Source organism: Pseudomonas sp. LS-2, assembly GCF_003605735.1.
In the GTDB taxonomy this organism is placed as follows: Bacteria; Pseudomonadota; Gammaproteobacteria; order Pseudomonadales; family Pseudomonadaceae; genus Aquipseudomonas.
Window position 1 is genome coordinate 114,567 of the sequence record NZ_QXTJ01000016.1, and the last position, 114,417, is coordinate 228,983.

99 protein-coding genes, 4 tRNA genes and 11 pseudogenes (2 of these 114 running past the window's edge) are annotated in these 114,417 nt (G+C 60.6%); 69 read left to right on the forward strand and 45 right to left on the reverse strand.

Going from position 1 to position 114,417, the window contains the following annotated elements; translation table 11 throughout:
• A protein-coding gene (locus tag D3M70_RS11215; RefSeq protein ID WP_120125836.1) for an MFS transporter crosses the window boundary here: on the reverse strand, window positions 1-826 show its 5' portion. It extends 464 nt beyond the left edge of the window; only the first 826 of its 1,290 coding nucleotides appear in the window; its start codon is at window positions 824-826; its stop codon lies off the left edge, out of view.
• 388 nt (window positions 827-1,214) lie between these two features.
• Here D3M70_RS11215 and D3M70_RS11220 point away from each other — a divergent pair, with 388 nt between their 5' ends.
• Window positions 1,215-5,354, forward strand: a complete 4,140-nt coding sequence (locus D3M70_RS11220; protein ID WP_120125837.1) for a dermonecrotic toxin domain-containing protein — start codon at window positions 1,215-1,217, stop codon at window positions 5,352-5,354.
• Between the two features lie 30 nt (window positions 5,355-5,384).
• Here D3M70_RS11220 and D3M70_RS11225 read toward each other — a convergent pair whose 3' ends face one another.
• Entirely contained in the window at window positions 5,385-5,951 is a 567-nt protein-coding gene (locus D3M70_RS11225; protein ID WP_120125838.1) for a chalcone isomerase family protein, read from the reverse strand.
• A gap of 376 nt (window positions 5,952-6,327) precedes the next feature.
• On the opposite strand from D3M70_RS11225, the gene sthA reads away from it, so the two are divergent.
• Window positions 6,328-7,722, forward strand: a complete 1,395-nt coding sequence (gene sthA, locus D3M70_RS11230; protein ID WP_120125839.1) for a Si-specific NAD(P)(+) transhydrogenase — start codon at window positions 6,328-6,330, stop codon at window positions 7,720-7,722.
• A gap of 42 nt (window positions 7,723-7,764) precedes the next feature.
• On the opposite strand, the gene D3M70_RS11235 is transcribed toward sthA, so the two are convergent.
• Complete coding sequence (locus D3M70_RS11235; RefSeq protein ID WP_120125840.1) at window positions 7,765-8,487, reverse strand: glycerophosphodiester phosphodiesterase; 723 nt, start codon at window positions 8,485-8,487, stop codon at window positions 7,765-7,767.
• 39 nt (window positions 8,488-8,526) lie between these two features.
• On the reverse strand, window positions 8,527-9,114 hold the full coding sequence (locus D3M70_RS11240; RefSeq protein ID WP_120125961.1) for a PilZ domain-containing protein: 588 nt from the start codon (window positions 9,112-9,114) through the stop codon (window positions 8,527-8,529).
• Between the two features lie 126 nt (window positions 9,115-9,240).
• Between D3M70_RS11240 and D3M70_RS11245 the strand changes: the two genes are divergently transcribed.
• From D3M70_RS11245 to D3M70_RS11255, 3 genes are all read left to right on the forward strand, one after another.
• A complete protein-coding gene (locus D3M70_RS11245) occupies window positions 9,241-10,491 on the forward strand; it encodes a lipoprotein-releasing ABC transporter permease subunit (protein WP_120125841.1) in 1,251 nt (416 codons plus the stop codon).
• 7 nt (window positions 10,492-10,498) lie between these two features.
• Complete coding sequence (lolD, locus tag D3M70_RS11250) at window positions 10,499-11,182, forward strand: lipoprotein-releasing ABC transporter ATP-binding protein LolD (protein ID WP_165869775.1); 684 nt, start codon at window positions 10,499-10,501, stop codon at window positions 11,180-11,182.
• Window positions 11,183-11,260: 78 nt separating this feature from the next.
• Window positions 11,261-12,505, forward strand: coding sequence for a lipoprotein-releasing ABC transporter permease subunit (locus tag D3M70_RS11255; protein WP_120125843.1), 1,245 nt, complete (start codon window positions 11,261-11,263; stop codon window positions 12,503-12,505).
• A gap of 114 nt (window positions 12,506-12,619) precedes the next feature.
• Here the strand turns inward: D3M70_RS11255 and D3M70_RS11260 are convergent, their stop codons facing one another.
• Together D3M70_RS11260 and D3M70_RS11265 are read right to left on the reverse strand one after the other, a co-directional pair.
• Window positions 12,620-13,978: a heavy metal sensor histidine kinase gene (locus D3M70_RS11260; RefSeq protein ID WP_120125844.1), complete on the reverse strand. Its 1,359-nt coding sequence runs from the start codon at window positions 13,976-13,978 to the stop codon at window positions 12,620-12,622.
• Window positions 13,978-14,658 carry a heavy metal response regulator transcription factor gene (locus D3M70_RS11265; RefSeq protein ID WP_120125845.1) on the reverse strand — a complete coding sequence of 227 codons (681 nt, stop codon included), beginning with the start codon at window positions 14,656-14,658 and terminating at the stop codon, window positions 13,978-13,980. The genes D3M70_RS11260 and D3M70_RS11265 overlap by 1 nt, the downstream gene beginning before the upstream one ends.
• 147 nt (window positions 14,659-14,805) lie before the next feature.
• Here D3M70_RS11265 and D3M70_RS11270 point away from each other — a divergent pair, with 147 nt between their 5' ends.
• The 3 genes and pseudogenes from D3M70_RS11270 to D3M70_RS11275 form a co-directional block, all read left to right on the forward strand.
• Window positions 14,806-15,312, forward strand: coding sequence for a plastocyanin/azurin family copper-binding protein (locus tag D3M70_RS11270; protein ID WP_120125962.1), 507 nt, complete (start codon window positions 14,806-14,808; stop codon window positions 15,310-15,312).
• A gap of 90 nt (window positions 15,313-15,402) precedes the next feature.
• Window positions 15,403-15,606 (forward strand): annotated as a pseudogene (locus D3M70_RS33030) (NADPH-dependent 7-cyano-7-deazaguanine reductase QueF); the annotation flags it as partial.
• A gap of 1 nt (window position 15,607) precedes the next feature.
• A pseudogene (locus tag D3M70_RS11275) lies at window positions 15,608-16,188 on the forward strand (NADPH-dependent 7-cyano-7-deazaguanine reductase QueF); the annotation flags it as partial.
• 195 nt (window positions 16,189-16,383) lie between these two features.
• Here D3M70_RS11275 and D3M70_RS11280 read toward each other — a convergent pair.
• Complete coding sequence (locus D3M70_RS11280) at window positions 16,384-16,647, reverse strand: DUF4404 family protein (protein ID WP_120125847.1); 264 nt, start codon at window positions 16,645-16,647, stop codon at window positions 16,384-16,386.
• A 106-nt stretch (window positions 16,648-16,753) separates the two neighbouring features.
• Entirely contained in the window at window positions 16,754-17,389 is a 636-nt protein-coding gene (locus D3M70_RS11285) for an HAD family phosphatase (RefSeq protein ID WP_120125848.1), read from the reverse strand.
• Between the two features lie 204 nt (window positions 17,390-17,593).
• Here D3M70_RS11285 and D3M70_RS11290 point away from each other — a divergent pair, with 204 nt between their 5' ends.
• Complete coding sequence (locus tag D3M70_RS11290) at window positions 17,594-18,295, forward strand: VacJ family lipoprotein (RefSeq protein ID WP_120125849.1); 702 nt, start codon at window positions 17,594-17,596, stop codon at window positions 18,293-18,295.
• Window positions 18,296-18,394: 99 nt separating this feature from the next.
• On the opposite strand, the gene D3M70_RS11295 is transcribed toward D3M70_RS11290, so the two are convergent.
• Entirely contained in the window at window positions 18,395-18,694 is a 300-nt protein-coding gene (locus D3M70_RS11295) for a PilZ domain-containing protein (RefSeq protein ID WP_120125850.1), read from the reverse strand.
• 267 nt (window positions 18,695-18,961) lie between these two features.
• Between D3M70_RS11295 and rssB the strand changes: the two genes are divergently transcribed.
• Window positions 18,962-20,143: a two-component system response regulator RssB gene (gene rssB / locus D3M70_RS11305; protein WP_120125851.1), complete on the forward strand. Its 1,182-nt coding sequence runs from the start codon at window positions 18,962-18,964 to the stop codon at window positions 20,141-20,143.
• The gene (gene rssC / locus D3M70_RS11310; RefSeq protein ID WP_081569474.1) at window positions 20,143-20,625 is read left to right on the forward strand and encodes an anti-sigma factor antagonist RssC; all 483 of its coding nucleotides are present in this window, start codon (window positions 20,143-20,145) and stop codon (window positions 20,623-20,625) included. Before rssB ends, rssC begins: the two co-directional genes overlap by 1 nt.
• A gap of 247 nt (window positions 20,626-20,872) precedes the next feature.
• On the opposite strand, the gene D3M70_RS11315 is transcribed toward rssC, so the two are convergent.
• The 4 genes and pseudogenes from D3M70_RS11315 to D3M70_RS33035 form a co-directional block, all read right to left on the reverse strand.
• A complete protein-coding gene (locus tag D3M70_RS11315) occupies window positions 20,873-22,330 on the reverse strand; it encodes an amidohydrolase family protein (protein WP_120125852.1) in 1,458 nt (485 codons plus the stop codon).
• Between the two features lie 3 nt (window positions 22,331-22,333).
• Entirely contained in the window at window positions 22,334-23,194 is an 861-nt protein-coding gene (locus D3M70_RS11320; RefSeq protein WP_120125853.1) for a MurR/RpiR family transcriptional regulator, read from the reverse strand.
• Window positions 23,195-24,080: GntP family permease (locus D3M70_RS11325; RefSeq protein WP_256659810.1), on the reverse strand; the 886-nt coding region annotated here is incomplete at its 5' end.
• A 1-nt stretch (window position 24,081) separates the two neighbouring features.
• Window positions 24,082-24,501, reverse strand: a pseudogene (locus D3M70_RS33035) (SLC13 family permease); the annotation flags it as partial.
• On the opposite strand from D3M70_RS33035, the gene D3M70_RS11330 reads away from it, so the two are divergent.
• A complete protein-coding gene (locus tag D3M70_RS11330) occupies window positions 24,500-24,688 on the forward strand; it encodes a hypothetical protein (RefSeq protein ID WP_120125854.1) in 189 nt (62 codons plus the stop codon). The pseudogene D3M70_RS33035 and the gene D3M70_RS11330 sit on opposite strands and share 2 nt — an antisense overlap.
• A gap of 131 nt (window positions 24,689-24,819) precedes the next feature.
• On the opposite strand, the gene D3M70_RS11335 is transcribed toward D3M70_RS11330, so the two are convergent.
• Window positions 24,820-25,800 (reverse strand): GlxA family transcriptional regulator, encoded by a 981-nt coding sequence (locus tag D3M70_RS11335; protein WP_120125855.1) that lies wholly within the window; start codon window positions 25,798-25,800, stop codon window positions 24,820-24,822.
• Between the two features lie 119 nt (window positions 25,801-25,919).
• On the opposite strand from D3M70_RS11335, the gene D3M70_RS11340 reads away from it, so the two are divergent.
• Window positions 25,920-26,600 carry a DJ-1/PfpI family protein gene (locus tag D3M70_RS11340; protein WP_120125856.1) on the forward strand — a complete coding sequence of 227 codons (681 nt, stop codon included), beginning with the start codon at window positions 25,920-25,922 and terminating at the stop codon, window positions 26,598-26,600.
• Here the strand turns inward: D3M70_RS11340 and D3M70_RS11345 are convergent.
• Complete coding sequence (locus D3M70_RS11345; protein WP_120125857.1) at window positions 26,597-27,223, reverse strand: TetR/AcrR family transcriptional regulator; 627 nt, start codon at window positions 27,221-27,223, stop codon at window positions 26,597-26,599. The two genes, D3M70_RS11340 and D3M70_RS11345, sit on opposite strands and share 4 nt — an antisense overlap.
• Window positions 27,224-27,443: 220 nt before the next feature.
• Here D3M70_RS11345 and D3M70_RS11350 point away from each other — a divergent pair, with 220 nt between their 5' ends.
• Window positions 27,444-28,541 (forward strand): MBL fold metallo-hydrolase, encoded by a 1,098-nt coding sequence (locus D3M70_RS11350; RefSeq protein WP_120125858.1) that lies wholly within the window; start codon window positions 27,444-27,446, stop codon window positions 28,539-28,541.
• Here the strand turns inward: D3M70_RS11350 and D3M70_RS31920 are convergent, their stop codons facing one another.
• The 3 genes from D3M70_RS31920 to D3M70_RS11365 all read right to left on the reverse strand — a co-directional run.
• Complete coding sequence (locus D3M70_RS31920; protein WP_165869776.1) at window positions 28,542-28,706, reverse strand: hypothetical protein; 165 nt, start codon at window positions 28,704-28,706, stop codon at window positions 28,542-28,544.
• 33 nt (window positions 28,707-28,739) lie between these two features.
• On the reverse strand, window positions 28,740-30,305 hold the full coding sequence (locus tag D3M70_RS11360; protein ID WP_120125860.1) for an FAD-dependent oxidoreductase: 1,566 nt from the start codon (window positions 30,303-30,305) through the stop codon (window positions 28,740-28,742).
• A gap of 196 nt (window positions 30,306-30,501) precedes the next feature.
• The coding region (locus D3M70_RS11365) for a GFA family protein (RefSeq protein WP_133306456.1) at window positions 30,502-30,954 on the reverse strand (453 nt) is incomplete at its 5' end.
• 180 nt (window positions 30,955-31,134) lie between these two features.
• On the opposite strand from D3M70_RS11365, the pseudogene D3M70_RS34165 reads away from it, so the two are divergent.
• From D3M70_RS34165 to D3M70_RS11380, 4 genes and pseudogenes are all read left to right on the forward strand, one after another.
• Window positions 31,135-31,902 (forward strand): annotated as a pseudogene (locus D3M70_RS34165) (MCP four helix bundle domain-containing protein); the annotation flags it as partial.
• Window positions 31,897-32,760 (forward strand): methyl-accepting chemotaxis protein, encoded by an 864-nt coding sequence (locus D3M70_RS34170; protein WP_375232955.1) that lies wholly within the window; start codon window positions 31,897-31,899, stop codon window positions 32,758-32,760. The pseudogene D3M70_RS34165 and the gene D3M70_RS34170, both read left to right, overlap by 6 nt.
• Before the next feature lie 231 nt (window positions 32,761-32,991).
• On the forward strand, window positions 32,992-34,236 hold the full coding sequence (locus tag D3M70_RS11375; protein ID WP_120125863.1) for an AGE family epimerase/isomerase: 1,245 nt from the start codon (window positions 32,992-32,994) through the stop codon (window positions 34,234-34,236).
• Window positions 34,233-34,850 (forward strand): LpxA family transferase, encoded by a 618-nt coding sequence (locus D3M70_RS11380; RefSeq protein ID WP_177418403.1) that lies wholly within the window; start codon window positions 34,233-34,235, stop codon window positions 34,848-34,850. Before D3M70_RS11375 ends, D3M70_RS11380 begins: the two co-directional genes overlap by 4 nt.
• A 26-nt stretch (window positions 34,851-34,876) precedes the next feature.
• On the opposite strand, the gene D3M70_RS11385 is transcribed toward D3M70_RS11380, so the two are convergent.
• The gene (locus D3M70_RS11385; RefSeq protein ID WP_375232949.1) at window positions 34,877-35,974 is read right to left on the reverse strand and encodes an AbrB family transcriptional regulator; all 1,098 of its coding nucleotides are present in this window, start codon (window positions 35,972-35,974) and stop codon (window positions 34,877-34,879) included.
• Window positions 35,975-36,078: 104 nt separating this feature from the next.
• On the opposite strand from D3M70_RS11385, the gene D3M70_RS11390 reads away from it, so the two are divergent.
• Complete coding sequence (locus tag D3M70_RS11390) at window positions 36,079-36,981, forward strand: LysR family transcriptional regulator (protein ID WP_120125864.1); 903 nt, start codon at window positions 36,079-36,081, stop codon at window positions 36,979-36,981.
• A 59-nt stretch (window positions 36,982-37,040) separates the two neighbouring features.
• A complete protein-coding gene (locus D3M70_RS11395; RefSeq protein ID WP_120125865.1) occupies window positions 37,041-37,256 on the forward strand; it encodes a hypothetical protein in 216 nt (71 codons plus the stop codon).
• A gap of 63 nt (window positions 37,257-37,319) precedes the next feature.
• On the opposite strand, the gene D3M70_RS11400 is transcribed toward D3M70_RS11395, so the two are convergent.
• On the reverse strand, window positions 37,320-37,835 hold the full coding sequence (locus tag D3M70_RS11400) for a nucleoside 2-deoxyribosyltransferase (RefSeq protein ID WP_120125866.1): 516 nt from the start codon (window positions 37,833-37,835) through the stop codon (window positions 37,320-37,322).
• Window positions 37,836-37,988: 153 nt separating this feature from the next.
• Here D3M70_RS11400 and D3M70_RS11405 point away from each other — a divergent pair, with 153 nt between their 5' ends.
• The gene (locus D3M70_RS11405; protein WP_120125867.1) at window positions 37,989-39,689 is read left to right on the forward strand and encodes a VRR-NUC domain-containing protein; all 1,701 of its coding nucleotides are present in this window, start codon (window positions 37,989-37,991) and stop codon (window positions 39,687-39,689) included.
• A 120-nt stretch (window positions 39,690-39,809) separates the two neighbouring features.
• Here D3M70_RS11405 and D3M70_RS11410 read toward each other — a convergent pair whose 3' ends face one another.
• Window positions 39,810-40,871, reverse strand: a complete 1,062-nt coding sequence (locus tag D3M70_RS11410) for an AraC family transcriptional regulator (protein WP_120125868.1) — start codon at window positions 40,869-40,871, stop codon at window positions 39,810-39,812.
• 439 nt (window positions 40,872-41,310) lie between these two features.
• Here D3M70_RS11410 and eat point away from each other — a divergent pair, with 439 nt between their 5' ends.
• The 3 genes from eat to eutC all read left to right on the forward strand — a co-directional run bounded on the left by eat (window position 41,311) and on the right by eutC (window position 44,980).
• Complete coding sequence (gene eat, locus D3M70_RS11415) at window positions 41,311-42,663, forward strand: ethanolamine permease (RefSeq protein WP_120125869.1); 1,353 nt, start codon at window positions 41,311-41,313, stop codon at window positions 42,661-42,663.
• Between the two features lie 84 nt (window positions 42,664-42,747).
• Window positions 42,748-44,139, forward strand: a complete 1,392-nt coding sequence (locus D3M70_RS11420; protein WP_120125870.1) for an ethanolamine ammonia-lyase subunit EutB — start codon at window positions 42,748-42,750, stop codon at window positions 44,137-44,139.
• A gap of 22 nt (window positions 44,140-44,161) precedes the next feature.
• Window positions 44,162-44,980 carry an ethanolamine ammonia-lyase subunit EutC gene (eutC, locus tag D3M70_RS11425; RefSeq protein WP_120125871.1) on the forward strand — a complete coding sequence of 273 codons (819 nt, stop codon included), beginning with the start codon at window positions 44,162-44,164 and terminating at the stop codon, window positions 44,978-44,980.
• Window positions 44,981-45,057: 77 nt separating this feature from the next.
• Here eutC and D3M70_RS11430 read toward each other — a convergent pair whose 3' ends face one another.
• A complete protein-coding gene (locus D3M70_RS11430) occupies window positions 45,058-46,029 on the reverse strand; it encodes a DMT family transporter (protein WP_120125872.1) in 972 nt (323 codons plus the stop codon).
• Window positions 46,030-46,204: 175 nt separating this feature from the next.
• Between D3M70_RS11430 and D3M70_RS11435 the strand changes: the two genes are divergently transcribed.
• Window positions 46,205-47,107 (forward strand): LysR substrate-binding domain-containing protein, encoded by a 903-nt coding sequence (locus D3M70_RS11435; protein WP_120125873.1) that lies wholly within the window; start codon window positions 46,205-46,207, stop codon window positions 47,105-47,107.
• A gap of 15 nt (window positions 47,108-47,122) precedes the next feature.
• Here D3M70_RS11435 and argC read toward each other — a convergent pair whose 3' ends face one another.
• A complete protein-coding gene (gene argC, locus D3M70_RS11440; protein WP_120125965.1) occupies window positions 47,123-48,046 on the reverse strand; it encodes an N-acetyl-gamma-glutamyl-phosphate reductase in 924 nt (307 codons plus the stop codon).
• A gap of 111 nt (window positions 48,047-48,157) precedes the next feature.
• On the opposite strand from argC, the gene D3M70_RS11445 reads away from it, so the two are divergent.
• Window positions 48,158-49,042 (forward strand): LysR family transcriptional regulator, encoded by an 885-nt coding sequence (locus tag D3M70_RS11445; RefSeq protein WP_120125874.1) that lies wholly within the window; start codon window positions 48,158-48,160, stop codon window positions 49,040-49,042.
• A 117-nt stretch (window positions 49,043-49,159) separates the two neighbouring features.
• Here the strand turns inward: D3M70_RS11445 and D3M70_RS11450 are convergent, their stop codons facing one another.
• On the reverse strand, window positions 49,160-49,591 hold the full coding sequence (locus D3M70_RS11450; RefSeq protein WP_120125875.1) for a nuclear transport factor 2 family protein: 432 nt from the start codon (window positions 49,589-49,591) through the stop codon (window positions 49,160-49,162).
• A gap of 305 nt (window positions 49,592-49,896) precedes the next feature.
• On the opposite strand from D3M70_RS11450, the gene yghX reads away from it, so the two are divergent.
• From yghX to D3M70_RS11470, 4 genes are all read left to right on the forward strand, one after another.
• Window positions 49,897-50,784 (forward strand): YghX family hydrolase, encoded by an 888-nt coding sequence (gene yghX, locus D3M70_RS11455; RefSeq protein WP_120125876.1) that lies wholly within the window; start codon window positions 49,897-49,899, stop codon window positions 50,782-50,784.
• 275 nt (window positions 50,785-51,059) lie between these two features.
• A complete protein-coding gene (atzF, locus tag D3M70_RS11460; protein ID WP_120125877.1) occupies window positions 51,060-52,877 on the forward strand; it encodes an allophanate hydrolase in 1,818 nt (605 codons plus the stop codon).
• 15 nt (window positions 52,878-52,892) lie between these two features.
• A complete protein-coding gene (locus D3M70_RS11465; RefSeq protein WP_120125966.1) occupies window positions 52,893-53,600 on the forward strand; it encodes a GntR family transcriptional regulator in 708 nt (235 codons plus the stop codon).
• A 209-nt stretch (window positions 53,601-53,809) separates the two neighbouring features.
• On the forward strand, window positions 53,810-54,343 hold the full coding sequence (locus D3M70_RS11470; RefSeq protein ID WP_120125878.1) for a cytochrome P460 family protein: 534 nt from the start codon (window positions 53,810-53,812) through the stop codon (window positions 54,341-54,343).
• 121 nt (window positions 54,344-54,464) lie between these two features.
• On the opposite strand, the gene D3M70_RS11475 is transcribed toward D3M70_RS11470, so the two are convergent.
• The 8 genes and pseudogenes from D3M70_RS11475 to D3M70_RS11505 form a co-directional block, all read right to left on the reverse strand.
• Complete coding sequence (locus D3M70_RS11475) at window positions 54,465-55,400, reverse strand: NAD(P)-dependent oxidoreductase (RefSeq protein ID WP_305955080.1); 936 nt, start codon at window positions 55,398-55,400, stop codon at window positions 54,465-54,467.
• 51 nt (window positions 55,401-55,451) lie between these two features.
• Window positions 55,452-56,291, reverse strand: a complete 840-nt coding sequence (locus D3M70_RS11480; RefSeq protein WP_120125880.1) for an ABC transporter ATP-binding protein — start codon at window positions 56,289-56,291, stop codon at window positions 55,452-55,454.
• Window positions 56,279-56,801: ABC transporter permease (locus D3M70_RS11485; RefSeq protein ID WP_256659812.1), on the reverse strand; the 523-nt coding region annotated here is incomplete at its 5' end. The genes D3M70_RS11485 and D3M70_RS11480, both read right to left, overlap by 13 nt.
• A gap of 1 nt (window position 56,802) precedes the next feature.
• Window positions 56,803-57,046: pseudogene (locus D3M70_RS33040) on the reverse strand (ABC transporter permease); the annotation flags it as partial.
• A gap of 14 nt (window positions 57,047-57,060) precedes the next feature.
• Complete coding sequence (locus D3M70_RS11490) at window positions 57,061-58,047, reverse strand: ABC transporter substrate-binding protein (RefSeq protein WP_120125882.1); 987 nt, start codon at window positions 58,045-58,047, stop codon at window positions 57,061-57,063.
• A gap of 468 nt (window positions 58,048-58,515) precedes the next feature.
• Entirely contained in the window at window positions 58,516-60,150 is a 1,635-nt protein-coding gene (locus tag D3M70_RS11495; protein WP_120125883.1) for a GMC family oxidoreductase, read from the reverse strand.
• Window positions 60,147-61,550 (reverse strand): cytosine permease, encoded by a 1,404-nt coding sequence (locus D3M70_RS11500; RefSeq protein WP_120125884.1) that lies wholly within the window; start codon window positions 61,548-61,550, stop codon window positions 60,147-60,149. The genes D3M70_RS11495 and D3M70_RS11500 overlap by 4 nt, the downstream gene beginning before the upstream one ends.
• A gap of 235 nt (window positions 61,551-61,785) precedes the next feature.
• Entirely contained in the window at window positions 61,786-63,276 is a 1,491-nt protein-coding gene (locus tag D3M70_RS11505; protein WP_120125885.1) for an aldehyde dehydrogenase, read from the reverse strand.
• Window positions 63,277-63,549: 273 nt separating this feature from the next.
• Between D3M70_RS11505 and D3M70_RS11510 the strand changes: the two genes are divergently transcribed.
• Window positions 63,550-64,455, forward strand: a complete 906-nt coding sequence (locus D3M70_RS11510; RefSeq protein ID WP_120125886.1) for a LysR family transcriptional regulator — start codon at window positions 63,550-63,552, stop codon at window positions 64,453-64,455.
• 46 nt (window positions 64,456-64,501) lie between these two features.
• Here the strand turns inward: D3M70_RS11510 and argE are convergent, their stop codons facing one another.
• The 3 genes from argE to D3M70_RS11525 all read right to left on the reverse strand — a co-directional run bounded on the left by argE (window position 64,502) and on the right by D3M70_RS11525 (window position 67,922).
• Window positions 64,502-65,665 (reverse strand): acetylornithine deacetylase, encoded by a 1,164-nt coding sequence (gene argE, locus D3M70_RS11515; RefSeq protein ID WP_120125887.1) that lies wholly within the window; start codon window positions 65,663-65,665, stop codon window positions 64,502-64,504.
• Between the two features lie 30 nt (window positions 65,666-65,695).
• A complete protein-coding gene (locus D3M70_RS11520) occupies window positions 65,696-66,370 on the reverse strand; it encodes a DUF1028 domain-containing protein (protein WP_120125888.1) in 675 nt (224 codons plus the stop codon).
• Between the two features lie 169 nt (window positions 66,371-66,539).
• A complete protein-coding gene (locus D3M70_RS11525; protein WP_120125889.1) occupies window positions 66,540-67,922 on the reverse strand; it encodes an aspartate aminotransferase family protein in 1,383 nt (460 codons plus the stop codon).
• Between the two features lie 164 nt (window positions 67,923-68,086).
• Between D3M70_RS11525 and D3M70_RS11530 the strand changes: the two genes are divergently transcribed.
• The 3 genes from D3M70_RS11530 (at window position 68,087) to D3M70_RS11540 (ending at window position 70,624) form a co-directional block, all read left to right on the forward strand.
• A complete protein-coding gene (locus D3M70_RS11530) occupies window positions 68,087-68,710 on the forward strand; it encodes a TetR/AcrR family transcriptional regulator (protein ID WP_120125890.1) in 624 nt (207 codons plus the stop codon).
• Between the two features lie 95 nt (window positions 68,711-68,805).
• Window positions 68,806-70,119 (forward strand): NAD(P)/FAD-dependent oxidoreductase, encoded by a 1,314-nt coding sequence (locus D3M70_RS11535; protein WP_120125891.1) that lies wholly within the window; start codon window positions 68,806-68,808, stop codon window positions 70,117-70,119.
• 67 nt (window positions 70,120-70,186) lie between these two features.
• Complete coding sequence (locus D3M70_RS11540; RefSeq protein ID WP_120125892.1) at window positions 70,187-70,624, forward strand: RidA family protein; 438 nt, start codon at window positions 70,187-70,189, stop codon at window positions 70,622-70,624.
• A 99-nt stretch (window positions 70,625-70,723) separates the two neighbouring features.
• Here the strand turns inward: D3M70_RS11540 and D3M70_RS11545 are convergent, their stop codons facing one another.
• The 3 genes and pseudogenes from D3M70_RS11545 to D3M70_RS33050 all read right to left on the reverse strand — a co-directional run.
• The gene (locus D3M70_RS11545; RefSeq protein WP_165869781.1) at window positions 70,724-72,214 is read right to left on the reverse strand and encodes an MDR family MFS transporter; all 1,491 of its coding nucleotides are present in this window, start codon (window positions 72,212-72,214) and stop codon (window positions 70,724-70,726) included.
• A gap of 49 nt (window positions 72,215-72,263) precedes the next feature.
• A partial coding sequence (locus D3M70_RS33045) for an HlyD family secretion protein (RefSeq protein ID WP_256659813.1) occupies window positions 72,264-72,716 on the reverse strand: 453 nt, incomplete at its 5' end.
• Window position 72,717: 1 nt separating this feature from the next.
• A pseudogene (locus D3M70_RS33050) lies at window positions 72,718-73,275 on the reverse strand (HlyD family secretion protein); the annotation flags it as partial.
• A 240-nt stretch (window positions 73,276-73,515) separates the two neighbouring features.
• Between D3M70_RS33050 and gltX the strand changes: the two are divergent.
• The 9 genes from gltX to D3M70_RS11595 all read left to right on the forward strand — a co-directional run bounded on the left by gltX (window position 73,516) and on the right by D3M70_RS11595 (window position 78,712).
• The gene (gltX, locus tag D3M70_RS11555; RefSeq protein WP_120125894.1) at window positions 73,516-74,997 is read left to right on the forward strand and encodes a glutamate--tRNA ligase; all 1,482 of its coding nucleotides are present in this window, start codon (window positions 73,516-73,518) and stop codon (window positions 74,995-74,997) included.
• A 223-nt stretch (window positions 74,998-75,220) separates the two neighbouring features.
• Window positions 75,221-75,296 (forward strand) — tRNA-Ala (locus D3M70_RS11560).
• Window positions 75,297-75,382: 86 nt separating this feature from the next.
• A tRNA-Glu gene (locus tag D3M70_RS11565) sits at window positions 75,383-75,458 on the forward strand.
• A gap of 215 nt (window positions 75,459-75,673) precedes the next feature.
• Window positions 75,674-75,749, forward strand: a tRNA-Ala gene (locus D3M70_RS11570).
• A gap of 54 nt (window positions 75,750-75,803) precedes the next feature.
• Window positions 75,804-75,879, forward strand: a tRNA-Glu gene (locus D3M70_RS11575).
• A gap of 177 nt (window positions 75,880-76,056) precedes the next feature.
• Window positions 76,057-76,596 (forward strand): TetR/AcrR family transcriptional regulator, encoded by a 540-nt coding sequence (locus D3M70_RS11580; protein WP_120125895.1) that lies wholly within the window; start codon window positions 76,057-76,059, stop codon window positions 76,594-76,596.
• A gap of 83 nt (window positions 76,597-76,679) precedes the next feature.
• The gene (locus tag D3M70_RS11585; RefSeq protein ID WP_120125896.1) at window positions 76,680-77,120 is read left to right on the forward strand and encodes a thioesterase family protein; all 441 of its coding nucleotides are present in this window, start codon (window positions 76,680-76,682) and stop codon (window positions 77,118-77,120) included.
• A gap of 75 nt (window positions 77,121-77,195) precedes the next feature.
• Entirely contained in the window at window positions 77,196-78,155 is a 960-nt protein-coding gene (locus D3M70_RS11590) for a tRNA-dihydrouridine synthase (protein ID WP_120125897.1), read from the forward strand.
• Between the two features lie 113 nt (window positions 78,156-78,268).
• Window positions 78,269-78,712, forward strand: coding sequence for an Hsp20 family protein (locus tag D3M70_RS11595; protein WP_120125967.1), 444 nt, complete (start codon window positions 78,269-78,271; stop codon window positions 78,710-78,712).
• Between the two features lie 298 nt (window positions 78,713-79,010).
• On the opposite strand, the pseudogene D3M70_RS11600 reads toward D3M70_RS11595, so the two are convergent.
• Window positions 79,011-81,095, reverse strand: a pseudogene (locus tag D3M70_RS11600) (putative bifunctional diguanylate cyclase/phosphodiesterase); the annotation flags it as partial.
• Window positions 81,096-81,182: 87 nt separating this feature from the next.
• The gene (locus tag D3M70_RS11605; protein ID WP_120125899.1) at window positions 81,183-82,079 is read right to left on the reverse strand and encodes a LysR family transcriptional regulator; all 897 of its coding nucleotides are present in this window, start codon (window positions 82,077-82,079) and stop codon (window positions 81,183-81,185) included.
• Window positions 82,080-82,236: 157 nt separating this feature from the next.
• On the opposite strand from D3M70_RS11605, the gene leuC reads away from it, so the two are divergent.
• The 5 genes and pseudogenes from leuC to asd all read left to right on the forward strand — a co-directional run bounded on the left by leuC (window position 82,237) and on the right by asd (window position 86,672).
• Window positions 82,237-83,661 carry a 3-isopropylmalate dehydratase large subunit gene (gene leuC / locus D3M70_RS11610; protein ID WP_120125900.1) on the forward strand — a complete coding sequence of 475 codons (1,425 nt, stop codon included), beginning with the start codon at window positions 82,237-82,239 and terminating at the stop codon, window positions 83,659-83,661.
• A gap of 10 nt (window positions 83,662-83,671) precedes the next feature.
• Window positions 83,672-84,162 (forward strand): annotated as a pseudogene (leuD, locus tag D3M70_RS11615) (3-isopropylmalate dehydratase small subunit); the annotation flags it as partial.
• 1 nt (window position 84,163) lies between these two features.
• Window positions 84,164-84,270, forward strand: a pseudogene (locus D3M70_RS33055) (3-isopropylmalate dehydratase small subunit); the annotation flags it as partial.
• Between the two features lie 125 nt (window positions 84,271-84,395).
• On the forward strand, window positions 84,396-85,478 hold the full coding sequence (leuB, locus tag D3M70_RS11620) for a 3-isopropylmalate dehydrogenase (protein ID WP_120125901.1): 1,083 nt from the start codon (window positions 84,396-84,398) through the stop codon (window positions 85,476-85,478).
• 81 nt (window positions 85,479-85,559) lie between these two features.
• Window positions 85,560-86,672, forward strand: coding sequence for an aspartate-semialdehyde dehydrogenase (asd, locus tag D3M70_RS11625; protein WP_120125902.1), 1,113 nt, complete (start codon window positions 85,560-85,562; stop codon window positions 86,670-86,672).
• Between the two features lie 95 nt (window positions 86,673-86,767).
• Here the strand turns inward: asd and D3M70_RS11630 are convergent, their stop codons facing one another.
• Complete coding sequence (locus D3M70_RS11630; protein ID WP_120125903.1) at window positions 86,768-87,931, reverse strand: acyltransferase; 1,164 nt, start codon at window positions 87,929-87,931, stop codon at window positions 86,768-86,770.
• Between the two features lie 354 nt (window positions 87,932-88,285).
• On the opposite strand from D3M70_RS11630, the gene D3M70_RS11635 reads away from it, so the two are divergent.
• From D3M70_RS11635 to D3M70_RS11655, 5 genes are all read left to right on the forward strand, one after another.
• Complete coding sequence (locus D3M70_RS11635; protein WP_120125904.1) at window positions 88,286-89,302, forward strand: 2-dehydro-3-deoxygalactonokinase; 1,017 nt, start codon at window positions 88,286-88,288, stop codon at window positions 89,300-89,302.
• A 1-nt stretch (window position 89,303) separates the two neighbouring features.
• Window positions 89,304-89,942: a 2-dehydro-3-deoxy-6-phosphogalactonate aldolase gene (locus D3M70_RS11640; protein WP_120125905.1), complete on the forward strand. Its 639-nt coding sequence runs from the start codon at window positions 89,304-89,306 to the stop codon at window positions 89,940-89,942.
• 57 nt (window positions 89,943-89,999) lie between these two features.
• On the forward strand, window positions 90,000-91,148 hold the full coding sequence (gene dgoD, locus D3M70_RS11645; protein ID WP_093459239.1) for a galactonate dehydratase: 1,149 nt from the start codon (window positions 90,000-90,002) through the stop codon (window positions 91,146-91,148).
• 152 nt (window positions 91,149-91,300) lie between these two features.
• Window positions 91,301-92,614, forward strand: a complete 1,314-nt coding sequence (locus tag D3M70_RS11650) for an MFS transporter (RefSeq protein ID WP_120125906.1) — start codon at window positions 91,301-91,303, stop codon at window positions 92,612-92,614.
• Between the two features lie 65 nt (window positions 92,615-92,679).
• A complete protein-coding gene (locus D3M70_RS11655; protein WP_120125907.1) occupies window positions 92,680-93,486 on the forward strand; it encodes an IclR family transcriptional regulator in 807 nt (268 codons plus the stop codon).
• 110 nt (window positions 93,487-93,596) lie between these two features.
• Here D3M70_RS11655 and D3M70_RS33060 read toward each other — a convergent pair.
• Both D3M70_RS33060 and D3M70_RS11660 read right to left on the reverse strand, forming a co-directional pair.
• Window positions 93,597-93,792: pseudogene (locus tag D3M70_RS33060) on the reverse strand (NAD(P)-dependent alcohol dehydrogenase); the annotation flags it as partial.
• A 1-nt stretch (window position 93,793) separates the two neighbouring features.
• Window positions 93,794-94,611: pseudogene (locus tag D3M70_RS11660) on the reverse strand (NAD(P)-dependent alcohol dehydrogenase); the annotation flags it as partial.
• 178 nt (window positions 94,612-94,789) lie between these two features.
• On the opposite strand from D3M70_RS11660, the gene D3M70_RS11665 reads away from it, so the two are divergent.
• Window positions 94,790-95,695, forward strand: coding sequence for an AraC family transcriptional regulator (locus D3M70_RS11665; RefSeq protein WP_120125908.1), 906 nt, complete (start codon window positions 94,790-94,792; stop codon window positions 95,693-95,695).
• A 132-nt stretch (window positions 95,696-95,827) separates the two neighbouring features.
• Here D3M70_RS11665 and D3M70_RS11670 read toward each other — a convergent pair whose 3' ends face one another.
• A complete protein-coding gene (locus D3M70_RS11670; RefSeq protein ID WP_120125909.1) occupies window positions 95,828-97,492 on the reverse strand; it encodes an electron transfer flavoprotein-ubiquinone oxidoreductase in 1,665 nt (554 codons plus the stop codon).
• A 526-nt stretch (window positions 97,493-98,018) separates the two neighbouring features.
• On the opposite strand from D3M70_RS11670, the gene D3M70_RS11675 reads away from it, so the two are divergent.
• The 9 genes from D3M70_RS11675 (at window position 98,019) to D3M70_RS11715 (ending at window position 105,354) form a co-directional block, all read left to right on the forward strand.
• Window positions 98,019-98,768, forward strand: a complete 750-nt coding sequence (locus D3M70_RS11675) for an electron transfer flavoprotein subunit beta/FixA family protein (RefSeq protein ID WP_120125910.1) — start codon at window positions 98,019-98,021, stop codon at window positions 98,766-98,768.
• Window positions 98,769-99,698 (forward strand): electron transfer flavoprotein subunit alpha/FixB family protein, encoded by a 930-nt coding sequence (locus D3M70_RS11680; RefSeq protein WP_120125911.1) that lies wholly within the window; start codon window positions 98,769-98,771, stop codon window positions 99,696-99,698.
• Between the two features lie 138 nt (window positions 99,699-99,836).
• On the forward strand, window positions 99,837-100,664 hold the full coding sequence (locus D3M70_RS11685) for an ABC transporter substrate-binding protein (protein WP_120125912.1): 828 nt from the start codon (window positions 99,837-99,839) through the stop codon (window positions 100,662-100,664).
• Between the two features lie 21 nt (window positions 100,665-100,685).
• Window positions 100,686-101,039: a DUF4398 domain-containing protein gene (locus D3M70_RS11690; RefSeq protein ID WP_375232952.1), complete on the forward strand. Its 354-nt coding sequence runs from the start codon at window positions 100,686-100,688 to the stop codon at window positions 101,037-101,039.
• On the forward strand, window positions 101,036-101,851 hold the full coding sequence (locus D3M70_RS11695) for an OmpA family protein (protein ID WP_120125914.1): 816 nt from the start codon (window positions 101,036-101,038) through the stop codon (window positions 101,849-101,851). Before D3M70_RS11690 ends, D3M70_RS11695 begins: the two co-directional genes overlap by 4 nt.
• Window positions 101,852-102,082: 231 nt before the next feature.
• Window positions 102,083-103,522 (forward strand): PLP-dependent aminotransferase family protein, encoded by a 1,440-nt coding sequence (locus D3M70_RS11700; RefSeq protein WP_120125915.1) that lies wholly within the window; start codon window positions 102,083-102,085, stop codon window positions 103,520-103,522.
• A gap of 118 nt (window positions 103,523-103,640) precedes the next feature.
• Entirely contained in the window at window positions 103,641-104,342 is a 702-nt protein-coding gene (locus tag D3M70_RS11705; RefSeq protein WP_120125916.1) for a translation initiation factor 2, read from the forward strand.
• Between the two features lie 96 nt (window positions 104,343-104,438).
• Complete coding sequence (locus D3M70_RS11710; RefSeq protein WP_120125917.1) at window positions 104,439-104,696, forward strand: YkgJ family cysteine cluster protein; 258 nt, start codon at window positions 104,439-104,441, stop codon at window positions 104,694-104,696.
• A gap of 55 nt (window positions 104,697-104,751) precedes the next feature.
• Window positions 104,752-105,354: an START domain-containing protein gene (locus D3M70_RS11715; RefSeq protein ID WP_120125918.1), complete on the forward strand. Its 603-nt coding sequence runs from the start codon at window positions 104,752-104,754 to the stop codon at window positions 105,352-105,354.
• 91 nt (window positions 105,355-105,445) lie between these two features.
• Here D3M70_RS11715 and gltA read toward each other — a convergent pair whose 3' ends face one another.
• Complete coding sequence (gene gltA, locus D3M70_RS11720) at window positions 105,446-106,735, reverse strand: citrate synthase (protein WP_062381071.1); 1,290 nt, start codon at window positions 106,733-106,735, stop codon at window positions 105,446-105,448.
• Window positions 106,736-107,086: 351 nt separating this feature from the next.
• Here gltA and sdhC point away from each other — a divergent pair, with 351 nt between their 5' ends.
• From sdhC to odhB, 6 genes are all read left to right on the forward strand, one after another.
• Window positions 107,087-107,473, forward strand: a complete 387-nt coding sequence (gene sdhC / locus D3M70_RS11725; RefSeq protein ID WP_177418405.1) for a succinate dehydrogenase, cytochrome b556 subunit — start codon at window positions 107,087-107,089, stop codon at window positions 107,471-107,473.
• On the forward strand, window positions 107,467-107,835 hold the full coding sequence (gene sdhD / locus D3M70_RS11730; RefSeq protein WP_120125920.1) for a succinate dehydrogenase, hydrophobic membrane anchor protein: 369 nt from the start codon (window positions 107,467-107,469) through the stop codon (window positions 107,833-107,835). The genes sdhC and sdhD overlap by 7 nt, the downstream gene beginning before the upstream one ends.
• A gap of 3 nt (window positions 107,836-107,838) precedes the next feature.
• Entirely contained in the window at window positions 107,839-109,611 is a 1,773-nt protein-coding gene (gene sdhA, locus D3M70_RS11735; RefSeq protein ID WP_120125921.1) for a succinate dehydrogenase flavoprotein subunit, read from the forward strand.
• Between the two features lie 11 nt (window positions 109,612-109,622).
• The gene (locus D3M70_RS11740) at window positions 109,623-110,327 is read left to right on the forward strand and encodes a succinate dehydrogenase iron-sulfur subunit (RefSeq protein WP_120125922.1); all 705 of its coding nucleotides are present in this window, start codon (window positions 109,623-109,625) and stop codon (window positions 110,325-110,327) included.
• 281 nt (window positions 110,328-110,608) lie between these two features.
• The gene (locus D3M70_RS11745) at window positions 110,609-113,440 is read left to right on the forward strand and encodes a 2-oxoglutarate dehydrogenase E1 component (RefSeq protein WP_120125923.1); all 2,832 of its coding nucleotides are present in this window, start codon (window positions 110,609-110,611) and stop codon (window positions 113,438-113,440) included.
• A 41-nt stretch (window positions 113,441-113,481) separates the two neighbouring features.
• Window positions 113,482-114,417: the 5' portion of a 2-oxoglutarate dehydrogenase complex dihydrolipoyllysine-residue succinyltransferase gene (gene odhB / locus D3M70_RS11750; protein ID WP_120125924.1), read on the forward strand. It continues 306 nt past the right edge of the window; 936 of the gene's 1,242 nt are visible here — the first part of the coding sequence; the start codon lies at window positions 113,482-113,484; its stop codon lies beyond the right edge, outside the window.

The window sequence follows — 114,417 nt, forward strand, 5'->3', positions numbered from 1 at the left end:
TCACCAGCAGGCTGTCCAGGTCAGACAGGTGCAGTTCGTTCTTGCCGAAGGTCGGCGTGTACGCGGTGATCAGGTAGAACGAGACGGTGGTCATGACCACCAGCGCCATACCGGCAATCACCAGACCGAAATTCGCGCCGATGGACTTGACCACTTCGCCCAGTGTCGGACGATGTTTGCGGGCGCGGGCTTCGAACTCAGGGGTTTCTTCCAGCGAACGACGAATCACGAAGATGGCCGGAACGATCATGCAGCCGACCAGGAACGGCACGCGCCAGCCCCACTGACCCATTTCTTCGGGGCTCAGCCAGTGGTTCAGACCCACACCCAGAAGGCCTGCGAAAACCACGGCGGCTTGCTGACTGGCCGACTGCCAACTGACGAAGAAGCCTTTGCGACCCGGGGTGGAGATTTCAGCCAGATAGACCGAAACGCCGCCCAGTTCCACACCGGCCGAGAATCCTTGTAACAAACGGCCGACCAACACAAGCAGCGGCGCAGCGACGCCCAAGGTCGCATAACCCGGAACGCAGGCGATCAGGATCGTCCCCATGGCCATCATGGCGAGGGTAATGATCAGGCCTTTTTTTCGACCGTGGTGGTCGATGTAGGCACCGAGGAAGATTGCGCCCAGTGGGCGCATCAAGAAGCCGGCGCCGAAGGTTGCCAGCGAAAGCATCAGCGATGCGAATTCACTGTCGGCGGGGAAGAAGGTCTTGGCGATGGCTGTGGCGTAGAAGCCATAGACCATAAAGTCAAACATTTCAAGGAAGTTGCCGCTGACAACGCGAAATATCGCCTTGCCTTTGCCGGTGTTCGAGGCCATCTGGAATTACTCACTTAGGCTGTCTAGCTGGGGGATCCGTTGTATTTATGCGTCCTCTGCTGCGCCGTTCGAGCTTGGCCCCGCTCAGCGCAGATTTGTAACGATATGTGTAAAAGTGGCGGATAGCAATCAGAAGACCGGTGTCGAATGTCGTCGTTCACCCGCTGGGCAGCTGTGATAGAAATATTTGTATATGCCATCCAGCCAGTCGATCTGCCTTTAACTCACCAGCAATTGCCCGAACCGCCACCTATGCGGATTGGGATCTATAAAATCGCGAGTTAAAGCCACAATGAATGCAAAGTACGACGTAATCGACACATTCTCCCGCCGCCCGATGTTGTCAGCGCTTGCTCTTGACGAGCTTCGGACGTCACTTGAAACGCTATTGCCAGGCGTACCAATCAACCCTGAAATTGCGGTCGTCACTGAGGCCGCCGACGCTGCTGATCCAGCGACCGAAACGCTGTTTGGCGCTCTGCGACAGAACTTCGCCACTGGCAAAACATTACGCCCCAGCAAGGGGCGCAGCCTTCTGGTGACCGATCCGTCTGCTTCGACGCTGGTGACGTTCGATGTCGACGCCGAACAACTGGCCATCTTGATTGACAGCGTTTCCCTTGGGCTCCCCGCCAGATTCATGCAAGCGATGGTGGAGTTCTGGGATCGCCCTGGCGTTGGCGGTGCAACACCGTGGCAGGCGTTGGCAACGGCCCTCGAGCGGCAAAACCCGGTTGCAGTGCAGGGGGAGGAAAGTACTTCTGCGGACGAGATCCGTGCGCGATTCGAGCGCGATGCCTTGAACGCCCTGCAAGCCCAATTACCGCTGATTCAAGATGCAGGTGCGATGAGGCTTGATGATTTCGACGACATCGAGCGCTATCTCGCGAAGGTCACCGATATCACCCCCCTACTGGACAACCGGCACTCGGCAGGTGATGGCTCGCAGATCTCCCGTCAGGATCAACTACCGGACTGGCTGACCTGCGCGCCTTCCAGCGACCGTCTCGATTACAGCCGTCGGATTGCCGCTTTGGCCGTGACTGCAGCTCGTGCTGGCGGACACGCCTGGGACGACGATCTGCCGCCTATCGTCGAATATGCGAGGAGGGTGCTGCAGGAGGCATTGCGTGAAGATCATCCGCAAGCGACTTACCTGGTTCTGGATGATGTGACTTTACACATTGCGAAAGTCGTGGCGTCCCCGGCGCCCTCCACCGGACAGATCATCGTAACCGGCAGTGTTGAGCACATCCAGATGACGGTCGCCAACTTCGCGCTGGGGAATCTTTCAAGTCTGCCGAGCGGCACACGGAGTCTTTCTCTGCGCGATGGCGGTCCTTTGCCAGCCTGGTTTACCCCGGATTATCTGCAGCAACTCGTGACTCGCGTGGATATCGGAAGGACCTATCCTGCGCTGGTGCGGCGCTACCTGATTACCGATGCGGCGCAAGTGAAGCGGCGTCGGGCCCTATTTGCCGAGCAGCTCAAGGTGCAGCTACCCCTCAAGGCACTTGAGCAAAAGATTCGCGGCGAGGGTGGGCTGACTCAAGCGGGGTATCGGGTCGTCTGCTCGTTGCTGGAGAGAATTCCTCCAGAGGAGCAAGCCATCTTGCACCCATTGGCATGGGTCGCCCGGCCGGGAGCGGCTGCCGATGTGGTCCAGAACATGTTCGTGCTGGGGCACGCCGATACAGCGGTAGGCCCCATTGTGTTGTATCGGCCGTTCGCGCCAGTGCCTCTGACCGAATACTCCAGCTGGTCAACGCTGCGCGATGCCATCGTTCTGCCAGGCGAAGTGCAGGAGGACGTGCTGACGTGGATGACCGGGCGCGGGCGTGATCGGTACGCAAACGGCGGGTTCGAGCAGCCCCATATAAACCGTTTTGGTCTAGGGTCGGATTTCGCTGCAATCGAACAGCCCGCGCCTGCGCAACTGGTCAGGGCGACGACGGGGCAGGGTGATGTGATGACGGTGCTGTTCAACGCCAATGCCAGGGCCTTGGCGGATCTTGCAGACCAGGAGTCGGTCTCCAATGCCGAAAGTCGCTGGGCGATGTTTCAACGTGGCGGCTGGTTGGCGCTGGATACCGTGATGCCGTTCCTTTCGGGGGGCGCAGGTGCTGCGCTGTGGCTGGTGCAGTTGATGGCGGCGGTGGATCGGGTCCTCGTGGCTCAGAGCCGCAAGGCCGACCGCGAGGGGCTCGAGGCGTGGAACGAGTTGTTGCTGACCATCTCGATGATTCTCCTGCATCAGGGATTTCCTGCTCGACCGACACCGGCGCGACCTTCGCAACGACGGCCATCGTCCTCTGTTGCTGATCCGGATCCGCTGTTGGGAGAACAGTCGGAGCCGATCATCTCGCCGGGCAGTGCCGAAGAGTTTCCGCGGCTGGATTTTTCCTGGTCCAGTTCCAGTCATCGTCTGACCGAGGCGCAACGGCAGAGTCTCAAGCATTTGAAAGTGCTGCCCGAACCCCTGCTGGGCGAGCCCTCTGCAATGCCTGGAAAAGAGGGGCTGCACCCACTCGATCAGCACTGGTACGTGACGATCGACGGCGGGATTTATGAAGTCGGTTTCAGCGAGGACGAGGTTCACATCGTTGATCCGCGAGACCCGCTTTCGAGTGGGCCTCGTCTGCAGCGAACTGATCAGGGATGGGGGCTGGACCTCTCGCTTAAACTTCGCGGTGGCGGCCCCAAGCGTAATGTCCGGCAAATGGCGCTGGAGAACGCCGCGACGCTCAAGCGCGTTACCGAGCGCGATGCTGTTCTGGAACGGCAAAAGAACGCGATCTATCAGCGCTTCGCAAAGTGGGATCGGGCGATTCGGGTGGAGTCCGCACCGATACCCGCTGATCTCGTCGAGCTCGCCGAGACGGATTTGAACGAGTTGGCGCAAATTCTCGTAGAGAAGCAGCAACTGCAGGCAGCGTTGCGCCCAATTGACAGAGCGAGTGAGAAAACGATAGCCACTGATCTCCAGGATGTGAGCCGGCGGGTGTCGTTTCTTGAGGGTGTCTTGCTCGCGAAGGTGGTTAACCTGGCAAGCACTCAAATGCCTCGATTGAAGGCGGAATCCGGTGACGCGGTCACCTCGCAGAACATAGATGCTTATCTGAAACTGTTCGAGGATCTGCAATGGTTACAGAGTCGGGGCGTCCATTGGTCAAGCATCAGGGAAAACTACTGGCAACAGCTTAGGGATGTGCCCAAGTTCGGCAGGCAATTCTGGCGCGAGGAGGTACTGGAAATGCATGGAGCCAACTTGTTTACCTTTCTGGACTGGCGCATCACGCGTATGTGGTCGCTGCTGGAGCTGAGCATTTCCAGGGACGAAATGCTGTCTGGAGAAAGTCTCAAGGAACTCAAGTCGTTACGCATCGACGAAGGCCTACACGCCGCATTCACCTCCCAGGCGGAGCTTGAGAGACCCAACGATTACTCATTGGCCGAGCAGATCGGCGTGCTCGAAAGCTCGTTGCGGGAATACGAAAGGGCTAAGCTGATCGCGATCTGCGCACAGGAAAGCACTCCGCAGATGCTGAATGTCGAACAATTCGGTCGGTTTTTTGCAGAGCTCTCGTGGATTAGCGAACACGCCGAAAAGCGTTTGTCTGATTTGATTCGTGAGAGTGCCGAGCCAGCGGAGCAGCCTTGCGAATATGCGCCCAGAATCCGCCAGCCCCGTAAACGCGTGATCAAGACCCGCGCGCACCGCACGCTCGTCGGTCGCCTGCGCGAGGGGGAGGCGGACCTTCCCGGGGCGGTGGTCGAGGTCAGGCAGCAAATGACCGAAGCGGTCGTGGGCACCTATCACCTGCATGAAAACGGTGAGTGGGTGGAGGTCGCAAGGCCTTCGCGACCCAAGGCGCCGGAAAAGGTCGAGGCGCTGGCGGAGCTGAAACGCCAGGCCGCAGCAGCGCTCGAAGGGGTCGACGCCGACATCGATACGGCGCATCGGCAGTCCCGGCGGGCGAACGAACCAGCGGACATGCAGGACATTCTGGTGCAGAAGGCTGACAAGCTGACCGCCCTGGCTGGAAAGCTTGCCGTTCACAGGGGCGGTTCGAGCGATGGGGCAAGCGGCGTCCAGACGTGGGTCGACGATCTCCATGCTGCCGCTACGCGCTTGATAGACGAAGGCCGCACTCTGCGGATTTTCATGATCAAGGCGCAACCTCCCACTGCGGCACGGCTGAGCTTCCTGGCAAGTGAGAACGAAGTCGATATCGCGCGTTACGATGGGCGCAAGAACATGTCTGGCGCCAAGCGCAACGACTTTCTGCAGGAATACGTGATCCGCGACAAACATCAGCGCGTGCTGTGGTGGGCGCATTTTCACTACGCCAGTGAAGCGGCAGCAGCAGACGCATTCACGGCGGCTCATCTGAAACTGCCCGAGCAACGCTTCATAGGCTACAAAGCGCAGGTCAAGGCGGCCAAGGACAATAAGGAAGTGGTCAGCATTTACCGCAGCTACATCGGTAAGGACATCGCACAGCGGTTGTTTCTAAGCCTCGCTTGAAAGTAGGGGCCTCTCGGCCCGCGCTTTGATCTATTTCAACAAGGCCTCGCGCAAGTCCCCGGACAAACCGTCCGGGGCCAGCCAGATCGCAAAATACACCTTCGCCAGTTCCGGATCGGGGCTGGCGAAAATCACCTTGCCGTTGCGCGTCAGGTTCAGCCCATCGGTGCGGTCCCAGCTCAGGTCATAGCGATCGCCTGGCACGATGTTCTGGAAGCTGTAGTGCAGACGGTCAAGCTCGGACCTCAGTCGCGCCAGGGTTTCCTTGGTTTGCTGACGTTCGAGCGTGGCGTTGGCGGCCTTGATCACGTCTTCGCGATCAATGGCCTTGAAATAGAACAGCTCCAGTTTCTGCGGGGTCTGACCGAAAACCGCCTGTTTGGCGCTGACCGCGGGTTCGGCGTAGAACGCGGCGGCGTAAACGTCAGTCCACAGGTAGGTGAGGATCGCCTGGTTCTTGCGTTCCAGCGGCGGTGAAAGGCCGTCGAGTCGCGGCGGGAAGTCGGCCCGCTTGAGCAGATCGGCATCGGAAGCGCTGGCCAGCGGGCTGCACAGCACCCCCAATAACAGCATCCAGTGAATAAAACGGTGTCGCATGATCACGCCCTTGGTTGAAAGATCCTGCACAAGGGTATGACACTTTTCGCCGGATGCGGGTTTCGCAATCCAGCGGGGTGACCCGACATAAAGGACGGGATCACAAACAAACTCGCCAATTTGCAGCTTTTTTTATGATTCGTAACGCCAAGAGATTTATCATCCGCAGCAATTTGGCATGCGACAGGTATTTTTGCCACGCCGAGTGCCCCGTAACGCAGACAAGATTGGCCTACGACGCGACCAAGGGTTAATGTTCGCCGCGACGCTGGGCGATTAGACTGCGCCGCGAGTTTCGAATCTTCATGCCGCCGGCCGCGGTGTGATTTAGCCAGAGACGCCAGAGTGGCGCCTCGGCCTGTTCTAAGGAGTACGCATGGCTGTCTACAACTACGACGTAGTGGTACTGGGTTCAGGCCCAGCTGGGGAAGGCGCGGCAATGAACGCCGCCAAGGCTGGGCGCAAGGTAGCCATGGTCGATAGCCGTCGGCAGGTCGGCGGCAACTGCACTCACCTGGGCACAATCCCGTCCAAGGCGTTGCGTCACTCGGTCAAGCAGATCATTCAGTTCAACACCAACCCGATGTTCCGGGCCATTGGCGAGCCGCGCTGGTTTTCGTTCCCGGACGTGCTGAAAAACGCCGAGAAAGTCATCAACAAGCAAGTGGCCTCGCGCACCGGGTACTACGCACGCAATCGTGTCGACGTGTTCTTCGGCACCGGCAGTTTCGCCGATGAGCGCACCATCGATGTGGTGTGCAACAGCGGTGTCATGGAAAAACTGGTCGCCAACCAGATCATCATCGCGACCGGCTCGCGTCCTTATCGCCCGGCCGATATCGACTTTTCCCACAAGCGTATCTACGACAGCGACACCATCCTCAGCCTCAACCACACCCCGCGCAAACTGATCATCTACGGCGCTGGCGTGATCGGCTGCGAATACGCATCGATCTTCAGTGGTCTGGGTGTGGATATCGAACTGATCGACAACCGCGATCAACTGCTGAGCTTCCTCGACTCGGAAATCTCCCAGGGCTTGAGCTATCACTTCAGCAACAACAACGTGATGGTGCGCCACAACGAGGAATACGAGCGTGTCGAAGGTCTGGAAAACGGCGTCGTGCTGCACCTCAAGTCGGGCAAGAAGGTGAAAGCCGACGCGCTGTTGTGGTGTAACGGCCGTACCGGCAATACGGACAAACTGGGTCTGGAGAACGTCGGTATCAAGGCCAACGGTCGCGGTCAGATCGAAGTGGACGAAACCTATCGCACCAGCAAACCGAACATCTATGGCGCCGGTGATGTGATCGGCTGGCCGAGCCTGGCCAGCGCCGCCTACGACCAGGGGCGCTCGGCCTCGGGAAGTGCGGTGGATAACGGCGCCTGGCGTTTCGTCAACGACGTTCCGACCGGCATCTACACCATCCCGGAAATCAGCTCGATCGGCCAGAACGAGCATGACCTGACCGTGGCCAAAGTGCCGTACGAAGTGGGCAAGGCGTTCTTCAAGAGCATGGCTCGCGCACAGATCTCTAACGAGCCGGTGGGCATGTTGAAGATCCTGTTCCACCGCGAAACCCTGCAGATCCTTGGGGTGCATTGCTTCGGCGACCAGGCGTCGGAGATCGTGCACATCGGTCAGGCGATCATGAACCAGCCGGGCGAGGCGAATACCCTGAAGTATTTCGTCAACACCACCTTCAACTACCCGACCATGGCCGAAGCCTACCGGGTAGCGGCCTATGACGGCCTCAACCGGCTTTTTTGAGCGGCTCCGGCCGGTGGCCTGAGCCGGCCGGGGAGACCGATTTCAGTAACTCTCGAGCGTGGCAGTGGCCAAACCGGGAAAGTCTGTAATCAGGCTGTCAACGCCGAAGTCGGCGAGTCTGCGCATCAGCGCGGGCTCGTTGACTGTCCACACCGACACATGCAGGCCCAGCGCCTGGGCTTTCTTCAGGCGTTCAGGCGTACACAGCGTCCAGTTCAGCGCCAGTATCTCGCAGCCATAACCCACCGCGACCTTCAACGGGTCGAGCCAGGCGTACTCGGCGACCAGGCCGCGGGAGAGGTCGGGCGTCAGTTCGAGTGCGGCACGCAGCACTTCACGGGAGCTTGAAGTGATCGTGACCTTGTCCAGCAAGCCATGACGCTGAGCCAGCTCGCGAATCGCCAGCACGGTCGTCGCCGCACGGGTGCGCGATGCGCTTTTGACTTCCAGTTGCCAGTGATCGAAGGCGCATTTCTCGAACAGTTCTTCCAGTCGTGGAATCGGGCATGGCTGAATCCATCCAGGCCCGCCTTTGCGTGCGTCGTAGGTCACAAGGTCCGCCGCGGTGTGTTCGACGACCTTGCCACGCCGGTCGGTGGTGCGTTTGAGGGTAGGGTCGTGGATCACCATCAATTCGCCGTCGCGGGACAGGTGCAGGTCCAGTTCGCAACGCTTGACCCCGTGCTTGAGGCATTCCTGGAAGCTGGTGAGGGTGTTTTCCGGTGCTTCGCCCTTGGCGCCGCGGTGGCCGTAAATTAAGGTCACAAATGCTCCTTGTGGATGCGGATTAAGGCAAGAATCAGTTCAATTCGAATCCGGTTCGCTTTGCTCGCGGGCGAGGCGCCGTTGCGCGGCTTGTCGTTGCAGAATGTGTCGGGCCAGCAGTTGGCGCTGTGCATCGGTCAGGTCGATCCACTCGGTGCCCACCTCGAAATCGCCGATGGTCAGCGAATGGCACTGAGTCACTTTGGCCCGCAGCATCATTCCTGAAGCCTGAGGCATCAGCACCATTTTCACCGACAGGTGACTGCCGACGGGGAAGGGCTGATGGGATTCGAATTGCAGGCCGCCCTCGGACATGATCACGCGTTGCGGGGCGCCGAGCTTGCCGAGCACGGTCTGGGCCACCACCTGGCCCAGCAGATCGATGCGCTTGCTCATGGCCCGCAGAAAACTGTTGGTGGTGCGGTCGCGGTCGTCCAGCTGGCGCAGCAGGTGCTGGGATTCGAACTCGGCGACGTGCAGTTCGCTCAGCAGATCGAAGAGAGTCGAGCTGTCGTGGTGGGCGTGTTCGTCGACCTCGCCCGAGGCTGGAATGCGTTGAATTTCCAGTGCGACGCTGTCCTCGATACGGTAGTATTCGCGGCGTTCTTCTTCATCTAGTGTCGGCATGGCGAACCCATGGTAGCAGCGGTTGTCAGAGTGATTGCTCAGAGTCGTCAATCAGCGATTCGAGTGTAAAGCCGCAGATCAAGGCCCGCCACAAGGACGTTCCCATTCCTCCGAACAAGCCCTTACATGTTCAGACCTCTTTTTGTATTTATCGGCACGCGTTATACCCGTGCAAAGCGCCGTAATCATTTTGTCTCCTTCATTTCCCTGACGTCGATGATCGGTCTCGCCCTTGGTGTAGTGGTGATGATAGTCGTGTTATCGGTCATGAACGGGTTCGATCACGAGATGCGCACCCGTGTCCTGGGCATGGTCCCGCACGCAACCATCGAGTCCGGCGAGCCGATCAATGACTGGCAAGCCCTCGCCAGCAAAGTCAGGCAGAACCCGCAAGTGGAGGCCGTTGCGCCGTTCACCCAGATGCAGGGTCTGTTGACCAACAATGGCAACGTGCAAAAGATCCTGCTCAATGCGATCGACCCGGTTCAGGAGCGCAAAGTTTCGATTATCGATGCCTTCATGAAACAGGGCAGTCTTGACGATCTGGTGTCAGGCGGCTTTGGCGTGGTCATTGGCGACAAGGCTGCTGCGAAGCTGGGCGTGGGGCTGGGCGACAAGGTGACCTTTGTTTCGCCTGAAGTCACTGTGACCCCGGCCGGCATGTTCCCGCGCATGAAGCGCTTCACCGTGGTCGGCATCTTCCATGTCGGCGCCGGTGAGCTGGACGGTTATCTGGGCGTCACCAACCTGCAGGATCTGGCGCGTCTGCACCGCTGGAAGCCTGATCAGGTGCAGGGCCTGCGCCTGAAATTCACCGACCTGTTCAAGGCGCCACGTACCGCCTACGAGATTGCCCAGAGCCTGGGCGAACACCAATACTATTCCCGCGACTGGACCCGTACCCACGGCAACCTGTATCAGGCCATCGGCATGGAGAAATCCATCATTGGCCTGCTGCTGTTGCTGATCGTGGCGGTGGCGGCGTTCAACATCATTTCCACGCTGGTGATGGTGGTCAACGACAAGCGCGGCGACATCGCGATCCTGCGCACCTTGGGTGCGACGCCTGGCCAGATCATGCGCATCTTCATGGTCCAGGGCACGGTGATCGGCGTCGTCGGCACGCTGGTCGGCGCGGGCGTCGGCATCCTCGCCGCGCTCAACGTCAGCTCGGCAATTTCGGCGCTGGAAGGCCTGATCGGCCACAAGTTTCTCAACGCGGATGTCTACTTCATCGACTATCTGCCTTCGCAATTGATGGCCGAAGACGTGCTGCTGGTGTGCGGCGCGGCGCTGGTCCTGAGTTTCCTCGCCACCTTGTATCCCGCCTGGCGTGCCGCGCGCACCCAGCCGGCGGAGGCGCTACGTTATGAGTGAGTCGGGCATGAGTGATAAAGCTGTACTGAGTTGCCGCAACCTGGGCAAATCCTACGAGGAAGGCCCGGAATCGGTCGTGGTCCTGTCGGGCCTGCAACTGGAATTGCACCCCGGCCAGCGCGTGGCGATCGTCGGCAGTTCGGGCTCGGGTAAAAGTACCTTGCTCAACCTGCTCGGTGGCCTGGACACCCCGACCGAAGGCAGTGTCTGGCTGGCGGGCGAGGAGTTGTCGGCGCTCAACGAAAAGGCCCGTGGCCTGCTGCGCAACCGGGCACTGGGCTTCGTGTACCAGTTCCACCACTTGCTGCCCGAGTTCACCGCACTGGAAAACGTGTGCATGCCCTTGCTGATCGGCAAGACGCCGATTCCGGAGGCCCGTCAGCGTGCAACGGCACTGCTGGAGCGGGTAGGGCTCAAGCATCGTCTGGCGCACAAGCCTTCGGAGCTGTCCGGCGGTGAACGTCAGCGTGTGGCGATTGCCCGTGCACTGGTCAACCAGCCGGGCCTGGTGATGCTCGACGAGCCCACCGGCAACCTCGATTCCCACACCGCCCAAGGCATTCAGGACCTGATGCTGGAACTGAGCACCTCGTCGCGCACCGCGTTTCTGGTGGTGACCCACGACATGGCCCTGGCCCGTCAGATGGACCGCGTGTGGCGTCTGGAAGAAGGGCGTCTGGTCGAGGCGTGATGCAATCAACCTGGCACCCGCTCACCGGGTCTTGGCGTTTTTTTACTTTTAGCTGTTTTTAGCTACGGTGCTCCACGAATGTTCAGACCGTTATCCATCTTTATCGGCACGCGCTACACGCGGGCCAAGCGACGCAACCACTTCATCTCGTTCATTTCGATGACGTCGATGATCGGGCTGGCGCTGGGCGTCCTGGCGATGATCGTGGTGTTGTCCGTGATGAACGGCTTCCAGCAGGAAATGAGTTCGCGCATCCTCGGCATGGTCCCCCACGCGGTGATCGACGGGGTCAAACCGCTGGACGACTGGAAACCGGCCGCCGATGCCGCAATGAAGAACCCGCAGGTCACCGCTGCCGTGCCGTTCACGCAGATGGACGGCATGCTGTCGTACAAAGGCGCCATGCAGCCGATCGAGATCAACGGTGTCGACCCGGCGCTGGAGTCCAAAGTCTCCATCGTCACTCAGCACATCGTGCAGGGGCGTTTGCAGGACCTCAAAGCCGGTGAGTTCGGTGTGGTCATCGGTGAAATCACCGCGCGGCGTTTCCGTTTGAATGTTGGTGACAAGTTGACCCTGATCGTCCCGGAGATCAGCAACGCACCGGGCGGCATCACCCCGCGCCTGCAACGCCTGACCGTGGTTGGCGTGTTCAAGGTCGGTGCGGAGCTGGACGGTTCGATGGCGTTGGTCAATGTGGCCGATGCGGCGGTGATTCAGCGCTGGCAGCCCAATCAGGTGCAGGGCGTGCGTCTGGCCCTGACTGACCTGTATGCCGCGCCGCAGGTTTCGACCGCCATTGCGGGTGGCCTGGGCGCGGACTACAAGGCCGATGACTGGACCCACACGCAGGGCAGTCTGTTCAGCGCGATGAAAATGGAAAAGACCATGATCGGCCTGCTGTTGCTGATGATCGTCGCCGTGGCCGCGTTCAACATCATCGCGACGTTGATCATGGTGGTGAACGACAAAGGTGCCGACATCGCGATCCTGCGCACCCTTGGCGCCACGCCTCGGCAGATCATGACCATCTTCATGGTGCAGGGCACGGTGATCGGGGTGGTGGGTACCATCATCGGCGGCGTTCTGGGTGTCATCGCGGCGATCAACGTCAGCCAGTTGGTGGGCTGGGTCGAGCGTGTCACCGGCCAGCACATCTTCACGTCAGATGTTTACTTCATCAGCAACCTGCCGTCGCACCTGGAAGGCAGCGATGTGGCGCTCATCTGTAGCGCCGGTTTCATTCTCAGTTTCCTGGCGACGATCTACCCGGCGTACCGGGCGGCGCAGATCCAGCCGGCGCATGCGTTGCGGTATGAGTGATCGCTTGAGTCAAATTTTGTAGGAACGCGCTTGCCCGCGATTGCATTGGGTCAGGCAATGCGATGTTTGCAGACAAGCCGCAATCGCGGGCAAGCGCGCTCCCACAGTCTGTTTCTATTCAGGTAACTCAATCAAAAACCGCGTCATCCCCTCCCGCGACTCACACCGGATCGTCCCGCCATGGGCCTTGATGATCGACTGGGTGATCGCCAGCCCCAGCCCCGCATGCTCGCTGCTGCCTTCATGGCGGGCCGGGTCTGCGCGGTAGAACCGATCGAACAACCGGGGTAGCACATTGGCAGGGATGGTCGGGCCGTCGTTCTCGATACGGATCTGAACCTGGCCCGTGCCTGCCGCCAGCTTCACCCGAACTTCCCCGCCGGCGGGGGTGAAGCGCAGCGCGTTATCCAGAAGATTCGACAATGCGCGGCGCAACATATGCCGATCGCCTGCCAGCGTGGCTTCCCCTTCACGGCTCAACACGACCTGCGCTTCCTCCGCCAGCGGCAGAAAATACTCCAGCAGTGCATCGGTCTCATCGGCCAGTTGCAGGCGCTCGCGATTGGGGCTTAACAGCCCATGCTCGGCCTTGGCCAGATACAGCATGTCGTTGACCATTTGCGCCATCCATTGCAGCTCTTCCAGATTGCCCAGGAGCGCCTCGCGATATTCCTCCAGATCCCGCGGACGGGTGAGGGTGACCTGCGTGTGGGTCAGCAGGTTCGACAGCGGGGTGCGCAGTTCATGGGCGATGTCGGCGGAGAATGCCGACAGCCGCTGAAAGGCATCGTCCAGGCGTCCGAGCATGGCGTTGAAGGCGTGACTGAGTTCGGCCAGCTCAACGGGCATCTCGGTTTGCGGCAGGCGCGTGGTCAGTGAACTGGCGGAAACGCTGGCGGCGATCTCGCCCATCCGTCGCAGCGGGCGCAAACCGCTGCGCGCTGCCCAGGCGCCGAGCAACGCGGTAGCGAGTGCCGAGAGACCGACGGTCAGCCAGATCAGGTGCTGCATCCGTTCCAGAAAGTGCTGATGATGGGTAATGTCCAGAAACAGGGTCAGTTGGGGCGAATCCTCACGCTCGGGTTCCAGGGCGACTGTCCAGGATCGATAGGACACGCCGTGATCGGTCAGCGTGCGCAGACCGGCATGAATCTCTGTTTCGGGCATTGACGGCGACAGGCTGTCAAACCACAGCGCACCATCGACGCCGCGCACCTGTAACGCCAGATCGGGGGAGTGAGCCAGTTCCTTCTGCAGTAACGGCTTTCGGGCCTGGAGCTGGTCGGCGCTGGATACATGACTTAAAGCCTGACGAAGGGTCGGCAATTTGCTGTCGAGCAATTGCTGATCCAGTTCCATGAAGTGCCCTTCGCTGGCGCGGTTGAACAATACCCCCGCCGTCAGCGAAACCACGGCGGTACAGGCTGCGAACAACAATGCCAGGCGACTGCCCAGGGAAATTCGCTCGAACATTACAGACCGCGCTCTTCGAGGACATAACCCATGCCGCGCACGGTGTGGATCAGCTTGTTGGGGTAGTCGTCATCGACTTTCAGGCGAAGGCGGCGAATGGCGACCTCGATCACGTTGGTGTCGCTGTCGAAATTCATGTCCCAAACCTGCGAGGCAATCAGCGATTTGGGCAGCACCTCGCCCTGGCGGCGCAGCATCAGTTCCAGCAGGGCGAACTCCTTGGCGGTGAGGTCGATCCGCTGACCGTTTCGCTCGACCCGGCGCCGCAGCAGGTCAAGGCGCAGGTCGGCCAGTTGCAAATGGGTTTCCTGACTGACGCTGCTACCTCGTCGCAATAAACTGCGCACCCGGGCCAACAGTTCGGAGAACGCGAAGGGCTTGACCAGATAATCGTCGGCACCGAGTTCCAGGCCGCGCACTCGGTCCTCGACGGCGTCCCGAGCGGTGAGAAACAGCACCGGCGTGTCCAGCCCTGCGCCGCGAACCGCCTGGAGAATCTGCCAGCCATCGCGGCCGGGCAGCATGACGTCCAGAATCAACAGCGCGTAATCGCCGGTCAGTGCCAGATGCTGGCCGGTCGAGCCGTCCGCCACCAATTCGGTATTGAAGCCGGCTTCGTTCAAGCCCTGGCGCAGGTACTGGCCGGTTTTCGCTTGATCCTCGATGATCAGTAATTTCATGGGCGGCTCATAATTCGTGGTGAGGCTTTATAGCGCGAGCGGGGCGGGCGGAGGCCAAGCTTACAAAGTTGTAATCTTGCAGTCAGCTGATTGCCAGTGGCCAAGGCCTACCCTAAGGTCATCAATCGTCATCCACTGGAGATTTACATGTTCGTTCGTTCGATCGCTGCTGCCGTGTTGCTGGCCGTGAGTCTGTCTTCGCAGGCGTCTCCTGGCGAGCATTTCGATTTCGGTCATCCGGCCAAAGCCGATCAGGCGACCCGTACCGTCGAGCTGACGCTGGGCGACATGTACTTTGAACCCAAGTCCCTGAACGTCAAGGAAGGCGAAACCGTGCATTTCGTGCTGATCAACAAAGGCCAGTTGCTGCATGAGTTCAACCTTGGCGACGCTGCCATGCACGCGGCGCATCAGCAAGAAATGCTGAAAATGGTCGCCAGCGGCATGCTGACGTCGACGGGCATGAAGCATGACATGGCCGGCATGGATCACGGCAGCATGAAGCACGACGACCCCAACAGTGTGCTGGTCGAGCCGGGCAAGACCGCCGAGTTGACCTGGACCTTCACCGAGGCCACTGATCTGGAATTCGCCTGCAATATTCCCGGTCACTATCAGGCCGGGATGGTCGGGAAGATCGCGATTGCCCAGTAATCGCTGAAAGCGCGGGACAAAACCTATAAACTCGGCGGTCAGGATTTTTCGATCAGTCTTTTATCACCGTTTTCAGGTTCAGGTCCCGCCATGCATCCCGCAGCCGAACATTCGCCGCTGGGCAAATCCAGTGAATACGTTTCCACCTACACGCCGTCTCTGCTGTTTCCAATCCCGCGTACCGCCAAATGGGCGGAACTGGGGCTGACGGCCGAGACGCTGCCTTATCAGGGTGTCGATTTCTGGAATTGCTATGAGTTGTCCTGGCTGCTGCCGTCGGGCAAGCCGGTGGTCNAGTCCAAGTCGTTCAAGCTCTACCTGAACTCGCTGAACCAGACCCCGTTCGCCTCTCAGGCCGAGGTGGTGGCGACGCTTGAGAAGGATCTGTCGGCCGCTGCCGGCAAACCGGTGGGCGTTCGGATTCGTTCGCTGAAAGACATCGAAGCCGAGGGCATCGTGCCGGTGCCGGGCGTGTGCGTCGATGATCTGGACGTGACGGTCAACAGTTACGACCGCCCGCAGCCGGAGCTGCTGCGTTGCGATGAGTCGCGGGTGGTCGAAGAGACGTTGCACAGCCACCTGCTCAAATCCAACTGCCCAGTGACCAGCCAGCCGGACTGGGGCAGCGTAGCCGTCGAATATCGCGGTGCGGCGCTCGATCACGCGAGTTTTCTGGCGTACATCGTCAGTTTTCGCCAGCACTCGGACTTCCACGAGCAATGCGTGGAGCGAATCTTCATGGATCTGCAGCGTTTGCTGAAGCCGGAAAAACTGACGGTTTCTGCGCGTTATGTGCGCCGTGGCGGGCTGGACATCAATCCGTATCGCAGTACCGAGAAGCTCACTCTGGAGAATGGCCGTCTGGCGCGCCAGTGAAGCGGCTAAAAGGTTGAGATCTCGTAGCAGCACGGCTTGCCGGCGGAGGCGATCTCAGGAATGCCACTGCCGGCAAGCCGCGCTGCTACCGTGGGATCGCCTCGCAGCCCTCTCTGGATGTGCGCATCGCAATGGCTGCAGAAACACAAAAGCCCGTCATGACGACGGGCTTTTCGTTTTCAGGGCAGCGGTGTTTCAGATACCGATATTGCCCAGAGTCTGAACGATGTTGCGCAAAGTGCCGGCGATTCCGGGGTGTTCCAGTTCGAAGCGTTCGACGGCCAGGTTGACCCCATCGGCAAGGTTGTTGTCCGGAGTTGCGGTTTCGACGGCGATCTCTGCTTCGATCTGTGCCATCAGAGTGTGCAGGTCAGCGCGTTCTTCTTCAGACAGCGGCGGGTTCTGCTCCAGTTGCTCGCGCAGGGTATCGAGTTGTTCTTGCAGTTCGCGGGCGGGCATAGGGTGCTCCCTTCATTGATAGTCTCAGCATGGACCGCACTGCGTGAGCAAAGGTCCTTTGCGCTAAGACTAATCCAGTGCGCGTCACCTTGCATGCAAACCGTTGTCAGGGTTTTTCCGCTTTGAGTCGGCGCAGGCTGATATCGGCCAGGCACGATTCCAGTTCGCCCAGATGATCGATCACCGAGTGCGCGCCGCAGGCATACAACTCCAGCGTGGCGCGACCGCGAAGGCGTTCGCGTTCAAGGTCGCTCAAGGCTTCCCACCGCGCTGGCGACAAGCCGCACAGCGGTCCGCAAGAGGCCAGACCCACCGTCCACAACCCGGCATTGAGCCCGGCCATGATCAGGCGCGGGTCGCCACTGACCAGTACGCATCCGTCGAGCTGAGCCACATTCAGGCTCATCAATGCCTGCCAGCAGGCGTCGGGGGCTGGCCAGTGGTTGTCTGGACTCGGGGTTGGCTGGATCAGGCCGCCCAGTGGGGTCGCCAGTTGTTCGGCGATAGCAGCGGGATATTCTTCGATCCATGCGCTGGGAATGCCGTGGCGCTTCAGGTTGCCGAGTGCGACGAGTGCCCCTGGCGTAGGGATCGCGAATGCCTTTGCGTCCTGCGAAGCTAATCCCTGACCCCCGCTGTCGCGCAAGGTGCGAGCCTGCGCGCCGAAATCGACCAGGCAGCCGCTCAGACCAAAGAGCACGGCGGTGAAAGACGGCGCAGGCGCAACGACGGGGGCAAGCATGAAATTCCCTCTCAAATGTCAAAGACGCTAAGGGATTTGCATGACAGTCCGATGACCGGCAAATGACATTGTCGCCAGATGTTTAACGGTGTCAGCAAATCCTTAGGCATTCGGCGACGTAAATCCACGCGGAAGGCTTTATACTCCCCCTCTTTGGATGGGGGCGTAGCGCCCGTTTCATCACTTTGACTGGGAGTCTCTGCTATGCCCGTGACCGGTGCAGGTTTTATCAATCGTCTGGCGCGAACGTGTTTCTGGACGGGTCTGGCCCTTGTGCCAATGGCTGCTCAAGCCGCTGAAGACGATCCATGGGAAGGCGTCAACCGCGCCATCTTCCGTTTCAACGACACGGTCGATACCTATGCGCTGAAGCCGATCGCTCAAGGCTATGAGTTCATCACTCCACAGTTCCTTGAAGACGGTATCCACAACATGTTCAAGAACATCGGGGAAGTGACCAACTTCGCCAACGATGTTCTCCAGGCCAAACCCGAGGCCGCTGGCGTCGACACCGCTCGCCTGATTCTCAACACCACCTTCGGCCTGCTCGGTTTCTTCGATGTCGGCACCAAGATGGGTCTGCAACGCAATGACGAAGACTTCGGCCAGACGCTCGGCCATTGGGGCGTGGCAAGCGGTCCATTCGTGATGATCCCGCTGCTGGGCCCAAGCACGGTGCGTGACGCGTTCGCCAAGTACCCGGACACCTACACTCAGCCGTACCGCTACATCGATCACGTGCCGACCCGTAACACGGCATTCGGCGTAAGCGTGGTCGACACCCGCGCCAGCCTGTTGTCGGCCGAGAAACTGATCAACGGCGACAAGTACATCTTCATTCGCAACGCTTACCTGCAAAACCGCGAGTTCAAGGTCAAGGACGGCAAGGTCGTCGACGACTTCTGATTCGTCGCGATCACGTGCGAAGCTGCAAAAAAGGCGACTTTCGAGTCGCCTTTTTCTTTTTGAAATTTTCCAGAACTGTGAACGGGTTCCGCCGTGGCCTCACTTCATCTTGAGGATCGTGAGCCCCAGTTTCTGTTCGCCACCGTCGATATCGGCGATCCACACCACCTCGGTGTCGGCTTCCAGGCCCTTGAGCGCGGCATGCTCGGATTCGATCCGGACGCTGAGCCGGTCGCCGACCTGAAACGCACGTGGGGCCTGGATCTGCATGCCGGAGCTGGACAAGTCCACGCAGACCGCCGGAATGATCTGGCCCGCATAGATCAGGCTGATGTCCGCGTCGACGCGCATGCGGATGTAATCTCGTTTCTCTGCATAGTCGCGATCAATCTGTCCCATGGCCGCACCCTTCGTTTTGGTTGCTGATTCAACGGTTCTTATAACTCCGGGTGATTTGCGATGTAAAGACTCCGGCCGACTGCTGGAGTGAGCTTGAAACGCCCGTCGGATGGGAGTACCGTCTGCGCCTTGAAGGGCACCTCTGACAAGCGATGCGTTTGACCAAAAGTCCGCGACCTTTGGGCAGAGAGGCTAGAAGCGAATCCAGTACGCGGCCTGACAGAATCCGACCGCATACGCCAACCTGATCTGGCGCCGTTTGCCCACATGCAAAAAACCAGTGCCACGCTGCTGATTATCGATGACGACGAAGTAGTGCGCGCGAGTCTCGCGGCCTATTTGGAAGACAGTGGGTTCAGCGTCTTGCAAGCCAGCAACGGCTTGCAGGGTCTACAGACCTTCGAGCAAAAAAAGCCCGATCTTGTGATCTGCGACTTGCGCATGCCGCAGGTGGGCGGCCTCGAGCTGATTCGTCAGGTGACCAGCCTGGCCCCGGAAACCCCGGTGATCGTCGTTTCAGGTGCAGGTGTCATGAGCGATGCCGTCGAAGCATTGCGCCTGGGTGCGGCCGATTACCTGATCAAGCCCCTGGAAGACCTCGCGGTGCTTGAGCATTCGGTCAAACGGGCACTGGATCGCGCGCGCCTGCTTCAGGAAAACAAGCTTTACCGCCAGAAACTCGAGACCGCCAACCGCGAACTCGAGGCCAGCCTGCATCTGCTGCAGGAGGATCAGGACGCCGGTCGTCAGGTGCAGATGAACATGCTGCCGACCAGCCCCTGGGCCATTGACGCGTTCGAGTTCGAACACGAGATCATCCCGTCGCTGTATCTGTCTGGCGACTTCGTGGATTATTTCCGTGTGGACGAGCGGCGTGTGGCGTTCTACCTGGCCGATGTCTCGGGCCACGGCGCTTCGTCGGCATTCATCACCGTGCTGTTGAAGTTCATGACCACGCGTCTGTTGTTCGAATCCAAGCGCGGCGGTACGTTGCCGAAGTTCAAGCCTTCGGACGTCCTTGGCCACATCAACCGTGGTCTGATCAGCTGCAAGCTGGGCAAACACGTGACCATGGTGGGCGGGGTGATCGACGAAGAAACCGGGCAATTGACCTACAGCGTGGGCGGCCATCTGCCATTGCCAGTGCTGTACACGCCGACCGAGACCCGTTATCTGGAAGGGCGCGGTCTGCCGGTGGGGTTGTTCAACGAGGCGACTTATTCGGACCACGTGCTGGATCTGCCTGAGTCCTTTAGTCTAACCCTGCTGTCTGATGGCATTCTGGACCTTTTGCCAGGTGATACACTCAAAGAGAAAGAAGCCAACTTGCCTGAATTGGTGAAGTCGGCGGGCGGCAGCCTGGATGGTCTGCGTCGTAAGTTTGGATTGGCCACACTCGGGGAGATGCCGGATGATATCGCCTTGTTAGTGTTGAGCAGGAACCTTTAATGAGTACCGGTAGAATCCAGTTTGCCGAGCAAGATGGCACCTTCGTCCTGAAGTTCGTGGGTGAAGTGCGTTTGACGCTCTGCTCGGCGTTGGATGCGACGATTGAGCGGATCTTCACCTCGATGAATTTTTCGACCGTGGTGATCGATCTGACCGAAACACGCAGCATTGACAGCACAACGCTTGGCCTGTTAGCCAAGTTGTCCATCCTGTCCCGTCAGAAGGCGGGCTTGCTGCCCACTGTCGTGACCACCCACGAAGACATCACGCGCCTGTTGCAATCGATGGGCTTCGATCAGGTCTTCAATATCGTGGGGCGGCCGATCCCGCGGCCTGAGTCTCTGTGCGACCTGCCTTCGCAGGATCAGTGCGAGGATGTGGTCAAGGCCAAGGTGCTGGAAGCGCACAAGATCCTGATGGGGTTGAACGATTCCAATCGCGAGGCGTTCCGCGATCTGGTGAATGCGCTCGAGCATCAGTAGGGTTTCCTCTTACTGCCTGGTGGCAGAACTGTCTCGCCTTCGGCGAGTTACCCCCCGTGTCAGCCTCTCTGTCACCTTTCAGCGGATTCCGAGTTGCACACCTGACCCTGTGGGCGCTGGCTTGCGGGCGAAGACGGCGTGTCAGTCGTTGTCATCGTCGCTGACCCACCCCTTCGCCAGCAAGCCGGCTCCCAGACGAATTGTGTTCGTCTGCCGGATCGGCGTGCTCCCCGCAAATTTTCCGACGTCAGTTAAACCCCTCCAACAACGACCCTTCGCGAGGCAGGAATCTGCCTTGCCTTTCGCCCTGCGGTTTGCCTTCGGCGTAGCTCAGCTGTCCATTGACCCACACCCCGTCGATGCCTTGCGCCGCGCGTTTGGGCGTTTTGAAGTCCGCAAGATCCCGCACCGTCTCGGCGTTGAACAACACCAGGTCCGCCCAGTAGCCCTCACGCACGAAGCCTCGTTCATGCAGCCCGAAACGCGTGGCGGTCAGGCCGGTCATCTTGTAGATGGCGGTATGCAGCGGGAACAGTCCGAGGTCGCGGCTGAAATGCCCCAGCACCCGAGGAAACGCCCCCCAGAGACGCGGGTGCGGGAACGGATCTTCCGGCAGACCGTCCGAGCCGATCATCGACAGCGGATGTTTCATGATGCGCTGCACGTCGTTCTCGTCCATGCCGTAATACACCGCGCCGGCCGGTTGCAGCGCGCGGGCGGCGTCTTCCAGGGACTGGCCCCAATCGGCGGCGATGTCCTTGAGGTCGCGCCCGCCCTGATCCGGGTGCGGCGTTGACCAAGTGATGGTGATGCGATGAGCGTCAGTGACCTGTTTCAGATCCAAGGTCGAAGAACTGGCGGCGTAAGGGTAGCAGTCGCAGCCGACGGGGTGGGTCAGCGCAGCTTTTTCCAGTGCGGCCAACAGTTGCGGACTGCGCCCCCAGTTGCCGGCGCCGGCGCATTTCAGATGAGAAATCACCACCGGCGATCTGGCGTGTCGACCAATGTCGAACGCCTCGTCCATGGCCTCTAGCACGGGCTCGAATTCGCTGCGCAGATGCGTGGTGTACACCGCGCCGAATGCCGTCAGTTCTTCGGCCAGTTGCTTGACCTCATCGGTGTCCGCCGAATAGGCCGAGGCATAGGCCAGACCGGTCGAAAGCCCCAGCGCGCCATCCTCCAGACTCTCGCGTAACTGCTCGCGCATGGCGCTAATTTCATCGGATCTTGCCGTGCGAAACAGATCATCGAGATGGTTGCTGCGCAGCGCCGTATGGCCGATCAGCGCGGCGACGTTGACCGCCGGGCGTGCCTTGTTTACCGCGTCGCGATAGTCGCTGAAGCGCGGATAAACGAAGGCCTTGGCCGGGCCCAGCAGGTTCATCGGATCAGGCGGATCGCCAGCGAGCGTGACCGGTGAAGCGCTGATTCCGCAATTGCCGACGATCACCGTGGTCACGCCTTGGGTAATCTTCGGCAGCATCTGCGGCTGGCGAATCACCACCGTGTCGTCATGCGTATGCACATCAATGAAACCCGGCGCCAGCACCCGACCAGCCGCGTTGACCTCTTCGGTGGACGAGATCCCTGCAAGGTCGCCGATGCGCTGGATGCGCCCGTCGTGAATCGCCACGTCGGCGCGATAGCCTGGCGTGTCATTGCCATCGATCACCAGCGCGTCGCGAATGATCAGGTCGTAAAGCATGGTTCAGTCTCCAAGCGGCAGGCCGTCGTCGCCGCCGCGGTAATCATCGAGGGCCAGCTTGATGCGCCGCAGCCGCTCCTGGTTGTCGTCAGGGGCGATCAGCGCCAGTTCGGTGGCGAGCACGTCGATGGTCAGCAGCATGCCGTAGCGCGCTGCCGTGGGTTTGTAGATGAAATTGGTTTCGGCGATCTGCAACGGCAACACCACGTCGGCCAGATCCGCCAGTGGCGAGTCGGGGAGGGTGATCGCCAGGGTCTTCGCGCCATAGCTGCGGGCCACATTCACGGCATTCAGCAGCTCCGGCGTGCGGCCGCTCAACGAGCAGACGATCAGGCTGTGATCGGGGCCGAGGGTCGCGGCGATCAAACGCATCATCACCGGGTCGCGGCTGGCGGCGATGGGGTAGCCGAGGCGCACCAGCCGGGTCTGCAATTCTTCGCTGCACAGGCTGGAACACCCGCCCATTCCGAAGCTGTGGATCATGCGCGCTGTGGTCAGCACGGCGACGGCAGCCTTGAAGCGTGCGTCATCGAACCCGGCCAGATGCTGGCGCAGGGTCGACTCGATATCGCCGACAATCTGCGTGAAAAAAGCCGATTGCTCCGGCGCCTGTTCCGGGTTGAGAAAGCGACTGCCGACGCCACTGGCTTGAGCCAATTGCAGGCGCAGGTCGCGCAGATCCTTGCAGCCGACCGTACGCGCGAAACGTGACAGCGTCGCGCTGCTGACTTCGGCGCGGGCCGCCAGCTCGTCCAGGCTGGCACTGGCCGAAAACGCGACATCGCTCAGAATCAATCTGGCGATGCGTCCTTCGCCGGCGCTGAACGAGCCCTGACGGGCGCGGATCTGGTAGAGGATATCCACTCAGAGCACCTGCGCCAGACCGAGGGTGAGGACGAAGGCGATCATGGAGATCAGCGTCTCCAGCACCGTCCAGGTCTTGAAGGTCTGCGCCACGGTCATGTTGAAGTACTCCTTGATAAGCCAGAAGCCGCCGTCATTGACGTGGGAGAGGATCACCGAGCCCGCGCCGGTCGCCAGCACCAGCAATTCCGGGTGTGGGTAACCCAGGCCCATGGCGACGGGGGCGACGATGCCGGATGCAGTGGTCATGGCGACCGTCGCCGAGCCAGTGGCGATGCGCATCAATGCCGCGAACAGCCAGCCCATCAGCAGCGGCGACAAGTGAAAGTCCTGGGCGAGACTGACGATTTCGCTGGTCACGCCGCTGTCGACCAGAATCCGGTTCAAACCGCCGCCTGCCCCGACCAGCAGCGTGATGCTCGCCGTTGGCGCCAGACACTCCTGGGTGAACTTGAGGATCGAGTCGCGATTGAAACCCTGGGCAATGCCCAGCGTCCAGAAGCTTAGCAAGGTCGCCAGCAACAGGGCGATCACCGAATTGCCGACGAACAACAGGAAGCTGTTGAAGCCGCTGCCGGGCGTACTGATCAAATTGGCCCAGCCACCGAGCAGCATCAGCAGGACAGGAAGAAGAATGGTTGCCATGGTGATCGCGAATCCGGGCAATTGTTTGCGCGGCTCGCGGTCCAGAAACTGTTTGGCGAGCGGGTTTTCGTCCGGCAAATGAATGCGTGGGACGATGAACTTCGCGTAGATCGGGCCTGCGATGATCGCGGTCGGGATACCGACCAGAATGGCGTAGAACAGCGTCTGTCCTACCGACGCTTGATACGCCTGAACCGCCAGCATCGCTGCCGGGTGCGGTGGGACCAGCGCGTGGACCACCNGCCGACCCGCCGCGCCACAGTGAAGGCAATCGGCACCAGCAGCACGAATCCGACTTCGAAAAACAGTGGCAGGCCGACCAGAAACGCAATGCAGACCATGGCCCAGTGCGCATTGCGCTCGCCAAAGCGGTCGATCAACGTTCGCGCCACCTGCTCGGCGCCGCCGGACTCGGCCATCATCTTGCCGAGCATGGTGCCCAGCGCGACCACCAGTGCAATGTGGCCAAGAGTCTTGCCGACCCCGCCTTCATAGGAAGCCACCACTGATGTGGCGGGCATTCCGGCGACCAGTGCCAAGCCAACGGAAACGAGTGTGATAACGACGAAGGGATTGAGGCGAAAGCGTGCGATCAATACGATCAGGGCGATGATCGCGATGGCGGCGTAGATCAACAGGGACAGGCCGGTGGACGGGGGCATGCAACGGTTCCTTGCAGACAAACGGGAAAGTCAGGGCGTGGCGATGCGCAACATTCAGTCGATGCGCGACCAAGCAGTGAATACAGTTTCGGCAGAGGGCGTTGCTAAAGGCTCGCGGGGCGAAGCAAGGGTCGAACAGCGACGATCACAGGCAGGCATTATTTTTATCTCTGATTGCGTGATGTAAATTAATTTACATGCAATAGGATAAAGATATCAATGTATGAAAATAAATTTCTCTTTGGTCATCCGGCTTTAGCAGCACGGCTCGCTGGGCGAACGGCTTCGCCAACGTAGCCACTCGTCCTGCGGGCACATTCAACCCGCGCTGAACCGCTCGCGATACGCCTGAGGCGTCACCGACACGGCTCGCAAAAAGCTTCGGCGCAGGGTTTCTTCGGTGCCGAATCCACAGCGATCAGCGATTCGCTTGATCGGCAACGCACTGTCTCCCAACAAGCGTCGCGCCGCTTCTACCCTCAACTGTTCGATGGCTCGGGCCGGGGTGTTGCCGGTGTGGGCGCGGTAATGCCGCACGAAACTGCGTTCGCTCATGCCCACTTGAGCGGCGAGGGTCGCGACGGAAAGATCGCTCGCCAGGTTATCCAGAATCCAGGCATGCAGATCGCCGAAGCGGCTGTCCTGGCTGCGGGTGGCGTGTTGCATCGACAACGCCGTGCTGAATTGCGATTGTCCGCCCGGACGCTTGAGAAACACCACCAGATCCCGCGCGACCGCCAGGGCTATGTTGCGACCCAGATCGGCTTCGACCAGCGCCAGCGCCAGATCGATACCGGCGGTGACGCCTGCCGAGGTCCACAATGCCTCCTCGTTGATGAAGATCGGTTCGGGATCGACGTGCAGCGCCGGATATCGCCGGGCCAGTTCGTCACAGCTGTCCCAATGCGTCACCACCCGATGCCCGTCAAGCACGCCTGCCTCGGCCAGCATGAACGCCCCCGTGCACACCGACGCCACTCGACGTGCGCTGCTCGCCTGGTGGCGAACCCATTGCAGCAGTGCCTGATCCTGCAACGCGCTGTGAACGCCCCGGCCGCCTGCGATGATCAAGGTGTCCGACGGCGTTTGTGGCAGGGGATGGGTGTGCAGGCCCAGGCCAGCCGAGGAGATGACGCTGCCGTTCTCGCGGGCGATGACGGTGGGGGAGTAGGGCGCCCCCAGGCCGTTTTCCAGCATCTGCACATTGGCCGAGGCGAACACCTGCAACGGGCCGCTGACGTCCAGCAATTGCACGTTCGCAAAGGCCAGGATGTGTATCGCCTTGGTCTGATCGGACATGGCAGGGCTCGATAATGGCAGTTGGCGGAAATTGTGGGTGTTATGGCGTATCCGCCAGAGCGTATCTCGCTACATTGGCTTCGTCCACTTCCACAAACACCTATCAAGGAGTCACGCACATGACCCTGCACATCGGCCTTCTGCTGTTTCCCAAGGTCCAACAACTGGACCTCACGGGCCCTTATGACGTTTTCGCCACCATGCCCGGCGTGACCGTGCATCTGATCTGGAAGAACCTCGATCCGTTGCAGTCCAGCACAGGGCTGACGCTGGTGCCGACCAAGACCTTCGCGGATTGCCCGGATCTGGATGTCATCTGCGTCCCCGGCGGCGTGGGCATCGACGCGTTGATGGAAGATGCCGAAACCCTTGCATTCATTCGGCAGCAGGCTGCCAACGCGCAGTACGTGACCTCGGTTTGCACGGGGGCGTTGGTGCTTGGCGCGGCAGGCTTGCTGGAAGGCAAGCGCGCGACGACCCATTGGGCGTCCCACGGTCTGCTGGAAAAATTCGGAGCGATCCCGGTCCAGGAACGCGTGGTGCGCGACGGCAACCTGATGACGGGCGGCGGGGTCACGGCGGGTATCGACTTTGCCTTGGCGTTGATCAGCGAAGTATTCGACGCGGACAAAGCACAGACCATTCAGCTGCAACTGGAATACGCGCCCGCGCCGCCGTTCAATGCCGGTCGCCCGGACACGGCCCCGGCCCACATCCTGGCCGTCGCCACCGAGCGCGCTACCCCCGGACTGGTGGTCCGTCAGCAGATCGTCGAGCGAGTGACAGCGGCGCCTCGTTAAGCCGGGCAGGCGGCGGGGATCTCGTACCAGCACAGGAACAGGTCCAGCGCCGAATTCACGACAGTCACCTGTTCCTCGGCTGTCAGCAGCGGTTTGTTGAGGGTGACCTGCGGCCAGAAGGCGAATGCCTTGAGCAGCGCGTGAATCTGCGACGCGGCGAATCCCGGCTCGACGGCCTTGAGGCGGCCGTCCTGCTGAGCGCCACGTACCCAGACGGTAAAGGTTTCTTCGCGCTCGTTGAGGCGGTTGACCCAGGTCTGTGCGCGGTCCGGCGAGTGAATCGTGGCACCGATGGCGACCCGGGCCAGGTCGATAAAATTAGGGTCACCGAGTGTTTTCATTTTGCTGTCGAGCAATTCGCGCAGTTGATCGCGCAGGGCGACGCCAGGGCGGTAGGCTGCGTCCGCCTGCGCTGCGGAAGTGGCCCAGAGTCGGTGAAGCATTTCCGAGAACAGCTCTTCCTTGCTTGGGAAATGGTTGTACACCGTGCGCTTGGACACTTCGGCCCGTGCCGCGATGCGGTCCATGCTGGTGACCTCGAAACCGTTGTCGCGAAATTCGGCAATGGCTGCCTGAACAATGGATTCACGTTTTCGGTCGGTCAGTCGCTGGGGAGCAGTCATGGCTTCGCTTCTAAAGATTCACGATGGCCGGAATCGATCCCGGCAAGAAAATTACACCGAGCAGTTTACTTCCCTTTGAAGATCGTGCAAGCTAGAAACTACACTGTGTAGTGTAAAACACTGTTACAACTTGCCGCTTACTTCTTTCAACCTTATGCAACATTCTGCAAAGCGTTCGCCGTTGCAGAATCCTCCACCCGTTTCATGGAGTCAGCACCTCATGGCCTCGATCGAAAAAAACCTCGATAACGCTCCCGCATTGCCTGTCCTGTCCCGGCAAGAAGGCCGCTATCTCAATCACAAGCCGATGAAGCGCTCCGGGTTTCTCAAGACGCTGCGCATTTTCTGGAACGCGATGGTCAACAAGCCCCGTCATACCCGACCGGTGGGGGAGATTCCGGTGCAGCCATTGTCCCGTCAGCAATTGCTGGCTGCGCCGAACAACACGGTGTACCGCCTCGGCCACTCGACCGTGCTGCTGAAACTGCGCAATCAATACTTCCTGACCGATCCCGTGTTCGCTGAACGCGCCTCGCCGATCCAGTGGGCCGGCCCGCAGCGTTTTCACCAGCCACCGATCAGTCTGGAGGATCTGCCACCGCTCAAAGCGGTGATTCTGTCGCACAACCATTACGACCATCTGGACCACATGACCATCCAGGTGCTCAAAGACAAGACCGAGCACTTCATCACGCCCTTGGGTGTGGGTGACACGTTGATCAAATGGGGCGTGCCTGCCGAAAAAGTCCAGCAACTGAACTGGTGGCAGTCCACTGACATTCATGGCATCCGCTTCGTCGCGACCCCGGCCCAGCATTTTTCCGGGCGCAGCTTCAGCGACACCAACCAGACGCTCTGGGCCTCCTGGGTGATGATCGATGGCGAACAGCGCATCTTCTTCAGCGGCGATACCGGTTATCACGACGGCTTCAAACTGATTGGCGAGCAGTACGGCCCGTTCGACCTGACGTTGATGGAAACCGGTGCCTACAACGTTGATTGGCCGGATGTGCACATGCAGCCCGAAGAAACCTTGCAGGCGCACATCGATCTGCGCGGCAAATGGTTGCTGCCGATTCACAACGGCACGTTCGACCTGGCGATGCACGCCTGGCACGAGCCCTTTGATCGCATCCTTTCACTGGCCTGGGACCGCAGCGTTTCCATCACGACCCCGGAAATGGGCCAGCCGTTCTACATCCAGTATCCCAGCCGAGGCGAAGCCTGGTGGATGAAGGTCGAAAAAGCCGTGGACGCTCAATCGCGTGCCCGCTGTTCGCGTCGGTGCAACCGTCAACAGGCCGCCAGCCGGGGCTGATCAGGGCTTGTTCTGATTGCGATCCTTGTCTCGATCGCCGCCTTCAGGCGGGGTGGGGTGCCGAGGTTGCTCACCCTGCTGGTTGGCTTTTTTGTGTTGCTCGCCGACTTTCCCGGCATTTTCCGCCTGGTGGTCGAGGTCTTCTCGGTTCGATTCTTTGGGCATTGCCTGTTCTCCGTTGGGCATGTTCATACGCGGTCACTCATCTGCCTGATCACTATCAGCCATCTGCCTGATCAACATCAGCGCTTCGTCTTTGAACAAAGGCTGTTTCATCCGTTCGGCCAGCAGCGCGACGACACGCTCGCGCTCGCAACCGACCACTGCGGCCACCGAACCTTGTTTGCAGATCAGTGCCAGAAAGTTGAAGGACTCCGGCTCGCCGAGATACACGATGTCGTCCCAGTCCTCAGCGTGCCCCAGGTAATCCAGACGCTTCTCAAAATGGTACGTCCAGAAGTACGGCACATCGGTGTAGTGCTTGTCGCCACCGAGCATATTGCTGGCAGCGATTCGCGCCTGCTGCTGTGCCAGACGCCAGTGCTCGATGCGCTGAAGCCGGTGGTCGAGCGGGAAGGTGGCGATGTCGCCAGCGGCCCAAAGGTCCTTGCCCGCTTGCATCCCGGAATCCACTTTCAGCGAGCCGTCTGTCTCCCGCTCGATCCCATCGATGAAATGCGTCACCGGGGTGACCCCGATGCCGATCAGCGCCAGGTCAACCGGCATCCTTTCACCGTTGCTCAGCACCGCCGCCTCAAGACGCTTCTCTCCCTGGTGGCCGTCCCCTTCGAAACGGCTGACGTCGACGTGGGTGCGAAACAACACGCCATTCTGTTCATGAAGCGCGCGAATTGCCTTGCCGATCCGTTCGCCCAACTGTGCGGCGAAGGGCACTTCGTGGCGCGCGATGATCGTCACGTTGACCCTATGCTTGCGTAGCGCCGACGCCGCTTCCAGGCCGATGAAACTGTCGCCCAGAATCAGCGCATGACTCCCCGGACGAGCGGCGGCGAGAATCTTCTTCGCATCCTCGCGGCAGCGCAGCGTCAGCACCTGTGGCAAGTCGGCACCGATGACATGCAGGTTGCGCGGTTCGCCCCCGGTGGCGATCAGCGCGGCGTCATAGGCAAAACGCTGTCCATCGACCAGCGTCAGCCTTTTGTTGATGACGTCGAGCTTCATGGCCTCGCCCTGAATGCACTCGATGCGCTGTTCCCGGTAATACGCAGCGTCGCGCAACGGCGGCACCTGGTCGGGATGCATGTCGGCGGCGAGAACGAATTTGCTCAGGGCGGTGCGGTCGTAACCGGGCGCAGGTTCTCGGTCGATCAACAGCAGGCGACCGTTGAAACGCATTTCGCGCAACGCGCTGGCGGCCGCAGTACCTGCAGCGCCGGCACCGACGATGATGAAGCAACGGTCGTCTGGCGGCAGGGATTCGGAAAGGGGCTGGATGGCGTGTTCGTCGACGTGAATCTGATCTTCGATGACTTGAACCGGATAGCGGATCAATCCGTCCAGTGCAGGCGGTTCACACAGGCTTCCGTCGTCAATGGCGAACTCGGCCTTGTGCCAGGGGCAGATCAAATGGCCGTTGCAAACGGCGCCGTCCGCCAGCGGGGCACCGGCGTGGGGGCACTCGCCCTGATACGCCCGCACCTCGTCCCCTGCCTGCACCAGTACGATTTTCTTCTCGCCAATTTCAACCTGTATACCGCGATCTCGATGCAGATCGGCGAGGCTGGCGACCCGATGCATGGTCATATGATTATTCTCCCAGGCTTTCTTCTGGGAGTGGGCCGTGAGGGGAGAGGTTCAGAGAATTTGTCAGAGCATGGCACGACCGCTGCAGGAGTGGGCTCGCTCGCGGTGGGGTATCTCAGGCGACATCTGCATGACAGCGGCCCTGATCGCGAGCAGGCTCACTCTTGCCATTTGGTACGACGCAAGTAAGAGGGTGTTAGCGCACCAACCCCAAGCGTTCATGCCAGTCGGCTATCGATTCTTCGGGATATTGCTCGAACTGCTGATCCTTCGGTCCTGCCTCCACTTCGACCCACGACGCCTTGGAGTCCAGCAGCAGGTGGGTGTGCTCTGGGGGCGTCGGCAGTGGCGTGTCGATGGCCGAGGCAAACGGATGAATCAATTCCGGCCATTCTGGGCTGAACAGCCACAGCCCGCTGCCACAGTGTTTGCAGAAATGCCGCTCGGCGCTGCTGGTATGGACGTGATGGTTTTGCTCATCGCGCATCTTTGCATGATAAATGGCGATGCTGCTCTTGCCTTTGACCTTCAGGCTTTTGGCGTCGCCGCCCAGGTTGATCGAATAACCGCCGCCGCCCTGGGTCTTGCGGCAGATCGAGCAATAGCAACGCTGATAGGGGTAGGGGTGGGCGCTCGTCAGGCTGAACTCNTTCTGTTCATCGAGTCTTAGGTCTAGACCGCGCCGTGCCCGCAGGTTCGAAGTTTTCTCGAACGGCTGTTCGGATTCTTCATGGGCCGGGCACTCAAGAAGCCACGCGCCGCGTCGATATCCGGTAGTCGTAGGATGAGTTTTACGACCACTGCCACCCATAAAAACGAGCCAACGGTCATGAACCTACGCAATTTGACCATCGCCCGCCGTGCGGGCCTTGGATTCACCCTGATCTCCCTGCTGGTCGCCCTGCTCGGCTGGTTTGCCCTGACCCAGATGTCCACCATTCGCCAAAGCGAAGTGGCGGTCGAGAGCAACTGGATGCCCAGCATGCGTCTGGTCAACGACATCCGTGAAGCCATGCTGCGCATTCGCACGATCTCCCTGCGCATGGCGCTGGACACCGATCCCAAGAATGTCAGTGTCTACAAGGGGCAGATGGACGCCCGGGCCAAGGTCCTCGGCGACAAGCTGACCAGCCTCGACAAATTCATCGACACCCCTGAAGAAAAAGGCCTGTACGACAAGTTTCGAGGCACGCTGGCCGACTATCAGCGCGGCCTGGCGCAATCCTTCGTGCTGGCCGAGAGCGGCGACCTGAAGGCGTTGAATACCCTGCTGCTGGTGGACATGAAAACCGCCGTCGACAACTCCGGGTCGCAGCTGGGCGATCTGGCTGATTTTTACTCGCGTCAGGTGGAACTCGAAGGTGTGGCCGCCGAGTCGCAGTACGTGCAGTCGCGCACGGTGGTGCTGGTGTTCGTGCTGATTGCGGCACTGGCCACGGTGATTCTCGCCCTGTGGCTGACGCGCAGCATCATCCTGCCGCTGGAAGAAGCGGTCAGTGCCGCCGAGTTCGTCGCCAAGGGCGATCTGACTCACGACATTCGCGTTGAAGGCAAGGATGAAGTGACGCGGTTGCTCAGCGCCCTGCAACAGATGCAGAGCAACCTGCGCAGCACCTTGAGCCTCATCGGCAGCTCCGCCAGCCAGTTGGCGTCGGCCGCGACGGAACTCAATTCTGTCACCGAAGACAGTCATCGCGGGCTGCATCAGCAGAACGCCGAAATCGAGCAAGCCGCGACGGCGGTCAACGAGATGACGTCGGCGGTCGAAGAAGTGGCGCGCAATGCGGTCTCCACCTCTCAGGCGTCGAGCGAGTCCAACGACGCCGCGCAGGATGGTCAGGCGCGAGTGATCGAGACCGTGACGTCCATTCAGAACCTGTCCAGCAACGTGCAGCACACCTCGGTGCTGGTGCAGAACCTGGCCGATCAGTCGCAGGACATCGGCAAGGTGCTGGATGTCATCCGCTCGATTGCCGAACAGACCAACCTGCTGGCGCTGAACGCTGCCATTGAGGCCGCTCGGGCCGGTGAGTCGGGACGCGGTTTTGCAGTGGTGGCAGACGAAGTGCGTGCCCTGGCCCACCGTACGCAGCAGTCGACGCTGGAAATCGACAAGATGGTCTCGACCATGCGCAGCGGTTCCAGCGAGGCGCTGGAGTCGATGCTGGTCAGTCGTTCGCGAGCCTCCGAAACCCTCGAGCTGGCACAGGGCGCGGGTGAGTCACTGACGCGGATCACGTCCTCGATCCATCAGATTTCCGAGCGCAACCTGGTGATCGCCAGCGCCGCTGAGGAGCAGGCCCAGGTGGCGCGAGAGGTTGATCGCAACATCGTCAACATCCGTGACCTGTCACTGCAATCTTCGTCGGGTGCCAACCAGATCAGCGCGTCGAGCAATGAGCTGTCGCGACTGGCCGGGGAGTTGAATCAGGTGGTGACGCGGTTCCGGGTGTAAGAGCCGAGTCTCCAGGTCCTGTAGCAGTCCGGCTTGCCGGCGGTGACATGTTGCCGATCGCCACCGCTGGCAGGCCGGACTGCCAAACAAAGTGCGGCATCTGCTTGATTGCGCCATCAGCTTAAAGGTTTCACCTCATTCGCTTGCCTGCACCTGTCCTTGGCTTGCATGATTCTCCCCGACTAATAATTCCTGGCGGGCTGAACCTGCCGAACAGATAGGTGAAAGGCAATGGATGATGTGAATCGCGGTTTCAGCAGTTGGCTGCGCGCCCCCGGACACAAGGCGTGGCTCATGCAGGAAGGCAATCGCCTGCTGACGTTCGCCAAGGCGGCCCGGCTGCCACAGGGTTTCGGCAATCTGGATGATCGAGGCCGGCTGCCCGCCGACGCCGTCGCCGAGACCATGAACACCGCCCGCATGACCCACAGTTTTGCCATGGCCCACATCAACGGCATTCCCGGCTGCGCCGATCTGGTCGATCACGGTGTTGCCGCGCTGGCCGGTCCCCTGCGCGATGCCGAGCATGGCGGCTGGTTCGCCAAACCCCTGGAGCACAGCACTGACACCGGTAAGGCGGCTTATCTGCATGCCTTCGTGGCCTTGGCCGCGTCGTCTGCGGTCGTGGCTCAGCGCCCCGGTGCCAAGGCGCTGCTGGAGCAGGCGATTCAGGTCATCTCCCAGCGCTTCTGGAGCGAGGAAGAGGGCGCGATGCGCGAATCCTTCGCCCGCGACTGGAGCGAAGAAGAACGCTATCGCGGCGCCAACAGCAACATGCACAGCACCGAAGCGTTTCTGGCACTGGCCGATGTCACTGGTGATGCGCGCTGGCTGGATCGCGCGCTGTCCATCGTCGAGCGGGTGATTCATCAGCATGCTGCAGCCAACGATCACCAGGTGATCGAACACTTCGACCTGCAATGGCAGCCGGTACGCGAATACAACGCCGACAAGCCCGACGACGGTTTCCGCCCTTATGGCACCACGCCGGGCCATGCATTTGAGTGGGCGCGGCTGGTGTTGCATCTGGAAGCGGCGCGCCAGCGAGCCAAACTGGACACCCCGTCATGGCTGGTGGAGGACGCACGCAAGCTGTTCGAAAACGCCTGCCGTTACGGCTGGGACGTCGACGGCGCGCCAGGCATCGTTTACACCCTGGATTGGGAAAACCGGCCGGTGGTGCGCCATCGCCTGCACTGGACCCACGCCGAAGCCGCCGCAGCCTCGGCGGCGTTGTTGCAGCGCACTGGGGAGCAGCAATACGAAATCTGGTACCGCACGTTCTGGGAGTTCAACCAGACGCTGTTCATTGACTATGAGCACGGCAGTTGGCGCCATGAGCTCAACCCGCAGAATGAGCCAAGCGCCGACATCTGGCCAGGCAAGCCGGACCTCTACCACGCCTATCAGGCCACGCTGCTGCCGGTTCTGCCGCTGGCGCAGAGTCTGGCCACCGCTCTGGAGGATCTGCAGTGATCCGAATCGGCGATTTCATCGAATCGATGGACACCTCTGAACTGTCGCGCTGGGCTTCGTTGACCCCATGGGAAATGATTGGCCGCGCCCCTGAAATCGTTCGAGAACTACGCTTGACCCTGAACGACGATTACGAAGTGCGCGGCGACATTGCCGTGCACAAGACCGTGGTGGTCGAGGAGGGCGCCGTGCTCAAAGGGCCGCTGATCATCGGCCCGCATTGCTTCGTCGCCAGTGGCGCCTACTTGCGCGGGGGTTGCTGGGTGGGGGAGCGCTGCATTTTCGGGCCCGGCGCGGAGTTGAAAACCTCGTTCGTGTTCGACGGCACCAAGCTTGCGCACTTCAATTTCGTCGGCGACTCGGTGCTCGGGGCAGGGGTCAATCTGGAGGCTGGCAGCATCGTCTGCAATTACCGCAACGAGCGCGACGACAAGGAAGTGCGAGTGCGCATCGACGGCCGCCTGCGCGCTACCGGTTGTGACAAGTTCGGCGCCCTGATCGGCGACCGCTCACGCATCGGCGCCAATGCTGTATTGGCACCGGGGGCGTTGCTGGCCAAGGCGTCGATCATTCGACGGGGCGAGGTGTTCGACGCGGAGTTGGTGAAGCCCTGAGGGCCTTCGCGTGTCGCAGCACCGAGTCAGGCCAGCCGCTGCGTCACCCGAATCACCTGCCGCGCAATGTAGGCACCGGTAACGATCACGCCGAACAGTCGCAGCGTCTGCATCGCCAGCACGAAGCCCACGTCCGAATGGGTGTCGATGGCGATGATCGCCATGGCGTCAAGGCCGCCGGGGCTTGTGGCCAGGTACACCGAAAGAAAGTCCTTGCCCATCATCTCGGCGATGACCCAAGCAGACATCGCGCACAGCAGAATCAACAGCAGTGCGCCGAAAATCATCGCAGGCAGACGCCGCCAGACGTAGCTGATGGTGACACGGTCGAAGCGCAGCCCGATGTAGCTGCCGATGGCGCCGTAGGCAATCGCCAGCAGCCAGGTCGGCATGACGATCTGCAATACGCCGCTCAATTGCAGCGCGCCGCCCAGGATCAGTGGCACGAGCAGTGCGCCCGCAGGAATTTTCGACCCTAGCGCGACGCCCACCACGATCACCAGCAGGCTCAGGCCGAGGTTGAGCAGGTTGGCCCCTTGCAGCAACACGTCGCTGCTGTGGGCTTCGGTGCCCCCGACATCCGCGCCGATCAGGCGACTGACCAGCGCGCCGATCATCACCACACAGACCACCCGCACATACTGCATGGTCGCCACAACGCGGGAGTCGGCGCCGTAATCCTCGGACATCGCCACCATCGCCGACGCCGCACCGGGCGAGGTGCCCCACGCCGCCGTGCTGCCCTGAATCCCGCCCCAACGTGCGAGACCGATGCCGACCACTGCGCTCAGGGCCACGGTCAACAGCGTGGCGAACAGCATGACGTGCCAGGATTGCAAGGCGGTCAGCAGCACGCCCATGGTCATCGAATGCGCCACCAGCACGCCCACCGAACCCTGGCCCAGGCGGAACACATGCTTGTTGAGCCGGATGGAAGCGCCTGACACGCCAAAGCCGATTGCCACCAGCATCGGCCCCAGGAACAGCGCGGCGGGTACGTGAAAATATTTGAAGGCTTGACCGGCGCTGCCGGCCAGCAGAATGAGCAACGTCCACTGCAGCAATGGATGCAGGGTTTCGAGGGAATACGAGGCGGGGCGCGACAACGAGGATCTCCAGAGCATGGGCTTTTTCCTGTGGGAAGATCGTCCAGTGCCCGGAATTATCGACAGCGCAATCGATCAAGTCTATTTTCTAATAGTCATGAATTGATAACTTTGGTTGATATATGGACCTGCGGGACCTTACGTATTTCGAAACCATCGCCGAGCTCGGGCATCTGGGGCGCGCAGCGGAAAAACTCAATCGCAGTCAGCCTGCGCTGACCAAGAGCATTCAACGGCTGGAGGAGTCATTCGGCACCAAGCTGTTCCAGCGCGACGGGCGGCGGATCAAACTCACGCCGGTGGGTGAACTGCTCCAGGCACGGGGCAAGTTGCTGCAACAGAGCATCGCTCAGACCCAGCGAGAAGTGCGTGACTTCGCCAGCGGCGCGGTGGGCGAGATCCGTCTCGGCTGTGCGTCGACCATGGCTGAATACCTGCTCCCCGAGTTGACCAATGCGCTGCTAAAACGCGCACCGGACATCACCCTGAAACTGGTGATCGGTCAGGACGACATGCTTCGCGAACAACTGCGCTCCGGGCACCTGGACATGATCATCTGCGCCCAGCGCGCCATGGAAGACGAATTCACGGCGCATCCCATCCTGACCGACGAGGCGGTCGTGATCGCCAGTCGCACTCACCCGATCTTCAAGACGCCGTTTCAGATGAGCGATCTGTGCCGTTACCGCTGGGTATTGCCGCCGCCCGGCGTGTCGTCGCGGATCTGGGTCGATGAGGCCTTCGCCCGGCAAAGCTTGCCGCTGCCGGTGGTGCAGATCGAAGCCAACTCAATCTCCCTGCTGCCGCGTCTGATCGCCCAGACCCATCTGCTGAGTTTCATCGCCCGCGAAACACTGGAATATGGCAAGAACATGCAATATTTGCGTGAAGTGCCGTTGGAACATACCACCATGGCGCGGACCATCTGCGTCATCCTGCGCCGCGAGGGATACCTGTCACCGGCCGCCCACGCCATGGCGCAAATGCTGCGCGACGACGGCGGGTCGTTCTTCAGTTGGGTGTGATCGCGGCGTGTTGTGGAGTAGCCTTGAAAACGAATGGACGGATCTGGGAGAGACCAGCGATGCATGTACAGCCACACAATCGCGGTGAGCACACGCTGACACCGTATTTTCTGAACCACGAAGACCAGCATTTTGGCGGCGACCAATCGCCGCTCAATGACGCCGACGCCGACGAAGACAGCGACCCGGAAGGCGATCTGGACCTGGGGGATCTGCGGCTGGATGAGTTCGAGGATTCGGACAAACTGGACATCGGTTCGTCGACGTTGGGGTAAACCCGCTGGACACGGCGCCCACCTGTAGCAGTCTGGCCAGACTGCTACAGGGATCCGTGATCTTCACAGGTTCCGTGGTGTTGACAAATACCCCGCCAGCGCTTCAACCCCGGCCTCGGCCGTCTGGCTGCTCCCGCTCCAGGTGCAGGCCAGCATCAGGTTCTTGGGCAACTGAAAATCCTCCACTTGAAACCCCTGTGCATCGAACCCTTCGGCATCGTGTTCGATCTGGTCGCGCAGCGACTGGCGTTCGGTGAAATAGGCCCACACCGGTTTGCCCAGAGCGACGGCCATGCCCACCTCGAACGCTGTCCCGGAGTCCGGCTCGGCGCCGCGAAAGACGTTGAGGTTGGCGAGCACCGCATCGCAGTCTCTGATCATCCTGATGTTGGCGGTGCAGATCAGCGCCGCGGTTTCCTGGGGCGGCAGGCCCTGAGTGACTTCGTTGTCGAAGGGATAAAGCCCTTCGAGACCGTGAGCGTCGCACAGCGCTTTCAGATACCGGCCGTGCTCGATGGCGTCGCTGCGAAACACATCGAAGCCGGCAAGATAGACACGCGGTCTGCGCGGGGAGGTCATGGCAATGTCCTTTGAGGGGCGAGAGCAGGGAGTGTAACCAGTGATCGACATGCCGTTGATCAGGCCATCGGCCAAGACACGAGAAAGTCGCTGGAATCTGTACGGATAACCAGTATCCTGACGCCTTTCCGTCAGCCGCTACGTGACCTCGCTGTGAGCACTTCCCCTCTCGACAACCCGTTCTACTACCTGGAGAACTTTCGCCAGGTCCTGAGCTGGATCGGCCAGCGCTACGACGATCTGCTGGACGCAGAAGAACGTCGTTTCATCGATGACTTCGCCCGTCTGCCGCAGCCTGCCCAGGCTTTGCTGGTGCGGATGGTCATGCGCAAGGGCACGCTGTTTCGCACCAGCAAACTCGATTACGCCGAGATCGGCGACGTGGGTCTGGCCGCCGCGCCGCTCCTTGAATACGGCTGGGTCGACGGGCAACCGCATCTGGATCTTCACGGGTTGTTCGCCCTGTTGCGCAAGGATGAACTGGGCCTTTGCTTCAAGGCGCATGGTGTGAAAACCGCCGAGAAGAAGGCCGATCTGCTGGAGCGCCTGCTGCCGTTCTACGAGCACGCGCAACCGCTGGCGCAATGGTTCGAAGGGTTTGACGACGTCGTTCTTGCGCTTCAGGTAATGCCATTGTGCGACCGCTTGCGCCTGCTGTATTTCGGCAACCTGTATCAGGAATGGTCCGAATTCGTGCTGGCGGACCTGGGCATCTATCGCTATGAAAAAGTCGCGTTTTCCATCGAGTCGCGAGGCATCAGCCAGCGCGCCGACATCGACACCTGCCTGCACCTGCACACCTGTCGTCAGGCGCTGGACGAAGGCGCTGCACTGGATGCGCTGGCGGCGCAGGCATTGGCGATTCATACCGAAAACCCGTGGCTGGCGATGCGCCGGGCCAAGCTGTTGTTTCAGATCGGCTATCAGGCCGAGCGCGAACAGGATGCGGCGCTGGCCCTGAGTGTCTATGCACAATCCAGTTATCCCGGCGCTCGGGTCAGGCGCATTCGTGTGCTGGAGCGCAGCGAGCAATACGCCGAGGCCATGACCCTGTTGCAGGACGCGCAGGCGGCACCGGAAAACGACGAGGAAACCCAGCACCTGTTGCGCATTGCGCCTCGATTGCAGCGCAAACTGGGGGATGCCAGTGTTCGTCGCCGGGCCAAACGTGCCGTGACGCGCCTCGATCTGAGCGTGGTCCCGTTGCCGGACTACAGCGTCGAACAGTTGATCCAGCTGCATCTGGCTGAAGAAGGCAGCGAAGTGCATTACGTCGAAAATGCGCTGATCAATTCACTGTTCGGTCTGCTGTGCTGGCCGGCGATCTTCGCGCCGTTGCCAGGAGCGTTCTTCCATCCCTTCCACAGCGCGCCGAGCGATCTCTACAGCCCGGATTTCTATCTTCGTCGCGCCGCGTTGTTCGACGCCTGTCTGGCTCAACTGGACGACGAAGGCTATCAGGCAGTGATTCGGCAGCACTATGTCATTAAGCACGGCTTGCAGTCGCCGTTCGTATTCTGGGGGGCATTGACCCCGGATTTGCTGGAGCAGGCCTTGCATTGCCTGCCCGCGCATCACCTCAAACGCTGGTTCCGGCGTTTGTTGCAGGATATCAAGGCCAATCGCACCGGCATGCCTGACCTGATCCAGTTCTACCCCGAGCAGCAGCGCTATCGAATGATCGAGGTGAAGGGCCCCGGCGATCGCCTGCAGGACAATCAACTGCGCTGGCTGGACTTCTGCGCCGAGCACGAGATGCCGGTGGTGGTGTGTTACGTGCAGTGGGCCGAGCCTGCGCATCAGGCGCTGGGTGAAAGTGCGTCAGTGGCTGCGCAGATCGTTTCAGGCTGTTGATGTTTTTTGTGGGAGTCGGCTTGCTGGCGAATGCAGGGCGTCAGATGTCAACGATATCGCCTGACACGCCGCTTTCGCCAGCAAGCCGGCACCGACAGGGTTGTGTGGAGAACGCTGGATTTACCGAGCGGCTACGGATGCGCTGCGCCACTGCCTGGGGCTCAACCCGAACCAGCGCTTGAACGCGCGGGAGAAGGCACTGGTTTCCGAGTAGCCGAGCATGGAGGCGAGTTGGGTAACGCTGAGGTTCTGTTGCTTGAGATGGGCGATGGCCGAGTCCTGGCGGATCTGGTCCACCAGTTGCGTGAAGCTCAGCCCGTATTCACGCAGTTTGCGCTGCAGGGCCCATTCCGACAGGCCGAGATTGTGCGCGATTTCATCCAGCGCCGGTTCCCCCAGATGCAGGGTGGCGAGGATGGTCTGCCGGGCGCGATCAAGCAGGCTGGTTTCGCCGCCGGTATCGCCCAACTGGCGAATCGCATCCTTGATCAGCATCAACAGAATAGGGTCACTGCCGGGCATGGCCTTGCCGACCAGTTCGCGCTTGGGGATCAGCAGCGAATTGCAACCCTGCTCGAAACTCACGTCGGCGTGAAAGGCATCACGATGTTCATGCCAGTCTTCGGGCCTTGCGTGCTCGAACGCCACTTGTCGGGGAGCCCAGTCCGGGCCGAGCACGTGGCGGACGAGGTTCATCGCCATGCCCATGGTCAGTTCGGCATCCTGTCGGCGTTCGTTGATTGCGCCATGGCGCACTTGATAATCGAAGCGATAGCACTCGCCCTGATCCACCAGTTCGATGAGCGTGCTGTGCTGATGAAAGGGGAAGGCCCGGGAGAAGTTGATCAAGGCGTCTTCCAGCGTGGCCGAGCACAGGCCGATGTAACCCAGAAGCCCCAGCGCCTGCGGCTGAAACTGCTGCCCGTAACGCAAGCCGAAGTTAGCGCATCCGGTTTGCCGAGCCGCTTCTTCCAGCACCTTGCAGTAGTTGGGCAGCGGCAGGCTGAGGGTTGGGTGCAGCAGTTGTTCGGGGTCGATGCCTGCGCGACCGAATACCCGATCAAGGTCCCCGCCATGCTGCACGATGAAGCCGTCCAGACCGTTGGCGGCAGCCGACAGCACGCCGCGATTGCTGGCGGCGGTGGAGGTGGGAGCCGGTGTCGGAAGCAGGGTCTGAAGCATTGAATTGAAAAGCCGTCTGGGTCTGTATGAATTTTATTCAAGCAAATGTCATACCTTGTTACGAGCTGGCGACACACCGTAGGAGCGCGCTTGCCCGCGATAGGGCCCTGCCAGGCGAAACATGCTTTTCTTCAAGAACGCCATCGGGGGCAAGCGCGCTCCTGCAACGCGAGTCGTCGCGGGCTGAAGTTGCTACCCGACGACCCACCCCGCAGGATTCGATCTGGGAACTGAGGTTGCACACCGCCCCCGATTTTTTGACCTGATATAAAGCACGCGGTCCCGTTCACGCGCCGGGTTGGCGCATCGCCGCAAAACAGTTCGAAAACTTGACCGCACATGACAATCCGCGCGCCGTGCGGTCAAGCCTTGGCGATGAACCTGTGACTATGCTCGACGTCAGGCAAATACCGTCGCCTGGCTACCGGGGTGCACACTCATGACTGCTTCACAACTCAAACCAACATTGGGAACCCTGCATCTGTGGGGACTGGCCGTAGGCCTGGTGATTTCCGGCGAATACTTCGGCTGGAGTTACGGCTGGGGCACGGCGGGTACGCTGGGCTTTTTGGTCACCACGCTGATGGTGGCGGTGATGTACACCTGCTTCATCTTCAGTTTCACCGAACTGACCACTGCCATTCCCAACGCAGGCGGCCCGTTCGCCTACAGCCTGCGCGCCTTCGGCGTCACGGGCGGGATGATCGCCGGTCTCGCGACGCTGATCGAATTCGTCTTCGCACCCCCGGCCATCGCGATGGCCATCGGGGCGTACCTCAACGTGCAATACCCGTCGCTGGACCCGCGAGTCGCGGCCATTGGCGCGTACATCGTGTTCATGACCCTGAATATCCTGGGCGTCAGCATTGCAGCGACCTTCGAGCTGGTCGTGACGGTATTGGCCGTGGCCGAACTGCTGGTGTTCATGGGCGTGGTCGCGCCGGGCTTCAGTTTCAGCAATTTCGTGCTGGGTGGATGGGCCGGTTCCGACACCTTCAGCCTGCCCGCGATCAGCGGTATCTTCGCGGCCATCCCGTTCGCCATCTGGTTCTTCCTCGCCATCGAAGGCGCGGCCATGGCGGCGGAAGAAGCCAAAGACCCGAAACGCACCATCCCCCGCGCTTACGTGGCAGGCATCCTGACCCTCGTCGTGCTGGCCATCGGCGTGATGATCTTCGCCGGTGGCGTGGGTGACTGGCGCGCGCTGTCGAACATCAATGACCCGCTGCCTCAAGCGATGAAAGCGGTGGTCGGCAACAACTCCAACTGGATGCACATGCTGGTGTGGATCGGCCTGTTCGGTCTGGTCGCGAGTTTCCACGGCATCATTCTGGGCTATTCGCGTCAGTTCTTCGCCTTGGCCCGCGCAGGTTTCCTGCCACCGAGCCTGGCCAAGCTGTCGCGCTTCCAGACCCCGCACCGTGCGATTCTCGCGGGCGGCGTGGTGGGTATTCTGGCGATCCTGAGTGACGGCCTGGTCAACCTGCAAGGCATGACGCTGACCGCTGCGATGATCACCATGTCAGTATTTGGCGCTATCGTGATGTACATCGTCAGCATGCTGAGCCTGTTCAAGCTGCGTCGCAGCGAACCGGATCTGGAACGCAGCTTCCGCGCGCCGGGTTACCCGATCGTGCCGGGTATCGCGCTGGTGTTGGCGGTGGTGTGTCTGATTGCGATGGTCTGGTTCAATCTGGTGATCTGCGGCATCTTCCTCTGCCTGATGGCAGTGGGCGCGCTGTTCTGCAAAGTGGTCCGCAGTCGCGGCGCGGTTGTTGCAGTTGCCAGCTGATAGCGAGCGGATGGAAAGCTGCGGTTGCCACTGATCAAGGCGCTGCAAGCGCTGGTCAACGTGGAACGATAAGGAAGAGGGCCTATGAGTTTTTCCCATAGCATCGGTGGCATGGTCTGGCGCTTCGACAGCCTGCGCGAACTCATGGCCAAGGCCAGTCCGGCACGTTCCGGCGACTTCCTCGCGGAAATCGCCGCCACCAGCGACGCCGAGCGCGCAGCGGCGCAAATGGCCCTGGCCGACGTGCCGCTCAAGCGTTTCCTCAGTGAAGCGCTGATCCCGTACGAGCAGGACGAAGTCACGCGCCTGATCATGGACAGCCACGACAAGGCTGCGTTTGCCCCGGTCAGTCACCTGACCGTCGGCGGCTTTCGCGACTGGCTGCTGGGCGACGATGCCACCGAGGCCAGCCTGCGGGCATTGGCGCCGGGGCTGACCCCGGAAATGGCGGCGGCGGTGTCAAAGATCATGCGTGTGCAGGACCTGGTGCTGGTCGCGCAGAAAATCCGGGTCGTCACCCGTTTTCGCAACACCGTAGGGCTGCGCGGGCGCATGTCGACCCGCCTGCAACCCAACCATCCGACCGATGATCCGGCGGGAATCGCCGCCAGCGTGCTTGACGGTCTGCTGTACGGCAACGGCGATGCCATGATCGGCATCAACCCGGCCACCGACAGCATCAGCGCCATCACCGAGCTGTTGAAGATGCTCGACGGCGTGATTCGCCACTACGAGATTCCCACTCAGTCCTGCGTGCTGACCCACGTCACCTCGTCGGTGGCGGCCATCGAAAAGGGTGTGCCGGTGGATCTGGTGTTTCAGTCCATCACCGGCACCGAGGCGGCCAACAGCAGTTTTGGCATCAGCCTGGACATTCTGCAGGAAGGCTACGAAGCGGGGCTGAGCCTGAAACGCGGCACGTTGGGCAACAACCTGATGTACTTCGAAACCGGGCAGGGCAGCGCGCTGTCGGCCAACGCTCACCATGGCGTCGACCAGCAGACCTGCGAAGCCCGCGCCTATGCCGTGGCGCGGCATTTCAATCCGTTTCTGGTCAATACCGTGGTCGGCTTCATCGGCCCGGAATACCTGTATAACGGCAAGCAGATCATTCGCGCCGGGCTGGAAGATCATTTCTGCGGCAAGTTGCTGGGCGTGCCCATGGGTTGCGACATCTGCTACACCAACCACGCCGAAGCCGATCAGGACGACATGGACATGCTGCTGACCCTGCTCGGGGTCGCGGGCATCAATTTCATCATGGGCATTCCCGGCTCCGATGACGTGATGCTCAACTACCAGACCACCTCGTTCCACGACGCCCTTTATGCGCGCAAGACCCTTGGCCTGCGACCGGCGCCGGAGTTCGAGGCCTGGCTGACGCGCATGGATATCCTGCGTCAGGACGACGGCGGCGTGCATCTGGGGCAGGGGGTTCCGCCGCTGTTCCGCAAGGCGCTGGCGCAGTTGAAATAGCCGTTGAAGAAGGACACCGGTCATGAGTGATGAGAACAAATCGCCCGCGCACGTCGATGCCTGGCGACAACTGCGTTCGCTGACATCTGCGCGCATTGCTCTGGGCCATGCGGGCACGAGCTTGCCGACCTCCGCGCAGCTGGATTTTCAGTTCGCCCACGCCCAGGCCCGCGACGCCGTTCATTTGCCTTTCGATCACGCAGCGTTGAGTGAACACCTCGCTGGTCGTCAGCGGGAAAGCCTCACGGTTCACAGCTCCGCGCCAGATCGCAACATCTACCTTCAACGGCCGGATCTGGGCCGCAGGCTGTCGGCCGATTCGGTCGAGCAGCTGCGCGGTTATGGCGAGGCGCACCCTGAGGGTTTCGATCTTGCCCTGGTGGTGGCCGATGGTTTGTCTTCGCTCGCCGTGCAGCGTCACAGCCCGTTGATGCTCGAACGCATCGATGAACTGGCGCGTGCCGAAGGCTGGAGCGTGGCGCCCGTGGTTTTGGTCGAGCAAGGTCGCGTTGCGGTGGCCGACGAAGTGGCCGAACTGCTCAAGGCGCGGATGGTAGTGATTTTGATCGGCGAGCGCCCGGGCCTCAGCTCCCCGGACAGTCTGGGGCTGTATTTCACCTACGCACCGCGGGTCGGCTTGAACGATGCGTCACGCAATTGCATTTCCAATGTGCGACTGGAAGGCATGAGCTACGCCATGGCAGCGCACAAATTGTTGTACCTGATGCGCGAGGCCTGGCGGCGGCAGTTGTCCGGCGTGAACTTGAAGGACGACGCGCAAGTACCGGTGCTGGAGGGCGGCGAAGGCGTGCGGCCGGGGAATTTCCTGATTGGCGGCTGAACGTCCAGCCGCCATTGCGGCCCGGACTGCTACAGGTTCAGCCTTTCATCAGAAGACCAGCCAGACCGTCACGCCGGTCAAAGCGCGGACGGGCACCGGGCGTCGTGGCGTGGTGTGGTAAGGATGATGCGCACCGATTGCGCGGTGCCGAACAGGATCAGCGCCAGTCCGAGGGTTTCGGTCATGGTCGGCAGGCGACCGTGAAAAGCCAGCCCCAGCACCGTGGCGAAGAAGGACTCCAGTGCGATCAACTGCCCCGACAGCACCATCGGCAATCGTCGGGAAGCGAGGTTCCAGGCGCCGGCGCCGATCACTGACGACATCAGTGCGATAAACAGCGCCCAGCCGTACAGGTGCAGCGCGTCGGGGGTAGCGAACCCCAGCGTTGGAAGCCGCAACAGGTCCGCAGCCCAGGCCAGCGGGGTGAGCACCAGCGCCGCGAGTCCCGCACCCATCATCATCAGGCAGGTCCAGACGCCGGTGGCAGCAGTGTGCAGATGTTCCATCGCCGCCTGATTGATCACGCTGAACGACAGCCAGATCAGAACAGCGCCGAGGGAGAACGCCAGTCCCGCCCACAGCACCGGTGCTGCGCCTGGCGGATCGCGCAGCACGTGCAGATTGATCAGCACCAGCCCAAGGCACAGCAACGAGATCGGCAGGGCCAGCTGCCTCCAGCGCAGCGACCGGTGCGTCGCGTTACCCAGCAATGCCTGCAACACTGGCACCGTGCCGATAAACGCGGCAATCATTAACGGCCCGCCGTAGATCACACCCCCTGCGATGCAGCTGCTGTAGGCCAGATAACCCAGCACGCCGAGGCCCATGCCGGTGAGCCACTGGCGTGGACCCAAGCCGCGCAGTTGAGCACGGTAGAACGGCAGCAACACACCGGCGATCAGACCGGCCATCACGAAACGCACCAGCATCAAATCCTGAATGCTGTAACCCTGCAGCACGTAGGGCGCAATGAAGTTGCAGGCCCAGCTCAATGTCGCCAGCACCGCGAACCCCACGCCTTGCAAGATGACCGACTGCGATGAGCTCATGCTGACTCCCGTAAAGTATCTGGATTGTCGCGGCGCTCCCAAAAACGCCACCGCCGGCAAGCCGGACTGCTACAGATGTTCCTGTCGCCTGATATTCAATGATTGGCGGTCATCTTGCCGATCCCCACCGCTGTGCTACAAATGATGTCTTCGTCGCGATCCATTACAGAGAGTTATGAATAAGCTCGGCAAATCCCTACCACCCCTGGCCAGTCTTCTGCCGTTCGAGGCCGCCGCTCGACTGCTCAGCTTTTCCCGTGCCGCAGAGGAACTCAACCTCACTCAGGCAGCGGTCAGTCGGCAAATTCGCGCACTCGAAGAAAGCCTTGGCATCCGCCTTTTTCAGCGACGTAACCGGGCGGTGTTCCTGACCGATGCCGGACGCGAGTTCAGTCTCACGCTGGGTAATGCATTGCGCGAGATCGGCAGCACGGCCGATCGCCTGCGCGGGGTGGCGGGGAAGAATGAAGTGGCGCTGCTGTGTCAGCCCTGCGAGGCGTTTCACTGGCTGATGCCGCGGCTGTCGAATTTTCATCAGCAGTACCCGGAAATCGAACTGAAGATGGTGACCTGGACGCAACCGCTGACCGATTTTCAGGGCTACTTCGACGTGGCGATGCAGAGCAGCAACCGCGACCACGGCCTGCATCCGCTGCTGTTCACGGCAGCCGACGACGTCTTTCCGGTGTGCAGCCCGCATTATCTGCAACGGCACGGGTCGCCGACGGGGCTCGACGACCTGGCACGCCATACGTTGCTGCATCACGACGCGCTGCCTGTTTATCAACTGGAGTGGGATACCTGGCTGGCGACATTCGGGCATGAGTTGCCACGCAGCGCACGCAGGCTCTCGTTCGACACTTATGCACTGATGCTGCACGCCGCCGTCGAAGGCCACGGCCTGGTCATGGGCTGGCGGCGCACGGCACAGCGCATGCTGGACAGCGGCGTGCTGGTCGCACCCTTCAGCCAGAGCGTGCACCTGACTGAGGCGCTGTCGGTGTATCGCCGCCACGGGCAGGCGCGTCGGGAAGAAGCGAACCTGCTGGTGGAGTGGTTACGCAGCGAGTTGGTGTAGCTCGGATCTCCTGTCTCAGATACCGGCAATCATCAGGTCCAGATTCTGCACCGCAGCCCCGGCGGCGCCTTTGCCCAGATTGTCGAAGACGGCGGCGAGCAATACGTGGCCGGCGTTTTCGAAGACCATCAACCGCAGCTTGTCGGTGCCGTTCAACTGGCGAGGGTCCAGACCGCCAAGGGCCTTCGATTCTTCCATTGCCACGACCTCTACAAAACCGCTGCCCGCGTAATGCTGCTCCAGGCAGGCGTGCAGTTTCGCGCCGGTTACACCGTCTGCCAAAAGGCGCACTTGCAGCGGGATGGTCAGCACGATGCCCTGACGAAACGAGCCGTACGCCGGGATGAACATCGGCCGCTCGCTCAGGCCGCTGTATTGCTGGATCTCCGGAATGTGCTTGTGCGCCAGACCCAGGCCGTAGACCTGAAAGGGCGTGGCCTGCCCAGCGTCCGGGCCTTCGAACTCATCGACCCCGGCCCGGCCTTTACCCGAATAACCGGACACCGCGTTGATGCTGATCGGGTAATCCCGAGGCACGAGACCTGCGTCCAGCAACGGGCGCAGCAAACCGATCGCGCCGGTGGGGTAGCAACCCGGATTGCTGACCCGGCGGGCATTGGCGATGGCGGCGTGCTGGTCGGTGCTCATCTGTGCGAAACCGTAGACCCAGTCCGGGTCGGTGCGATGGGCAGAGCTGGCATCGATTACCCGCACGGCAGGGTGCTCGATGCTCGCGGCGGCGGCACGCGCGGCGTCGTCCGGCAGGCAAAGTATGGCGATGTCGCAGGCGTTGATTGCGGCTGCACGGCTGGCGGCGTTCTTGCGTTGATCGGCGGGGAGGGTCACGAGTTTCAGGTCAGTGCGGCCTTGCAGCCGTTGATGGATCTGCAGGCCGGTGGTGCCTTGGTCGCCGTCAATGAAAACAACAGGAATGGACATGGATGCGCTCTCGGGAAAATCATCAATGGCGATCATCTTCGGGCCACGCGTAAGATAGGAAAAGTTGAATTTACTAACGATGGGATTCAGTTTTCCTGAAGGGGCAATGCCATGCGCGAAATCAGCCTGGATCGGTTACGCACTCTGGTGGCAATCGCCGACCACGGCTCGTTCGCTGAGGCCGCGCGGCTGTTGAATCTGGCGCCGCCGACCGTCAGCCTGCACATTGCCGATCTTGAAGAGCGGGTCGGCGCTGCCTTGCTCTCGCGTACACGGGGCCGGGTCCAGCCCTCGGCTATTGGCGAGACGCTGATCGAACGGGCTCGTCGCCTGTTGACCGACGCCGATCAGGCGCTGGAAGACGTGCAGCGTCAGGTGCAGGGACTTGCCGGTCGGGTGCGGCTGGGGGCGTCCACCGGTGTGATCGCGCAGTTGATCCCTGAAGCGCTGGAGACCCTGGGCCGGGAGCACGGGGGCATCGATGTGCAAGTGGCGGTTCAGACCTCGCAACAGACCTTGCAGAAACTGGCCGATGGCAGTCTCGACATCGGCGTGATTGCGCTGCCGCAGCCGCCGGTCAAAGGGTTGCAGATCAGGCCATGGCGACGGGACCCGGTGATGGCGTTTCTTCCGGCGCGCTGGGAATGTCCATCAGTCATCACGCCGAGTTGGCTGGCCGCCCAGCCGCTGATTCTCAACGACAACAGCACGCGCTTGTCCCGACAGGTCGCGGAGTGGTTCGCCGGCGAAGGGCCGCTGCCCACGCCACGCATTCAGCTCAATTACAACGATGCGATCAAGAGCCTGGTGGCGGCGGGATACGGTGCCACCCTGTTGCCCCATGAAGCGTCGACGCCCGCACCGGAAGAGCGGATCGCCATGCGTGCGTTGCAGCCGACGCTGTGGCGAGAATTGGGCATCGCCCATCGTGCCGGACACGTCGAACGCTCGACGCAGCATGTGCTGGATGTGCTTTGGGGGTTGGAGGCGTTGTGATGCTGCACGATCAGGTATCTGCCCGGAGGGCGGGGGAGCCAGGCTTGACTCCCGCGGCCTCCGGTCAGAATCCAAAGCCAAAGCACTCTCGCTCGGTAGCAGTGGCAAATGGGTTTATCAGAACTTGAACGCCTGACGCCCGATCAACAGCCACTGGCCTTTCTGTTTTTGCCAGATCTGGAAGTTTTCGATCTCGGTGGGGACTTCGACCCCGCTGTTCACCGCCTGGGCGGAGAAGTGGTTGCGCACCAGGGCGGTGTCGCCGTTCATTTTGATTTTCTGGTTGAGCATCTGCAGTGTCTTGAATCCGCTGCGGCCGGTTTCGATGTCGGCGACGAATTCCTGCTTGTTCTGGATCTTGCCGCTGGAGTGTCCGTAGGTGACGTTGTCTGATGTCAGGGCGTTAAGAGTAGCAATGTCCTTGTGCAACATGGCTTGCGTCATCTTGTCCACGGCCTTGGCCACATCCTGTTCGTCGCTGGCCGTGGAGGCCGCCACGTACCCGGAAAACAGGCACATAAATCCTACGAGCAATTTCATTCTGGTCATCGATGTATCCCTTTTTTATTGTCGGCGGGTCAGAAGCACCCTCGCTCCAGCGTAGTCCAGGCGAACCGGGAAGCGAGTTTTCGTACGTTATCATACGACTCGATTTCAGGGAGCCCCGAGTCATTAACAGGTGCGGGCATTTGTAATCCGCACACCGAACTTGACCGAGCCTATCTGCCATTCATCCCGCTGCACCGCTGGCAACAAGACGAAACGCTGCTTTAATCATCGTTCTTTGCCAACGCATCGGGCGGACATGTTGAAACGCCCGATGACGCGCCGACAATTTATGAGGACAAGCTCCGATGACTCGTCTCACTGCCAAGGACTTCGCCCCGGAATTGCTCGAGCTCTACGACTTTTACGTGCACGGCAAGATCAATCGCCGAGAGTTTCTCGACCGCGCTGCGGTGTTCACCCTGGGCGGCCTCACCGCGACGGCCATTCTGGCGTCGCTGAGTCCGAACTACGCGCTGGCCGAGCAGGTGGCATTCACCGACCCCGACATCGTCGCCGAATACATGGCTTACCCGTCGCCCAAAGGCCATGGTCAGGTGCGCGGCTATCTGGTGCGCCCGGCGAAGGCTTCGGCCAGGCTGCCGGCGGTGTTGGTGGTCCATGAGAACCGCGGGCTCAATCCCTACATCGAAGACGTCGCCAGGCGCGTGGCCAAGGCCGGCTTCGTCGCGCTGGCACCGGACGGTCTGTCCTCGGTCGGCGGCTACCCCGGCAACGATGACAAGGGCCGTGAGTTACAGCAAAAGGTTGACCCCGAAAAACTGATGAACGACTTCTTCGCCGCCATCGAATGGTTGATGGCGCATCACGCCTCCACGGGTAAAGTCGGTATCACCGGTTTCTGTTACGGCGGCGGTGTGGCCAACGCCGCAGCAGTGGCTTACCCGGAACTGGCGGCGGCCGTTCCCTTTTACGGCAGGCAACCCAGAGCCGAAGATGTCAGCAAGATCAAGGCACCGCTGTTGCTGCACTACGCCGAACTCGACAAGCCCATCACCGACGGCTGGCCGGCTTATGAGCAGGCGCTCAAGGCGTCGGGCAAGGTCTATGAGGCGCACATCTACAAGGGCGCCAATCACGGTTTCCACAATGACTCGACGCCGCGTTATGACGACACGGCAGCGCGACTGGCGTGGGACAGAACCCTTGAATGGTTCAACACGTACTTGTTGTAACGGTCAGAGCCGGGAACTGTGCCAGCCGATGGACTCATGTTCCCGGCGGGCATTCAATGGCGTGGCGCCACCTTGCCAGCGATCTGGCGCCAGGCAGCAGCATCCTCTGCGACTGCCGGCACCAAAACCAGTCACGGCTGCCTCGTTAGCGGGCATTTTCTCGCTGCATATTCGGCCGGTGCTTTCACCATCTGCCCGGAAACAAAGGCCTTCAAGCGCATGGCCCATGTTTTGCTTTCGATGGATTCAAACTTGGATACAAGATGGAATCCACAATGCACAACGCTCAGAACCCCCTGTTTGGCTGGACCGTAAACCAATGGCTTGCTGCCTATCAAAACGGTGAAATGACCCCGGCAGGGTTGCTGACGCTGCTCACGGCTTACCCCGACACGGACAACGCGTGGATTTCCCGCGTCAGCCCCGCACAGCTCGATGCACAAGTGGCCGAACTCGCCAGCCGCCTCGAATCCGTCGGCGGCGACATCAGCAAGTTGCCGCTGTACGGCGTGCCGTTCGCGATCAAGGACAACATCGACGCCGCCGAGTGGCCGACCACCGCCGCCTGCCCGGAGTTCGCCTACACCGCCAGCGCCGACGCGAGCGTGGTGGCTCGCCTGCGCGCTGCAGGCGCGATTCTGATGGGTAAGACCAACCTCGATCAGTTCGCCACAGGGCTGGTGGGCACACGCTCGCCTTACGGTGCGGTGTCCAACAGCTTCAATCCGGCCTACGTCAGCGGTGGTTCGAGCTCCGGTTCGGCGTCGGTCGTGGCCCGCGGCCTGGTGGCGTTCTCTCTGGGCACTGACACAGCGGGCTCGGGCCGGGTGCCCGCCGGGTTCAACAACATCGTGGGGTTGAAACCGACCAAGGGCCGGCTGTCGAACACCGGTCTGGTGCCGGCGTGTCGTACGGTGGATTGCATTTCGATCTTCGCGCTGACTGTCGACGACGCTGAATCCGTGGCGGCCGTTGCGCAGGGCTATGACGCCAGCGACGCGTATTCACGACGCAACCCGAACACCGCACCGGTCGGCTTCTCCACGGCGTTCAAACTGGCTGTGCCTGCGACGCTGGAATTTTTCGGCGACACGCAGAATCAGGCGGTATATGAGCAGGCGTTACTAACACTCAGCAACATGGGCGCCGAAATCACCCGCATCGACTTCACGCCGTTCCAGGCACTGGCCGAGCAGTTGTATTACGGCTCGTGGGTCGCCGAACGGACCGTGGCGCTGGAGTCGATGCTCGAGTCCAACCCGGATGCGATCAACCCTGTGGTGCGCGGCATCGTCGAGAACGGCTTGGGTTACAGCGCCTGTGACGCCTACAAGGCCGAATACTTGCGCGCCACGCTCAGTCGGCAGATCAATGACGCTCTGGCCGGTTACGACGCGCTGGTGGTGCCGACATCGGCGACGATCCGCACCCTCGCCGAGATGGAGGCGGAACCGGTGCTGTACAACTCGCAGTTCGGCTTCTACACCAATTTCACCAACCTGGCGGACCTGTCGGCCTTGGCGTTACCGGCCGGGATGCGTGCGGACGGCCTGCCAGCGGGCATCACGCTGATCGCACCGGCGTGGCACGACACGGCACTGGCCCGTTTCGGCAAGCAATGGCAAGCCCGTTTGCAACTGCCGATGGGCGCCACCGGACGGCCGTTTCCAACCCACCAGAGCCCCGCGCTCCCACCGCAGGGCAGTGTTCGCGTGGCCGTGGTCGGCGCACACCTGACCGGCATGCCGCTGAATTTCCAGCTGACCAGCCGCGACGCAGTGTTCGTAGAACAGACCCTGACCGAACGTGATTATCGTCTCTACGCGCTGCCGGCCACCGTACCGCCCAAACCGGGACTGGCGAAGGCGCAAAGCGGCCAATCGATCATCGTCGAGTTGTGGGATGTTCCGCTGGCGCGGTTCGGTGAATTCGTCGCCGAAATCCCCGCGCCGTTGGGCATTGGCAACCTCACATTGGTCGACGGCCGCAGCGTGAAGGGCTTCATCTGCGAGCCATGGGCGTTGGCCGATGCGCTGGACATCACGGCATTCGGCGGCTGGCGCGCCTACATCGCCAGCCTGAAAAAGCCCTGACTTGTGGACATCATCATGCAGATCGCCGCGTCGCGAAAAACCAAAGACCGCCCGGAAAACATGGTCGAGCGGATCTACCAGCAGCTCAAGGACGACATCTTCGAGTTTCGATTGCTGCCTGGCGATCGCTTCAGCGAGAACGAGGTGGCCGAACGCGTTCAGGCCAGTCGCACACCGGTGCGCCAGGCGCTGTATCGGCTAGAGCGCGAGGGCTATCTACAGGTGTATTTCCGCAGCGGCTGGCAGGTGAGGGCATTCGACTTCAATTATTTCGAGGAGCTGTACGACGTTCGCATCGTGCTGGAAAGTGCGGCGCTCGCGCGTCTGGAGCACATGGCGCTTGAGGGCCATCCTGTGATCGATGAGCTCAAAGCCACCTGGCAGGTGAGCGAAGGCGAACGCTTGCAGGATGCCGCACAGGTTTCGGCGCTCGACGAGCGTTTCCACTGTGCCCTGGTCGAAGCGGCGGGCAACGCCGAAATGGCGCGCATGCATCTGGAAATCACCGAGAAGATCCGCATCATCCGGCGTCTGGATTTCACTCAGGCGCCGCGTGTCGATGCGACCTATTCAGAGCACGGGCAGATTCTCGATGCCATTCTTCAGCGCCGCACCGAGCAGGCTCGGCAGATGCTGAACACCCACATCACCCTCAGCAAGCAGGAAGTGCGCAAGATCACCTTGCACAGGTTGCACGTCGCCCGGCAGCGCATCGAATCCTGAAATGGCCGCCCGCCAGACTTCGGCCTCCGCCAGCGACTCGATCTGCTTGCCATGCAGCGAATTCAGCAAACGTGCGGTTTGTATCGCAGCGTATCTGCCGGGGGGCTGCATACATGACATTGCAATTACGGGTTTAACCGATACACCGCAGATACATCGCCTCTTTAGCCTTGAGGTCCAGCCACTCAACGCACCCAAGGAGGCCACTCATGAAAAGCGCCCGTATCGGTTTGATCGCAGCCGCCCTCGCAGCCGTCCTCGCGGTGCCTTTTGTCTTGGCAGACGGCAGCGGTGAGAAGGGCAACAGTGCCGAGACTCACGCCGCCGCGGCATCGCCGATCTACGGCGTCACGATTCCTGACGGTTATCGTCAATGGCAACTGATTGCGCCTGCCGTCGAAGGTGCGCCGCTGAACGAGATTCGCGCGGTGCTTGGTAACGATATTGCGATCAAGGCCTACACAGAAGGAACGCTGCCGTTTCCTGATGGCACCATTCTGACCAAGCTGGCGTGGAAGCATGTCCAGTCACCCGAATTCGAACCCGCATCGATTCCCGGCGATGCGACCACGGTGCAGTTCATGGTCAAGGATTCGGTGAAGTACAAGGACTCCGGCGGCTGGGGCTTCGGGCGCTTCGTCAATGGTCAGCCGGTAGACGAGATGCAGCACCAGACGTGCCTGGGTTGTCATCAGGCGCGGGTCAAGGATCACGATCTGGTGTTTACGCGTTGGGCGCGTTGAGGGATTTGGCGTGGCTGACCTGATCTGATCGTTCCCACGCTCTGCGCGGGAATGCCTCCCGGTACGCTCTGCGTCCGAAATGACGCGGAGCGTGGAAACGATCAACGAACAGACCGAACTATCAGCCCGGATTGCGGCGCTCGGCCACCTCAGCCAGCACCGCCAGGTCCATCTCGCCCTGCCCGTGATCGACGGCATCCTGAAGATTGGCGCGGATCATCTCGGCGGTCGGCATCTGCACGGACACCTGACTGGCCGCCGCCAACACCAGATCCACATCCTTGAGACCCAACACCGCCTTGAACGCTGCCGGTTCATAACGACGATCGGCGATCAACGCCCCGTAACCCGAATACACCGGCCCCGGAAAAATCGTGTTCGATGCCAGATCCACCAGGTCCCTGGACGTCAATCCATGGCGCGTCACCAGCACGGACGCCTCGCTCATGGCCTCCACCGCCGACACCAGCAAGAAGTTGGCCGCCAGCTTCATCGCATTCGCCGCCGACGCCTTGTCGCCCAGTCGCCAGGTCTTGCGACCGATCAGGTCGAACAGAGGCTGTACCTTATCGATGGCCGCTTCGGGACCGGCCGCCAGAATGTTCAACTGCGCAGCCGCCGCGACATTCGGACGACCCAATACCGGCGCTGCAATGTAATCGATGCCCTGTGCCTGATGCAGCCCGGCCAGTTCATCGGCGAACTCGACAGCGATGGTCGCCAGATTGACGTGAACCCCTGGCCCCTTCAGTTGCTTCAACAGACCCGAATCCAGCAGCACCGAACGCATTGCCTTGTCGTCCGCCAGCATGCTGAACACCACGTCGGCGGCAAATGCCTGTGCCGGTTCCGTCACTGCGGTTGCTCCCAGTTCCACCAATGGCTGAGTCGCTTGCGGCGAACGGTTCCAGACCAGCAATTCGTGCCCGCCCTTGAGCAGGTTGGTCGCGATGGCCTGACCCATGTTTCCCAGGCCCAAGAATCCGATTTTCATCCGATGTACTCTCCCGTGAACGACGTTGATGAGTGTCACTTCTGTGGTCGAGCACTCTAGCACCGCACGCCGATCCCTGGCGGTAGTACGAAGGTGTTATCGGTTGATGGGCACTCAGTGGTCGTGATCTTCCGGACCGTCATGCAGCAGATGAAAGATATTGCGCTTCATGCGGATGAATTCCGGGTCCATGACCATGTCCAGGTTGCGCGGACGGCCGATGGGCACATCCAGCACTTCCTTGATCCGGCCGGGGCGGGCGCCCATGACGAAGATGCGGTCGCCCAGCAGAATCGCCTCATCGATATCGTGAGTGACGAACAGCACGGTTTTCTTGCTGTGCTCCCAGACCTTGAGCAGCAGTTGCTGCATCTGCAGACGGGTCTGGCTGTCGAGGGCGCCGAAGGGTTCGTCCATCAGCAGGATCTGCGGATCATTGGCCAGTGCACGGGCAATCGCCACACGCTGCATCATCCCGCCCGACAACTGCTTGGAATAGTTGTCGGCGAAGCGCAGCAGACCGACTTCGTTGAGGTAAAAATCGACGATTTCCTTGCGCTCGGCAGCGGGCATGCCACGGCGCTTCAGGCCGAATTCGATGTTCTTGCGCACGGTCAGCCACGGGAACAGCGTGTAGCCCTGGAACACCATGCCGCGATCGGCACCGGGGCCGTCCACTTGTTGGCCGCCGACGTAAATGTCACCTGAAGTCGGCTCGGCCAGACCTGCGGTCAAATACAGCAAACTGGATTTACCGCAGCCCGACGGCCCCACCAGCACCGCGAATTGCTGGTCGGGCACCTCGAACGACACCTTGTCCAGCGCTGTGAACGTGCTGCCCGAGGGCGTTTTGTATTGCAGGGTGACGTTGTCGACCCGCAAGCGCGGCGTGGCCGCAGCTGCCACGGGAGCCGGGCGAAGCGGGATCGGCGAGGTTGCGATTACTGAGCCCATGCGGCCACCTTCAAGCGAAGAAATCTGAAAAGTTGATCCGTGATCAGGCCCAGCAGGCCGATGACCGCGATTGCCAGGAAAATCACGTCGACCTGAAACCCGCGCATCGCCTTGAGGCTCAGGTAGCCCAGACCGCTGGAAGCGGCAACGAGTTCGGCGACCACCAGATAGGTCCACGCCCAGCCCATGGTTACGCGCAAGGTGTCCAGCACGCCGGGCAATGAAGCGGGGGCGATGACGTGCAATACAGCGTCCGTGCGGCTGGAGCCCAGGGTGTACGACGCGTTGATCAGGTCCTTGGAAATGCCTTTGGACACGTCGGCAATCATCACCAGTTGCTGGAAGAACACACCGAAGATGATGATCGAGACGCGCTGTTCCAAACCGATCCCGATCCACAGGATGAACAGCGGCACGAACGAGGTGACCGGCAGGTAGCGGATGAAGTTGACCAGCGGTTCCAGGAACGCCTGGACGACGCGGAAACTGCCCATCATCAGACCGATGGGCNCCACTTCCACGCTCGCCCACACATGCGGACCGAGGGTGCCGTCACGGGCCAGGCGCATCGCAGCCTCGAAGACCGCGCCCGGCGTCGGCAGGAACATCGCCGGCACCACGCCGCCGTAGGAAAGAAAGGCCCACAGGCCGATCAACAGGGCCCAGGCCAGACCGCTGGCGCTCCAGATCACCTGCACCGGCAGGCTGGTCTTGGGCGTCAGGCAACGGTTCAGCCACGAATTGCGCTTGGACATGACGTGCTCCCGGTTTATTTAGGGCTGATGAAGCGGTTGTCGACCAGGTCGCTGTAGCTCACGTTGTACGGCTTGCCCTGCAGCTCGCTGGCGGTTTCGTTGGCCAGTTTGATGACCGTTACGGCATCACCGGTGCTGCCGTTGCTGCCCAGCAGTTTTTCGCTCATGGCCTGATCATAGAAACGCACGCCTTTGGCGGCCGCTTCCAGTTCGGCCGGGTCAGCCAGGTAGCCGCCGACCCCTTTGGCCATGATCGCGTAGGCTTCTTTCGGGTGGTCCTTGGTGTACTGCACGGCCTTGTACAAGCCGGCGACCAGTGCCTTGACGTCAGCCTGTTGCTTGTCGATCACATCGCAGCTCAAGGCCACGACATCGACGATCACGCCAGGCGTGGTGCTGCTGTCCACCAGGACCTTGCCTTGCTGCTTGTTGCGCACGGTGCTCAGGTGCGGTTCCCAGGTCACGGCGGCCGGTACGCGGCCGGCGATGAAGGCGGTGGCTGCGTCGTCGGCGGTCATGTTCTGGATGGTCAGGTCGCTCATCTTCATACCGGCGTTTTTCAGCAGGTAGTTGAGCCAGAACTGCGAGACCGACCCTTCGTTGACGGCCACGGCCTTACCCTTGAGGTCCTGCAGGCTGTTGATGTCTTTGCCCACCAGCACGCCGTCGCCGCCATGGCTTTCATCCAGCGCGGCCACGGCCTTGAAGCAGAACTGCGGGCGGTACTTGAGGATTTCATCCAGGGTCGACGCCGAACCGGACAACTTGCCCGAGGCCTGGGCGGCCATGTACATCGAGGCTTCTTCGATGGTCGGCAGCTCGACGGTCAGACCACCTTCCTTGAAGTAGCCCAGGTCCTGAGCCAGATACAGGGTGCCGTAACCCACCCAGGTGGTGTGACCGATGGACAGGGTGCCGGCCTGGGCGCCACTGGCGATGCCGGCAGCCATGGCAGTCAGGGCCAGCGGACGCACGCAGCGCGATACGAAAGACTTGATCATTGAACACTCCCGGATGGTGGTTTTTTAATTTCGTATTTGTCTCGGGGCAGTGGGGCTAGATGCCAAAAACTTCAAACGCTCGTGGCCTCTGACGGACCTTGTGCCTCTGTGGGGCAGGGCTGATGTTGGCCGATGTCGAGGCGGACGAAAATTAGTAAATATGTGGTCCCTGACGAGGAAAAAACTGGGGTAAAAATCGTGCGCAAAGGTGGGGCGTGGGCGCTAACGAACGCTACCTGGCGGTGCGCAAAAACGGCATTCTCTTGCGGCCAATTTGGCCTGCTTTTGATTCTGCCTGGAGGGCGTGGGAGCGTGGCTTGCCCGCGATCTGGCGCAAAGCGGCAGCAAATCCTGAGCACGCGATACGCCAGACACTGCGAGGTCGGATGGTTTTACTGCCGCTGCGCAGCAGATCGCGGGCAAGCCACGCTCCTACGCCCTCCGGGCAGAAGCGGAGCGAGGTGTGGGTCAGAAAGCGACAGCGGGTTCCGGAGTTGGTCGGGCACTGGGCTGCACGTTGCCGTGTAAAATCATGTCCGCCGCCTTCTCCCCGATCATGATGCACGGGGCATTGGTGTTGCCGCTGATCAGTGTCGGCATGATCGAGGCGTCGACCACGCGCAGCCCTTCGATACCGTGCACTTTCAGATCCGGCCCCACGACACTCATCGGGTCGACCCCCATCTTGCAGGTGCCCACCGGATGAAACACTGTCGCCGCGTACTCACGCACGTAGGTCATCAGTTGCTCGTCGGTCTGGACGTGCTTGCCGGGAAGCATCTCTGTGCCGCGAATGCCGTCGAACTGCTGATCGGCGAGGATCTTGCGCGCCAGTTTCAGGCCTTCGATCAAGACCTTTGCGTCTTCAGGATCTGACAGAAAGTTGAAATCGATGACGGGTGTTCCATCACGGCTCAATTTCATTTCACCGATGCTTTTTGGCCGCAATACACAGGTGTGCACCGCATAACCATGACCCCATTCGAACAGCCGTCCGCGATGGCTGCGATAACCCGGCACGAAGTGAAACTGCACATCGGGCAGCGCTTGCGCCAGCGGCGTGCGCGCAAAGCCTCCGGCCTCCACGTAGTTGGTGGTCAGCCAGCCCTTTTTGCCGAACAGATAGCGCAGCGGCGACATCACAATGCTCGGCAACGAACCCAGCGAGAACCCCAGGGTCAGCGGACTTTTCGAGCGTACGGTGATCAGGCCGTCGAGGTGATCCTGCAAATTCTTGCCGACCCCGGGCAGATCATGTTCGACCTTGATACCGGCGTTTTTCAGTTCATTCGCAGGGCCGATACCCGAGGCCAGTAGCAGGCTTGGGCTGGCAAGTGACCCGGCCGACAAAATCACCTCGCGCCGAGCAGTCAAACGGCTCTGCTGCCCCTCCGAAATCACCCGTACGCCCTTGGCCACACGCTGTTCGAGGATCAGCGATTGCACCGAGCAGTCGGTGATGACGGTGAGATTGGGCCGGTCGAGCACCGGCGCGACGAAGGCGCGATAACTCGACAGCCGCCTGGCGTCCTTCTGCGTCAGGTTGTAGATCCCGCACCCTTCAAGTTGCTCGCCATTGAAGTCGTCATTACGACGAATGCCGACCTTCTGCGCGGCTTTGACGAACAACTGCGACACCGGATTGGGGTCGCGTGCGGCTTCGACGTTCAGCTCTCCCGTGGTGCCATGCAAACGCGGGTCCTGACTGAGACGGTTGTTCTCGGATTTCTTGAAATAAGGGAGCACGCTGTTCCAGTCCCAACCCGCGCAACCGGCGTCGGCCCAACGGTCGTAATCGCTGGCGTGGCCGCGAATATAGATCATGCTGTTCATCGAGCTTGACCCACCCAACGCCTTGCCACGCGGTGTGTGCAGGCTGCGGCCGTTGAGGTTTTTCTGCGGCGCGGAGAAGAAATTCCAGCTGTACTTTTTACTCTTGTACAGCGTGATGGTCCCGGCGGGCGTCTGGATACGCAGGTTGTTGTCGTGGCTGCCCGCTTCGATCAGACAGACACTGATAGCCGGGTCCGCGCTCAGACGGTTCGCCAGCACGCAACCGGAAGAACCGGCGCCGACGATGATGTAGTCGTACTCGGTTTTCATGCGTTTCTCCCGACGGCGCTCAGATTCGATTGCTTGCGGCTGCGGCGCTGACTCGCCAGGTAGTAGACCGGCGAGATCACCACCAGCCCGACGATCCACGATACATCGGCACCGCCCATGGCCTTGGCGATTACGCCGGTGTACAGCTCGGTGGCCATGAACGGGATCTGCACCAGAATGCCGAGCACATAGCAGCCCACCGCCGTCCAGTTGAAATAGCCGTAGATGCCGCCGTCGCGACGGAAAAACGAGGCCACGTCGTAGCTGCCGTGGGCGACCAGGTAGTAGTCCACCAGATTGATCGCGGTCCATGGCACCAGCACGTACAGCAGCAGAAGAATGAAGTTGGTGTAGTTGGCCATGAAGTCGTCCTGACCGAGCAGGGCCAGGGTCAGGGAAATCGAAAACAGCACAAGCGCAGTGATCGCGCGGGAGAGGGCACCCGCCGACCATTTCGGCACCAGCGTCTGGCCGACCGTGATCGCCGAGAGCGTGCCGCAATACAGGTTCATGGCGTTGGTTGCGGCGATGCCGATGGAGAACACAGCGACCACCAGCGTCGCAATACTGCCGGTCATTTCGATCAGCCCGGCAATAATGTCGCCTTCGACGCACAAACCGACGACCACCCCCAATGCCATCGGCAGGATCGAACCCAGGCAGCAGCCCCAGTAGCTGGACCAGAACGCCGCTTTACCGCCGGTGTCTGCTGGCATGTAGCGCGAGTAGTCAGACACATAAGGTGCGTACGCCAGTTGCCACAGCGCAGCGATGGACAGGGTGCCGAGAAAGCCCGCCAGGTTCATTTCGTTGCGTTGCAGGAAGTCCGTTGGCAAGCCATGTACGGCGATGATCCAGACGAAGCACAGCAGCAGAATCGCCCCGGACAGATAGGACATGATGCGGGTGTAGGCGTGGATCAGGCGGTAGCCGAACACCGTCGCGACGACGCTGATCAGGCCGACCAGCACGATGCTCTGATTGGTGCTGAACATCGCGTAGCGGCTGTGCAGCGACTGCCCGCCGAGCACCAGATTGGAGGCGAAGAAGCCCAGGTACATGATCACGACCAGCGCGACCACCAGTAGCGAGCCGTACGAGCCGAACTGCCCGCGGGTCTGGACCATCTGCGGCACACCCAGTTGCGGACCCTGCGCCGAGTGCAGGGCCATGAAGATCCCGCCGATCAGGTTGCCGAGAATCAATGCGGTCATCGCCGCCATGAACGGCAGCTTGAAGACGGTCACCGCCAGCGCGCCGGTGACCACGGTCAGCAGCATGATGTTGGAGCCGAACCAGATGGTGAACAGATCGCGCGCACGGCCACGGCGCTGGTCGGCGGCGATGGGCTGGATGGTGCTCAGTTCGAGGGTTGCCGGGCTTGGGTCGTTGTGAGTCATGGGGGGTACTCAAGTAGTGCCAGGTCGGGTTCCCTGACAAAAGTGGTCATCCCTGTAGCAGTCCGGCCTGTTGCGGAGGCGATCTCGGATACGCCACCGCTGGCAAACCGTGCTGCTACAAGGGCTGTGTGGACGGCTCTGTGCTTTTCTGTAGCAGTCCGGCTTGCCGGCGGAGGCGATCTCGGATACGCCACCGCCGGCAAGCCGTGCTGCTACAGGCGCAAAGGCAGACGACTCAGCGCAACTGAAACCAGGTGGTTTTCAGCTGGGTGTATTTGTCGAAGGAGTGCAGCGACAGGTCGCGACCGAAGCCCGATTGCTTGCCGCCACCGAAGGGCACGGTCACGTCCAGCGCGTCCACGGTGTTCACCGACACGGTCCCGGCATTCAAGCGGCTGGCCACGCGATGGGCGCGGTTGAGGTCATCGCTCCACACCGATGCGGCAAGGCCGTAGATGTGATCGTTGGCCATCTGCACGGCCTGGTCTTCGTCGTCGAATGCAGTGATTGCAAGCACCGGGCCGAACACCTCTTCGCGGGATAGACGCATGTCCGGTGTGACGTGTGTGAAGAGGGTCGGCTGAATGAAATTGTTCGAGCCGTTGATCATCACCCGGTCGCCGCCCGCCACCAGACGTGCGCCGCTGGCACCGGCGTGGGCGATGTAGTCCATCACCCGGGCAGCCTGCGTCGCATCAACAATCGCGCCCATTTTGCTGGCCGGGTCGAGTGGGTCGCCCGGCTGCCAGTGCTGTGCCTTTTCGATCAGGCGCTCGACGAATTCATCGTGAATCGAACGCTGCACCAACAGTCGCGAGTTGGCCGAGCAGACTTCGCCCTGATTGAAGAAGATCCCGAAAGCGGCTTTCTCGGCCGCCAGATCCAGATCCTGGCAATCGGCGAACACCAGATTCGGGCTCTTGCCGCCGCACTCCAGCCATACCTGCTTAAGGTTGGACTGCGCCGCGTATTGCATGAAGTATTTGCCCACCTGGGTCGAGCCGGTGAACGCCAAGGCATCGACATCCGGATGCAGGCCCAGCGCACGGCCGGCCTGTTCGCCCAGTCCGGTGACCACGTTGAACACGCCTTCCGGCACGCCCGCTTCCAGTGCCAGCTCGGCCAGACGCAATGCTGAAAACGGCGATTGCTCGGCCGGTTTGAGAATCACACTGTTGCCCGCAGCCAGCGCAGGTGCGAGCTTCCAGGCGGCCATGTCCAGGGGGAAGTTCCACGGCACCACCGCCGCGATCACGCCCAGCGGCACACGCGTGATGGTCGCCAACGTGCCCGGGCCGGTGGGGGCGACCTGATCGTAGAGTTTGTCGAGGCTTTCGGCGTACCAGGCGAAGACATGGGCGGCGCCGGGCACGTCGATGTTGTAAGCGTCCATCACTGGCTTGCCCATGCTCAGGGAGTCGAGCAGTGCCAGCTCTTCGCGATGGGCCAGAATCAATTCGGACAAACGCAGCAGAATCGCCTTGCGCTCTTTGGGTTGCATGCGCGCCCACTGGCCGCTCTCGAAACTCTTGCGCGCGACGCCCACCGCCAGATCGACCTCTGCATCCGAACACGCTGCGACGTTGGCGAGCAAGGCGTGAGTGGCGGGGTTGATGACGGCGAACGTCTCACCGCTCTGCGCCTGATGGGGATTGCCGGCGATCAAGGCCGCGTGGATGAAACGTTGGTTTTCAGCCAGGCGTTGCCAGCTTTTCAAATCCGTCACTGCACACACTCCTTCAATGGCCTCTGCGGACCATGTTCACGATCAGTGGTGCCGATAGTGGGCGATGTGGGGAAGGCAGGAAATTATTAAAAATGTCTTCGCTATCGATAAAAAAACTCGCCAATAACGCACCTTTGCGGTGCGTTGCGCACCGTTTCGGGGTCAGTTTTTTTAGCTTCAATGGGCAGGATTTTGCTTGTTTCTCAGAGGCTTTGAACATCGCAGAATAGCGCGCAAGATCCGAGGTCACGATTCACCGAATTCGAGGTAGCAATGGCAGCCTACAACCTGCGACAACTCAAGTATTTCGTCACCACGGTGGAGTGCGGCAGCGTCGCCGAGGCATCCCGCAAGCTCTACATTGCACAGCCTTCGGTTTCGACTGCGATCAAACATCTGGAAGAAAGCTTCGCCGTGCAGTTGTTCATTCGGCATCACGCCCAGGGCGTATCGTTGACCCCCAGCGGTGCGCGCTTTTATCGCAAGGCTCAGGAGTTGCTGCGCGTGGCCCATGAGTTCGAGCAGAACGCGCTGGCGGACAACGACGTGGTGGCCGGGCAGATCGACATCGGCTGTTTCGAAACCGTCGCACCGTTGTACCTGCCTCGCTTGATTTCAGGGTTTCGCGAGCGCTGGCCGGGGGTGGAAATCCGCATTCGCGATGGCGAGCAACAAGAGCTGGTGCAGGCGCTGACTTCGGGCAGCATCGACCTGGCAATCCTCTACGAACACGATCTGGACAGCACCATCGACACGGCGCCTCTGATGGCGCCGCAGCAGCCGTATGCGCTATTGCCGGAGGGGCATCGCTTCGCCAATCAGGCCAAGGTTTCGCTCAATGACCTGGTGCTGGAACCCATGGTACTGCTGGACGTGCAGCCGAGCCGGACCTACTTCGTGAGCATCTTCGAAGAACGCGGATTGACGCCGCACATCCAGTTCAGCTCGCCCTCGATCGAGATGGTGCGGGGGATGGTCGGGCGTGGATTCGGCTTTTCGATTCTGGTGACCCGACCCAAATCCGACCTCACTTACGACGGACAGAAACTGGTGTGCGTGCCGCTGGCCGAAGAGGTCACCGGTTCAGGATTGTCAGCGGCCTGGCTGCGCCGTTCGCAACTGACCAAACCGGCGCAGTTGTTCGTGGATCATTGCCGGGAAGAGTTGGCGCCGAAGTAGCGCTCGGTATACGACATTGCACCTCTGTAGCCGCCCGGCCCTACGGTTACAGAGGTTGTGTTAGCTGGAGAATATCAATCATCCGCCGCAACATCGCATCACACCCCTCCAGTTGTTCGATGCTGACAAACTCATCCGGCTTGTGCCCCTGATCCATGCTCCCCGGCCCACACACCACTGTGGGAATACCAATGGCGTCGAACAACCCACCCTCGGTGCCGAACGCCACGGTGGTGAATGCTTCCGAGCCACAGAACTGCGCAATCAACTTCGCCGCCTGGCTTTTCGCGTCGGTGACCAAGCCGGGGTATGCGGACAGCTCGGAGAAGCGGATGTCACTGCCCGCATTTACAGCGCGCATTATTGGCAACACATGGGTCTCGGCGTATTGCTGAAGCTGGTCTGCCACGTCACGCGGATCCTGCGCCGGTAGCGCACGGATTTCGAAATCGAAACGGCAATCGGCAGGCACGATATTCAGCGCCTTGCCGCCGCTGATCACACCGGTCTGTACCGTGGTGAACGGCGGATCGAAACGCACATCGTGCAGTTCAGGCTTGCGCAAGGTCGAGCCGATGCGCCCCAGCTCGCCGATCAGTTCGGCGGCGTACTCGATGGCATTCACGCCCTGTGGCGCGTACGCCGAGTGACACGCCGCGCCATGCACGTCGCAACGCATCGCCAGCTTGCCTTTGTGGCCGAGCACCGGCTTGAGTTCGGTGGGTTCGCCGATGATGCACAACAGCGGTTTGACCGGTCGTTGCTCAAGCTCGGCGAGCAGCGAGCGCACACCCAGGCAACCGACTTCTTCGTCATAGGACAGCGCAATGTGAACTGGCATGTTCAACGGCGCAGCGAGCAGATCGGGGACCGCCGCCAGCACACAGGCGATATAGCCCTTCATGTCCGCAGTGCCGCGCCCGAACAACTGGCCATTTTTTTCACTGAGTTCGAACGGCGGTACGGTCCAGGGTTGTCCGTCCACCGGCACTACATCGGTGTGGCCGGACAGCACGATGCCCGGACGATCCGCCGGACCTATGGTTGCGAAGAGGTTGGCCTTGGTGCGCTGCTCGTTGTAGATCAGCTCGCAGGGCACATCGAGTTGCGCCAGATAATCACGGACGAACTCGATCAGTTGCAGGTTCGACTCGCGACTGGTGGTGTCGAAACCCACCAGCGCCGCCAACAGCTCCCGGCTTGTGCTCATATGTCGATCCTTTGTCTGTTTCGCCCAGGTTCATTCGTCACCGGGCACGCCGTAGCTCGGCGCTTTGGTGGGATCCAGGGCGCGGGTAATGTAGTCCTGCATCTGCGGGCTGTAATCGGTCCACAGTTGCGCGAGTTTTCCGATGGGGTCTTCATCGGCCCAGTCCACGCGCAGATCGACGATAGGCCAGGTCAGTTCGCCGACCACCACCAGGGCCGCGGAGTGCACCGGACCTGCTTCGCCACCGGCGGCGACGGCTGCCTGCATCGCCGCGATCAGGCGGTCCGCGAGCTGGCCGCCGCTGCTTTCAAAGGTCTGCACCAGCGCTTCGATGACCGCGCGATCAGCGAGCATGTTGCCGGCGCCGACGCATTGCTCACCCGCCAGCGCATTGTGCGTACCCAGGGTTTCGCTGCCGCTGAAGTGCGCGGTCTGACCCAGGTGATCGATGGCGGTCAACTGACGAAACTGGCTGTAGCCGTTGCTGGTCAGGGCCTTGTCCAGCGCTTGTGCGGGGGACAGACCGTTTTCCATCTGGTCGAGCACTTGCGGGCCGAGGGCGGGGAGGGTGATGTTCTGCGTGGCCACCGCACCCACCCCCGGACGCAGCCACGGGCAACGTGCGCCGACGGCAATGCTCGAAGAGCTGATGGCGATGCCCAGTTGTCCTGTTTCGGCGCAACGGCCGACGATTGAAAACGTCATGGTGTGTTCGTCCTGTTCCGTCCTGACCTGCCACCCGTCGACCGGAGCGCGGGACGCTCCCCGGTCGAGGATGGGACATGACAGCATTCTGTCGATGCACTGCCATTGGCGAAACGAGGTTTTTTGTGGAGCCTGATTACGGAAAAACTTCTCAGTCAGCGGTGCGCCGTTACAGGCGTCCGTACTCACGGGCCGTACGGTCCACGGCGATACGGGTCTTGTCGACCAGTTCGTCCAGTTCGGCTCGTGTGGCGACCAGCGCCGGGGCCATGATCATGCGCCCCAGGGTCGAGCGAATGATGATGCCTTCCTCGAAGCCAAGGGTGCGGCAGCGCCAGGCCATGTCGTTCTCGTCGGCGAAGCGTTTGCGCGTGGTCTTGTCCTCGGCGAACTGCAACGCGGCCACCAGCCCCATGCCCTGAACTTCGCCCACCAGCGGGTGATTGCCGAACACTTCACGCAGGCAGTTCTGCAGGTACGGCCCGGTGTCGTTTTTCACCTGCGTCACCACGCCCTCATCGCGCAACGCCTTGAGGTTGGCGATGGCGACGGCGGCCGCCACCGGGTGCCCGGAGTACGTCAGGCCGTGAGCAAACACCCCGCCTTTCTCCACCAGCGCTTGGGCCATGCGCCGCGACAGAATCAGGCCGCCCATGGGGATGTAGCCGGAGGTCAGCCCCTTGGCGATGGACAGTGTGTCAGGCTCGAACCCCATCGCCTGGTGGGCGAACCACTCGCCGGTGCGACCGAAGCCGCCGATCACTTCATCTGCACACAGCAACACGTCGTACTTGCGGCAGATGCGCTGGATTTCCGGCCAGTAGGTCTGCGGCGGGATGATCATTCCGCCCGCACCCTGGAACGGTTCGGCGACGAACGCCGCGACCTTGTCGGCGCCCAGTTCGAGGATCTTGTCTTCCAGCTGGCGCGCCGCACGCAGACCGAACGCCTCCGGGGTCAGATCACCTTCATGGGCGAACCAGTACGGCTCATCGATGTGCGCGACATCAGGAATGGTGCCGCCCATCTCATGCATGAACTTCATGCCGCCCAGCGCCGTCGCCGCCAGCGTCGAGCCGTGGTAACCGTTCCAGCGGCCAATCATGACCTTCTTCTCGGGCTGGCCCATGACCTGCCAGAACTTGCGCACCGTGCGAATCAGCACCTCGTTGGCCTCGGAGCCCGAGTTGGTGTAGATCGCGTGGCTGTAGTGCGCAGGCAACAGGCTGAACAGCAATTCGGACAGCTCGATGACCGCCGGGTGAGTGGTGTGGAAGAACATGTTGTAGTAGGGCAATTGCTCCAGCTGAGCGCTGGCAGCGGCGGCCAGATCCTTGCGGCCATAGCCGAGGTTGGTGCACCACAGCCCGGACATGCCGTCCAGATATCGCTTGCCGTCGTTGTCCCACAACGCCAGTCGATCACCCCGGACCATCACCCGCGGGCCTTCTTCGTTGAGGGCTTTCTGATCGACGAATGCGTGGATGTGGTGGGCGGCATCGGACGCCTGATAATCGCTCGTGGTGCGGACTGAGTCGAGTTCGATGGACATTGCGTATCTCCAGGTGAAGGCGCCCGACGCCTGCAATCGAAAAAGAGGAGGGCGTGTTATGGGATAAGTTTTGTCACCTAAAAATATTTTTGTAAAGAAAATATTTGTCGAGAAAAACACGAATCCGTACCCTGATCCCCATCGCAACCCACTGCAGGGGCACCATGACCGGATTGAGAGAGCGGCAGAAGGAACAGCGGCGGCAAATCATCGCCGACGCGGCGTTGGCGTTGTTCAAGGCCAACGGGTTCGGCGCCACCACGCTTGAACAGATTGCCAACGAGGCGGGGGTCTCAGCGCCGACGGTGGTGAACTATTTCGGCGGCAAGCAGGAAATTCTCCTCGCGCTGCTCAAGGCGCCGGACGAGCTGGCGATGCGCGAAGCCCGGGCCAATCTGGACGACAATTGCGACCCCCTCGACGCATTGTGCGAACTCGAAGGCCTGATGACCCGCTACCAGTTGCGCGCCATGCCTGCTTCGCTCTGGCGCGAACTGGCGCCATTCCTGTTCACCGGCGAACTGTCCCAGGCCTTTCATCCGTGGAATGCCGCCGTGGTCGACGAGGCCAAGGCGCTGTTGGTGCATTTTCAGAAGCTGGGCAAGGTGCGTGAATCCGTCGATATCGATATCGCGGCGACCCTGTTCAACCAGTACGCGAACCTTGCGTTCATTCGCCTGGCGACCGAAGCGGTGCCTGATCGCCAGGCGCATGCGGCGCATATGCGCAGTGTGCTGGGGCTGATGTGCCATGGGATGCTGAGCATTGAGGGCGAAACCCAGCCCTAGGTTTTTCCTGCTCTGCGACGACAAAAATCATAATTTCGCTATCCCCTGATCCTGCACAGAATGCGTCCACACCCGCCTTCGTGAAGGACACAGGTATGACAGCTGGAAAAATAGAAATCGATACCCTCGTGGTCGGCGCCGGTCAGGCTGGCGTGGCCATGAGCGAGCACCTGAGCAAACTGGGCGTCCCGCACCTGGTTCTTGAGCGCAGCCGGATTGCCGAAGCCTGGCGCACCGGGCGCTGGGATTCGCTGGTCGCCAACGGCCCGGCCTGGCACGACCGTTTTCCGGGCCTCGAATTTGCCGACCTCAGCCCCGATGGCTTCGCCCGTAAAGAGCAGGTCGCCGATTACTTCGAAGCCTACGCCCGCATGTTCAACGCGCCGATTCGCACGGGTGTCGACGTGCGCAAGGTTGAACGTAATGTGGGGCGTCCGGGGTTCACGGTCGAGACCTCTGAAGGTGTGATCCAGGCCAGTCGTGTGGTCGTGGCCACCGGTCCGTTTCAGAAACCGGTGATTCCAGCCATCGCTCCGAAAGACGAGCGCTTGACGCAGATTCATTCCGCGCAATACCGCAACCCGCAACAGCTGGCTGAAGGCGCGGTGCTGGTGGTCGGTGCAGGTTCTTCCGGTACTCAGATCGCCGACGAATTGCAGCGCTCAGGCAAGCAGGTTTACCTGTCGGTGGGCCAGCATGACCGGCCACCGCGCGCTTATCGCAATCGCGATTTCTGCTGGTGGCTGGGGGTGCTCGGCGAGTGGGATCAGGCAGCGATGAAGCCTGGCCGTGAGCACGTGACGATTGCCGTCAGCGGTGCCCATGGCGGACGTACCGTGGATTTTCGCGAACTGGCCCAGCGCGGCATGCAACTGGTCGGCGTGACCCGCTCGTTCGAAGGCGGCGTGGCGACCTTCCAGCCGGACCTCGCCGAGAACCTGAAGCGTGGCGATGAAAACTATCTGGCCGTGCTTGATGCAGCGGACGCCTACATCGAACGCAACGGTCTCGACCTGCCGCTGGAGCCCGAAGCCCGTCGTGTGTTCCCCGATCCGCAGTGCGTGATCCAGCCGATTCTCGAACTGGATTTGGCCGAGGCCGGGATCACGACCATCATCTGGGCCACCGGTTTCGCCACCGACTACAGCTGGATGAACGTCGACGCCTTCGATGAAAAAGGCAAACCCCGGCATCAGCGCGGGGTGTCCACCGAGTCCGGTATCTATTTCCTCGGATTGCCATGGCAGTCGCGTCGGGGCTCGTCATTTATCTGGGGCGTCTGGCATGACGCCAAATATGTCGCCGATCACATCGCCACCCAGCGCAAATACCTGGAGTATCGCGATGCCTCGCAACGCCAGGCAGACCACGCAGGGGCAGCGGTCCACGCGGCGTCCGTCACGGCCTGATATCGATCCCCGCGCTGAACCCCGACAGGCCGGCGCGGCCAGTTTTTCCGTTTTCGAGGAGTTTCCCATGGCACAACCGACTCACACCCGCATCCGCATGTTCAACACCAAAGAAACCTACCCCAATCAGTCGCTGGACAACGACCTGTGCCAGGCGGTTCGGGCGGGCAACACGATCTACGTGCGCGGCCAGATCGGCACCGATTTCGATGGCAATCTTGTCGGGTTGGGGGATCCTCGCGCCCAGGCTGAACAGGCCATGAAGAACGTCAAGCAACTGCTCGAAGAGGCGGGCTCGGACCTGTCGCACATCGTCAAGACCACCACCTACATCATCGACCCGCGCTATCGCGAACCGGTGTATCAGGAAGTCGGCAAGTGGCTCAAAGGCGTATTTCCGATTTCCACCGGGCTGGTGATTTCCGGGCTGGGCCAGCCGCAGTGGCTGATGGAAATCGACGTGATTGCCGTCGTGCCAGACGACTGGCAGCCGAATCAGGCCTGAGCGGTCCTGCCACCAGCCTGGTAGCGGTCCGGTTTGCCGGCGGTCGCGGTGGAAAGCGCGCAACCGCTGGGAAGCGTGTTGTAACACAGCACGCATGACTCAGTGCGCGGCCCCACCCTGAACCCCCGACGGCAACTTCTTGGTCAGCATCACCGCCAGCATGCTGATGCCCAACGCCAGACCGACGAAATGAAACGCATCGTTGTAGGCCATGATTGCGGCCTGTTGGTGGGCGATTTCGCTGAGCTTGCCCAGTGCGGCGGTTTCATTGCCCAGGCGGTCGGTCAGCATCGCCATGCGCTCGGCCACCTGCGGGTTGGCAGGGGAGATGGATTCACGCAAATAGTCGAAGTAGGTCTTGGTCCGTGCATCCAGCAGCGTGGCGAGCAAGGCGATGCCGATGGCGCCACCCAGGTTGCGCAGGATGTTGAACAGGCTTGAGGCGGAGCCGGCGTCCTGTGGCTGGATGAACGCGGTCGCGATCAGCGATATGGTGACCATGATCAGCGGCTGACCCAGTGCGCGGACGATCTGGATGTGGTTGAACTGAGGGCCGGCGAAGTCCGGGTTGAGCACGCCGGATGAAAAACTGGCGATACCGAACAGCCCGAAACCGAGGGTGCAGAGGATTTTCGGCGAGATGATCTTCATCAGTTGCGGCACAAGCGGGATCAGGAACAACTGCGGCACGCCCATCCACATGATCACTTCGCCAATCTGCTGCGCGTTGTAGCCCTGAATCTGCGCCAGATACAGCGGCAGCAGATAGATTGAGCCGTACAGCCCGACGCCCATGCCGACACTGGAAATGCTCGACAGGCCGAAGTTGCGGTTGCCCAGGATGCCCAGATTGATCAGCGGTTTGGGTTTTGAAAACTGGATGATCACGAACGTGATCAGGCTGAGCAGGGCGATGCTGCCCAGGGTGACGATCAGGCCCGATTCGAGCCAGTCCTTGCGATGGCCTTCTTCCAGGAACACCTGCAGACAGCCCAGGCCCACGCCAAGGGTGACGATCCCCGCATAATCCGTGCTTTTGAGCAGCTCCCAGTGGGGCGCTTTCTTCTCAAGGCCGTAAAGCAGCCCGGCGATCATTACCAGCCCCGGCGGGATGTTGATGTAGAAGATGTACTCCCAACCGAAGTTTTCCGTCAACCAGCCGCCGAGGGTCGGGCCGATGGAGGGCGCGAAGGTTGCGGTCATGGCGAACAGCGCCATGCCTTTGGCGCGGTGATGTTCGGGCAGCTTGATCAGCGTCAGCGTGAACGCCAGCGGGATCAGGGCGCCGCCGGTAAACCCCTGCATCGCGCGGAACACGATCATGCTCTCCAGACTCCACGCCATGGAGCAAAGCAGTGAAGAGACAAGAAACCCCAGCGACACCCAGACCGCCAGGCGCCGCGCCGACAGCAACTGCACCAGCCAGGCCGTGAGCGGGATCATGATGATCTCGGCCACCAGATAAGACGTGGAAATCCACGAGCCTTCTTCCAGCGTTGCCGACAGTGCGCCCTGAATGTCCTTGAGCGAAGAGTTGGTAATCTGGATGTCCAGCACCGCCATGAAGGCGCCGAGCATCACGCTCATCACCGCGATCCAGTCGCGCCGGGTCGGTTCGCCGACCGGGCGGATCAGCTCGTCACCGGCCACTTTGGGTGTCGTTTGCCGGTTTGATGTTGACCGATACCGTCACCGACATGCCCGGCCGAATCTTGCCATGCAGGGGGTTGTCGGGCGCGAAGGTCAGCTTCACCGGAATGCGCTGCACGACCTTGGTGAAGTTGCCGGTGGCGTTGTCAGGGGGCAACAGGCTGAACTGCGCACCGGACGCAGCGAACAGGCTGTTGACCTGGCCCTGAATCGGCGTGCCGGGAAAACTGTCGAACGTCAGCTCGGCGGACTGGCCGACTTCCATGTGCTCGATCTGGGTTTCCTTGAAATTGGCCTGCACCCAGATGTCTTCATCGGGAACGACGGACAGCAGATAGGCACCGGCCTGCACATACTGACCGTTGCGCGCCGCCCGCTGGCCGATCAGGCCGCTGATCGGCGAACGGATCTCGGTGCGCTGCCTATCGGCTTGCGCCTCGGCNTTCGGCATTCAATGCGTTGACTTGCTGGCGTTGGCTCTGAGCGTCCGCCTGAGCTTTGGTCACCTGTGAACGCGCGACATTGCTGTCGGCGGTCATGGTGGTGACTTGCGCTTCCGACACGAAACCGGGGGTGCGCAGTTTCTGCAGTCGCGCCAGGTCGATCTGCGTGCGCCCCAAGGTGGCCTGATTGGCCTGCACCTGCGCATCGCTGGCGGCGATCAGGCTCGATTGTTGGGTCAGCTTGCTCTGGGCCTGGACACGCTCGGCTTCACGGGTGGCAAGGGTTGCCTGGGCGCGGTCGATGGCCAGACTGAAATCGTCGGGTTCCAGACGCACCAGTAACTGGCCTTTGTCCACATGCTGGTTGTCCTGCACCAGCACTTCACTGACGCGGGCGCCGAGCTGGCTGGATACGCGGGTGATTTCACCCTGGACATAAGCGTTGTCGGTGGTTTCGTAAAAACGTCCTTTTAAGTACCACTGGGCGAAGAAGGCAAGGGCGATCAGCAGGACCACCCCGAAGAAGATGAACAGGCGGCGTTTGAGTTGGGCAGGCATGGTCGTTCTGGATTATTAGAATGTGAGGAAATTTATCAGCAAATGAGGTCTGGCACCTAGCCACCGTTGAAATAATGACTGGAATTGATGGTCCGGTATTCATTTCTGGCACATGCCCGGCCACTGGCTACGCTCAATCTTCCCGTACGCGAATCTGGCCTGCGATCCGGTCCGGTGCTGGAGCCGCGAGGGCTGCGCCTGTTAAGATTCCCGGCTTGTTCGACCTATTCGGAATTTTCCATGACCACCGTTCGTACCCGCATCGCGCCATCGCCTACCGGCGACCCTCACGTTGGCACGGCTTACATCGCACTCTTCAACTATTGCTTTGCCAAGCAGCATGGCGGCGAATTCATCCTGCGCATTGAAGACACCGATCAGCTGCGCTCGACCCGCGAGTCCGAACAACAGATTTTCGACGCCCTGCGCTGGCTCGGTATCGAGTGGAGCGAAGGTCCGGATGTCGGTGGTCCCCACGGCCCGTACCGCCAGAGCGAACGTGGCGACATCTACAAGAAATACACCCAGCAACTGGTCGACGCCGGTCATGCCTTCCCGTGCTTCTGCACCAGCGAGGAGCTGGACCAGATGCGCGCCGAGCAGATGGCCCGTGGCGAAACCCCGCGCTATGACGGTCGCGCACTGCTGCTGTCCAAGGAAGAAGTCGCGCGCCGTCTGGCGGCGGGCGAGCCCCACGTCATTCGCATGAAGGTGCCGAGCGAGGGCGTTTGCGTGGTGCCGGACATTCTTCGTGGCGAAGTCGAAATTCCGTGGGACCGCATGGACATGCAGGTCCTGATGAAGACCGACGGTCTGCCGACCTACTTCCTGGCCAACGTCGTCGACGACCACCTGATGGGCATTACCCATGTCCTGCGCGGCGAAGAATGGCTGCCGTCGGCGCCGAAACTGATCCTGCTGTACGAATACTTCGGCTGGGAAAAACCGGCGCTGTGCTACATGCCGCTGCTGCGTAACCCGGACAAGAGCAAGCTGTCCAAGCGCAAGAACCCCACCTCTGTCACGTTCTACGAGCGCATGGGCTTCATGCCTGAAGCGATGCTCAACTATCTGGGCCGCATGGGCTGGTCGATGCCCGACGAGCGCGAGAAGTTCTCGTTGCAGGAAATGGTCGACAATTTCGACCTGAACCGCGTTTCCCTGGGCGGCCCGATTTTCGACATCGAGAAGCTGTCCTGGCTCAACGGACAGTGGTTGCGTGAGCTGCCGGTCGAAGAGTTCGCCGCACGGGTGCAGAAGTGGGCGTTCAACAGCGAGTACATGATGAAGATCGCCCCGCACGTTCAGGGCCGCGTCGAAACCTTCAGTCAGGTCGCGCCGCTGGGCGGTTTCTTCTTCGCCGGTGGCGTGAATCCGGACGTGAAGCTGTTCGAGCACAAGAAACTGTCGCCAGAGCAGGTGCGTCAGGTCATGCAACTGATCCTGTGGAAGCTCGAATCCCTGCGTCAGTGGGAAAAGGACAGCATCACCGCGTGCATCCAGGCAGTGGTCGAACACCTGCAATTGAAACTGCGGGACGCCATGCCGCTGATGTTTGCCGCGATCACCGGACAAGCCAATTCGGTATCGGTCACCGACGCCATGGAAATCCTCGGCCCGGACCTCACCCGCTATCGTCTGCGTCAGGCCCTTGACCTGCTGGGCGGGGTTTCGAAGAAAGAAAACAAAGAGTGGGAAAAGCTGCTTGGCGCCATTGGCTGAGTGAGGGTCGGCCGTTGTGCGTTGCCATGCTCGGGCGCCGCGTGGCCGACCAACTCCCTGATTCTTCAGGGGAGGGCGGTAAGTGATTGTTATCCCGGAAAATTCTTTTGAAATTGTTTTAAAAAAAGTTTGACAGGTACTGGGGCCGCACTTAATATGCGCCCCGTCCACACGGCAACACAGAAACCCGGCGGCAACGCACGGTGGTCTGAGAGTGTAATGTGGGGCTATAGCTCAGCTGGGAGAGCGCCTGCATGGCATGCAGGAGGTCAGCGGTTCGATCCCGCTTAGCTCCACCAATTTAGAAGCTTCAAGGTTGGCTACACTGTCTTGAAGTTTGTACCGCTAAATCGGAACCAGCACCGATCAGGTACACAAGGGTTACGTCCCCTTCGTCTAGTGGCCTAGGACACCGCCCTTTCACGGCGGTAACAGGGGTTCGAGTCCCCTAGGGGACGCCACGATTTCTCGCTCTGCGAGACCAAGGGTCATTCGATTATTGAATGGCCCTTTTGTTTTTTCGGGATTTGAGTTTTCTCCCCGCTCCCCTCAAACGCCACGTCCTGAGTGGTTTCACATCGTCACTTGCCATCCCCCATGATGCGGATAATATTATCGCCATCANGTTTTACCGAGTGATGCCGCAAGGTTGATCTCCGTCGAGAGACGTAAATCCGGGGCTATAGCTCAGCTGGGAGAGCGCCTGCATGGCATGCAGGAGGTCAGCGGTTCGATCCCGCTTAGCTCCACCAAATTTGCCAGGGTTCGTTGATGATGTTTACGACGAACCTGACTGAAGGTTTTGCGTCCCCTTCGTCTAGTGGCCTAGGACACCGCCCTTTCACGGCGGTAACAGGGGTTCGAGTCCCCTAGGGGACGCCACGATTTCTCGCTCTGCGAGACCAAGGGTCATTCGATTATTGAATGGCCCTTTTGTTTTTTCGGGATTTGAGTTTTCTCCCCGCTCCCCTCAAACGCCACGTCCTGAGTGGTTTCACATCGTCACTTGCCATCCCCCATGATGCGGATAATATTATCGCCATCATCCCGGAGGCGGACATGAACGATAAAAAAGCACAAACCCGCGAGCGCATTCTCAATGCTGCCAGTGTCGCGTTGATCGCCCGCGGCCCTGTCGAACCCAGCGTCAATGAAATCATGGGGGCAGCAGGGCTGACGGTGGGTGGCTTCTACGCCCATTTCGACAGCAAGGAAGCCTTGATGCTGGAGGCGTTCAATCAATTGCTGAGCGAACGTCGGGACATGGTCGCCACCCTAGACGATCAGTTGCCAGGCGAAGAACGCCGAGCCCTGCTCGCGGCTTTTTACCTGTCCCGCAAACACCGCGACGCCGAAGAGCACGCCTGTCCGCTGCCCACGGCCATCGGAGAGATGGCGCGTCTGTCGGACGATTTTCGTGGCGCACTGGCCGAACACATCGAGTTGATGGTGGCGCAACTGGCGTCAAGCCCTGAAGAAACCGACAAAACGCTGGCCGACATCGCATTGATGCTGGGGGGCCTGGCGCTGGCACGCGCGCTTGGGGCCAATGAACTGTCGGACCGCGTCCTGCGGGCTGCGAAGTCGGCCATGCTCTAAGGCGTACCCGACACGATGCGTCCACCGCCGATGCTTTTCGTTACACTGGCCGCCGAATGCATTCATGAGGGGCAGGAACGAGCATGGTCTGGGATCTGGCAACGCCGTTCGTCATCGATCTGCAAGTGGGCGAGGACGACATAGATGGATTGGGGCACGCCAACAATGCGGTGTATGTCACCTGGCTCGAGCGCTGCGCCTGGCGGCATTCGCAGCAGTTGGGGCTCGATCTGACCGAGTATCGCCGTCTGGATCGTGCCATGGCAGTGGTTCGCCATGAAATCGATTACCTGGCCAGCGCCTATCAGGACGACAGTCTGCAACTGGCCACCTGGATCGTCGACTGGGATCAGCGTCTGAAAATGACCCGTCGTTTTCAGCTCAAACGCCCCAGTGATGGCGTGACATTGCTCCGTGCGCAGACCACCTTCGTCTGTATCGAGCTTTCCACGGGCAAACCCAAGCGCATGCCCAGCGAATTCATCGAAGGCTATGCGCCCGCCTTGTCGGCTGCGGCGTCCTGACGCCCGGCAGTCCCGACCCGTTCACAATCCGGCCGTCTCTGCGTAAACTGCCGGACTTTTTTTCGAGTGTGACCCATGCAAATTGCTCTGGCGCCCATGGAAGGCCTGGTCGACGACATTCTGCGCGATGTGCTGACTCAGGTCGGCGGCATCGACTGGTGTGTGACCGAATTCATCCGGGTGACCGAGCGTCTGTTGCCGGCGCATTACTTTCACAAGTTCGCTTCCGAGCTGCTGACCGATGCCAAAACCCGTGCCGGTGTGCCGCTGCGGGTGCAACTGCTGGGTTCCGATCCTGTCTGTCTGGCCGAAAACGCCGCGTTCGCCGCCGAACTGGGCGCGCCGGTCATCGACCTGAACTTCGGTTGCCCGGCCAAGACGGTCAACAAGTCCCGGGGCGGGGCAGTGCTGTTGAAAGAGCCCGAACTGCTGCACTCGATCCTGAGTCACGTGCGTCGTGCCGTGCCCACGCATATTCCGGTTACCGCCAAGATGCGTCTGGGTTACGACAGCACCGAGCCGGCGCTGGACTGTGCGCGGGCGCTTGAGGCTGGCGGCGCCGAACACATCGTCGTTCACGCCCGGACCAAGGTCGATGGCTACAAGCCGCCGGCGCATTGGGAGTGGATCGGCAAGATTCAGGACGTGGTAAAGATTCCGATCATCGCCAATGGCGAGATATGGACCGTCGACGACTGGCGCCGCTGCCGCGAGATCTGCGGCGCACGCGACATCATGATCGGTCGCGGTCTGGTGGCGCGTCCCGATCTTGGTCGGCAGATCGCTGCGGCCGAGGCCGGCCGGGAAGTGGTGGAGATGACCTGGCAGGAGCTGCAACCGCTGCTCAGGGTGTTCTGGCAGCAGGCTCTGGCCAAGATGACGCGCATTCAGGCGCCCGGCCGACTCAAGCAATGGGTGGTGCTGCTGACTAAGAGCTATCCCGAGGCGGTCGTGTTGTTCGATGCTTTGCGGCGCGAAACCGACTGTGAACGGATCAGCCAGATGCTGGGTGTTGTCGAGCCGGAAGCCGCCTGAAAAAAATTTCATAGCGACTCTTGAAACAGAAGTGACTGTCCCTATCTTGGGATTACGCGATGCCGAACTCGGGTCGCGGAGACAAACACTTGCTGATTTATCAGGAGATTCACATGACTACCGCATTTTCTCTGGCTCCACTGTTCCGTTCTTCCGTGGGCTTCGACCGCTTCAACGATCTGTTCGAATCGGCGGCCCGTAACGAGTCGGCCAGCAGCTACCCTCCCTACAACGTCGAGAAACACGCCGACGACCAATACCGCATCGTCATCGCGGCGGCGGGTTTCGAGGAACAGGACCTCGAGTTGCAGGTTGAGAAGGGTGTGCTGACCGTCACTGGCAGCAAGCGCGACAAACCCGCAGAAGGTGTGACCTTCCTGCATCAGGGCATTGCCCAGCGCGCGTTCAAACTGTCGTTCCGTCTGGCCGATCACATCGAAGTGCAGAACGCTGCACTGGCCAACGGTCTGCTGAACATTGACCTGCTGCGCCTGGTGCCTGAAGAGGCCAAGCCCAAGCGCATCCAGATCAATGGTCAGAAAACCCTGGCACATTGATTCATACGCCAGTCGAAAAGAAGGCGCCCTGTGGGGCGCCTTTTTTTATAGGACTCAGGTCTGCGTATCCCTGACGTCTGAAATACGATAGCGGTGAATCAGCCGTGCACGTGTCGGCTGATCCATCGCTTCGCGACCGTCGTAACCTCCGATTGCTCCTACAGGGATCGCGGTGGACCGAGTTCTGAGGCGTGCCGCAAGCCTTGTAGGAGTGAGCTTGCTCGCGATAGCGGTGAATCAGCCATGCACGTGTCGGCTGAACCACCGCTGAGCGCTTGTGCCAGAAGCAGGTACCGGGTCAGCTGTCCTGCAGCCTTCTTCGCAACAACGCCTCGAACCCTTCGAGCGTCAGCGGTTCACTGAACAGAAAGCCCTGATAGAAGTGGCAATCGAGCTGCGAGAGGAAGTCCAGTTGCTCCTGCTTTTCCACGCCCTCGGCGATGATCGCAAGGTTCAGGCTGGCGGCCATGGCGACGATGGCGCGCACGATTTCGGCGTCGTTGGGGTCGCTGGTGGCGTCCCGGACGAAGGACTGATCGATCTTCAACGCATCCATGGGTAAACGCTTGAGGTAGGTCAGCGACGAATAGCCGGTGCCGAAATCGTCCATCGCAAAGCTGATGCCCATGCGTTTGAGGTGCAGCATCTTGGCGATGGTGTCGTCCAGATTCTGGATGACGATGCCTTCGGTGATTTCCAGCTTCAGCATGCGGTTGGGCAATTCATAGGTCAGCAGACAGCGCTCGACGCGCTCGACGAAGTCGGTCTGACGAAACTGGCGCGGGCTGATGTTCACGCACAGGCTGAAGTCTTCGGTGCCGATCAGGCCTTTGCGCAGCAACGCGCTGCCACTCTTGCAGGCCTCTTCGAGAATCCAGTTGCCGACCTCCAGAATCATCCCGCTTTCTTCCATGACCTGGATGAACTGATTGGGCGGCAGGTTGCCAAGGCTGGGATGCTGCCAGCGCAGCAGGGCTTCGGCGCCGACGATACGATTGCCTCGGGTATCGACCTGCGGCTGATAGCTGAGACTGAATTCGCCCCGCGCCAGGGCCAGGCGCAGATCGTTTTCCAGGCGCAGCCGGTCGCTGGCTGCCTTCTGCATGGTGCTGTGAAACATTTGCGTGGCATTGCGTCCAGAGTCTTTCGCCCGGTACAGCGCAATGTCGGCGCGCTTGAGCAGATCGGCGGGGGTTGAGCCATGGTCCGGGATCAGTGCCACGCCAATGCTCGGCGTGACCTGCAAACGATGGCCGTCGAGGAACATCGGCTCGGCCAGCAGTGCGCGCAGGGTGTCGGCCTGAGCGCGAACCTGCGCGATCACTTCATCACCGCTGCCCTCCAGACCGCTGATCAGCACCACGAATTCGTCCCCGCCCAGACGCGCGACCGTATCCTCCATGCGCACACTCGCTTCCAGGCGAGCTGTGATGATTTTCAGCACGCTGTCGCCCACGGGGTGGCCGAGGGAATCGTTGATGTGCTTGAAGTGATCCAGATCGAGAAACAGCAGGGCCCCACGCAGGTCGTGACGCTTGAGCAGGGCGATCTGTTGACTCAGGCGATCCATCAGCAGCGCCCGGTTAGGCAGGTTGGTCAACGAATCGTGGTAGGCCAGGTGCTGGATCTGCGCCTGGGCACTTTTCAGCTGGCTGATGTCGCGGGCGGTGATCAACAGGCACTGGATGTCATTGAGCATCAGCGGATCGATGGAGACGTCGGCGGTGATGATGTCGCCGTTCTTGTTGCGCCCCAGCAACTCACGGTTGCGAACCCGGCCGTGCTCTTCCATTTCCTGGATAAGACGCGTGCGTTGGGTGATGTCCGCCATGATCACGAATTCGAACACTGTGCGTCCGATGACCTCGCTGGCACTGTACCCGGTCAGGCGGCAGAAACCGTCGTTGACCTCCATGTAGCGCCCGGTGGCCTGCTCGGTGATGATGATCGCGTCGGGGCTGGAGTGAAATGCCTTGGCGAACTTCTCTTCGCTGGCCTTGAGTGCCTGTTGCGCGAGTTTGTGCTCGGTGTTGTCGATAAAGGTGCTTAACAGATACGGGCCAGCATCCAGTTCTATTTTCTGGGTGTAGAGAGTGCCGTCGTGAATGGCCCCGTCACGGGCACGCCACTGGCTTTCAAGATGGGCGGGCCTTGTCGAGGCTAGTGTTTTGGAAAGGGCCAGCTGGCGTTGCGGCGGATCCAGCCAGAGGCCTATTTCAAGGGTCGTCTTGCCCACGCACGCGTCAAGTGGCCAGCCGAAGGTGGTCTCGAAGTGACAGTTGGCATTGCAGATCAGGCCATCCTCGAAGCGAGTCAGTAACACCACATTCGGACTGAGGTTGAACAGCGTGGTGAAGTGTTTTTCCGACTCCTTTGCGGTCAGTGCCAGGCCGGTCATTTGAAAATGTGCGCTGTCTGCGGTTATGGGCATGTGATCACGAGCCTTGAAGGCATAAAGCCGGTATGTCGATCAGTGGACAGCAGCCGCTTTGGCGATGTCCGCCTGAGCATCCAGCAACGCCATGAACGCCTTGGCGGCGTTGGACAGCGTGCGTTCCGTGTGAACAATGTAGCCTAGCTGGCGGCGCAGCTGTATGCCCGGCAGCGGAATGCGCGCAACTTGCCCGTCGAGCATGGTTCTGGGCAGCACGCTCCATGCCAGGCCGATGGAAACCATCATCTTGATCGTCTCCATATAGTTGGTGCTCATGGCGATGTTCGGCTTGAGCCCCTGGGCTTCGCACAGACCGCTGACGATGTGGTGCGTGAACGTGTTGCCGCCGGGGAACACCGCTGGATAAGCCGCGATGTCGGCGAGGGTGACATTGGCGGTGGTGGCCAGTGGGTGCTCGGGGGCGGCGACGAAATCCAGCGGATCGTCCCAGACGGGCACCGCCTTGACCAAAGCGTGGGGATCCGGCGCCAACGTAATCACCGCCAGTTCGGCGCGGCCATGAAGTATTTCCTCATAAGCCACCTCCGAATCGAGAAACTCGATGTCCAGCGCGACTTGAGGGTAGGTGCGCGTAAAGGCTCTCAGTAAGGGCGGCAGGCGGTGCAGACCGATGTGGTGGCTGGTCGCAAGACTCAGGCGACCGCTGACTTCGCCGGTCAGATTGGTCAGCGCCCGCCGCGTATCGTCCAGCACATTGAGGATCTGATAGGCGCGGGGGAGCAGGGCGCGGCCGGCCTCCGTCAGGCTGACCTCGCGGCCGAGCCGATCGAACAGGCGTACATTGAGTTGTTGTTCAAGGCCCGCGATGCGTTTACTGATCGCCGGCTGCGTCAAGTGCAGGCGCTCCCCGGCGCCGGAGAAGCTGCCGGTCTCGGCAATGGCAATAAAGGCATTGAGGTTTGCCAGGTCCATATCGAATTCCTGTTGGTTATCCAAAGCATGAAAAATATGAATTTGAGTTATTTAAGCATATTCCATAGCATCTCCCCCACAAGCCAAGGGGTCTTTGAGTCGGCACCGTGATGTCGATGGCCCAAGGCACAGAAAAAGCTGATGAGGAAACCGTCTGATGGCCGGCAAAACGCTCTACGACAAGCTCTGGGATTCGCACTTGGTCAAACAGCGCGACGATGGTTCGGCGCTGCTGTATATCGACCGTCACATCATCCATGAAGTGACTTCACCACAGGCTTTCGAGGGCCTGCGCCTGGCCGGCCGCAAGCCTTGGCGCATCGACGCCAACGTCGCCACCGTCGACCACAACGTACCGACCACCCCGGACCGCAAGGACGGCGTCGATGCCATCGTCGATCAGGTGTCCCGTCTGCAGGTCAAGACCCTGGACGACAACTGCGACGAATACGGCATCACCGAATTCAAGATGAACGACGTGCGTCAGGGCATCGTTCACGTCATCGGCCCGGAGCAAGGTGCGACTTTGCCAGGCATGACCGTGGTCTGCGGCGACTCCCACACCTCGACCCATGGCGCATTCGGCGCGCTGGCTCACGGTATCGGCACCTCCGAGGTCGAGCACGTGCTCGCCACCCAGTGCCTGGTCGCCAAGAAAATGAAAAACATGCTGGTGAAAGTCGAGGGCAAACTGCCGTTCGGCGTGACCGCCAAGGACATCGTTCTGGCCATCATCGGCAAGATCGGCACCGCCGGCGGGAACGGCCATGCCATCGAGTTCGCCGGCAGTGCCATACGCGATCTGTCCGTCGAAGGCCGCATGACCATCTGCAACATGTCCATCGAGGCGGGCGCACGCGTCGGTCTGGTGGCGACTGATGAAAAGACCGTTGCCTACGTCAAGGGCCGTCCGTTCGCACCCAAAGGCGAGCAGTGGGACATGGCAGTCGAAGCCTGGAAAGACCTGGTCTCCGACGACGACGCAGTGTTCGACACCGTGGTCGAGCTCGACGCAGCGCAGATCAAGCCGCAAGTGAGCTGGGGCACCTCGCCGGAAATGGTCCTTGCTGTCGATCAGAACGTGCCTGATCCGGCGAAGGAAGCCGATCTGGTCAAGCGCGGCTCCATTGAGCGTGCATTGAAGTACATGGGCCTGAAGGCCAATCAGGCGATCACTGACATTCAGCTCGATCGCGTGTTCATCGGTTCCTGCACCAACTCGCGGATCGAAGATTTGCGCGCCGCCGCGGACATCGCCAAGGGCCGCAAGGTCGCATCGACCATCAAGCAGGCTATCGTCGTGCCGGGCTCGGGTCTGGTGAAAGAGCAGGCGGAAAAGGAAGGCCTGGACAAGATCTTCCTCGAAGCCGGTTTCGAATGGCGTGAGCCAGGTTGCTCCATGTGTCTGGCGATGAACCCGGACCGCCTGGAAAGTGGCGAGCATTGCGCGTCCACCTCCAACCGTAACTTCGAAGGCCGTCAGGGCGCCGGTGGTCGTACCCACCTGGTGAGCCCGGCGATGGCGGCAGCGGCGGCGGTCAACGGTCGTTTCGTCGATGTTCGTACCATGAGCCAGCACTGAGGAGCCCAGCATGAAGCCTTTTATTCAACACACCGGTTTGGTCGCTCCGCTGGATCGTGCCAACGTCGACACTGACCAGATCATTCCCAAGCAGTTCTTGAAGTCGATCCGTCGCACCGGTTTCGGTCCGAACCTGTTCGACGAGTGGCGTTATCTGGATGTGGGGCAGCCGTATCAGGACAATTCCAAGCGTCCGCTGAACAAGGATTTCGTCCTCAACCACGAACGTTATCAAGGCGCCAGCGTACTGCTGGCCCGCGAAAACTTCGGTTGCGGCTCCAGCCGTGAGCACGCGCCGTGGGCGCTGGAAGAGTACGGTTTTCGCAGCATCATCGCGCCGAGCTACGCCGACATCTTCTTCAACAACAGCTTCAAGAACGGCCTGTTGCCGATCATTCTGAGCGAAGCCGACGTCGATGAGCTGTTCAAGGTGGTCGAAGCCAACCCGGGCTACCAGCTGAATGTCGACCTCGCGGCGCAGACCGTGACCCGCGAAGACGGNTCAACGGTCTGGACGACATCGGCCTGACGCTGGTGGATGGCGACGCCATCGCGACATTCGAAAGCAAGCACCGCGCGACCCAGCCATGGTTGTTCCGCGACGCTTGAGGGGCATTGATAACCTGTAGCCGCCCGGCCGGACTGCTACAGTCGCAACGCCGCGATATCGACACAACCCGCTTTTCCCATCGGCGCTCCCGTAGCGCCGATGCACCTATTGAAACGAGGGCTTTATGAGCAAGCAGATTCTGATTCTCCCAGGTGATGGCATTGGTCCGGAAATCATGGCCGAAGCGGTCAAGGTCCTGGACCTGGCCAACGAGAAATATCAACTGGGTTTTGAATTCAGCCACGACGTCATCGGTGGCGCGGCCATCGACAAGCATGGCGTGCCGCTGGCCGACGAGACGCTGGAACGCGCCCGTGCTGCCGATGCCGTCTTGCTGGGCGCCGTTGGCGGACCGAAGTGGGACGCTATCGAGCGTGACATCCGTCCAGAGCGCGGTCTGCTGAAAATCCGTTCGCAACTGGGTCTGTTCGCCAACCTGCGTCCGGCGATCCTTTATCCGCAACTGGCCGATGCTTCCAGCCTCAAGCCCGAGATCGTCTCGGGTCTGGACATCCTCATCGTTCGCGAGCTGACCGGCGGTATCTATTTCGGCGCGCCACGTGGCACCCGCGAGCTGGAAAACGGCGAGCGTCAGTCCTACGATACGCTGCCGTACAGCGAGAGCGAGATCCGTCGCATCGCCCGTGTCGGTTTCGACATGGCCCGCGTGCGTGGCAAGAACCTGTGCTCGGTCGACAAGGCCAACGTTCTGGCGTCCAGCCAGCTGTGGCGTGAAGTGGTTGAGCAGGTGGCCAAGGACTACCCGGATGTCGAGCTGAGCCACATGTACGTGGACAACGCTGCCATGCAACTGGTCCGCGCGCCGAAGCAGTTCGACGTGATGGTCACCGACAACATGTTCGGCGACATTCTGTCCGACGAAGCGTCGATGCTCACCGGCTCCATCGGCATGCTGCCATCGGCGTCGCTGGATTCGAACAACAAGGGCATGTACGAGCCTTGCCACGGTTCGGCCCCGGACATCGCTGGCAAGGGCGTGGCCAACCCGCTGGCAACCATCCTGTCGGTGTCGATGATGCTGCGTTACAGCTTCAATCAGCACACTGCCGCCGATGCCATCGAGAAGGCTGTGAGCCTGGTGCTGGACCAGGGTCTGCGTACCGGTGATATCTGGTCCGAAGGCAATGCCAAGGTCGGTACCAAGGAAATGGGCGACGCCGTAGTCGCCGCGCTGCGCAATCTGTAATATCTCGGGCCCACTGCTGCAAGATCGAGCCGAAAGTCTCTCTGCGCACGGGGCCCCACTTTTAATTAAGGTGTAGTTGCGATGAAACGTGTAGGTCTGGTCGGTTGGCGCGGTATGGTTGGTTCCGTGCTCATGCAGCGCATGCTGGAAGAGCAGGATTTCGATCTCATTGAGCCGGTTTTTTTCACCACCTCCAACGTCGGTGGACAAGGTCCGTCAGTCGGCAAGGATATTGCGCCGCTGAAGGATGCCTACAGCATCGACGAGCTCAAGACCCTGGACGTGGTACTGACCTGTCAGGGCGGCGACTACACCAACGAGGTGTTCCCGAAGCTGCGTGAAGCAGGCTGGCAGGGCTACTGGATCGACGCGGCCTCGGCCCTGCGCATGCAGGACGATGCAGTGATCATCCTCGACCCGGTCAACCGCAAGGTCATCGATCAGCAGCTCGATTCCGGCACCAAGAACTACGTCGGCGGCAACTGCACCGTCAGCCTGATGCTGATGGGCCTGGGCGGTCTGTTCGAGGCCGGTCTGGTCGAGTGGATGAACGTCATGACCTATCAGGCGGCCTCCGGTGCCGGCGCGCAGAACATGCGTGAGCTGATCAAGCAGATGGGCGCGATCAACGCATCGGTTTCGGACGAACTGGCCAACCCGGCCAGCGCGATTCTGGACATCGACCGCAAAGTGGCCGAAGCCATGCGCGGCGAGAGCTTCCCGACCGAAAACTTCGGCGTGCCGCTGGCCGGCAGCCTGATCCCGTGGATCGACAAGGAACTGCCGAACGGTCAGAGCCGTGAAGAGTGGAAGGGGCAGGCGGAGACCAACAAGATTCTGGGTCGCTTCAAGAGCCCGATCCCGGTCGACGGTATCTGCGTGCGCATCGGCGCCATGCGATGCCACAGCCAGGCGCTGACCATCAAGCTGAACAAAGACGTTCCGATTGCCGATATCGAAGGCATGATCAGCCAGCACAACCCTTGGGTGAAGCTGGTGCCGAACAACCGTGAGGCGAGCATCCAGGAGCTGAGCCCGACTTCGGTGACCGGCACGCTGAACATTCCGGTGGGTCGTCTGCGCAAGCTGAACATGGGTTCGCAGTACCTGGGCGCGTTCACCGTGGGTGACCAGCTGCTGTGGGGCGCGGCCGAGCCGTTGCGTCGCATGTTGCGGATTCTGCTGGAACGTTGATTCGCTGTTTTTGCTGCACAAAAAAACCGCCTCCTGGGCGGTTTTTTTATGGGTTTACGTCAGGCCGGGCGCTTCACCGGTGCCACTGTCGACACTCAGACCCGCTCCGGCTGTGGATCGTCCTTTCTGCGAAGCAACAGCGTCCCTTGTTTCCAGTGCCTGCCGAAACGAATCCCTGGTACTTCGAGCCAGTAGTGGACGAGCATCGAGATGACGACTACCGCAATCACCACAAATGCCATCAACAGGTTGTCGTTCAGCGCGTCGCCAGTACTCAGGTAGCGGACAACGGTGCCGGTGGTTTCGCCTGGCCGGTCGACCAGTAACGAAATACCGGTGAATCTGGCCGCCACGGTGAGGCCGGTCGCGAGCACGAAGATCACGGCAGCGTGGGTCAGGTAAATCGACAGCCACAACCTGCCAAGCGCCGGAAACCAGCGCAGGCTCAGCAACCTTGAAATGACACCGGCCTCGAAGGCGAAGATCAGCACCGCCGCACAGAACAACAGGCCCAGCTCCAGGGTGATCGGTTGTTCGCCCTCGGTCATGAGCCAATAGATCGCCGCCAGCACGCCGATCTCCAGCACACTGGCGAGCCACGGCCCTGGCATCGCATCGTAGAGTCGCGCGTATAGGCGGTAGGTGATCGTGCCGGCGAAAAAGCACGAGGCACCCCACAGCACGTTGCGTGGAATCAGGTTGAAGTCTTTATAGAGCGCGATGAACGCCAGCACGCACAGCAGCGAGAACAGCTTGCGCGCCAGCCCCGGCAGGCAAAACAGAATGAGCGCGAAGATCATCCACAGATAGAACTCCACGCTGATGAACCATGCCGGGTAGTTGAACGACAGTGCATTGAACGTCGGCCACCATGCCTGGATCAGCAGCAGGTTCGGGAGAATTTCGCTGGGTGCACGGTCCCCGCTGAAAGCCGGGTAGCTCAGCGACAGGCCATAACGCTCAAGCACCAGCTTCAGGCATTCGAACGCGATGAAAAACAGCAGCACCGCGATGTGCAGCGGCATCACCCGACACGCCCGGGTCACCACGAATGCGCGGAGCTGGCGCGGCGTGGCGATGTTGCCAATGTAACGACGGTAAATCAGGAAGCCACTCAGGGCGAAGAAGTAGCCCACGAACTGACTGGCATTACGGAAGAACGTCAGCTCGGTGATGCTGCGCTCAATGTGTGTGTGGTGGACGATCAGTGCGAGTGCGCACAGGCCGCGAAAACTGTCGAGCACGAGAAATCGCTTCATCTGACGGGTCCTTTTGTAGATGAGTCTAGACGTAGAGGGGCAACTGCCCGCCTGCAAGCAATGCAGACGAGACCGGTAAAAGACAGGTCAGAGAAGGACGGGGAGGTTACCACCTTCGGCACTGAGGGCTGATGAGCGGTGGTCTGGCGTTTAGGAATTCGGTCGCCGAGTGCGTCGGAGTATGCCTCAGCAAATCCATGCGGCACCACATCCAAACAGATGATGCTGAGGTGCTTTCGTCGTAAAACCTGAATATCCCTATATATGGGACGATAATTTACATATTGAGATATTCCGCGATTCAGGTTTATAGTTCGTCCCGCATTCACTCATTAATAACAATCAGGTGAAGCCATGCAGGCGCAATTGATCGCGCTCGATTGGGGAACGACATCCCTTCGCGCGTATCGACTCGGCGAAAACGGCCGGGTACTGGAACATCGCTCGCTCAGCGCGGGCATCATGCAGTTACCTTCCACGCCTCGGCCGATTGCCGGCCAGATGTGCAGCGACGGCTACGAACTGGCCTTTGACGAGGCCTGCGGCGACTGGCTTGACGCCGAGCCGCGTCTGCCTGTGATCGCCTGCGGAATGGTCGGCAGTGCACAGGGCTGGCGTGAAGCCGTTTACCAGCAGACCCCCGCCAGTGTTTCCGCGCTCAGTTCTGCGCTGGTCACGGTCCGCAGCGCGCGCGGCGTGGACGTGCACATCGTCCCTGGTGTGCTTCAACGTTCCGAACTGCCGAACGTCATGCGTGGCGAAGAAACCCAGGTGCTGGGCATTCTGAGTGCGCTGCCAGCGGTCGAAGCGGCTCAGCCGCTGTTGATCGGCCTCCCGGGCAGCCATTCGAAGTGGGTGAGGGCGGTCGACGGCTGCATCGTTCATTTCGATACCTTCATGACCGGCGAAGTCTTTGCCGCGCTGTCCACCCACACCATCCTCGGTCGTACCATGCAACGCAGTGATGCGTTCGACGCGGCGGCGTTCGACCGTGGCGTGGCTGTCGCACACTCGTCGGCCGGTGCGGCGGGCCCTTTGTCGACCATCTTCAGTTGCCGAACCCTGGGCCTGACCGGCTCGCTGTCCGGCAGCGCTCAACCCGACTACCTGTCAGGTCTGTTGATCGGACACGAAGTCGTTGCCCTCGCCCAATTGCTGCGCCAGCAGGCGACCGATCTGCCTGCGGTGATTCTGATCGGCAGCGGCCCGTTGCTCGAGCGCTACCAGCGCGCACTCGATGCCAACGGCTTCCCTCAGGTGACACTGGCCGAGCAAGCCACCGAACGCGGTCTGTGGCAGGTCGCGGTTCAGGCAGGCCTGATTTCTTCCATTTCCGCGGCCGCTGCCCGGCCCCTTTCTGTAGAGAACTGAGATGCTCAAACACGCCCTCGCGCAAAACGGCCTGGTCGCGATCCTGCGCGGTCTGCGCCCCGAAGAAGCACCGGCTATTGGTGATGTCCTGTACAAGGCCGGCTTTCGCGTCATCGAAGTCCCGCTCAATTCCCCCCAGCCGTACGACAGCATCCGTCTGCTGCGTCAGAACCTGCCCGCCGATTGCCTGATCGGCGCCGGGACCGTACTGACCCCCGAACAGGTGCGTCAGGTCAAGGAAGCGGGCGGTCAGGTCATCGTCATGCCCCACAGCGATCCTGAAGTCCTGCGCGCCGCCAAAGCCGAAGGCCTGTTTCTGTCGCCCGGCGTGGCGACTCCGACTGAGGCCTTTGCGGCGCTCGCGGCTGGCGCCGACGTCCTCAAGATGTTCCCCGCCGAGCAGATGGGGCCAGCGGTGGTCAAGGCCTGGCTGGCGGTGTTGCCTGCGGGCACCGTGTTGCTGCCGGTGGGCGGCATTACCCCGGACAACATGAAGGTGTTCCTCGACGCTGGCGTGAAGGGCTTTGGCCTGGGCTCCGGGCTGTTCAAGCCAGGGATGAGCGCACAAGACGTGGCGGAGCGTGCCAGCGCCTACGTGACGGCCTGGAATCAGCTCCGTCCAGCGATCAAGGCTGACTGAATCGCCCCCGGGGCAGCGTTCCTGAATAACCGGTTTCGACTACAAGAGAGACAAGAAATGAAAATCACCAAACTCACGACCTTCATCGTTCCGCCGCGCTGGTGCTTCCTGAAAGTGGAAACCGACCAGGGTGTCACCGGTTGGGGCGAGCCTGTGGTCGAAGGCCGTGCGCACACCGTTGCGGCGGCCGTCGAAGAACTGTCCGATTATCTGATCGGCAAAGACCCGCGCAACATCGAAGACATCTGGACCGTGCTCTATCGCGGTGGCTTCTATCGGGGCGGCGCTGTCCACATGAGCGCGCTGGCCGGTATCGACCAGGCGCTGTGGGACATCAAGGGCAAGGCGCTGGGCGTATCGGTCAGCGATCTGCTGGGCGGTCAGGTCCGCGACAAGATTCGCGTGTATTCGTGGATCGGCGGCGACCGTCCGGCCGACACGGCGCGTGCGGCAAAAGAAGCGGTGTCCCGTGGCTTCACGGCGGTGAAGATGAATGGCACTGAAGAACTGCAATTCCTCGACACCTTCGAAAAGGTCGATCTGGCGCTGGCCAACGTCGCCGCAGTGCGGGACGCAGTGGGGCCGAACGTCGGTATCGGCGTCGACTTCCATGGCCGTGTTCACAAACCGATGGCCAAGGTGCTGATGAAGGAACTGGACCCCTACAAGCTGATGTTCATCGAAGAGCCGGTGCTCAGCGAGAACTATGAAGCCTTGAAGGAGCTGGCGCCGCTGACCAGCACCCCGATTGCCCTGGGTGAGCGCCTGTTCTCCCGTTGGGACTTCAAGCGGGTGCTGAGCGAGGGCTACGTCGACATTATCCAGCCCGATGCATCCCACGCCGGCGGCATCACCGAAACCCGCAAGATCGCCAACATGGCCGAAGCCTATGACGTGGCGCTGGCACTGCATTGCCCGCTGGGGCCGATTGCGCTGGCGGCGTGCCTGCAACTGGACGCGGCCTGCTACAACGCGTTCATTCAGGAGCAGAGTCTGGGCATTCATTACAACGAGAGCAACGACCTGCTCGATTACATCAAGAACCCTGAAGTCTTCGACTACGACAAGGGCATGGTGAAGATCCCGAACGGCCCAGGCCTGGGCATCGAGATCAATGAGGAATACGTCAAGGAGCGCGCCGCCATCGGCCACCGCTGGCGTAACCCGATCTGGCGTCACGCCGATGGCAGTTTCGCCGAGTGGTGATCCGTTAAGGCTCCGCGATCTGTGTAGCAGTCCGGCTTGCCGGCGGTGACGTCTTCAAAATCGCTACCGCCGGCAAGCCGCGCTGCTACAGAGGGCGCGGCGACTCCAAGAAAAACATACGCCCTCAGATAAACATAAAAAGAGGCACCCCCATGCGCACACAGACCTTGCCAGAGTCGCGGGCGATCACCGCCACGCCGACCCGCAAACGCTTTTTCATCATGGTCCTGCTGTTCATCACCGTCGTGATCAACTACCTGGACCGCAGCAACCTTTCCATTGCCGCACCCGCCCTGACCAGCGAGCTGGGCATCGACCCGGTTCACGTCGGCCTGATCTTCTCCGCCTTCGGCTGGACCTACGCTGCCATGCAACTGCCCGGCGGCTGGCTGGTGGATCGCGTGCCGCCGCGTATTCTCTACACCGTGGCGCTGGCCCTGTGGTCCATTGCAACGATCTTCCTGGGCTTCGTCGGCAGTTTCATCGGCCTGTTCCTGCTGCGCATGGCGGTGGGTGCACTGGAAGCTCCGGCGTATCCGATCAACAGCCGGGTGGTCACCGCCTGGTTTCCGGAAAAAGAACGCGCCACGGCCGTCGGTTTCTACACGTCCGGGCAGTTCGTCGGCCTGGCCTTCCTGACCCCGGTCCTGGCCTGGCTGCAGACCCGCTTTGGCTGGCACATGGTCTTCGTCGCCACCGGTGGCGTCGGCGTGCTCTGGGCGGCGATCTGGTACATGGTTTACCGGGAGCCCCGGGACTTCAAAGGCGTCAATCAGGGTGAAATCGACCTGATCAAAGAAGGCGGCGGGCTGGTCGACATCCAGACCGATACCGCAAAAGCCAAGGGCGCATTCAACTGGCAGGATCTGGGTATTGTCCTCAGCAAGCGCAAGCTGTGGGGGATTTACCTCGGCCAGTTCTGCCTGAACTCGACGCTGTGGTTCTTCCTGACCTGGTTCCCGACCTATCTGGTGAAGTACCGCGGCATGGACTTCATCAAGTCCGGGTTGCTGGCGTCACTGCCGTTTCTGGCGGCGTTCGTCGGTGTCCTGTGCTCCGGCTTCTTTTCAGACTGGTTGATTCGTCGCGGCCATACCGTGGGCTTCGCCCGCAAGTTGCCGATCATTGCCGGGTTGCTGATTTCAACCTCGATCATCGGTGCCAACTACGTCGAATCGACGCCTCTGGTGATCGCGTTCCTGGCGCTGGCGTTCTTCGGCAACGGTCTGGCGTCGATCACCTGGTCGCTGGTTTCGACGTTGGCACCCGCGCGTCTGCTGGGTCTGACCGGCGGCACCTTCAACCTGATCGGCAATCTGGCGGCGATTGCCACGCCGATTGTCATCGGCTTCCTCGCGTCCGGCGAATCCTTCGCTCCGGCCATTACCTATATCGCGGTGCTGGCGCTGCTCGGTGCTCTGTCCTACATCCTGCTGGTGGGCAAGGTCGAGCGCATCGAACTCTAACGGTTGGCACTCAAAAGAGCTGGCGACGATAATGCCGTCAGCTTTCCGATTCGATAAGGCGCGATATGCAAGACTCTTCCGACACCGCAGGCATGACCGGCAAAGACGTCGCACCCACAGGCACGCAAACCCTGCTGCGCGGCCTGGGCGTGGTTCAGGCCGTTGCCAGCGGCGCCCGCGACCTCAAGGAAATCGCCCGACTGATCGGCACCACGCGCAGCACAACCCATCGACTGGCCAGTTGTCTGGTGGAAGAGCGTTATTTGCGCGTGTTGCCCCAAGTGGGTTATCTGCTCGGGCCGAAGTTGATCGAACTGGGCTTTCAGGCGCGCGAGGAGCTGCCGCTGGCGATGCTGGCGCGGCCGTTCCTCGATGAGTTGTCCGCGTTGACGGGGGACACGGTCCACCTCGCGGTTCGCGACGGCGACGAGGTGCTTTATCTGCACAAGAACCCTGGTCGCAACGGCCCGGAGATGCGCTCGCGGGTAGGTCATCGCATGCCGCTGGCGCGCACGGGCATTGGCAAGGCGTTATTGCTGGACAGCCCGGAAAGTGAATGGCGGCGTCTGTACGACGTCAGCGTCCCGGAAGTGGCGAGAAATCCACTGTGGCCTGCCCATCAGGAACAGACCTGGGAGCAGGTGCGCGAACGCATGCACGAGTATGTGAAGGGTGGGTACGCGTTCGATCTGGAAGACAACGAGCCCTCGATTCGCTGTGTGGCCGCGCCCATTCGCGATGCCAGCAAACACATCGTCGCCGGAATCAGCATCGCCAGCACCGTGCCTTACATGCCACTGGAAAAGATGGCCGAGCTGGTGCCGGTGATCAGGGAAGTCGCGGCGCGGTTGTCGGCGGAGTTGGGTGGTTGAGCATTCTGCTTTTGTAGGAGCGCGCTTGCCCGCGATTGCGTCGTGTCAGTCAACAGAGGTGTTGCAGACAGATCGCAATCGCGGGCAAGCGCGCTCCTACGGGGGTGTTATCAGGCCTTCAGCGTCGCCATGTCGATCACGAACCGGTACTTCACATCGCCGGCAATCATGCGGCTGTAAGCCTCGTTGATGTTCTTGATGTCGAGCATCTCGATGTCGCAGCTGATGTCGTGCTCGGCGCAGAAATCCAGCACTTCCTGAGTCTCCGCAATACCGCCGATCAACGAGCCCGCGAGCACACGACGCNGGCTCGATCAGGCCCACCAGAATGTGTACGCCGTCGAAGCGCAGGGTTTCCAGGTAGGGGTTGAGGTCGTGCTGCACCGGGATGGTGTCCAGCAGGAAGTCGAAATGACCGGCGGCGGCTTTCATCTGCTCGGCATCGGTAGACACGATGACGTGATCGGCACCCTGACGACGGGCTTCTTCAGCCTTGCTCGCCGAGCGGGTGAACAGGGTCACTTCCGCGCCCATGGCCTTGGCGAACTTGATGCCCATATGGCCCAGACCGCCCATGCCAAGTACGCCCACCTTGTCACCCGCCTTGACGCCATAGTGCTTGAGTGGTGAGTAGGTGGTGATACCTGCGCAGAGGATCGGTGCGGCGGCCGCCAGATCCAGCTTCTCCGGGATGCGCACCACGAAATGCTCGCTGACCACGATGCTGCTGGAGTAGCCGCCCATGGTGTTGCTGCCGTCGATGCGGTCCGGGGTAGCGTAGGTCAGGGTCGGGCCTTCGAGGCAGTATTGTTCAAGGTCTGCGGCACAGGCTTCGCAATGACGGCAGGAATCGACCATGCAGCCGACGCCGACCAGATCACCCACCTTGTGTTTGCTCACGTTGGCGCCGACTTCGGTGACCTTGCCGACGATTTCGTGGCCGGGCATCAACGGGTAAACGGCGATGCCCCATTCGTTGCGCGCCTGGTGGATGTCGGAGTGGCAGACGCCGCAGTAGAGAATGTCGATTGCGACGTCGTCCGGACGCGGACTGCGGCGATTGAAGGTCATGGGGGCGAGGGGAGCCGTGGCCGATTGAGCGGCGTAACCGATAGCTGTGTACATGTGAAACCTCGCATAAATGATGACAGTGGAGGCGGTGCATTGTCCGCAGGCAGGCCATCGTCGGCCATGACCATTCCTACGTGTGTCATGCCTAATCCTCCGGACCTGCCCCATTCAATGCTGCGTCGTGCGGCAGATCTGCGATGATTGCACTGTCTAATCCTCTGTCCGGTTGCCCATGTCGCTGACTCTTCATTCCGATGCCAATGCCACGCTCGTTTCCCTGATCAAGCCGCTGGCCACCCGTCCTGGCTTCGTCGATACCCAGGTGCCAGGCGTGCAGGCGATGTCCTGGGATTACTACGTCGCCAGCAGCCCGCAGATTTATGAGCCGAGCCTGATCGTGCTGGCCCAGGGCAGCAAGCTGGCGCGTCTGGGGCCTCGTACGTTCGAGTATGGCGCTGGCCATTATCTGGTTCAGGCGCTCTCCGTGCCCTTCATGTGCGAAACCTTCGCCACCGAGCAGGAGCCGATGTATGGCGTTGCCGTGTCGATCGACCGAACGGTGCTCAGTGAGCTGGTGCAGGCCATGGGCGAGGCGCCGGATGTGAAGGTCAAGGCGCAGACGCCGGAATCGATGACCTCGGCCGAGCTGGATACGCCCATGCGCGAGAGCGTCGAGCGCCTGCTGCGCTGTCTGCACGATCCGGTTGATGCCCAGGTCATGGGCAGGGCGCGGGTGCGGGAAGTCGTGTACGCCGCATTGCGTGGACCGCAGGCGGGCGTGCTGCGTGCGCTGGTCGAGCAGCAAGGGCATTTCGCCCGGATCGGGGCAGCGTTGCAGCATTTGCGCGATCACTATAACGAGACCCTCAGTGTCGAGGACCTGGCCCGTTGCGCGAACATGAGCGCGTCGACCTTCCATGAGCATTTCAAACGCAGCACCTTGCTGTCGCCGGTGCAGTACCTCAAGCGCGTGCGACTGCTCAAGGCGCAACAGATGCTGATCGGTGAAGGCATGGGTGTGGCGCAAGTGGCGCACAAGGTGGGCTATCAGAGCACCTCGCAGTTCAGCCGCGAGTACAAACGCTACTTTGATCGCAACCCGGGGGAGGAGGGTGCGCAGATGAGGATTTCGGCTTGACTGGTGAGTACAAAGCGCCTGTTCGGGCGCGTTTTTGATCGTACATCATGTTCTGTAGCAGTCCGGCTTGCCGGCGGAAGCGATCTCAATTACGCCACCGCCGGCACGCCGTGCTGCTACATGGAATGTCTTTTACATATTCGGGTAAGTCGGCCCGCCCGCGCCTTCAGGGGTGACCCAGGTGATGTTCTGGGACGGATCCTTGATGTCGCAGGTCTTGCAGTGGACGCAGTTCTGCGCGTTGATCTGGAAGCGCTTGGCACCGTCTTCCTGAGTCACCACCTCATACACGCCCGCCGGGCAATAACGCTGCGCAGGCTCGTCGTATTTCGGGAGGTTGACGCTGATGGGAATGCTCGGATCCTTCAGCTTCAGGTGGCACGGCTGCTCTTCTTCGTGGTTGGTGCCCGAGATGAACACCGAACTCAGCTTGTCGAAGCTCAGCTTGCCGTCCGGTTTCGGGTAGTCGATCTTCTTCGAGTCAGCTGCCAGCTTCATGCACGCGTAGTCAGGCTTGTTGTCGTGCAGCGTGAACGGAATCTTGCCGCCGAACAGATTCTGATCGATGAAGTTGAAAGCGCCACCCAAGACCGGGCCGAACTTGTGGATTGCCGCGCCGAAGTTCCGGCTGGCGAACAGCTCTTCATGCAGCCAGCTGCCCTTGAACGCTTCGACGTAAGTGTTCAACGCATCGCCGCCTTCATTGCCGGCGAACAGCGCGTCGGCCACGGATTCGGCCGCCAGCATGCCGGACTTCATCGCGGTGTGACTGCCCTTGATCTTGGCAAAGTTCAGGGTGCCCAGATCGCAGCCGATCAGCGCGCCACCGGGGAAGACCATCTTCGGCAGTGAATTCAGGCCGCCTTTGCAGATTGCCCGTGCGCCGTAGCTGACGCGCTTGCCGCCTTCCAGGTACTGCTTGAGGATCGGGTGATGCTTGAGGCGCTGGAACTCGTCGAACGGCGACAGGAACGGGTTGGCGTAGGACAGGTCGACGATCAGACCGACCACCACCTGATTGTTTTCCAGGTGATAAAGGAAGGAGCCGCCCGTGTTCTCGGTGCCCATCACGTCCAGCGGCCAGCCAGCGGTGTGTACGACCAGGCCTTGCTGGTGTTTGGCAGGGTCGATTTCCCAGATTTCCTTCAAGCCGATGCCGTAATGCTGGGCGTCGGCTTCGCTGTCCAGATTGAAGCGTTTGATCAACTGCTTGCCGATGTGGCCGCGGCAGCCTTCGGCGAACAGCGTGTACTTGCCGCGCAGTTCCATGCCGGGCGTGTACAGGCCTTCTTTAGGATTGCCTTCGCGGTCGACGCCCAGATCACCGGTGATGATCCCGCGGACCACGCCATTCTCGTCGATCAGCGCTTCCTGGGCAGCGAAGCCGGGGTAGATTTCCACGCCCAGGTTCTCGGCCTGCTGGGCCATCCAGCGGCACAGGTTGCCCAGAGAAATAATGTAGTTGCCTTCGTTGTGCATGGTCTTGGGCACGAACGCGCCAGGGACCTTGGTGCCGGCCTCGCTGCTGGTCAGCACATAGATGTCGTCGCCTTTGACGGGAGTGTTCAGCGGTGCGCCGAGGGCTTTCCAGTCAGGGAACAGCTCGTTCAGAGCGCGGGGTTCGAATACCGCGCCAGAGAGGATGTGCGCACCGACTTCAGAGCCTTTCTCCACCACGCAGACGCTGATTTCCTGGCCAGCTTCGGCGGCCTTCTGTTTCAGACGGCATGCGGCGGACAGCCCGGCGGGGCCGGCTCCGACGATGACGACGTCGAATTCCATAAATTCGCGTTCCACTGGCTATCTCCTGATCAAGGCTCAACGGTATTTTTTTATAGGTCGCTAAAAACCGACATGCGGACAGGTTGTCATCCGAACGTCATCACAAAGGGGCGCATTATATCTACACCACCTTGAAGGTCCAATACAAACGTTTGTTTGAATCAGCTGGAACCCTGATAAATCATAGGGAGACGGCTTGTGACTGGCGTTTTTGTCGTATTGACCGGAATAGGCGTTCCGGTCAAGATACGGGCGGTTTTGCGCTCGCCGTAGGCTGACCGTCAGATCGGAGAACACCTCTGAAAGCGACGTCAGGGCCATGCGCCAATGTCGCTCGCTCCCCTGAACCCAGGCGGGGTGAAGTTTACACGGCGGATTGGCCGATAGCTTGGATTGCTGGGGGAGAGCGGTTGTTTTTTGCCGAACTCACCGTTAAGCAACGACGAATACGCTGTTTTCAAAGGTGTTCTTTACACTGACGTGTACCCATCGCCGGGCATCGCCTGGCGACTTCTTTTCACCGGAGAGTAACGAGGAATCCATGAAGGTTCTTGTAGCTGTCAAACGAGTGGTCGACTACAACGTCAAGGTTCGCGTCAAAGCGGACAACTCCGGCGTCGATCTCGCTAACGTCAAAATGTCGATGAACCCCTTCTGCGAAATCGCCGTGGAAGAAGCCGTCCGCCTGAAAGAGAAGGGCGTTGCGACCGAGATCGTCGTCGTTTCCATTGGCCCGACCACTGCTCAGGAGCAACTGCGTACCGCGCTGGCACTGGGAGCCGATCGCGCCATCCTCGTTGAATCCGCTGACGAGCTGACCTCCCTGGCCGTGGCCAAACTGCTCAAGGCGGTTGTCGATAAAGAGCAGCCGCAACTGGTCATCCTCGGCAAACAGGCCATCGACAGCGACAACAACCAGACCGGCCAGATGCTGGCCGCATTGAGCGGTTACGCTCAAGGCACCTTCGCATCGAAAGTCGAGGTCTCCGGTGACAGCGTCAACGTGACCCGCGAAATCGACGCCGGTGCGCAGACCGTTTCCCTCAAGCTGCCGGCCATCGTCACCACCGACCTGCGCCTGAACGAGCCGCGCTACGCGTCGCTGCCAAACATCATGAAAGCCAAGAAAAAGCCGCTCGAAGTGCTGACGCCTGACGCGCTCGGTGTGTCCGTGTCCTCCACCAACAAGACCCTGAAGGTCGAAGCCCCGGCTGCTCGCAGCGCTGGCATCAAGGTCAAGTCGGTTGCGGAACTGGTCGAGAAACTGAAAAACGAAGCGAAGGTAATCTAAATGACTATTTTGGTTATCGCTGAACACGAAAACGGCGCGATCGCTCCCGCCACCCTGAACACCGTTGCCGCTGCCGCCAAGATCGGTGGCGACATCCACGTTCTGGTCGCGGGTCAGAGCGTCGGCGCCGTGGGTGAAGCCGCCGCGAAAATCGCCGGCGTCGCCAAGGTGCTGGTTGCCGACAACGCTGCCTATGCGCATCAACTGCCAGAAAACGTCGCACCGCTGGTCGCCGAGCTGGCCTCCGGCTACAGCCACGTGTTGGCTGCCGCGACTTCCAACGGCAAGAACATCATGCCGCGCGTTGCTGCACAGCTGGACGTTGACCAGATCTCCGAGATCATCTCGGTAGAAAGCGCCGACACCTTCAAGCGTCCGATCTACGCCGGTAACGCCATTGCGACCGTACAGTCGTCGGCTGCCGTCAAAGTGATCACCGTTCGCGCCACCGGTTTCGACGCCGTTGCCGCTGAAGGCGGTTCTGCAGCTGTCGAAGCAGTGGCTGCTGCTCACGACGCAGGCAAGTCGTCCTTCGTCAGCGAAGAGCTGGCCAAGTCCGACCGTCCAGAACTGACCGCTGCCAAGATCGTCGTTTCCGGCGGTCGCGGCATGCAGAACGGTGACAACTTCAAGCACCTGTACGCCTTGGCCGACAAGCTGGGCGCTGCGGTCGGCGCATCCCGCGCTGCCGTCGACGCCGGTTTCGTGCCCAACGACATGCAGGTCGGTCAGACCGGCAAGATCGTTGCGCCACAGCTGTACATCGCAGTCGGTATCTCCGGCGCGATCCAGCACCTGGCCGGCATGAAAGACTCCAAAGTGATCGTGGCGATCAACAAGGATGAAGAAGCGCCGATCTTCCAGGTGGCCGATTACGGTCTGGTGGCTGATCTGTTCGAAGCGGTGCCTGAGTTGGAGAAGCTGGTCTAATCCAGCCGTCTGACTTATAAAGAGAGCCCGTTCGTTTCGGGCTGCTGAGCGCGTCGACTGTCTGATTTGCGGATAGCGCATGGGTTCTGCAGCCTTGAATGAGCGGGTTTTTTATTGGCTCCAGAAAAGGATGTTGCCATGTCGTCGCCCAGGCAGACGCTGACAGCGCTGATCGCCGGACTGCTGTTGTTGCCATCGATGGCAGTCGTCGCAGCAGGCAAATGTGACCGACTCATCGTAACCGGCAGTCCCGATGCGCCGCCCTATCTCTGGCGTGACCCGCAGGATCCCAGACGCCTCATGGGCGCCAACGCCGATCTGCTCAAGGAGGCGGCGACGCAAATAGGCATCAAGGTCGAGGTCCTGTTTGGTGGCAAGCGCAGTCAGGCGCTGGAAGAAGTGCGCACCGGGCGCATGGACCTGTTGGCCGACACGCCGCTCAATAACGCCGAACTTGAATCCCTGGATTTCATTCATCCTCCCATCGCTCAGAACGAGATCATGGTCTGGACGCGCAGGGGTCACGCGCAGCCTTTCAATTCGTTGGCGGATCTGCGGGGGCATCCCGGTGCGATGTCAGAGAAGACCCGCATCACCCCCGGCTTTGACAGCGCAGCGAAGGAACACCTGACGCTCGAGAGACAGCCCAATCTCACTCAGGCTTTTCAGAAGCTGATGCTGGGTCAGGTGGAGTTCGTACTGGCCGGTCGTTACGCGGGCATGGCGCTGACACAGACATTGGGGGTGGCCAACGACCTGACGGCGCAACCGCTGCCGCTTGATCGACCAGGGTTGTATCTGGCGCTGTCTTTCAATTCGGCCTGCAACGACCCGTGGTTGCGCGGACAGTTGGCGAAAAAAATGACAGAATTGGCCGCCTCGGGCCGCTCCAGTGAAGCCATCACTCGCAATCTGGAACTGTGGAAAGCTCAGTTACAGCAGTCGGCCAGCCCCACAAACCAGTAGGAACGTGTTTTGAGCTTCTTTTTGAAAACAAGACCTTTACTCGCCGCCATGGCAATCGCCTCGCTATTTGGCTGCGCCAACGATCCCGCGCCCAACGAACAGTTGAAACTCACCGAACAGGCTGTCGCACAGGCTGTCGCAGTCGGGGCCACCGACGATGAGCAGGACATGGCCGCCGCCCGCGCGAAGCTGGCCCAGGCGCAAGCGGACATGACGGACAAGTCCTACAAGGATGCGCGGATGCAGGCAGAGCAGGCTGAGCTGGATGCGCGGCTGGCTGAAGCGCGAGTGCTGACGCAGAAGAGCAATGAGCAACTGACGCAGGTGAATGCCCGCCTGGACCGTCTGCGCAAGCAGTTGGGGGCGGCGCAATGAACACCGTTCCTCGTGTATTGAGCGTCTGCCTGCTGCTGGGCAGTGCGGGGTTGTACGGTTGCGCCGGTCACCAGACCAGCGAAGCGGCCTTGCAGAATGCCAATGCGGATTTCCAGAAGGTCAAGGGCGACACCAATGTCCTGCGCAGCGCGCCGAAGGACGTCATTCGTGCGGGCGAGTTACTGGCCAGGGCGGAACGCCTCTCTGGCTATGTCGGCAGTGCGGACGATGTCGGCCACTATGCGTATCTGAGCAGTCGCTACAGCGCCATCGCTGCCGAACACAGCCAGTTGCTGCTCAATCAGGAGAAACTCGCCCGGCTCGAGCTCGAACGCCAGCGCCTGCAATTGGCCTTGCGTGAAGCCAAGCTGGCCGGTGCGCAACAGCAGGGCAAGTGGGCGGAAGATCAGGTCATCAGCCTGTCGACCCAGCAGAACGAGCGCGGTCTGGTCATGACGCTGGGCGACATGCTGTTCGATACCGGCCGAGCGGAGCTGAAGAGTTCGGCGAACCGAACGGTGTTGAAGGTTGTGCAGTTCTTGCAGTTCAACCCCAAGCGTGTGGTGAGAATCGAAGGTTACACCGACAGTACCGGCGACAGCGGGGAAAACTTGCAGCTGTCTCGTGATCGTGCCCAAGCCGTTGCGGATGTCCTGTCGGATCTGGGCATTGAGGATGAGCGCATTCAGGTCGAGGGGTACGGCGATCAGTTTCCTGTGGATGTGAACACTTCAGAACGCGGTCGGGCGCAAAATCGTCGGGTCGAAATCGTGTTTTCGGATGAAAAAGGGCGTTTGAGCGCTGCTCGCTGATTATATTTTTCAATCTGGCCCGGTTTCTTCATCAGAAACCGGGCTTTTTGTTGTAAAAAGCCCCGTAATTTGGCGGTTTTGGCGCATTAAAATATTAGGCACTCCTAAGTTTGACTAGCCGACGACTCAACTGTCCCCGTACACTTCTCAACTGTTTCAGTACGACGGCGAATTGTTTGCGGGTGACGTGCGCAACGATCGCCGTGAAAGCCTGTATTCGAGGGACGCGAAATGACCAATCTTCTGCTGTATCAACGTATCGCTCAGCAGTTGGCCGAGGATATCCGTCGAGGCGTTTATCAACCCGGCGAGCGCGTGCCCTCCGTACGAAAAATGAGTTCTCAACTCAATGTAAGCCATGCCACAGTCTTGCAGGCTTACGCCAATCTCGAAGATCAGGGCTTGATCAGGGCCCGCCCCCAATCCGGTTACTACGTCCACCAGACGCCTGCGCTGACCGCACCCACCCCGGACATTGCGCGGGTCGAGCGGCCGGGGTTGGTGACCCGGGCGAGCATCATCCAGCAGGTTCTGGTGGAGGCGCGTCGCGAAGGTGTGTTCGCGTTCGGTGCTGCCGTTCCTCATATCGACTACCTGCCGCTGCGTGCCCTGCATCAGCAACTGGCCAAGGTCACGCGGTTCCAGAGCCCGCGCGCTTTCAACTACATGTTCAGTCCCGGGTTCGAGCCGCTGCGACGCCAGGTGGCGATCCGCATGCGCGATGCGGGCGTGGTCGTAGACCCTTCCGAAGTGGTGATCACTCACGGGTGTGTCGATGCGTTGCAGATGTCACTGCGCGTGCTCACCAGTCCTGGCGATCTGATCGCCGCCGAGTCACCGACCTATTACGGTTTGCTTCAACTGGCGGACCTGTTGGGTCTGAAGGTCATCGAGATTCCCAGCGACCCGAACACCGGTATCAGCCTCGAAGCCCTGCAACTGGCGGCCAATCAATGGTCGATCAAAGCACTGGTGATGACCTCGCGTTTGAGCAATCCGCTGGGCAGTACGATGCCGGAAGAGCGTCCGAAACATTTGCTGCGCCTGGCGTCGGATTTCGACATTCAAGTCATCGAAGACGATATCTACGGTGAGTTGATGTACGAGCAGAATAAAACCAAGGCTTTGAAGGCGTTCGACCGCCTCGGTCGCGTGATTTACTGTTCGAGCTTCTCCAAGACGTTGTCACCCGGGGTACGGATCGGCTGGATGATTGCCGGTAAATACCAGGCTGAAATCCAGCGTTTGCAGACCTTCAGCACACACTCGGCGTGCAGTGTGACGCAGATGGCGGTGGCGTCTTACCTGGAAAACGGCGGCTATGACCGGCATCTGCGTTTCATCCGTCAAGAGCATCGCAAGAATCTCAGCGCGTTTCAGCTGGCTGTGCAGCAGATGTTCCCCGAGGGGACGCAAATCAGTCGTCCGGCCGGTGGGTTCATCCTGTGGATCAGCCTGCCTGGCAGGGTCAATACCCAAGAGCTGCACGTGCGGGCATTGGAGCAGGGCATCAGCATTGCGCCGGGTCTGATTTTCAGCAATACCGAGCAGTTCAACCATTGCATTCGCTTGAACTGTGGCCTGCCGTGGAATCGCGAAGCGGAACGGGCGCTGATGACGCTCGGGATGCTGGCGAAACAGCTGTGCCAGGACGCTGGTCAGGCTTGGTGAACTCCCGGTCATCATCGATTTCCATACGTTCAGGGGCTGGTTGACAGGGCATCACTTGTCACGGGCCATGCAAAGGGCCAGCATATTGGCTTCTGCCTTTTATCTGTCGTTCATGATTATGAAATCATTGCGTTGTATCAGTCTGTTGATGGTGGCGTTGCTGAGTGCCTGCGATGCTGACAAGACACCTCCGCCGCCTCCGAAGGTGACGGCCGTAGCACCTGTCGTGGCACCGGTCGCGGCGCCACAGAGCAAGGGTGTGCCGGCGCCAGAGCCTATTGAACAGGCCGCCGCAGATGCGCCAGCCGTCCACGCATTGACGCCCAATGTTCCGACCGTCCGGGTGGTTGCCGCGAGCAAGCCAGATGCCGGTAAGTCTGAATCGGCTGCCAAAAATTCCTCGCCCTCCAGAACGACGGACATTGAGCAGCGCGCTACGAGTGCGAATGCCAGATCCGCCAAGGTCAAGGCGGATAATGCCGAGATTGCGAACCGTGCACCGGTCGCGAGTAAGAGCAAGACCCCCGCTCAAGTCGTCAAGGATACGCATCTGCCGAAAGCGTCCCTGGACCTGAGCCTGCCGCCGGAGATGGTCAAGCAACTGACACCTCCTGCCAATGTCATCACTGCCGGTCCAAAGACCAAGGCCCCGGCAGCCGCTGGCAAACCTCTGTTGCCCAAGTTGTTCCCGGACAGCAACGCAGAGTCGGATTTCGAGCTTCAAGGTCGACTGCTGAGCAACGAAATGCAGCTGCAGTTGCGCAATGAAGCACGCAAGGAAGTCGACGGCGCTGCCGTGGATTTCACGTTCAAGCAATGAGTGGGACAGTGTTGCGAAGCTGATCCAGCGTTTTCAAACGCACGTTTTAGCGGGTAAGATCCCGTCGTCTCTCATAGCCTTCCTAAGGAAACTTTCATGGAATGCCGTCCGGGCTGTGGCGCTTGTTGCATTGCCCCCTCAATCTCGTCGCCGATCCCCGGTATGCCTTATGGCAAGGCCGCAGGCGAACGTTGTCTGCATCTTTCAGTCGACATGCTTTGCCAGATATTCGGGCAGGTTGATCGGCCTTTGGTGTGCAGTCGTTTCGGCGCGGATCCCGAGGTGTGTGGCAGCAGTTCCGAGGAGGCCATCCGCATACTGGGGTGGTGGGAGCAGGCTACCGCGGTCGCGTGAATGCGACCTGTAGATGATCGAGACCACTGAACTTCAGACAATAAGGAATACAACAATGAGTTCGCTGTACCGGATTGCGTTTGGAATCGGCATCACTGTACTGGTCGCGGGTGCCGCACAGGCCGATGACTGGAAAGTGGCCAAAGATGAGGATGGCATCAAGGTATCCCTGAGCGATGTTGCAGGGTCGCAGTACAAGGCCTATCAGGGAGTCACGACGATCAAGGCGAGTGTCGCCAAACTGCGCGGCCTGCAAGAGGACGTGGCGGGCGCGTGCGCCTGGGTTCACGAATGCAAATCGCAGAAGGTCCTCAAGCATGAGGGTGACAAGACCTGGACTTATACCCAGTTCAACACGCCCTGGCCGGTTACGCCTCGTGATTCGGTCCTGGAAATCACCACGGTCGAAGGTGCCGATGGCAGCCTGACGCGTAATCTGCTTGGTCAGCCCAAGTACGTTCCGGAAGAGAAGGGGTTCGTGCGCGTGGCTCAGGTCGAGGGGTTCTGGAAAATGGTTCCCAGGGGCCCGAATGAAACGCAAGTGACCTATCAGGTTCACACCGAGCCGGGCGGCAGCGTGCCGTCGTGGCTTGCGAACAAATTCGTCGTCGATGCGCCGTTCAATACGTTGAAGGCTCTCAAAGAGCGCGCCGAATAACCGCGGCTCGTCCATACAGTTACTGCGAAACTAAAAAAGGCTGCCATTGGCAGCCTTTTTCGTGATCGGTGTCGCTTGCTTGCGTTCGTGCTTACTTGCGCTCGGCCAGCGGAACGATGTCGCGAGAGACTTCGCCGGTGTAAAGCTGACGCGGACGGCCGATCTTGTACGGGCTGGACAGCATTTCTTTCCAGTGCGAGATCCAGCCGACAGTGCGCGCCAGGGCGAAGATCACGGTGAACATGCTGGTCGGAATGCCGATCGCCTTCAGGATGATGCCCGAGTAGAAGTCGACGTTCGGGTACAGCGAGCGCTCGATGAAGTACGGATCGGTCAGTGCGATCTCTTCGAGGCGCATCGCCAGTTCCAGCTGCGGATCGTTGGTGATGCCCAGCTCGCGCAGGACTTCATCGCAGGTCTGCTTCATCACGGTGGCGCGAGGGTCGCGGTTCTTGTAGACGCGATGGCCGAAGCCCATGAGCTTGAACGGGTCGTTCTTGTCCTTGGCCTTGGCGATGAATTTGTCGATGTTCGAGACATCGCCGATTTCATCGAGCATGGTCAGCACCGCTTCGTTGGCGCCGCCGTGAGCAGGGCCCCACAGCGCGGCGATGCCGGCAGCGATACAGGCGAACGGGTTGGCACCCGAGGAGCCGGCCATGCGCACGGTGGAGGTCGAAGCGTTCTGTTCGTGGTCGGCATGGAGGATGAAGATCCGGTCCATGGCCTTGGCCAGCGTCGGGCTGATCGGTTTGATCTCGCACGGCGTGTTGAACATCATGTGCAGGAAGTTTTCCGCGTAGCTCAGGTCGTTGCGTGGGTACATCATGGGCTGACCCATGGAGTACTTGTAGACCATCGCCGCCAGCGTCGGCATCTTGGCGACCAGACGGATCGCGGAGATTTCACGGTGCTGCGGGTTATTGATGTCCAGCGAGTCGTGGTAGAACGCCGAGAGGGCGCCGACTACACCACACATGACGGCCATCGGGTGGGCGTCACGACGGAAGCCGTTGAAGAATGTCTTCAGTTGCTCGTGCACCATGGTGTGGTTCTTCACGGTGACCACGAACTGAGCTTTCTGCTCGGCGGTTGGCAGTTCGCCATTGAGCAGCAGGTAGCAGGTTTCGAGGTAGTCGGACTGCTCGGCCAGTTGCTCGATCGGGTAGCCACGGTGCAGCAAAATGCCGTTGTCACCGTCGATGTAGGTGATCTTGGATTCGCATGAGGCGGTCGACATGAAGCCTGGGTCGAATGTGAAGCGTCCGGTGGCGGTCAGGCCGCGTACGTCGATTACATCGGGACCAACGGTGCCGGTCAGAATGGGCAGCTCGACGGGGGCAGCGCCCTCGATGATCAACTGCGCTTTTTTGTCAGCCATGTGGCCTCCTATTTATGCTTCAAATCATCAGACAGGCCCCCCACGCAGGGCCCGCACCACTATAGTGAGATAAATTCTAAAGTCAATTTGCCAAAAGTCTTGTAGCAGAAGGCTTTAAGCCGATGTTTTCCGCGAATTTCCCTGCCGTTTACGCCTTTTATTCAGCTAAAGCAATCCGCCATTAGGGGAGGGTCGGTGCGTTGTCATTAGTTGGCTAACTGTCTATACTCGGCACCCGACCGCCAGGGGCTTGCAGGCCCGTTTTTCTGGGGGTCGTCACTCCGTGGGTAGTGGGTACCTGACCAGTGCACTTCCCAACAACTTTGCCCTGATTGTTAGGGGCTCTTCAGTGTGAAAAAAGCCGTGAATAGCCAACGACCTGTAAACCTAGACCTAAGGACCATCAAACTCCCTGTCACTGCTTACACGTCCATTCTCCACCGTATCTCCGGTGTCATCCTCTTCGTCGGCATTGCCATCATGCTTTATGCATTGGACAAGTCGCTGAGCTCCGAGGAAGGCTTCGCTGCGGTGAAGGCTGGTCTGACCAGTCCTCTGGCCAAGCTTGTGATCTGGGGCCTCCTGTCCGCCCTGCTTTATCACCTGGTGGCGGGTATCCGTCATCTGATCATGGACGCGGGCATCGGCGAGACGCTGGAAGGCGGCAAGCTGGGCTCTAAAATCGTTATCGCCGTGTCGGTGGTGGTAATCGTTCTGGCGGGAGTATGGATATGGTAACCAACGTCACAAACCTGTCTCGTTCGGGCCTCTATGACTGGATGGCGCAACGCGTCTCTGCGGTCGTGCTCGCGGCTTACTTCATTTTCCTCATCGGATACCTCGTCTGTAACCCGGGTATGGACTATGCCCAGTGGCACGGTCTGTTCGCCCATACGGCAATGCGCATCTTCAGTCTGCTGGCCCTCGTTGCCCTTGGCGCTCACGCCTGGGTCGGCATGTGGACCATCGCGACCGACTACCTGACGCCGATGGCGCTGGGCAAGTCCGCGACCGCTGTGCGTTTCCTTTTCCAGGCTGTCTGCGGCATTGCGATGTTCGCTTACTTCGTCTGGGGTGTGCAGATTCTTTGGGGTATCTGATTCATGGCTAACATTAATACCATTTCATTCGACGCCATCATCATCGGCGGCGGCGGTGCGGGCATGCGTGCTGCATTGCAGCTGGCTCAGGGCGGCCACAAGACCGCCGTAGTCACCAAGGTCTTCCCGACCCGTTCGCACACCGTTTCCGCGCAAGGTGGCATCACCTGTGCCATCGCTTCGGCCGATCCGAACGATGACTGGCGCTGGCACATGTACGATACCGTCAAGGGTTCCGACTACATCGGCGACCAGGACGCTATCGAATACATGTGTCAGGAAGGCCCGGCTGCGGTCTTCGAGCTGGATCACATGGGTCTGCCGTTCTCCCGTACCGAAACCGGTCGTATCTATCAGCGTCCGTTCGGTGGTCAGTCCAAGGACTTCGGCAAGGGCGGTCAGGCTGCCCGTACCTGCGCGGCATCCGACCGTACCGGTCACGCACTGCTGCACACCCTGTATCAGGGCAACCTGAAAGCAGGCACGACCTTCCTCAACGAGTACTACGCAGTCGATCTGGTGAAAAACCAGGACGGCGCGTTCGTGGGTGTGATCGCGATCTGCATCGAAACCGGCGAAACCATGTACATCAAGGCCAAGGCCACTGTACTGGCGACCGGTGGTGCTGGCCGTATCTACGCCTCTACCACCAACGCCCTGATCAATACTGGTGACGGTATCGGTATGGCACTGCGTGCCGGTGTTCCTGTTCAGGACATCGAAATGTGGCAGTTCCACCCAACCGGCATCGCCGGCGCAGGTGTACTGGTGACTGAAGGTTGCCGTGGTGAAGGTGGTTACCTGATCAACAAGCATGGCGAGCGTTTCATGGAGCGTTATGCTCCTAACGCCAAGGACCTCGCGGGTCGTGACGTCGTTGCGCGCTCCATGGTCAAGGAAATCATCGCCGGTAACGGCTGTGGTCCTAACGGCGACCACGTGATGCTCAAGCTCGACCACCTGGGCGAAGAAGTCCTGCACAGCCGCCTGCCAGGTATCTGTGAATTGTCCAAGACCTTCGCTCACGTCGACCCTGTCGTTGCGCCGGTTCCTGTGGTTCCGACCTGCCACTACATGATGGGCGGCGTTGCCACCAACATTCATGGTCAGGCAATGACCATGGACGCCGAAGGCAAGGACCAGGTTATCCCGGGTCTGTTCGCGGTAGGTGAAGTGGCTTGCGTATCGGTCCACGGTGCCAACCGTCTGGGTGGCAACTCGCTCCTCGACCTGGTGGTGTTCGGCCGCGCTGCCGGCCTGCACCTTGAAAAAGCGCTGACCGACGGCATTGAATACGACGACGCTACCGAAGCCGATATCGAAGCTGCCCTGGCGCGCCTGAACGCACTGAACGGCCGTACCGACGGCGAAGACGTTGCGTCCCTGCGTCGCGAGCTGCAGAGCTGCATGCAGAACTATTTCGGCGTGTTCCGTACCGGCGAATACATGCAGAAAGGCATTGAGCAACTGGCCGATCTGCGCGCGCGCATCGCCAACGTCAAGATCAACGACAAGTCCCAGGCGTTCAACACCGCGCGCATCGAAGCGCTGGAGTTGCAGAACCTGCTGGAAGTTGCCGAAGCGACCGCGATCGCTGCTGAAACCCGTACCGAGTCCCGCGGCGCCCACGCCCGTGAAGACTTCGAAGATCGTGATGACGTGAACTGGCTGTGCCACACCCTGTACTACCCGGGTGAAAAGCGGGTTGCCAAACGTGCAGTCAACTTTGCGCCGAAGACAGTACCGGCGTTTGAACCGAAAATTCGGACTTACTAAGGGTGGCCGCTATGTTGAAAGTCGAAGTTTATCGTTACAACCCGGACACCGACTCCGCACCCAAGACCCAGGTCTTCGAAGTCGATACCGGTGGCAAGGACCTGATGGTGCTGGACGTCCTGGCGCTGATCAAAGAGCAGGACGAAGGTTTCTCCTATCGTCGCTCGTGCCGTGAAGGTGTGTGCGGTTCCGATGGCATGAACATCAACGGCAAGAACGGCCTGGCGTGCATCACGCCGCTGTCGTCCGTGGTCAAGAACAACAAGCTGGTCGTGCGTCCGCTGCCTGGCTTGCCGGTGATTCGTGACCTGGTCGTCGATATGAGCATCTTCTACAAGCAGTACGAGAAGGTGAAACCATTCCTGCAGAACGACACCCCGGCTCCGGCCATCGAGCGTCTGCAGTCGCCGGAAGAACGTGAGAAGCTGGACGGTCTGTACGAGTGCATCCTGTGCGCTTGCTGCTCGACTTCCTGCCCGTCGTTCTGGTGGAACCCTGACAAGTTCCTCGGTCCAGCTGCGCTGCTGCAAGCCTATCGTTTCCTGGCTGACAGCCGCGACACCAAGACCCAGGAGCGTCTGGCGTCGCTGGACGATCCGTTCAGCGTGTTCCGCTGCCGCGGGATCATGAACTGCGTGAACGTTTGCCCGAAAGGCCTGAACCCGACCAAGGCCATCGGTCACGTTCGCAGCATGTTGCTGTCCAGCGGTGTCTGAGTTCGTTGCACCTGTTACACCTGCAGTACTGAAGCATTTGAAACTGTTGTACCCGTAAACGCTGCGGCGCAGGCTTCAACCGGCGCCGTAGTTTTAACCTGAGCAGCAGTCACATGGCTGCGGCTCTTATTTTGAAGAAATGAGACCAGCAGGGGCATCCGGGCTGGTACCCGGACTATCTGCGTGATTCCAGCTGGCTTGATACAGTCGCTGCACATGGGCTTTTCAAGTTTGCTTCGGTGTCGACGCCGATGGTGTCCCCTAACCGAGGGTGACCAAGCATGCAAGAAAGCGTGATGCAGCGCATGTGGAACAGCGCCCACCTTTCCGGTGGTAACGCTGCCTATGTGGAAGAGCTCTACGAACTCTACCTGCACGACCCTAACGCTGTGCCAGAAGAGTGGCGCACCTACTTTCAGACGTTGCCCGCTGACGGCAGCACTGCCACCGATGTATCGCACTCTACGGTTCGCGATCATTTCGTGTTGCTGGGGAAAAACCAGCGCCGCGCTCAGCCGGTCTCCGCCGGTAGCGTGAGCAGCGAACACGAGAAGAAGCAAGTCGAAGTGCTGCGACTGATCCAGGCATTTCGTATGCGCGGCCATCAGGGTGCGCAACTCGATCCTCTGGGTTTGTGGAAGCGTACTGCGCCAGCTGACCTGTCGATCGACCATTACGGTTTGACCAACGCTGACCTCGATACCACCTTCCGTGCCGGCGACCTGTTCATCGGCAAGGAGGAGGCGAGCCTACGTGAAATCGTCGACGCTTTGCAGAAGACATATTGCCGCACCATCGGCGCCGAGTTCACGCACATCGTCGATTCCAACCAGCGCAACTGGTTCATGCAGCGCCTCGAAAGCGTGCGTGGCCGTCCAGCTTACTCCGCCGACATTCAGAGCCATCTGCTCGAGCGCGTCACCGCGGCCGAGGGTCTGGAAAAGTACCTGGGTACGAAATACCCGGGCACCAAGCGCTTCGGTCTGGAAGGCGGCGAAAGCCTGATCCCGATGCTGGACGAACTGATCCAGCGTTCCGGTTCCTACGGCACCAAGGAAATCGTCATCGGCATGGCCCACCGTGGCCGTCTGAACGTCCTGGTCAACACCTTCGGCAAGAACCCGCGCGAGCTGTTCGACGAGTTCGAAGGCAAGAAGAAGGTCGAGCTGGGTTCCGGTGACGTGAAATACCACCAGGGCTTCTCGTCCAACGTGATGACCACCGGTGGCGAAGTCCACCTTGCGATGGCATTCAACCCTTCGCACCTTGAGATCGTGTCTCCTGTGGTAGAAGGCTCGGTGCGCGCCCGTCAGGACCGTCGTAACGACGCCACTGGCGAAAAAGTACTGCCGATTTCCATCCACGGTGACGCTGCGTTCGCAGGTCAGGGTGTGGTTCTGGAAACCTTCCAGATGTCGCAGACCCGCGGCTTCAAGACTGGCGGTACGATCCACATCGTGATCAACAACCAGGTTGGTTTCACCATCAGCAACCCGCTCGATGCGCGCTCCACCGAGTACGCGACCGACGTTGCCAAGATGATTCAGGCGCCGATTCTCCATGTGAATGGCGATGACCCTGAAGCCGTCATGTTCGTGACCCAACTGGCCATCGACTACCGCATGCAGTTCAAGCGTGACGTGGTGATCGATCTGGTCTGCTACCGTCGTCGCGGCCACAACGAGGCCGACGAGCCAAGCGGTACCCAACCGCTGATGTACCAGCAGATCTCCAAGCAGCGCACCACCCGTGAGCTGTACGCAGACGCCCTGGCTGCCAGCGGTGCCATCAGCGCTGAAGCGGCTCAGACCAAGGTCGACGAGTACCGCAATGCGCTGGACAACGGCATGCATGTGGTCAAGAGCCTGGTCAAAGAGCCGAACAAGGAATTGTTCGTCGACTGGCGTCCATACCTGGGCCACGCCTGGACCGCACGTCACGACACGCGTTTCGACCTCAAGACTTTGCAGGAACTGTCGGCCAAGTTGATGGAACTGCCGGAAGGCTTCGTGGTTCAGCGTCAGGTCCAGAAGATCTACGAAGACCGCCAGAAGATGCAAGCCGGTGGCCTGCCGATCAACTGGGGCTATGCAGAAACCATGGCCTACGCCACCCTGGCGTTCGAAGGTCACCCGGTGCGTATCACCGGTCAAGACGTCGGTCGCGGTACGTTCTCGCACCGTCACGCCGTCCTGCACAACCAGAAAGACGCCACTACCTACGTTCCTCTGCAGAACCTGTATGCCGGTCAGCCTCGCTTTGACCTGTACGACTCGTTCCTGTCGGAAGAAGCGGTACTGGCATTCGAATACGGCTACTCGACCACTTCGCCAAACGCGCTGGTGATCTGGGAAGCCCAATTCGGTGACTTTGCCAACGGTGCCCAGGTCGTGATCGACCAGTTCATCACCAGCGGCGAGCACAAATGGGGCCGTCTGTGCGGTCTGACCATGCTGTTGCCTCACGGCTACGAAGGTCAGGGTCCGGAGCACTCCTCGGCACGTCTGGAGCGTTACCTGCAACTGTGCGCAGAGCACAACATTCAGGTGTGCGTACCGACCACCCCGGCTCAGATCTACCATCTGCTGCGCCGTCAGGTGATCCGTCCGCTGCGCAAACCGCTCGTGGTTCTGACGCCCAAGTCGCTGTTGCGCCACAAACTCGCAATCTCGACGCTGGAAGATCTGGCCGAAGGTTCGTTCCAGACTGTCATCCCGGAAATCGATACCCTCGATGCCGCCAAGGTGACTCGTCTGGTCATGTGCAGTGGCAAGGTGTACTACGACCTGCTGGAAAAACGCCGTGCCGAAGGCCGCGAAGATATCGCCATCGTGCGTATCGAGCAGCTCTACCCGTTCCCGGAAGATGACCTGATGGAGGCCATCGCGCCTTACACCAACCTGACCAACGTGGTCTGGTGTCAGGAAGAGCCGATGAACCAGGGCGCCTGGTACAGCAGTCAGCATCACTTGCGCCGTAGCATCGGCAATCACAACCGCAACCTCGTTCTCGAGTATGCCGGCCGTGATGCTTCTGCTGCTCCTGCTTGTGGCTACGCTTCGATGCACGCCGAACAGCAGGAAAAACTGCTGAAAGACGCGTTCACTGTTTAACGCCTTCGCGCACTAGAAACCGAATTAAGGAATTACAGACAATGGCTATTGAGATCAAAGCCCCCTCTTTCCCGGAATCCGTTGCCGACGGCACCATTTCCAAGTGGCACAAACAACCGGGCGAAGCGGTAAAACGTGACGAGCTGCTGGTCGACATCGAAACCGACAAGGTCGTTCTCGAAGTCCTGGCCGAAGCCGACGGCGTATTGGCATCGATCGTGAAAGGCGAGGGCGACACCGTCCTGTCCAACGAACTGATCGCAACCCTGGATGCAGGCGCTACCGCATCGGCCGCTCCTGCTGCCGCTGCTGCTCCGGCTCCGGCTGCTGCGCCTGCTGCCTCCGCCGCACCTGCTCCTGCCGCTGGCGACGAAGACGCCATCGGCGCTCCGGCTGCCCGCAAGCTGGCTGAAGAAAACGGCATCGCGCTGTCCAGCGTCAAAGGCACCGGCAAAGACGGTCGCGTCACCAAGGAAGACGTCGTAGCTGCCATCGAAGCGAAGAAATCCGCTCCGGCCGCCGCACCTGCTGCCAAGCCTGCCGCTCCGGCCGCCGCTGCTCCTGTGTTCGCCGCTGGCGACCGCACCGAGAAGCGCGTTCCGATGACCCGCCTGCGTGCCAAGGTTGCCGAGCGTCTGGTCGAAGCCCAATCGACCATGGCCATGCTGACCACCTTCAACGAAGTCGACATGACTGAAGTCATGGCCCTGCGTTCGAAGTACAAGGATCTGTTCGAGAAGTCCCATAACGGCGTACGCCTGGGCTTCATGTCGTTCTTCGTCAAGGCTGCCACCGAAGCGCTGAAGCGCTTCCCGGCCGTCAACGCGTCGATCGACGGTTCCGACATCGTCTACCACGGCTACGCCGACGTGGGTGTTGCTGTTTCCAGCGACCGTGGTCTGGTGGTTCCGGTTCTGCGTAACGCAGAGCAGATGAGCCTGGCTGAAATCGAAGGCGGCATCGCCACCTTCGGCAAG

Excerpts from the sequence above, each read along its gene's own strand:
- D3M70_RS11435 (WP_120125873.1), top strand. The coding sequence starts at position 46,205 with ATGAATAAGCTCGGCAAATCCCTACCACCCCTGGCCAGTCTTCTGCCG.
- D3M70_RS11745 (WP_120125923.1), top strand. The coding sequence starts at position 110,609 with ATGCAAGAAAGCGTGATGCAGCGCATGTGGAACAGCGCCCACCTTTCC.
- D3M70_RS11650 (WP_120125906.1), top strand. The coding sequence starts at position 91,301 with ATGCGCACACAGACCTTGCCAGAGTCGCGGGCGATCACCGCCACGCCG.
- D3M70_RS11595 (WP_120125967.1), top strand. The coding sequence starts at position 78,269 with ATGACTACCGCATTTTCTCTGGCTCCACTGTTCCGTTCTTCCGTGGGC.
- atzF (WP_120125877.1), top strand. The coding sequence starts at position 51,060 with ATGCACAACGCTCAGAACCCCCTGTTTGGCTGGACCGTAAACCAATGG.
- D3M70_RS11495 (WP_120125883.1), bottom strand. The coding sequence starts at position 60,150 with ATGAAAACCGAGTACGACTACATCATCGTCGGCGCCGGTTCTTCCGGT.
- rssB (WP_120125851.1), top strand. The coding sequence starts at position 18,962 with ATGCAAAAAACCAGTGCCACGCTGCTGATTATCGATGACGACGAAGTA.
- D3M70_RS11500 (WP_120125884.1), bottom strand. The coding sequence starts at position 61,550 with ATGACTCACAACGACCCAAGCCCGGCAACCCTCGAACTGAGCACCATC.
- D3M70_RS11630 (WP_120125903.1), bottom strand. The coding sequence starts at position 87,931 with ATGAAGCGATTTCTCGTGCTCGACAGTTTTCGCGGCCTGTGCGCACTC.
- D3M70_RS11685 (WP_120125912.1), top strand. The coding sequence starts at position 99,837 with ATGTCGTCGCCCAGGCAGACGCTGACAGCGCTGATCGCCGGACTGCTG.
- eutC (WP_120125871.1), top strand. The coding sequence starts at position 44,162 with ATGAGTGATGAGAACAAATCGCCCGCGCACGTCGATGCCTGGCGACAA.
- rssC (WP_081569474.1), top strand. The coding sequence starts at position 20,143 with ATGAGTACCGGTAGAATCCAGTTTGCCGAGCAAGATGGCACCTTCGTC.
- D3M70_RS11680 (WP_120125911.1), top strand. The coding sequence starts at position 98,769 with ATGACTATTTTGGTTATCGCTGAACACGAAAACGGCGCGATCGCTCCC.
- D3M70_RS11655 (WP_120125907.1), top strand. The coding sequence starts at position 92,680 with ATGCAAGACTCTTCCGACACCGCAGGCATGACCGGCAAAGACGTCGCA.
- leuC (WP_120125900.1), top strand. The coding sequence starts at position 82,237 with ATGGCCGGCAAAACGCTCTACGACAAGCTCTGGGATTCGCACTTGGTC.
- D3M70_RS11525 (WP_120125889.1), bottom strand. The coding sequence starts at position 67,922 with ATGTCCATCGAACTCGACTCAGTCCGCACCACGAGCGATTATCAGGCG.
- D3M70_RS11295 (WP_120125850.1), bottom strand. The coding sequence starts at position 18,694 with ATGGGACAGATTGATCGCGACTATGCAGAGAAACGAGATTACATCCGC.
- sthA (WP_120125839.1), top strand. The coding sequence starts at position 6,328 with ATGGCTGTCTACAACTACGACGTAGTGGTACTGGGTTCAGGCCCAGCT.
- D3M70_RS11345 (WP_120125857.1), bottom strand. The coding sequence starts at position 27,223 with ATGACTGCTCCCCAGCGACTGACCGACCGAAAACGTGAATCCATTGTT.
- D3M70_RS11580 (WP_120125895.1), top strand. The coding sequence starts at position 76,057 with ATGAACGATAAAAAAGCACAAACCCGCGAGCGCATTCTCAATGCTGCC.
- yghX (WP_120125876.1), top strand. The coding sequence starts at position 49,897 with ATGACTCGTCTCACTGCCAAGGACTTCGCCCCGGAATTGCTCGAGCTC.
- sdhA (WP_120125921.1), top strand. The coding sequence starts at position 107,839 with ATGGCTAACATTAATACCATTTCATTCGACGCCATCATCATCGGCGGC.
- D3M70_RS11400 (WP_120125866.1), bottom strand. The coding sequence starts at position 37,835 with ATGACCTCCCCGCGCAGACCGCGTGTCTATCTTGCCGGCTTCGATGTG.
- D3M70_RS11635 (WP_120125904.1), top strand. The coding sequence starts at position 88,286 with ATGCAGGCGCAATTGATCGCGCTCGATTGGGGAACGACATCCCTTCGC.
- D3M70_RS11410 (WP_120125868.1), bottom strand. The coding sequence starts at position 40,871 with ATGCTTCAGACCCTGCTTCCGACACCGGCTCCCACCTCCACCGCCGCC.
- D3M70_RS11360 (WP_120125860.1), bottom strand. The coding sequence starts at position 30,305 with ATGACCATGCATCGGGTCGCCAGCCTCGCCGATCTGCATCGAGATCGC.
- D3M70_RS11315 (WP_120125852.1), bottom strand. The coding sequence starts at position 22,330 with ATGCTTTACGACCTGATCATTCGCGACGCGCTGGTGATCGATGGCAAT.
- D3M70_RS11510 (WP_120125886.1), top strand. The coding sequence starts at position 63,550 with ATGGCAGCCTACAACCTGCGACAACTCAAGTATTTCGTCACCACGGTG.
- D3M70_RS11255 (WP_120125843.1), top strand. The coding sequence starts at position 11,261 with ATGTTCAGACCGTTATCCATCTTTATCGGCACGCGCTACACGCGGGCC.
- D3M70_RS11710 (WP_120125917.1), top strand. The coding sequence starts at position 104,439 with ATGGAATGCCGTCCGGGCTGTGGCGCTTGTTGCATTGCCCCCTCAATC.
- D3M70_RS11590 (WP_120125897.1), top strand. The coding sequence starts at position 77,196 with ATGCAAATTGCTCTGGCGCCCATGGAAGGCCTGGTCGACGACATTCTG.
- D3M70_RS11470 (WP_120125878.1), top strand. The coding sequence starts at position 53,810 with ATGAAAAGCGCCCGTATCGGTTTGATCGCAGCCGCCCTCGCAGCCGTC.
- D3M70_RS11740 (WP_120125922.1), top strand. The coding sequence starts at position 109,623 with ATGTTGAAAGTCGAAGTTTATCGTTACAACCCGGACACCGACTCCGCA.
- D3M70_RS11290 (WP_120125849.1), top strand. The coding sequence starts at position 17,594 with ATGCCCGTGACCGGTGCAGGTTTTATCAATCGTCTGGCGCGAACGTGT.
- D3M70_RS11335 (WP_120125855.1), bottom strand. The coding sequence starts at position 25,800 with ATGTCCGATCAGACCAAGGCGATACACATCCTGGCCTTTGCGAACGTG.
- asd (WP_120125902.1), top strand. The coding sequence starts at position 85,560 with ATGAAACGTGTAGGTCTGGTCGGTTGGCGCGGTATGGTTGGTTCCGTG.
- D3M70_RS11225 (WP_120125838.1), bottom strand. The coding sequence starts at position 5,951 with ATGCGACACCGTTTTATTCACTGGATGCTGTTATTGGGGGTGCTGTGC.
- D3M70_RS11285 (WP_120125848.1), bottom strand. The coding sequence starts at position 17,389 with ATGCTTGCCCCCGTCGTTGCGCCTGCGCCGTCTTTCACCGCCGTGCTC.
- D3M70_RS11265 (WP_120125845.1), bottom strand. The coding sequence starts at position 14,658 with ATGAAATTACTGATCATCGAGGATCAAGCGAAAACCGGCCAGTACCTG.
- D3M70_RS11675 (WP_120125910.1), top strand. The coding sequence starts at position 98,019 with ATGAAGGTTCTTGTAGCTGTCAAACGAGTGGTCGACTACAACGTCAAG.
- lolD (WP_165869775.1), top strand. The coding sequence starts at position 10,499 with ATGAGTGATAAAGCTGTACTGAGTTGCCGCAACCTGGGCAAATCCTAC.
- D3M70_RS11490 (WP_120125882.1), bottom strand. The coding sequence starts at position 58,047 with ATGATCAAGTCTTTCGTATCGCGCTGCGTGCGTCCGCTGGCCCTGACT.
- D3M70_RS31920 (WP_165869776.1), bottom strand. The coding sequence starts at position 28,706 with ATGCCCAAAGAATCGAACCGAGAAGACCTCGACCACCAGGCGGAAAAT.
- D3M70_RS11240 (WP_120125961.1), bottom strand. The coding sequence starts at position 9,114 with ATGCCGACACTAGATGAAGAAGAACGCCGCGAATACTACCGTATCGAG.
- D3M70_RS11375 (WP_120125863.1), top strand. The coding sequence starts at position 32,992 with ATGGATGATGTGAATCGCGGTTTCAGCAGTTGGCTGCGCGCCCCCGGA.
- D3M70_RS11585 (WP_120125896.1), top strand. The coding sequence starts at position 76,680 with ATGGTCTGGGATCTGGCAACGCCGTTCGTCATCGATCTGCAAGTGGGC.
- D3M70_RS11430 (WP_120125872.1), bottom strand. The coding sequence starts at position 46,029 with ATGAGCTCATCGCAGTCGGTCATCTTGCAAGGCGTGGGGTTCGCGGTG.
- leuB (WP_120125901.1), top strand. The coding sequence starts at position 84,396 with ATGAGCAAGCAGATTCTGATTCTCCCAGGTGATGGCATTGGTCCGGAA.
- D3M70_RS11480 (WP_120125880.1), bottom strand. The coding sequence starts at position 56,291 with ATGGGCTCAGTAATCGCAACCTCGCCGATCCCGCTTCGCCCGGCTCCC.
- gltX (WP_120125894.1), top strand. The coding sequence starts at position 73,516 with ATGACCACCGTTCGTACCCGCATCGCGCCATCGCCTACCGGCGACCCT.
- D3M70_RS11535 (WP_120125891.1), top strand. The coding sequence starts at position 68,806 with ATGACAGCTGGAAAAATAGAAATCGATACCCTCGTGGTCGGCGCCGGT.
- dgoD (WP_093459239.1), top strand. The coding sequence starts at position 90,000 with ATGAAAATCACCAAACTCACGACCTTCATCGTTCCGCCGCGCTGGTGC.
- D3M70_RS11340 (WP_120125856.1), top strand. The coding sequence starts at position 25,920 with ATGACCCTGCACATCGGCCTTCTGCTGTTTCCCAAGGTCCAACAACTG.
- D3M70_RS11385 (WP_375232949.1), bottom strand. The coding sequence starts at position 35,974 with ATGCTCTGGAGATCCTCGTTGTCGCGCCCCGCCTCGTATTCCCTCGAA.
- D3M70_RS11450 (WP_120125875.1), bottom strand. The coding sequence starts at position 49,591 with ATGACCAGAATGAAATTGCTCGTAGGATTTATGTGCCTGTTTTCCGGG.
- D3M70_RS11605 (WP_120125899.1), bottom strand. The coding sequence starts at position 82,079 with ATGGACCTGGCAAACCTCAATGCCTTTATTGCCATTGCCGAGACCGGC.
- D3M70_RS11715 (WP_120125918.1), top strand. The coding sequence starts at position 104,752 with ATGAGTTCGCTGTACCGGATTGCGTTTGGAATCGGCATCACTGTACTG.
- D3M70_RS11395 (WP_120125865.1), top strand. The coding sequence starts at position 37,041 with ATGCATGTACAGCCACACAATCGCGGTGAGCACACGCTGACACCGTAT.
- D3M70_RS11445 (WP_120125874.1), top strand. The coding sequence starts at position 48,158 with ATGCGCGAAATCAGCCTGGATCGGTTACGCACTCTGGTGGCAATCGCC.
- D3M70_RS11270 (WP_120125962.1), top strand. The coding sequence starts at position 14,806 with ATGTTCGTTCGTTCGATCGCTGCTGCCGTGTTGCTGGCCGTGAGTCTG.
- D3M70_RS11705 (WP_120125916.1), top strand. The coding sequence starts at position 103,641 with ATGAAATCATTGCGTTGTATCAGTCTGTTGATGGTGGCGTTGCTGAGT.
- D3M70_RS11530 (WP_120125890.1), top strand. The coding sequence starts at position 68,087 with ATGACCGGATTGAGAGAGCGGCAGAAGGAACAGCGGCGGCAAATCATC.
- D3M70_RS11640 (WP_120125905.1), top strand. The coding sequence starts at position 89,304 with ATGCTCAAACACGCCCTCGCGCAAAACGGCCTGGTCGCGATCCTGCGC.
- D3M70_RS11330 (WP_120125854.1), top strand. The coding sequence starts at position 24,500 with ATGCAACGGTTCCTTGCAGACAAACGGGAAAGTCAGGGCGTGGCGATG.
- D3M70_RS11665 (WP_120125908.1), top strand. The coding sequence starts at position 94,790 with ATGTCGCTGACTCTTCATTCCGATGCCAATGCCACGCTCGTTTCCCTG.
- argC (WP_120125965.1), bottom strand. The coding sequence starts at position 48,046 with ATGTCCATTCCTGTTGTTTTCATTGACGGCGACCAAGGCACCACCGGC.
- D3M70_RS11700 (WP_120125915.1), top strand. The coding sequence starts at position 102,083 with ATGACCAATCTTCTGCTGTATCAACGTATCGCTCAGCAGTTGGCCGAG.
- gltA (WP_062381071.1), bottom strand. The coding sequence starts at position 106,735 with ATGGCTGACAAAAAAGCGCAGTTGATCATCGAGGGCGCTGCCCCCGTC.
- D3M70_RS11390 (WP_120125864.1), top strand. The coding sequence starts at position 36,079 with ATGGACCTGCGGGACCTTACGTATTTCGAAACCATCGCCGAGCTCGGG.
- D3M70_RS11260 (WP_120125844.1), bottom strand. The coding sequence starts at position 13,978 with ATGTTCGAGCGAATTTCCCTGGGCAGTCGCCTGGCATTGTTGTTCGCA.
- D3M70_RS11465 (WP_120125966.1), top strand. The coding sequence starts at position 52,893 with ATGCAGATCGCCGCGTCGCGAAAAACCAAAGACCGCCCGGAAAACATG.
- sdhD (WP_120125920.1), top strand. The coding sequence starts at position 107,467 with ATGGTAACCAACGTCACAAACCTGTCTCGTTCGGGCCTCTATGACTGG.
- D3M70_RS34170 (WP_375232955.1), top strand. The coding sequence starts at position 31,897 with ATGCAGAGCAACCTGCGCAGCACCTTGAGCCTCATCGGCAGCTCCGCC.
- D3M70_RS11280 (WP_120125847.1), bottom strand. The coding sequence starts at position 16,647 with ATGCCCGCCCGCGAACTGCAAGAACAACTCGATACCCTGCGCGAGCAA.
- D3M70_RS11520 (WP_120125888.1), bottom strand. The coding sequence starts at position 66,370 with ATGACGTTTTCAATCGTCGGCCGTTGCGCCGAAACAGGACAACTGGGC.
- D3M70_RS11540 (WP_120125892.1), top strand. The coding sequence starts at position 70,187 with ATGGCACAACCGACTCACACCCGCATCCGCATGTTCAACACCAAAGAA.
- D3M70_RS11695 (WP_120125914.1), top strand. The coding sequence starts at position 101,036 with ATGAACACCGTTCCTCGTGTATTGAGCGTCTGCCTGCTGCTGGGCAGT.
- D3M70_RS11350 (WP_120125858.1), top strand. The coding sequence starts at position 27,444 with ATGGCCTCGATCGAAAAAAACCTCGATAACGCTCCCGCATTGCCTGTC.
- argE (WP_120125887.1), bottom strand. The coding sequence starts at position 65,665 with ATGAGCACAAGCCGGGAGCTGTTGGCGGCGCTGGTGGGTTTCGACACC.
- D3M70_RS11245 (WP_120125841.1), top strand. The coding sequence starts at position 9,241 with ATGTTCAGACCTCTTTTTGTATTTATCGGCACGCGTTATACCCGTGCA.
- eat (WP_120125869.1), top strand. The coding sequence starts at position 41,311 with ATGACTGCTTCACAACTCAAACCAACATTGGGAACCCTGCATCTGTGG.
- D3M70_RS11420 (WP_120125870.1), top strand. The coding sequence starts at position 42,748 with ATGAGTTTTTCCCATAGCATCGGTGGCATGGTCTGGCGCTTCGACAGC.